The sequence below is a fragment of the Peribacillus sp. NPDC058075 genome, from assembly GCF_042885195.1.
In the GTDB taxonomy this organism is placed as follows: domain Bacteria; phylum Bacillota; class Bacilli; order Bacillales; family DSM-1321; genus Peribacillus.
Map to the genome: position 1 here is coordinate 3306416 of NZ_JBHVSL010000001.1, position 115343 is coordinate 3421758.

The window sequence follows — 115343 nt, forward strand, 5'->3', positions numbered from 1 at the left end:
ATTTGTGCCTTGATGAAGCCTACGGCTGCCATACTTAAATCTTGATAAACTAGCGAAATCTTTTGATAGGTGGATGTCTTCAAATAAAGGACTGCCTTTTTTCTTAACTTTGGCAATTCAAGACTAAATAAGAATAAAGCGATTAAGTAAATTAAAAAGTCAATGAAAAATCCCGGAATGAGTGTAACGAATTGAACCATATCCTGAACAATGCCCTCTGTGAACCCCTCCAGAGTCATGACTCCCTTTTCCATCGTTTGTTCTATTGATTGAATGAGATTTGACGGCAACGTTTGGGAATACCTTTCCCATTGCCTAATGACTGGCAATATAGCCGTCAAATACACTTCACGTATGAAACCGGGAAATTCTTCAGAATAGACAATGACCTTCTTGATTAATACCGAAAAGGAAAAATAAGTGATGCTCATAAGCCCGCCTACATATAGAGCAAACGAAATCAAGACTGCCCAAAAACGATGCAGCTTTGCCGTTTCACCAATCATGCGGACCAATCCATCCAAAAGAATGGCGGTAAGCAATGCTAAAATCAAAGCCCATGAATAGGGAATGACGATTACTATGACTAAAAGGAGAATCCCCCTCCAAAACCAGCGAAAAAAGACGGCGAAATTCACTGAACAAACCCTCCTTGCACTTTCCTGTTCTCCTTATATTTATGAAAGGGGATCCTATATATTTCGCTTATACGTTTTATTTTCTCAATAAGGGGAAAAGAGATACAAAGAGATGGAGGGATTGACATTGGATAATAAAGATAAAGAAAAGTATCTTGAGGAGCGTAATGATAAATCCAAGGCCTTCAAGAAAAATCAGGAAAAACAACTGGAACGTGATCAAGTGGTCATGCCCATTGACGATTTACCAATTGATGAAATTAAATATGAACAACAAGAAGAACGAAATAAAAAAGAAACAAAACACCGCTCTACCAGCGAGAAGTTTTAAACAAAAACCAGCCACTTTAGAGGCTGGTTTTTGCTTGCAGGATATACTGCATTCCGCTTTCAAGGAAACGTGACGTATTGACTTTTACCAATTCTCGGTGGTACTTATCGACAATTTGAAGGTAAAAATATATTTTTACCATCTTATAGAAGCGAGTGCCTGGAGCGGAAATAAACGCCCAAATGGACAACCGATAAAAAACTGTAGGCAAACTCGAATTCTCGGATTTTCTATAGTCTGAAATATCCCCCATCATATATTAGAGTTCCCCTTGTGATTGTGCTTATGCTTCCCCGTTGTTTTTGATGATTTGGGAAGACTGAGTTCCCTCCATTCATTCATATTGCCAGTATTTTTCCCTTTCCCGCTTCGCTTCCAAAAATAAACATTGACTGAAATAAATGATTCTTTACAATAGACTTTTAAGAATTAAAGAATATAATGGATTGGTCGACCATTATAAAGGAGAATCATATGACGAACCCTACTCAATTATTTCATCAATATTTACAAGTATCGAGATCATTAGTCAGCAAAATGAATGAACAAATTACAGCACTTGAAATTTACCATAATCAGTGGACAATCCTGAATTACTTAAAAAACTGTGGCTATTCCACAATCCCCGATATTTGCAGTTACTTGGATGTAGATAGTGTTATCATCACACGTTCGGTCAACAGTATGGAACAGAATAATATGATTAAACAAGTTCCTGGAAAAGATGAACAGGAAAAACGAATCGAACTGACGCCCCGGGGCAAAGAGGTACATACAAAATGTCTTAAGATTGCTGAAAAAATCGAAGGGAAAGCCCTGGAAGGCATTACTGAAGAAGAACAGGAAGTATTTTTCCATACGGTCCTTAAAATCCTCAATAATATAAGAAACTAAAATGGGTACCTTATATCATTGTTGAATAAGTGTGCAGCATGGCCTTTCCTTACTTTCGCACCAACAAGCTATAGCCATGCCTTTTTTAAAAGCCGGATTCCTGCTGTGATTTCCCTTTCGGTTAAACCACCGTACCCAATCAAAATAGTCGGATCTTTCACATTCTTTGAATGATAAACCGATGTTGGGTGGACTTTAACCCCCATACTGGCAGCCTTCTGAATGAGCTCTGCCTCACTGCTGCCGTTTTTTACCTTTAAAAGAATGTGCAAGCCTGACTTTTCACCGATTACGGCTACACGATCATGGAAGCTCTCTTCAATGGCATCCAGCAGAACCTTATTCTTTTTACGATAAATCGTTCGCATTTTATTCAGATGGCGCTCCCAATACCCATTTTTCATAAAAAGACAGAGCGTTTCCTGAATCAGTCTGGAAACGGTCTGTTTGTATCCTATTAACTCCTGCTGATAGCGGCAAGCCAACTCCATGGGTAACACCATAAATCCCACCCTGATTGATGGGATGAGCGACTTTGAAAACGTACCTAAGTAGATGACCCTTCCATTGTTGTCCAACCCTTGCAAGGACGGAATCGGTTTACCAGCATGTCGGAATTCCCCGTCATAATCATCTTCAATAATATAACCCTTTTTTTCCACTGCCCAATTGAGCAATTCCACCCGTCTCGTTATCGGCATGATCATACCGGAAGGAAATTGATGGGAAGGAGTGACATAGGCAACATTCGCTGCACTCTCTTTCAAGAAGTCCACACTCATTCCACTTTCATCCAAGGGTATGGATGCCATATCCGCTCCCTCCAGCCTCAGTACCTCCCTTACCCGATGAAAGCCAGGGTCTTCCAACCCAAATACCCGTTCATTTCCAAGAAGTAACCGCAGCAGATGGATGAAATACTGGGTACCTGCCCCAATGATGATTTGATCAGCCCCGCAGCGAACTCCTCTCGATTGAAATAGGTAGGATGAAATCTCAGCCCTGAGCCCCCACTCCCCTTGAGGATCACCGCTCATGAACATTTCCCTTTCCTGAAGATACAAAGTATTGTTCAAGCATTTTTTCCATACGGCATGCGGGAAAGAATCGACGTCCACCCGGCCATGATTGTAATCTATCTCATTTCTTTCATTCGGAGGACACATCATCCCTTCTGTTACAGGCAACGGCTCATTCAAAGCTGAGATCGGTTCTAAATCGGCTACGTAATAACCTTTCCTTAATTGACTCTCCACATATCCTTCTGCCATCAACTGCTGATAAGCCGTATCCACTGTATTCAGGCCTATCCCTAAATGCAAAGCCAGTTTTCGTTTAGAAGGCAGTTTCATTCCGGACTTTATTTGCCCATTCTGGATTTCCTTCATAAAGTATTTATACAATTGGACATATAAAGCTTCTTTATTCGTTTTATCTAAGGTTAGAGTGATTTCAAACATTTGGTCCTCCTTCAAACTGGTTCCATAAATTATATCAGTATTGGTCCTTATTGCAGAACCAGAATATTTTTATAATGAAGATATCAATCAAGAGGAGGACACTATGGAGCATACCGAATTATACGGAAAACACGTGATACTCACCCCGATGATGGAACATCATATCGAACCGCTTTACGCCGCTTCCCTGCCATCTGAAATATGGGAATGGAGTGCAACAAAAATTTTGTCATATGAAGAGGCGATCTCCTATGTAAAGGAAGGCATTCGAGCAAGGGAACAGGAACTTCATCATCCATTTGCCGTTATCGATCGGACTGATGATTCGATAGTCGGCAGCACGAGCTTAAGAAATATTCAATTTTATAATCAATCCCTGGAAATCGGCGCGACTTGGTATCACCCCGACAAATGGAGAACAGCCATTAACACAGAATGTAAGTACCTTCTATTGCAGCATGCTTTTGAAAAGTGGCAAATGAAACGGGTTGAATTCAGGACTGACGAATGCAACAAAAGATCGCGTGCAGCCATAACCAGGCTCGGCGCCCTTGAAGAAGGCATTTTGAGAATGGAGAAAAAACTGCAAGATGGAAGGATCAGGAACACGGTGGTCTATAGTATTCTCGAGCAAGAATGGCCAAGTGTGAAACGGAATTTAGAAGCTTTTTTGGAAAGGTGAAAATGAGAAAAAGAGTGCCGTTGTTTTGCACTCTTTTTCTCTTGTGCTATTTTTCATGTGAGTCTTTACGAATTTTCGATAAAGAATCCTTTTGCCTTTTCGTTGATCGAATGAATATGAAAACGCCAATCGCAAATAAAAACGGCATTAGTAAAGCAAAAAGAAGGTAAATCATATCACCAAAGAACAAGTTCATTCCCCCTAAGCAATGCGATGTCTGTAAAGCATTTCCGTCAAATTTGGATGATCATTGTTTAGTCTAAGCTTTGTGACAAGCGAATCATATCCTGGCACTGAATCCCATTTTCATAAATGGCCTCGGAATAGTTTCTATTAAAAAAATCCCGATCGACCCCAGTTATTCTAAAACCGCATTTTTGGTAAAGGGCAAGCTGCCCTATCCCAGAATTCCCCGTTCCGATTTCAATCATTTTATATCCCTTTTCCCTTGCATGGCCTTTGGCGTGTTCAATCAATTGCCTGCCGATTCCTCTTCCATGGTGCCGTTCATCCACTGCGATGTTCATTATTTCTATCAGTTCCGGGCCTTTTTGCAGTAAAACAGAAACACCGATCATTCGCTTATCACTCACGGCAACGAAGCACGTTCCGCTCTCCAAATATCCCTCGACCAATTCCCTTGAAGGATCTGCCAAAAGCAATAAATGCATCGGGGGTGGCTCATCCTTAAATAATTCCCTTATCTCAATCAATATCCAAACCCTTCTCCGTTCAATTCTTCTACAAGCAGTTCAACCAATTCAGATGCAGGAAGTTCCCTGCTCAACCTATATCCCTGTCCTGCCCACAAAGCCATCAATTCAGGATTGTTTTTTTGTCCTGCCGCTTTCCGCATTTGTTTTGTCATGTGATGGACATAAGGATAGGCGACTGGTGCAACGCTATCATACTCCGTTAAAAAGTGATTCACCAACCCGCGTGCCCTCCGGCCGCTGAAGGCTCTGGTAATAGAGGTCTGAGTAAATCGGGGATTTACCAGCGCCGCCTTATGGACCGGACTTGCCCCGCTTTCGGGACAGCGAAGGAAAGCGGTTCCCAATTGCGCCGCTGTTGCTCCCGCTTCGAGCACGGCCGCGATATCCTTTCCATGCATCAGTCCGCCCGCGGCAATGATCGGTAAGTCCAGTTCATCTTTTATCATCCGTATCAATACTAAAAGACCGTAATCATCTTCTATGCGGTTATCAAAGCTGGCCCGGTGCCCCCCTGCTTCAACCCCCTGTACACATAGAACATCGGCGCCTGCTCCCGCCGCTTTTTTTGCTTCCTGAAGGTTGGTTACTGTCACGGCTATAAGGGAACCGACATCTTGGAGCTCCCTTATTACTTCTTCCGTTGGACATCCAAACGTAAAACTGACGACAGCGACCCCAGCCTCCTTCAATACATGTAGTTTATATCTCCAATCATCGTCATCACTATTGGCTTTTCCAATCTCGGCCCCAACGCTCTCGGCCTCTTTTTCGATCTTTTCACGATAGCCAGATAGTATATTTTCATCCACCGCATCGTTGCCTGGCACAAATACATTCATGCCAAAAGGGCGCTCAGTCAACTGACGGGTCTGCACTATCTCGTCCTTCATCTCTTCCGCAGTCTTATAGCCAGCTGCGAGAAAGCCCAATCCTCCTGCATTGGATACTGAAGCCACAAGCTTCGGAGTGGAAGCTCCTCCTGCCATCGGTGCCTGAATGATTGGATATTTCATTAACTCTTTCAACATTCCAAACAGCTCCTCTTGATTTTTCTTCATGCCCTTATCATTTTTACGTTTTCTTGGTATAATGATTATCTGTAAGAGAAAAGTGTCTTAATGATCACCCTTTATATCTTGCAAATATAAAACATAGGTGGTAAATAAAAAATGGAAACAAAGCCATATAGAGTATTACTTTATTATTTGTATGTACCCATCGAGAATCACGAAGAATTCGCAGCCGAGCATCTTGCGGCATGTAAAGCCCTTGAATTGAAAGGCCGTATCTTGGTGGCTTCAGAAGGAATCAACGGAACTGTTTCAGGTACGATCGAACAAACCGACCAATATATGGACATGATGAAAAGCGATCCCCGCTTTGCCGACATCGTGTTTAAAATAGATGAAGCTGAAGGCCATGCTTTCAAAAAAATGCATGTTCGTCCACGCAATGAGCTTGTAACGCTTCGCTTGGAAGACGACGTCAACCCGAACCAGACGACAGGCAAATACTTGAGCCCGAAAGAGTTCTTCGAGCAAATGCAAGATGAAAACACCATCGTGCTTGATGCCAGAAATGACTATGAATTTGATTTAGGACATTTCAGGGGTGCAATCAAGCCAGAAATCACGAATTTCCGTGAACTTCCCGAATGGGTCCGGGAAAATAAAGAAATGTTCGAAGGCAAAAAAATCCTAACGTATTGCACCGGCGGTATCCGCTGTGAGAAATTCTCCGGCTGGCTTGTCGAAGAAGGCTTTGAAGATGTAAGCCAGCTGCATGGCGGCATTGCAACATACGGGAAGGATCCCGAAGTCCAAGGTGAGCTATGGGATGGCCAAATGTATGTTTTCGATGAAAGGATTGCCGTACCTATCAATCAAAAGGAACATGTCATTGTCGGACGCGATATTTATTCCGGCGAACCTTGTGAACGCTATGTCAATTGCGCTAATCCTGAATGCAACAAGAAAATCCTTTGCAGCGAAGAGAACGAACACAAACATATGCGCAGCTGTACCCATGAATGCCGAGTGCATCCGCGTAATCGCTATGTAGTCGAGCATAACCTTTCTGAAGAAGAAGTGGCTGAGAGATTACAGCTAATCGAAGATTCCATTACGGCAAAATGATTTTAGCAAACCCGAATCAGTGGACATGATCCCTATTCGGGTTTTTTGATCAATTCAAACCAAATCTTATTTTCCTATATTAAACCTATGCATTGGTTTCATTCCACTGCAAGAATTAACTTTGATCTTTTTAATACCACTGCTTCTACTACAACTTCACTTACATTCTTACTTCTATATCACAATAGAGAAAACCTTCTTAAATCGTAAAAAAAATGATTTCAGCTTTAAGATTTTACCTGTCAGCAGTCCTATCTTCAATGAAAAGAGCGATTCCTCTTTAGAGGAATCGCTCTTACTTTTTGTTATTTTGCCTCTGTACTAACAACAATCCCGCAAGCTTGCCTATCTCCTGCATCACCCGTTTTCAAAGTATCTATATCCGGTCCTTTTTCTCCATTGGCTTCATAGCGGTCAGGAATATTGGCAAAGTTGTCTGGATTCGCATGAACGATTACAGCCAGCTCTTCTTTCTTCAGTTGATCTATTGTCATGTTATCCAATGTAGCCGTATATTTTGCTGTCCCATCTTCTTTTACATATAAAGGAGGCATATCACCTGCGTGTTTAGAATGCGTTTCATCAGTTGGATTGAAGTGTCCTCCCGCTGTAGTGAAAGGGCCATCCTTGGCATTTGCCTCACATGCTGCGTTTTCGTGAACATGGAATCCATGATAGCCTGGCTCAAGGCCCTCCAAAGCTGTCTCGATCACTACAGAATTCTCTTCAGCGGTAAAGTTCACCGTCCCAAGTGCCTTACCTTCTGCATCTTTAACTTCCGCTTTCACCTGCGGATCAACCTCTGTATCTGTTCCTTGTCCCACTGTAGTCATATCCTCGGCATTATTGTCGGCCTGATTTGAATCATCCGCTGAATTACATCCATACAGTAAAAAGGCAGTACACATAGGCAGTATAAGTTTTTGTTTATAGTTCATGATACATTCCCTCACTCTCTTATATGTATTTCCTCTTATTACTTTCCACTATTATGGAAGAATAAACAGAAAGCGGGATAAATAGGAAAATAGAATATACCAGCGAGAGTGAACACCTTACTAAATTCACAGATAAGGATTTTACAATATAGCTTAATGGGCTCACATTTTACAAAGTGATGACCCCGAAAGTAATGGCTGCAATCGTCATGACGATGGTTGTCCCAAACGCCCATTTAAACAAGAATTTTTGGTGATCACCAAAGTCCACGCCTACAAGGCCAATTAATATGAATGTTGCAGGCACCAATGGCGATAAGGGAAACCCTGCGGTCGAGTGGCCCAATAAAGCCGCCCTTCCGATTTCTACAGGAGCAATACCGAAGTTCGATGCCGTTTCACTTATTATTGGCAGAATGCCAAAATAATAGGCATCAGGTGAAAAAATGAACCCCATCGGAATGCTTGTCAGCGCTACCACCAGTGGCAAATGTGCCCCGAGCCACTCCGGGATGATGGTTACGATTGAAGCTGCCATCGAGTCCATCATCTTTGTTTCTGTGAATACGCCCGTAAAAATCCCTGCAGCGAAAATGAGTGTACAGATCATCACAAAACTATTGGCATGACTTAAAATCCTTTCCTGCTGTTCTTTCGGGTTCGGAAAGTTAACGAATAGTGCAATCGCAAAAGCGGAGGCAAATAAGATTTGTATCGGCAGCACTTCCATCACCAGAAAAACCATCAGTAAAATCGTCAAGAACCAATTAAACCAAAAAAGCTTGGATGTTCCTTGAGGTGCGGTTTCAACAGCTGCAGCCTGTTCGCTCATACCAGGTTGCATGTTCGTTTCCAGGGAGCTGACTCCCAATCTCTCCCTTTCCTTTTTGCCAAGCACATATGCCGAAAAAAGCGTCCATAAAAGACCGCAGATCATGACCGGTATGAGAGGAATGAATAACTCCGATACTTCAACCTGAAGGCTCGCGGCCGCCCTGACCAAAGGACCTCCCCAAGGGATCATATTCATGACGCCAGCTGCTAAACCAACGACACAGGCCAATACTAGCCTGTTCATCCCTAATTTGATATAAAGCGGCAGCATGGCTGAAACGGTGATCATGAATGTGGAAGAACCGTCTCCATCCAACCCAACCAACATGGTTATAATGGCGGTTGCCATGACAACCTTTAGCGGGTCTCCTTTTACAAAGCTCAGAATTTTAGCGATCATGGGCTCGAATAAACCAACGTCAATCATTAAACCAAAGTATAGAATAGCAAAAACGATCATGACTGCTGTTGGTGTCACTTTTAAAATACCCGCAACCATCATATCTCCCATTTCCGTAGCAAACCCACCAATAACACCAAAAGCTATCGCAGTGAAGATAAAAGCGACAACCACTGATAAGCGCTTTGTGATGACTAAGACAAGAAACGTTAAAATCATGCAAAATCCTAGAATCGTTAACATGTTAAAAACTCCTTTAATTGAAAATGATACTCTTAGATATTTTAATTTTTCTGAAAAATCAATATTTTCACATTATATCATTTGCTCATTCATTAAAAAACCAGTAAAACAAATTCGTTTAATAAATTAGTTAAATTCTGTATACTATTATTTAGGAACCCGAAGCTTTTTCGGAGGAAAGAAGTGTTGTATGTAAATGAACGCTCATAAAATAGCTAAACGGAATCTCTTCATCATGTGGTTCGCCAATTTCTTCATAGGCGGGAGCATGACGATGGTTCTTCCATTCATATCCTTATACATTGGTACATTCGGAGATTATACTACTCAATATATCCAGCATTGGTCCGGATGGACTTTTGGAATCACTTTCGTGACAGCCTTTTTATTTTCCCCCATTTGGGGACGGATTGGTGACCGGTATGGCAGAAAGAAAATCTTGATTGCCTGTGCCTTTGGGATGGGTCTGTCCATCTTCCTGATGGGATTCGTCGAAAATGTTTGGCAGCTATTCGTCTTAAGGATGTTCACAGGAATATTCACGGGCTTCATTTCCATGTCACAGGCCTTCATATCAACGCAAACACCAAAAGAAATTGCCGGACGTGTACTGGGAACATTACAAACGGGAAATATAACCGGTTCCCTTTTCGGACCATTGCTTGGCGGCCTGCTTGCAGATACACTCGGCTATTCAACCGCCTTTAAATTCACCTCCATCACCATTTTCATCTCTGGACTTCTTGTTTTTGCAACCAAGGAGTACCGAATGGAACAGCAGAAGGGAACGAAGTCGAGCTATACAAGCAGGGAAGTTCTCTCGCATATCTTAAGGAACCCCATTTTAGTGAATGTCATGCTCATTTCGACACTTGTCCAAGTTGCCCACTTCAGCATCCAGCCCATTCTTTCTTTATACGTTGGTGAGCTGCATGGAACTTCCAATCTTGGATTTTACTCAGGAATCGCCTTTTCTGCAGCAGGCCTGGGTAATTTATTGATGGCGCGTCACTGGGGCAAGATAGGTGATCGGCATGGTCATGTGAAGATTCTTGTGCTGCTTCTTTTTCTGACAGCTCTTGTCTACTTGCCCGGTGCCTTCATCAATCAATTTTGGCAGCTTGTTTTTGTACGTTTCATACTGGGCATGGCAATAGGCGGCATCATCCCTGTAAGGATTGCCTACATTCGCCAAGAAGCGCCTGTCGCAATGCAGGGGGAAGTGCTTGGGTACAATACGAGCCTGCGCTTTTTAGGCAATATCATCGGACCCGCAATGGGCGGAATGGTTGCCGGTTTCTACGGATTCTCTGCCGTTTTCATCACGACCAGCACGTTACTCCTCATAGCCGGACTTGTCCTCTATTTCGCGATGCACCGAAATCCGGAGTTAGCCAGATCGCATTAATCACATTTCGGCAAGAAAGCCTGCTTCCAGATGGAAGCAGGCTTTCTCAAGTTTAATGCTCATACAGCTGTAGTGCTGGATACTTCTTGAATTGGATGTCGTTTCAGTCGTATTCCAAAACAGGCAGTTAGACCAAAAACTAACAAGAGTCCTGCACACATGAAAAAGGAATAGTGGAAACCAGCTGCTGCCGACAACCTTAGATCCCAATCATAAATTGATAAGTATTTTTACTGCACTTCATAACACATTAGATTTTATGTTAAGATTATTATAGGCAAATTTTATGAAAGTAAAAGACGCAAAGCCACGGGCCTAAACCAACAACTAGTTGTCATGGCAGCCGGGCTGCCAAGATTTTTCTTGAATGGATCATTTTATAATCAATTTCTTGCCCCTTTTTAATTTGCCTAAAATTAAAACAAGGAGGGTTATTATGTTCTTTCCAACCATTTATTCAGCTACTACGGATGAGAGACACATAGTTAAAGATAAAAATACTTGTGCATGCGGCACAAGATATAATGTATTCGCAATGTTGTCCAGAAGCGACCTTCGAAAGATCAGGTTCAAGCATTATAAAGAAGTGACATGTCCTAAATGTAAATCCAGTATCATTGATAAGGATTAGCCCCTTAACACTGGTATGGGGTTCCCTACTTCTTCACCCTCACCACTTCCTTGTATGAAAAAAAGGAAGATATGGTTCCGGTAATAAAACACTCTTACCTCATGCCCAATTATAACTGACACAGTTAAAGCACTATCTTAAATGTACGGCTGGCCCCATAACTGGCTTGATTGATATAAATCATCATGTGATTTATAAGTAATCATTAGATTCTATATCGTTTCACTACCTTCTAAAACCCATGTCTAGAATGCAAAGCGAGTAGTCATGAAATAGATCCCTACCGTTTTACTCCATTCCTTGGCGGGAATTTTACAAAAGCGTATAGAAGCCCATTACATCAAAAATGGCCAAGCCATTTTTCGGCAATCCATTTCGACTGACATTATTACATGCATGGCCTGTATAGTGGGACCGCCTACCTCCATTTGATAATCGGATGTCTACTAAGATAATGATATATCTCCTCCCAATACGAAGGTACGAGTTAATTTTCCCTTTCAACCTGCAATCTACATACCATCCCTTTTAGTCATTGATTTTTTTCAGTTTTTGAGACCCTGCAGAAGGTCAATAAACAGTTTTCCTATTCATCGTATAGATGAATTGAGGCTTCTTCAGCCTTGGTTCCCTCACATAATGGCTCAAGCACCTTATGTATCAATTCTTCCCTCTTCAGGCATTTTACCTTCATTCAATTAGAAATGAATAGCCCTCGATTTGTCGTTTATATTATCCATATAGATTGAAAGAAGGACTCATGCTATAATTTAGTGCGATAAAAAAGAAATGAACACACATATATAAAGTAAGAAGGAGTGTTTCTTTGAATATATCTGCATACAGACAGGAATGGTTCGGCAACGTTAGAGGAGATGTTCTATCGGGAATTGTCGTTGCCTTGGCATTGATTCCCGAGGCGATTGCCTTTTCGATCATTGCCGGCGTTGACCCAATGGTTGGTCTATATGCCTCATTCTGCATTGCCATCGTCATCTCTTTCGTCGGCGGGAGGCCGGGAATGATATCGGCTGCCACTGGCGCAATGGCACTCGTCATGGTTGACCTTGTTAAAGATCATGGCTTGAACTATTTACTTGCTGCAACAATATTGACTGGTTTGCTGCAAATTTTACTAGGGGTTTTAAAAATCGGGAAATTAATGAAGTTCATTCCGAAGCCGGTCATGACTGGTTTTGTGAATTCTTTAGCCATCTTGATTTTCACGGCACAGCTCACCCATTTCGTGGGCGAAACATGGATCATGTATGTCATGACAGCCGTTTCATTAGCAATCATTTATCTTTTTCCGATGATCACGAAAGTCATACCTTCACCACTTGTCGCCATCATATTCATGACGATCGTTGCAGTTACCACAGGGGCTACGGTACGGACGGTTGGGGATATGGGCCAATTGACCGAGGCGCTTCCGATGTTCATGCTTCCAGACATCCCTTTGACCTTCGAAACTTTGGCGATCATTTTCCCTTATTCCATTGCCCTTGCGTTTGTTGGGTTGCTTGAATCGTTATTGACAGCTCAAATTGTCGATGGGATGACTGACACGGACAGTAATAAAAATAAGGAAGCCAAAGGCCAGGGGATTTCGAATATCATCGCCGGATGTTTTGGAGGCATGGCAGGATGTGCGATGATCGGCCAATCCGGTATCAACATTAAATCGGGTGGAAGGGGCCGGCTCTCGACATTTGTAGCGGGCGCATTCCTTATGGTATTAATCGTGGTATTGAATGATGTCCTTATTAAAATACCAATGGCTGCACTTGTCGCAGTCATGATCATGGTTTCAATCGGGACCTTTGACTGGTCTTCCCTAAAGAGGCTCACTAAAGCTCCTAAGTCGGATGCAGCCGTGATGATCGTGACGGTCCTCATCGTTCTTTATACTCATGACTTATCAAAAGGGGTATTTGCCGGAGTGCTTTTGAGCATGATTTTCTTCTCGGCTAAAATTTCTAAAGTGGCGGTAGAGAAAACGGAAGACATCCAGGCTAAGAAAATCACTTATCGTATCAGCGGACAAATATTTTTCGCTTCTGTCCAGGACTTTGTTTCGAAGTTTGACTTCAAGGAAAAGGCCGATGCAATCGTGATCGACTTCACCAACTCCAAAATTTGGGATGATTCAGCGGTAGGTGCTGTTGATACGGTTATCCATAAATATCAGCTTCTTGGAATACCTGTCCAAGTGCAAGGACTCGATCAAGAAAGTTCGTCATTGCTTGAAAAACTCGCCACGTCCGAAAGTAAAATATCTTGAAGAAGTAACATTCTACTGAATAGAAACTTTTCAAACCGACAAAATAGATAACATGAATCATTTCCTTTTGAAAGGAGCGAAAAGCATGACACCCGAGCAGGATTATACAGCAGCAAATCTGTCACCGGATTTATTGAATGAACTGAAAAGCTTTGAAAGCAAACTAGGCGAGGAAGCCAATAAAGAATTGATTGTCATCGCCTATGAAAAAGAAAAGGAAGCCTTGAATTAAGAAAAAAGACTCAAACACCCTTGATGGATGGTTGAGTCTTTTTTTTGCATGTACAAAAAAGGATGCCCAAAATTTTTATTGAGCATCCCTTTTCATTTATTACTTGCTGAATACGTCCGTTAAGACCGGCACAATTTGTTTTTTACGCGATACAACGCCTTCTAAGACGGCGATGTTGTTGTTTAATGAAACGTCGTATGCTTTTTCCACTGCATAAGCTGCTTTACCAAGAGCCAAGGCAACAGAATCATTAGTCAGGATATCCGTTACGACGAATAGGAATAAGTCCAATTCCTTCACAGCGATTACCGCTTCAATCGCCGCTTCCAATTCAGCTTGCTTGGCAAGGACTTCGTTCGGATCAACAGCATTGACTTGTGCTATCTCCACTTTAGCCATTCCCATGGAGAATTCCTTTGCGTCAAGAGTGATAAGCTGAGCAATCGTTTTGTCGCTCAAGTCAGCTCCAGCCTTCAACATTTCCAATCCATATGTTTCAGCGTCGACACCCGCAATGGCAGCCAATTCCATAGCTGCTGCAACGTCTTGTTCCGTGCATGTAGGTGATTTGAACAATAAAGAATCGGAAATGATGGCAGACAGCATAAGACCTGCGATTGCTTTAGGAACTTCAATGCCGTTTTCTTTATAAATTTTATTTAAAATGGTTGCCGTACAGCCAACTGGTTCCGCACGGTAATATAAAGGATCGCTCGTTTCGAAGTTAGCGATACGGTGATGGTCGATAACTTCCAACACACGGACTTGGTCAATATCTTCAGCACTTTGCTGGCGTTCGTTATGATCGACCAAGATTACGCCATCAGCTTCCCCTGCAACTTTTTCCACAAGACGGGGAGCATCGAATTTGAATTGGTCCAATGCATATTGAGTTTCACCATTCACTTCACCCAGACGAACTGGTTCAGCGTTGATACCTAACTGCTTTTTCAGGTCTGCATAAGCGATTGCCGAACAGATTGTGTCTGTATCCGGGTTTTTATGTCCAAAAACTAATATTTTTTCCAAGATTTTATCCCCTTTTTCATAAATATTTTTCCGTGAATCCCCTCACCGCAATAAGGGAGAGCCAACTTTACTAGACACTTTATTTTAACACAAAATCGCGTAAAATCAGCGCTTGAATTATCCATTCCCCAATAAAATCTTTCATTACTTCACCCTCTGCCATCACTTTGTCAATAGATAAGGGTTGGTTTTTTTCAAATATATTAGTTGAATTATGATCGTATATGGCTTACGATAATATAAGCAGAAATACTAGATATTGATTACATAAACAACACCAATAACTATATATAGAATTTATTATAATCCAAGGTGCCAGTGATGGCTGAAAAGGGAATCCGGTGTAAACCCGGAACTGTCCCCGCAACTGTAAATGTGACGAAATGAGAAACCCACTGTATAGATCTCTATACGGGAAGGACTCAAAGTAGGATGATCATGAGTCAGGAGACCTGCCTTGAATTTTTCACGTTTCTTATTCTTCGGGGATTGAGATGATGAAACGATAGTATAACGGCTATTTTTTCATGGCTCCTTTATTCTATCGTTTGATCCGCTCAATTCTTTGGGCGGTTTTTTTATTTTAGCGGAAGTTAACAAGGAGGATTATTCATGACTCAAACATATAACTCTACCATAAGTGAAAATGACACAGAAACGAAATCCATCCAGCTTGAGATGTTATCGAAGGAATTCGAAGGCCGTCTCGATATGGAAAAGTTCAAAAAGCGTTTTACAAAATGGCTGGATCGCAAAAGTGACTCAACCGAAGAACAGGCATCAAAAAAACTGATTCAGCTCGCTCTTGAAGGTGTGGATATCGATGCTCCGGATTGGACATTCGTTGCTGCAGCAGAACTGTTGAATACAATGTATAGGGATGCACAAGCCAATCGAGGTTATGAAGGCAAGAGTTATGGGCCGTTCTATGAGCTGATCACAGAACTCTCCCATCTCTCGGAAGGTCAGCGTTATCCAATTTATAAACCCGAACTGCTATCTTCCTATACAAAAGCGGAAATTGAGGAATTGGGTTCGATGATCGACCCGGAAAAAGATAAATTATTCTCTTACATAGGCATCTACTTATTGAACGACCGCTATCTGGCCCGCCCAAAAAAGGACAAGGTCTACGAACTGCCGCAAGAACGTTTCATGATCATCGCGATGGAAATCATGCGAATGGAAAAAACGGAGCACCGCCTGCAACTTATAAAAGAAGCATACTGGGCCATGTCCAACCTTTATATGACCGTTGCGACTCCCACACTCTCCAATGCAGGTAAAACACATGGACAGTTAAGCTCTTGCTTTATCGACGCAATTGAAGATTCCATTGACGGCATCTATCTATCAAACTACGATGCAGCAAAAGTATCTAAATTCGGCGGCGGTGTCGGCCTTTACGTTGGTAAGGTTCGCTCGCTTGGTTCCGATATCCGGGGTTTCTCTGGAAACAGTTCCGGCACGACGCCCTGGATTCGACTATTCAACCAGACAGCTGTAAGTGTCGATCAATTGGGTCAACGTAAAGGGGCCATCGCGATTTACTTGGATGCCTGGCATAAAGATATCATGAGCTTCCTCGATTTAAAGACACAAAACGGGGATGACAGATTGAAAGCCCATGATATTTTTACAGGCGTATGCATACCGGATTTATTCATGGAGGCTGTACGCGACAGAAAAGAATGGTATCTTTTCGATCCGCATACCGTTAAGCAAACCCTCGGATTTTCACTTGAAGATCTTTATGACGAGAAGAAAGGCGAAGGAAGCTTCAGGAATCATTATGCACTTGCTGTCGAGGCCGCAGAAAATGGCACGCTTCCAAACTATAGCTTTGAAAAAATCAATGCGATGGACATCATGAAAAGCATCATGATTTCTCAATTAGAAGAAGGCGTACCGTATATGTTCTACCGCGATGAAGTTAATCGGAAAAATCCCAATAAACATAAAGGTATGATTTATTGTTCTAACCTTTGTACGGAAATTGCCCAAAACCTAAGCCCTTCGACGATCACGGATGAATATGAAACAGAAGATGGAGATGTTGTTGTGGTTCGTAAAAGCGGCGATTTCGTTGTCTGCAACCTTTCATCCATTAACCTGCCACGAGCGGTGGGCAGCGATGTTTTGGAAAGATTGATTCCCATTCAGATCCGTATGCTGGACAATGTCATTGATGTGAATAATCTTCCTGTCAAACAAGCATCCATCTCGAATAAACGTTACCGGGCAATTGGTTTAGGAACGTTTGGATGGCACCATTTACTTGCCACACAGAATATTTATTGGGAATCCGATGAGGCTGTTCAATATGCCGATGCTTTATACGAAAAAATCGCTTACTTAACAATCAAGGCATCCAACGAATTGGCCAAGGAAAAAGGATCGTACCCATATTTTGAAGGATCTGATTGGCATACAGGGGACTATTTCGATCTGCGTGACTATACAGATCAAAAATGGATGGATTTAAAAGCAGACGTGCAGGAACACGGGACCCGTAATGGATATTTAATGGCGATTGCTCCCAATTCATCGACAGCCAAAATCGGTAATTCCACGGATGGCATTGACCCTTTGTATGAAATTGAATTTTACGAAGAAAAGAAAAACTTCAAATTCAAGGTGACCGCACCAGGCTTGACGCCAAATACGTATGAATATTATAAAAAAACGCGATTCAATTTGGACCAACTGGAAAGCATCAGGCAAAATGCAGCCCGACAACGCCATATTGACCAAGCAATCAGCTTTAATTTGTATGTACACAATACAATCAAAGCGAAGGTCCTGTTGGATATCCATTTAACGGCATGGGAAAGCGGGTTGAAATCAACGTATTATGTTCGTTCGACTTCTTCCGAATATGACAATGCCTGCGAAAGCTGTTCAAGTTAACGACATTGATGATTCAGTAATCTATTCTTAAAGGAGTTTTCACGAATGACCAATCATATCAAAAAAATCCGGATGCTCGAACCGACGCATCCAACCAAGGCAACCGGTGTTTTCAAAGGAGAAGCTTCAGGCTTCCTCCTTTGGAATGATATTCAGTATGAAAAATTCTATGATACCTATACACAGCTCATCAATAACTTTTGGAAGCCTTCGAGCGTGAACATGATTCAGGATAAAAAGCAGTGGGGCGAATTGGACGAAGATATCCAGGATGCTTTTCTCGATATCCTTACGATGATTGCTGGAATGGACAGTCTTCAAACGCCAACATTAGTAGAAATCCTTCGGTACATCAAAGATCCGGCGGCAAAAGCTATCCTGGCCAACATGGCCCAGCAGGAATCAATCCATAATGAATCTTATTCCTATATCCTTGCTTCCTTGATTCCGGTAGGCAAGCAAAAACAGCTTTTCGACCGCATCAAAGAGCATCCTGAAGTGATTAAGCGTAACCAACCGATCGTTGATGCTTATCAAACGTTCGTGGACGATCCCAGCCCACAGCATTTATTCGAGGCACTGATCCATTCAACGAACCTTGAGGGGATTTATTTCTATCTGGCTTTCGCCTTTTATTATAATTTAGGACGCCAAAATCTAATGACCGGTTCCGCTACGATGATATCCTATATTCATCGCGATGAAATGGTCCATTTCGATTTCATTGGAATGCTCATTCAAATCTTGATGTATGAATATCCTGAGTTAAATAATGAAGAAAACACGAAGTTCATCTATACGACGATTGAAAGAGCAGTCGAACTCGAAAAGGAATGGTCTGAATATATGCTCGAAGATATCCAAACCAAAGCCGATCTTGATTTGGAAGAATTCAATGAGTACATCGAATATATCGCCAACAAACGATTACGTATGCTAGGCCTTGAAAATTTGTATAAAGAATATGGCGAGAACCCGATGCCATGGATCAAAACGTTCGATGATGAATCCATCGGACTTACGAAAACCGATTTCTTCGAACAGAAGTCAAGGACATACAGTCAAGTAAATGCCAGTAATGGGTTCGATGAGCTGTAAAGTTGCCATTGTCTATCATTCTGCCGGCGGCAATACAAAAGCGCTTGCTGAAGCCGTCGCTTCCCTTTTACCTGAAGCTTTCCTTTATCGGATGAATGAATTCGATTTACGTACATTGCCGGATTACGATGCATTGATCGTCGGCACCTATACATGGGGCAATGGAGAGCTTCCCGCTAAATCAGCAGCCCTTTATAAAGAACTGGAACAGTTGCCTATTGCTCATCTGAAAACGGGAGTCTTCGGCACTGGTGAAACCAACTATCATCATTTTTGTGGGGCCGTCGATCATTTCCGGGACATGTTATTTGCCAAGAGCCAGTTATTGGTGACATTAAAGATAGAACAGATGTATCAAGAATCAGACTTGCCCAGACTTCAAAAGTTCGTCTCGCTATTCCAGAACTGAATGAAAGGGGATTTGCATGTTCGTATATCCCCTTTTTTTAAAAAACTTGACTCCCTCTATCATAGCAGCCGTAAGCATGAAGTATAATGGAAGAAAAAAGGAGATAATATCCAATGACTGAAAATATAACCCAGTTCCTTCCTATCCTTTTTATGCTAGTGCTTGCAGTATTCATTATATTCATCGTGTTTTTCCTGTCAGGGCATTTTAATCGTTCTAAACGGATCGAAGAAAAATTGGACAAGGCATTAAAGGAAATCGCCGAAATGAAGGAAAAATAAAAAGACTCCAAAATCGGAGTCTTTTTTTTATATGCGTTCAATTATTTTTGAACGTTAGCTGCTTGTGGTCCACGAGCGCCTTGCTCGATTTCGAAAGAAACTTCTTGGCCTTCTTCAAGCGTTTTGAAGCCTTCTCCTTGGATAGCTGAGAAATGTACGAATACATCGTCTTGGCCTTCAACTTCGATGAAACCGAAACCTTTTTCTGCGTTAAACCATTTTACTTTACCTTGTACCATGATAGTTCCTCCTGTGTTTGGAAAAATCCATTTTATTACTATTTTTGGTTCTGGATAATGTTTCAAGAGGAATCCTATTACAGTAAATCCTTCTATCAAACTTTTCCGAACAAAAATAATTACTCATATTATATCATGGAAAATCGTAAAAAAACAAGATTATCGCAGTAAATCAACCGACAAATTATCCTAAAATTCTACATATTCCTCTTCTTGCTTTGTCGGAAGCCTTCGTCCAATAAGTAGCGCTCCGCCTCTACCGGACTCTCGAAACACTCTTCAAGATTCGACCCTGAATAAACATTCCAAAGCAGGTCTTCCCTTTCAAGTGTAAGCTCTTGCTTTTCAGGGCCAATCCATGCCCCTTCCAACCTGGCGAACTCGTTTTCCTCTTCTTCGAATTCTACCGGAGGTTCAGATAGGTAATCCACGCTTTTTTGGATAATTTCTTTCAATTCTGCTTCATTATAGTCACGTATATTGATAAACCCTTTACGGTCAGTGTCTTTTTTTCTCATATGCCCTGCGTAAACGAATCCATTTCCATTGGGATGCAAGTGCTGAACGACGATTTTTTTCTCTTGGACGCTATCTGGATAATGGAAGTTCACACGTCCCAATGAAACGTCTTTTCGCTGTAATTCCGGAAAAGTTTCAATGATGTTCAATTTTTCTTCAAATGTTAACAAATTTCTTCCTCATTTCATTAGTTCATATTGTTTGTCGATTATAACATAGACTGATTGGAAACAATAATCCCTCACTTCCATTATAATGTAATGAAAGGGAGTGATTTGATTGATCATGACAATTCGGGACCTGGACTCCGATTATGGCCGGCAGCTTTTTAAACTTCAGAAAGAATCCTATAAGGTGGAAGCGGATATGATCGGCTTTGCCGATATCCCTCCATTATTGGAAACATATGAACAATTCATTCATTGTCATGAAACGTTTCTATGCTTTTTAAAGGGTGGTGCCTTAGCGGGTGCAATATCTTATACAAAAGAAAATGGTCTAATACTGATTTGCCGGATGGCCGTTCATCCTGATTATTTTCGGCAGGGTATCGCGGATGCACTGCTGCATGCTCTTCAATTACACGGCGACTGGGAAAAGATATCCGTTTCGACCGGTAAAATGAACCTGCCTGCACGGAACCTTTATGAAAAAAACGGATTCATCCATAAAGAGGACGTAGAAGCCGCACCTCTCTTTTTCATAAGCATATTCGAGAAACAGCATTCATTTTATGTATGTCACGATAAAAAGCATAATGAATGAAATGACAATGATTACGGCAACCCATAGCCAGGCTAATGTCATATTCCCGGAGTCCATGGCGATATAAATCGCGGTCGGTATGGTTTGTGTCTGTCCGGGAATGTTTCCGGCAAACATGAGTGTGGCCCCGAATTCCCCCAATGCACGCGCAGAACTCAAGATGGCACCAGTGACGATGGATTTGACTGCCAATGGAAGGGATACATTCAGGAATAATCTCCACTCGCCGGCCCCGTCAACCCTTGCTGCATTTTCAATTTCTTCATCTATACCTTCAAAGCCTGTTTTAGCGGATTGGTACATAAGCGGAAACGCTACCACAGTAGATGCAATGACCGCCGCCCACCACGTGAACATCAGGGGCTGTTCAAAAACCCTTTCAATGAATTGTCCCGGGATTCCACTCTTGCCAAAAATCACAATCAATAAAAACCCCACGACGGAAGGCGGCAAAACGAGCGGCAATAAAAACGCTGTTTCCAACAGCACTCTTCCCCTGAATTTCTTTTTAGCCATCATTCGCGCTAGGATAATTCCTAAAATGAAAACAAGGATACCCGACAGTCCCGCTACTTGTATCGATAGCCTGACTGGTGACCAAAAATCCCCTGTCATGATACCATCCGCGCATCACTGTTAAATAACGGCCTATGCGGGTACTTTTGCGGCATGATTACCAAAACCGTTTCTTTTTCATTAAAGGCAGATTCCATTTCATCTTCTCCCTTTCTTTTTAAAATAACTTTTAAGTTTATTTTTCTTGACATCTTGCTGACACAAAGGAACGTTAAAGTAAGAGTATCACAAATATAAAAATAATTTCATTCCAATAAACTTGAAAACTTTGAAGGAGTCGATTTTAATGGTAACCATTTATACTACCCCAAGCAGTTTAGCCTGTCGTAAAGCAAAAGCTTGGCTTAAGAAGAACGAAATTTCCTTTAATGAACGTAATCTATATTCCCAACCTCTTTCTATAGAAGAAATAAAAGAGATTTTACGTAAAACGGAAGGCGGGACAGATGAAATCATCTCAACCCGTTCCAAAAAATTTAAAAGCCTGAATATCGATATAAATAATACACCACTCAATGATCTTTGCAAACTTATTCAAGATAACCCGGATTTACTTCGCCGGCCAATCATTTTCGACCATAAGAACTTGCATGCAGGATACAATGAAGAAGAAATGGGACGCTTCCTTCCAAGGAAGGTCCGTCATATACAATTATGGCGTGCAATCAGCCAATTGGCTTAATCAGTTAACATTCTGCATAATAAGAGGGTTGTCCATTACATCGGACAACCCTTTTTTTATATCTTATCCGCTTTCTCTATGACAATCGTGAAGGTGGTGCCATGTTCATCGCTATCCTTAAGCACAAGATCTCCCTTCTGCGCTTTTGCGAGCATCTTACTGAATGGCAGTCCCAAACCTAACCCACGTACCTTCAGCTTTTTGTTTTCACCTCGATAAAATGGTTCGAACACAAATTGCTGTTCATGTTTCGGAATCCCCCGCCCGCTGTCCAGTACATCAATGCAGATCCGTTCATCATCCTTTTCATAAAGGTGAATCTCTATTCTCCCTTTGCCATCAAGTGCATGTCTGGCATTATTCAAAAGATTAATGACGATTTGCTGCATCCGCAATGAATCAATTTGACCAAAGACCGGTTCATCAGGAACTTTTATCTCAAAAGCGAAAGCTTGATCATCATCCTGGGTCACCTGCCAGCGATAGGCAATTTCCTTGATGAATATATTGATATTCTCTTTTTGCACCCGGATTTTAAAAGCGCCTGCCGATATGGCATTATAATTGAGTAAATCCTCTATCATACCTTGTAAACGCTGAGTTTCCTTTAAGGAAATATCGAGGAATTCCTTACTTTGCTCTCCCTTAACGACATCATCCTTAACCGCTTGTATCAGTCCGCTAATGGAAGTGACTGGCGTTTTCAAATCATGGGTTACGCCTGCAAGCAATTCCGCCCGCAACTTCTCCATGACCTTCAATCGATTGGTCATTTCCTTAAATGATTCTATCAGTTCATAAATTTCTTCTTCCTTGATTTCCTCTTCCTCTTTGAAATGGATATCATAGTTACCTTCACGAACCTGGACAGCGGCGTTAGCCACGTCTTGGATGGGTCGCGAAATCTGCCTGGAAAGAAAATAAATGACTCCCGTTCCGAGAATCAGAAGTCCTCCAATCATGATCGCCAACAAGCCATGATCTTGGTTGATTTCCTTCAATGCCCCTTCTTCCTGGGCAATGACCACCCAGCCTCTCGTCTCATCGTTAAACGTAATGGGGGATTTAACGACATATACTTTGTTGTCGGAAATCTTGACCTTCTGGACTAACGCCTTATTTTTCATGATGACGTCCGGGAGTTTATTTTCATCCGGATCGATATACAATTGTGGCATCGTATATATGATGGTGGCATCGGGATCGACGATGTAGATGATTGGCTGTTGGTTCAGGTGGAGTATTTTCTCCCTTTCCTCAACAATTTCCGAAAGGATCGGGCCAACGACAATCTGGCCATTTTCCTTAATCGCACGATCGGATGTTTCATCAGCTAAGTATTTAAGAAGGCTGAGCCTATATTCCAAAGCCGTTTTTTCCATCCACCATAAGGAAAAAACAGACAATAATATCAAACCTGAAATCAAGGTCAATACGTACCTCTTGGTCCAATAGCGTTGTAAAGTGGTTCTTTTTTTAGTTTTCATAGACACTCAATTGATACCCCAATCCACGCAATGTTTTTATTTCCCCCTCAGTTACAGGCCATGTATCTATCGCTTTCCTGATTCGTTTGATCGCCAGGTCCACCGCACGGTCACTGCCGTCATAATCTATGCCCCACACTTGGTCAAGCAGCTGTTCTCTCGTGAAAATTTGATTAGGGTACTTAGCGAAAAAAACAAGCAGCGACAAATCACGCGGCGTCAAGTTTATCTCTTCCCCATTCAAATGCACCATGTAAGACAGACCATCGATGGTTAAACTCCCAAATTGATGTACATGACCATCTTCCGTAACAGCCGATGATGATCTTCTTAAAACGGCATGCACCCGGGCCACCACTTCTTCGGCAACGAAGGGTTTGGAGATGTAATCATCCGCACCTGACTTAAATCCCGATAATCTGTAATCGACATCAGTCAGTGCGGTCAACATGATAACCGGACATGTATCGTCCTCCCGGATTTCCTTCAGTATATCCCAGCCTTCCTTACCAGGCAGCATGACATCAAGCAGGACAAGGTCTGGCTTCATTTCTTCAAACACCGGAATGGCCTTTAGCCCATCGTAAACTTGGACTACATCAAAACCTTCCCGCTCCAAATATGCTTTCAATACCATCGATATGGCGATTTCATCTTCTACTACAAGAATTTTCTTCATACGGATTCCTCCTTCCTGAATTATAGTGGAATCATTTTATATATGCTAACTATTAAAAAGGCCAAGCATTTTTCCTCAATCTTACTATTTTTATGTGTCAGGATTATGTTCGCAGTAAAATTAACAGATGTTTTCACATAGTAACCTTGTGTAAGTGACCACGATTCATTTTAACAGGAATGCTTCTGCATGTTCGTAATAATCATCCAGAAAAAAATATGATCTCCTTATACATTCTTAAGAGGCTGGCTCTAACTGAGCCAGCCCTTTTCAATTACATGTCTCGTGTGGATTCGGACAGCCCGCTTCCTGTCTTTCCACTTGGATCGTGCTATGTTCAATTCCAAACTGATCATGAAGCAGTTTTTGCGCTTCTGCTAAAACTGAATCGTGATCACTGCTCTCATTTATGACAACATGGCAGCTCATTGTCAAAAATCCAGAGGTGATCGTCCAGATATGGAGATCATGGACATCCGATACACCATCCAATTCCATCAAGGATGCTTTCACTTCATCCATATCGACTTGGTCTGGTGTGCCCTCCATCAAGATATGGAAAGAATCCCTCACTACCCTAAAACCGCTGATAATGATTAAAATCGCGACTATGACGCTCGCAATCGGATCTGCAATTCCCCAATCGAAAAAATAAATCAAAAGTGCGGCCGCTATGGCACCCACAGATCCAAGCATATCACCAATAACATGTAAAAAAGCACTCCGTACATTCAGATTGTCTTCCTTATCCCCGCTCATTAAAATCCAGGCCGCAATGATATTAACAAGTAAGCCGATGATTGAAATCATTAGCATTCCCAAGCTTTGCACCTCAGGGGGATCCAGGAACCTCTTAATTGCCTCTACGAAAATGAATACGGATATGACGATCAAGGTCAATCCATTCAAACAAGCAGCAATGATTTCAAACCGTTTATATCCAAACGATTTGGACGGTGTCGCTTTCCTTTCTCCAAACCTTATCGCTGTATAACTAAGTCCTAAAGCTGCAGCATCGCTAAGCATGTGACCTGCATCCGACAGTAAAGCCAGACTATTTGTCAAGAATCCGCCAATGACCTCGATGATCATGAATGTGGAAATTAATAAGAAAGATGCCAACAAGGCTTTTTTATTATTAGAATGGTGGTGGTGTCCGTGCCCATGATCATGGGAGTGACCATGATGATGTCCCATGCCATCCCTCCTCTCGGATTTGAAACTTATATATAGTATGGGATAAATCCAGAATGGTTTCAAATGATTCACTTCCGGATTCACCAGGCTGTAAAAAGAGTGTTGGAATCAGGAGGACGTGATCTTTTACGAAAATAGGTCATTTCAAAGTAAAAATAAACGCTACAGACATTACCTGCAGCGTTTTTCCCGTTTATCCTTCCTCTTGCATCGTATCATCGACAATGGCGTACAGATCCTTATTAAACAATTCATCATTACAGACAAAACTGTGCCGCTCCATCTCTTCCTGCTCTTGATTTACTACCTGTCCCTTTTCCTTCATGACCTACCTCCAGCTTTGTTGAGTTTGCCTATTATCGTATCCTCAGGCATGTCCCTTTATGCTAAACATTTCCCCATACTTCATCTTTTTCAAACGTCCTAGTACTGCTGGCCGCCATGGAAGGCACGTATAATGAATTCATGCTCTGGGACTTGTAAGCTTTGATACGATGACAGGAAAGATGTATTATCATAGGCGACTTTTTCAAGCTTTACCTGAATACCGGTATTTTCAATCGCAACAATCGCATAAGGAGCAACTGGTTCACCATTACAGCCAAGAGAACCAGGGTTCAGGAATATTGTTCGGTCATTTTTAAAAAGGTGGATAGGATGATGATGTCCAAATCCGATTAAATCGTGATGCTGATCTTTGAAAAGCGTTTCTAAGTTACTTAAATTCGGTTCAACGATTTTACTAAATGGATTTTGGCTTATGTGCTCATCCAATTTCTTCGATTCCATGTGATAATGGGTGAAGTAAATGGAGTGATCATTAATGATATGATGTATGGTTCGAGGCAATTTTCCCAATTCATTTATGAATTTCCAATGCATCCTTTCAGCTATCCATTCATGATGCTCCTTAACATGAATATGACCGTCCGGATGCGGCTCCCCGTTAACGATGGCCAGGACAGCTTCATCATGATTTCCAGTTATCATCGATACATCATTTCTTGAAAATAAAAGTTCAAGGACTTCATTAGTATCCGGGCCAATCCCGACCATATCTCCCAAACAATAGAGACGATCTACATCTTCCCTTTGATCAATATCCCTAAGAACGGCTTTTAACGCTGAAGCATTACCATGCACATCCGTTATAATGGCAACTTTCATGACTAAGTTCAGCTCCCTTCCCCCACATTACACATGGTATATTATAACATTTATAATGAAATCAAAAAAATATTCGGGCTTATTCCCTCGATTTGCCCACGCCCATTTTTTATGAATAAGCAAACACTTCGGCCTAGAATACATAGTATGAAGTATTCCCGGTAAAGATGTTTTGCTAGGTATGTAATTCATAATATGTATGAGGAGGAAATCAAATGGGTGGAAATGGTAACGAATGTTGTGGCGGCGGTTTCGATAACGGATTTGCATTGCTGATCGTATTATTCATCTTGTTGGTCATCATCGGATGCAGTTGGGGATTCGGTGGCGGCGGCTTTGGTGGATGCTGCTAATAATAACTAAATCAAAAAGGCGCCTGATCATGGCGCCTTCTTTGTTATGGATTGACTTTTATTTTTTCTCTTTGCTTTTGTTTTCGAGTCTTCATAATGAACCAAATAACTATAAGTGCAATGGGGATAAGCAAGAAATTCGCATATTGTGAAAAGATGGCTCCCGCCTGCTCCCATCTAGGTCCTAACTTAAACCCTAAATAAACATAAACGCTTGTAACAGGAAGCATCGCCATATAGGTATATAATATGAATCTCCAAATGTTCATTTTCAATATTCCGCACGGCAGCGACACGGCGGTACGAATACCTGGTACAAAACGTCCAAAGAAGGCAATTCCCCCACCATACCTTTCAAAGAAGCGGTCAGCTTTGTTCAATTGCTCATCTTTGATCAAAAAGTATTTTCCGAACTTTAATACAAGCGGTCTCCCTCCATACTTGCCTAAGGCATAAAGCGTCAATGGTCCCGTTACCCCACCAAGCGAACCCGCAAGGATAGTCAAGTATAAATTCATATCACCTTGATAAACCCAGTATCCTGCCAGTGGCAAGACTATTTCAGCAGGAATGAATTCAAATGTCAAAGCTAGCAAAACACCGAAATAAGATAAAGATTTAAACGCTTCAATCATATCCATTATTAAAGTTTCCATTGAGGTTTCCCCTTTTCTAACTTTTATTACATATAAAAAGGGGTGCTCAAAGATGAATCCGGGCACCCATGATGTCAAAAAAGACATTCTCCATTGTATCACAAGTTAACCCGCATTTTTCCATAATGTTCTCCTAAAACAAGGTTCTTATGGAGTCCATTCGGACTATTTACTACAGAATTATGCTTGTAATAAGTACGATAATAGAATATCAGATGGTCCCGAAACGAAAAAAAACTTGAGGACGAATTGACCTCAAGCATTCATATAGTTAACCAAGTGGATAGCTCCCTAAATGGGTAGAGATGTAAACATGACCAGATCGGCACCCATCGTTCTCAAATCATAAAAGGGGCAGAGAGCCTCCTCAATCCATCTTCCATTTGTTTTTTAGCATCTTTCATCATGTCATCAAGCAATTCCTTTACCGTGGGTATATCGTCAATCAATCCGGCAACCTGGCCGCTGTTCATAAAACCATTGTTAACATCCCCGTTCATCGCACCATTAATATGATGGACCTCAGATGTCATTTCACGATAATTCACAGGAGACAGCCCCTGTTTTTCCAAGTCCAGGACTTTCTCGGTATATGGATCCTTCAATACCCTTCTGACCTGACCAAACGTTCTGCCCAAAATTACCGTATCATTGCCCATTGCTTCGATCAGTTTCTGTTTATATGACGGGTGGAACGGTGCCTCTTGTGTAGCGATCAGCCTAGTTCCCAATTGGACTCCTGAAGCCCCCAGCATCATTGCCGCTGCCAAACCCTGTCCATTGCCTATTCCGCCAGCGGCCAAAACTGGAAGCGTCACATGCTTGCTGATTTGCGGAACGAGTGTAAACGTTGTCATTTCCAGGTTCGAATTGATGCCGGCAGCTTCAAACCCTTCTGCGACCAACACATCCGCCCCTGCATCTTGCGCTTTTTGTGCGTGCTTGACCGACGCAACGATGGCAATCACTTTTATATTCTTTTTTTGCAATAGCGGAATGAAAGGGGCAGGATTTCCTGCAGATAAGGAAACTACAGGTATATCATGCTTCAGGACAAGATTCACTAACTCATCTGTATATGGACTAACGTTTATTGGAATGTTCAACGCAAAATTGTTATTGGTATGATCTTTGGTTTCGAGAATGATGGCTTCTACCTGTGCAGGGGTCATGGTACCGCACCCTATTGTTCCCAGGCCCCCTGCATTGGATACTGCAGCCGCAAGACTTGCATTGCTTATATTCCCCATGCCGCCTTGAATAATTGGATATTTTATCGCAAAAAGTTCACAAATACATTTCACTTTCATCCCTCCCTGTCAATTTAATGTTATACTATATTCATTAGAAAAACAATTCTGACTTTTTAAAAAAGGAGCGAGACTATGATTATTCCGTACAATAATAAAAAACCATCCATTGATGATACCGTTTTCGTGGCACCAGGTGCCCATTTAATCGGTGATGTTTCGATTGGGAAAGACTCGACCATTTGGTTTAATGCGGTACTGCGCGGTGATGAAGATTCCATTACAATAGGAGAAAAATGCAGCATTCAAGATAACTCCACCATTCATTTATTTGATGGATGCCCAGTTGTCATTGAAGATGAAGTGACGGTTGGTCACAATGTCATCCTCCATGGTTGTAAAATAGGCAAAAGATCCATTATTGGTATGGGCTCCACGATTTTGGATAATGTAGAAATCGGCGAAGAATGCATCGTCGGAGCGAACACATTGATTTCCTCTGGCAAAATCATACCTCCACGTTCACTGGTTATTGGTTCCCCGGGGAAAGTGGTTCGCAGATTGAATGATAAAGATCTTGAATTGATCCAACTTTCTATTGATACATATGTTCAAAAAGGGAAAGACTTTAAAGGGATACTTGATTAATTATTGCAAGGAATTTGAAAAGAGCTTCGGCTAGTCGTCATTAACGACTGGGCTGAAGCTCTTTTTCACTTAATGATAAGTGGATGATCCTTGGCATCATAGGTTTCATCTTTCCGGCATAAATCATTGTTTTCCTGAAATACGCTTTCAAAGAAACGGCTTGCTGGTTCCGCCAAGACTTGATAATACTGGCTAAATAACAGAGCAGCATGATTCCCATTCCACTTTGAAGGCAGAAGTTCCTTTGGCAGGCCCGGATCGATAAATAAAAATTTACGGTATTCATGCACCAAGTTCGTTCGTTCCACAAAACAATCAGCATCGGACATTTCGCCCCTGCTAATAATGCTTTGATGAACGATGAATTGTTTGCTGTATTTCTCGATGAATTCTTCATATTTATTTTCAATCTCTTCTAAATGCCAGCTCTTCTCGACAAGCGATTGGTTTTCCTTTGGACCTTTGTACTCCGAAATGAAAAAATCAACATATTCATCTATGTGATATTTCTCGATTAAGCGATTGATTTGTTTCTCCAAATCATTAGGGGAAATCCAGCAACCACTTGAAAAACTGCCAAACCCGCTCCACAATAATTCTTTGCGGAGATCATCCCGTAATTGCCGCTTATCTTCAGGGATCGTGTACATTAAGATACGCCATTTACCGTCCCATTCGTTCGGTTTCATCTTATATATGCGATTGGCCGCTTCATCCATTCTCTGTACACCGCGATCAGTCAAAAAATAATAGCTTTTATTTCCCTGCTTCTCTGACTGGATCCACCCTTGCTTGACCATTCGTGAAACGGCTACACGAACGCCCTGCTCATTATGGCCAAATTCCTTTAACAAACGGATTAAACTGCCTATCCAGATTTTACTTCCATAGTTACGGATATAATCGCCGTATATCGTAAAAATCATGGATTGTGTATTAGTACCTATCTTTCTCACCTCGCCCTAACATTGTTACTATTTTCATACGGAAGACATAATAATTATTATATCTTTTTAAAATGAAAGCGCAATATCATTTACCAGTAAATCGCGCTTTTCTCCGTTCACTAAATGCTAGGAGCGCTTCCGATCTATCTTGAGTCGGGATGGTCAATTCATAGGCTTTTCCTTCTATGGCCATTCCGGTTTGCAAGTCCGTATTCATTCCTTGGTCAATCGCATATTTGGCTTGTTTGACTGCAATCGGCCCGTTTTTCATGATATTGGCTGCCAATTCCTCACAAGCTGACATTAGTTGATCCCTTGGCACGACCCTCAATAGAATCCCTAATTGACATGCCTCTTCTGCAGTCAATTTTTTAGCGGTGAATATCAATTCCTTCGCTTTCATTTCCCCAATCAATCTCGGCAGCCGCTGTGTCCCGCCTGCCCCAGGAATAATGGCCCAGCTAGTTTCAGTGAGACCTAAGGAAACACTCTCGGCAGCAATGGCAAAGTCACATGAAAGCAGCCATTCAAATCCTCCCCCCAATGCATATCCATTGACGGCAGCTATGGTCGGCTGCGGAAGCCCTGCGATACTATTAAAAACATCACGAATCGCTTTAACGTTCCTTCTTACTTCCGCATCATTCAAAGACTTTCTTTCTTTCAAATCCGCGCCCGCGCTGAATGCTTTTTCCCCTGCACCGGTGAAAATGACGACACGGATATCGCGGTCAAAATAAACTGCATCGATGACTTCCTGCAGTTCACAAAGTGTCTCATAGTCGAAGCAATTCAATACGTCGGGCCGATTCACTGTTATATAGCCGATTTGATTTATCACTTCATAAATAACCTTGGACATGAGTCTCCTCCCCTTCTTTAAAAAATGGCCCTTTTGCAGATAAAACTCATTAGGGCCGGTCCCATCATCAATTTGTTTCGATATTTTCTACAATGGCGGATATGCCTTGGCCGACGCCTACACACATCGTCGCAAGACCATAGCGTACTTTCCGCTTTTTCATTTCGTGGACGAGTGTTGTTAAAATACGCGCCCCGCTTGCACCGAGGGGATGGCCAAATGCTATTGCCCCGCCGTTGACATTCACTTTACCCTGATCCAATTTCAACTGTCGGATGCACTCCAAGGATTGGGATGCGAATGCTTCATTCAATTCCACTAGCCCGATTTCATCAATCGTCAAACTTGCCCTCTTCAATGCCTTTTTAGTGGCATGAATCGGACCAAGGCCCATAATGGACGGTTCCAGACCCGCTACCGCCCCTACAACATATTTGGCCAGAGGCTTCAATCCAAGCTCCCGTGCTTTTTCTGCACTCATCAAAAGTAATGCCGAGGCTCCATCATTTACACCTGAAGCATTACCGGCCGTTATGGTGCCGCCTTTAAAGATTGGTTTGAGTTTTTCCAGCTTTTCGATGGTCGTGTCAGGACGAGGGTGTTCATCCTTCACGATAATGACCTCATTCCCTTTACGATCCGTATATCGAACAGGTACGATTTCATTTATGAAACGCTCATTTTCCACTGCTTTTTTCGCTCTTTGCTGGCTTTGATATGCGAATTGATCTTGGTCCTCCCTTGAAATAGAAAAACGCAGGGCGACGTTTTCAGCTGTTTGAGGCATGGAATCCGTACCATACATTTCTTTAAGTTTCTCATTCGTAAAACGCCATCCGATCGTTGTATCCTGAAGCTCCATTGACCCCCGCGGAAATTCACTGTCAGGTTTGGCCATGACGTACGGCGCCCTTGTCATGCTTTCAGTACCGCCTGCGATATATATATCACCTTCACCAACAGCAATGGAGCGTGCAGCATACATGACGGCATCCAGTCCGGAACCACATAAACGATTTATTGTCGTTCCAGCTACGTTTACGGGAAGTCCAGCTAAAAGGGCGGACATCCGGGCCACATCGCGATTATCCTCCCCAGCTTGATTTGCATTCCCGAAGATGACGTCCTCAATTTGATTTGGTGGGAGTTCTGGATTGCGATCGATCAGCGCCTTGATTACAATTGCACCGAGGTCATCCGGTCTAACGCTTTTCAATGCGCCTTTATATCTTCCGATTGGTGTTCTTACAGCATCAATGATCACAACATCCTTCATTTCCTCACCAGCTCTCCGTCTTTTGTATAATCGTACACACCTTTACCTGATTTACGGCCGAGCCTGCCAGCTTTAACATACTGTTCAAGGAGGGGAGCCGGGCGGTATTTCTCACCAAGCTTACTATGTAAGTATTTTAAATTATTCAAACGGGCATCCAGTCCCACCAAATCACCTAACTCAAATGGTCCCATTGGGTAATTCAGCCCTAACTTTATTGCCTTATCGATTTCCTCTGGTGTGCCTAAACCTTCTTGAAGCATAAAGAACGCTTCATTACCAACCAAACAGCTGATCCTGCTGGTAACAAACCCAGGGAATTCATTTATGACCACTGTTTCTTTTCCCATTTTTCCAGCTACCTCTTTTATTACGGCTGCCGTTTCATCGCTGGTTTCAAGCCCACGTACAATTTCTACGAGCGGCATCTTTTGTACAGGATTGAAAAAATGCATGGCAATCGTTTTTTCGGGACGCTTTCCATAAGAACCAATTTCCGTCGGGCTCATCGTGGACGTATTGGTTGCAAAATAACAGTCTTCTTTTGCATGGACTTCAATCGTTTCAAAAACTGCCCTTTTAATTTCCGCCTTTTCCGGAACTGCCTCTATGATTAAGTCGGCATATGCTGCTGATTCTTTCAAATTGGAAGAATAGGAAAATCTGCTTTTTGCCGCTGCCGCTTCCTCCTGGGTGATTTTTTGGTAGCGCACACCCTTCTCAAATATGGAATCTATCTCGTTTTTTGCACTTTCCAAAGCATCCTGATTCACATCCACCAGCACTACATTAAAGCCTCCGGTTGCTCCTACATAAGCTATTCCCCTGCCCATGACACCTGATCCGACAATCACTAGATTTCTAATCATTCGTTCATTCCTCCTTCAAAATAAATAGGGCTGGCTGCGGATGAATCAGATCAGCATTCATCCATACCTGAATTACTTTTCCGACATACCGTTCAGCCAGCCGCCTATTTTTTTGTTTTATTGAATTCCAAAGGGATTTAAGGGACGGCTTCCATGATAGGAAATGATGCTTTTCGTTTCTGTATAAAGATCAAGTGTTTCAATGCAAAGTTCCCGGCCGAATCCTGACTGTTTATACCCTCCGAAAGGTGTTCCTGGAAATGCGGAGAATGGGCAATTCACCATGACGATTCCCGCTTCTATTTGATTGGCCACTCTAGTCGCACGCCCGCCATCTTTTGTCCATAGGGCTGAACCCAAACCAAATTCCGTATCATTCGCTAGCCTCACAGCTTCTTTTTCATCTTTGAATTTCATTATGACAACGACCGGCCCGAATATTTCCTCTTTCACTACATCCATTTCATGATTGACATCCGCTATGACCGTCGGCTCATACCAATAACCGTTTTCGAAACCTTCGATGACGGCTGGCTTTCCTCCTGTCAGGATCTTCGCTCCATCAGTAATGGCAGATTGTACATAATTGTCGATGACATCCAATTGCCCTTGATCTATGACTGCACCGACATGTGTTTCTTTGTCGAGCGGATTGCCCAATTTCAATTTTTTCGTTTTTTCTACGAATCTGGAAACGAACTCATCGTAGATGTCTTCGTGAACGTATAAACGGGATCTAGCTTCGCAAGACTGCCCAGTATTGTAGAAAATGCCATATAATGATCCATCGATAGCTGCTTCAAGGTCTGCATCTTCAAAAACAATATTAGGGGATTTACCGCCAAGCTCCAATGTAACCCTTTTCAATGTCTGTGAAGCCTTGCCCATAAGATCCCTGCCGATTGGCGTAGAACCCGTGAAGGCCACCTTATTCACTTTCGGATGCTCTACAAGGTAATTCCCTACGTCAGATCCTGGTCCTGGAATGATATTGACCACACCGGAGGGAACACCAGCCTCTAAACAGATTTCCCCTAATACAATGGCTGTCAGCGGCGTTAACGAAGCTGGCTTAACAATGACTGAACAGCCAACTGCGATTGCAGGTGCAATTTTCCACGCTGCCATCATCATGGGATAATTCCAAGGGATGATTTGAGCACAAACACCTACTGGCTCTTTTTCCGTATAGTTATGGAACTGACCAGGAACATTATTGACCGATCCGCGGTGTGCAACTAAAGCGCCTGCATAAAACTCGAAATCTTCAATTGCTTGCATGACTTGACCTTGTGCTGCAGAAATGGATTTGCCGCTGTTCAGAACCTCCAATTCTACCAATTCATTAAAGCGTGAACGCATGATCGCTGCAATTTTGTTCAAAACACGAGACCGTTTATTGATCGGGTTCCGCTTCCATTTCCCGGTATCAAATGCTTCACGTGCAGCTTGAACAGCTTTTTCTGCATCTTCCTTGGTCGCCTTTGCAACCTTGGCAATGATTTCACCAGTTGCAGGATTATACGCATCAATCGTGGAACCATCCGAGCTTTCCACTCTTTCTCCATTAATGATCAGATGATAATAATCACGCTTCATTTCCGCTTTTTCAAATGCCGCCTCTTGCACTCTAACCATGTGATCCCACTCCCTCTTCTATATTACTTGCCTATGAATTGAGCTTTCCTTTTTTCAGTGAATGCTGCCACACCTTCTGCATAATCCTTCGTTAAGCCAGCAATTCGCTGACCCTCCGCTTCTTCTTTTAAGTATTCTTCTAATGTAAGGTGATAAGACGCCTCTAAGTATCGTTTGATTAACCCGATTGCTTTCGTTGGTTTGTTTGCGATATTCTCTGCAAAGGCTTTCAATTGTTCGTTCCATTCATCCACGACGATCACTTTTGTAGCGAGCCCGATATTTTTCGCCTCGCTAGCCGTAACCTTTTCCCCCAATAAAGATAATTCCAAGGCTTTCGCATGACCAACGATCCGCGAAAGGTAATACAGATTACCTGAATCAGGTATCAACCCGATATTGACGAAGGCATTTAAAAAACTGGCTTTTTCTGAAACAAGCCGGAAATCGCATGCCAGCGCCAGGCTGAAGCCAGCACCTGCAGCCACTCCATTGACTGCTGCAATGATCGGTTTTTCACAGTTTGCTATTTGCTGCACCATCGGACCGTAGTCATCAAGCAGCTTCTGGCCTAAATTCATACCCTCATCAACATCCGATAAATCCTGCCCCGAACAAAAGGCCCTACCTTCCCCAGTAATGATAATGGCCCGCACTTCATCTGCCCCCGCGGATATTTTGATCGCTTTCTGTATTTCCTTATTCATTTGGGACGTAAAGGCATTTAGTTTTTCAGGACGGTTCAAAGTAAGCCATGCCACTCCATTTTCGACCCTATATTTGATGGTTTCGTACATAGAGCACCCCTTATCCGCCTGTAAAATCCGGCTCTCTTTTTTCTACAAATGCTTTCATTCCTTCTTTTTGGTCCTCTGATGCAAAAAGAATGTAGAAGTTCTTTCGTTCAAATTGCATGCCCTCATATAAGGGGTAATCAACGGCTTTATTGACGGATTCTTTAATCAGCCTTACAGCTAACGGGGGCTGCTTCGCTATCTTCCTGGCAAAATCAACCGTTTCCTCCATTAACAATTCAGGTGCCACGATCTTATTAATGAAACCATATTGCAGAGCTGTCTTTGCCTTTATCCTTTCAGCCGTCAACATCCATTCAAGTGCCTTCGTCTTGCCTACCAATTTCGTCAACCTCTGGGTTCCTCCTGCACCAGGCATGACCCCTAGTGTCACTTCCGGAAAGGAAAACTGGGTATCGCTGGCAGCAATCAGGAAATCGCAGGATAATGCAAGTTCAAAACCACCGCCGAATACAAAACTTTTCACCGCACCAATCACAGGCTTCTTGACTAGGCTTATTCGGTCCCAATCGGCAAATTGGTTCTTTAACTCCATACTGATTGGAGTGTCGTTCACCATCTCGTCAATATCAGCTCCAGCGGAAAATGCTTTTCCATTGCCCGATAGCAAAATCACCTTCACCTGTGGGTCCCGGTCGAATTCTTCCATGGATGAAACAATCTCCCTGACCATTTTCCTGTTAAGGGCATTCAGTTGCTTCGGCCGATTTAAGGAGATATAACCAATGCCATCCGCGATTGACGTTTCAATGAATTGAAGCGCATTCATTTTACTTCTTCGCCGATCATCATCGTTACAAGTTTCCCGGCAAATCCCATTAAGTCCTTCCCTGATGCTTTTCCTTCCGGCGAACGCATTCCTTGCTGCAATGCATCGTGGTCTTCATAATACATTTCACAAAGAATGTAATACTCGGAGTCTTTGCCCATTGGGGTGCCTACAATTTTAGTGACCTCCATTTTTTGAAGACCTGGAATTTTTTCCGTTATCGGACCATGTACATTGAAATAGTGCTCATCGAACTCTTCCTTGTTTTCTGGTTGTTTGTATAGGGCGATTAACTTTACCATTTTATAGAACCTCCATTGTATTAAATTATTTTTATCATCGGTTTCATCGCTTCGAACGGATTTTTGCATGATTTACAATATAAAATGCTGCGGCAGGCCGTTGGACCGAAGATATTTTCCATCGTGACATATGTCGATTCACAATATGGGCAATCCACATGCCAGGATCCATCACTTTTCATTTGTCGAGGAGGAGGGGAGATTCCGAAGACCTTCAATCCAGCTTTCCCTTTTTCGGTAATTCGATCGGATGTCCACGAAGGGGAACGTAAAAATTCCACATTTACATTTCTTACAGCAGCAAGCTGTCGAAGGGCTGTTTCCACATTTTTTTGGATGATCGACAATGCCGGGCACCCAAGAAAAGTTGGCAGCATTTTTACCGAGACATCCTGGCCCGAAACCGTCACGTCTTCAACCATCCCTAAATCCAGAATACTAACTGTATCGATTTCGGGATCTTTAACGTCTTCCAGGAGCTTATATATTTCTTCTGTGTTTAAATGTGCGGTCGCTATGGTACCCCTCCCCTTTCTATTGATTCACCATGAAGCTGCTTTATCGCTTGCGTATACTTCACTTAGCGTTTCTAGCGCTTTTTCCAAATCTTCCGTATGCTGGCCATTACGGCCATCACCTCTTGCCATCCCTATTTGCATCGTTGTTTCCAAGCCGACACTTTCAAAAATTGGTGTGATGGCCTCGATCCATTTTTTCTGTAAGACAGCATCGCCCTCTATCAAGCCGAGCTCAACCATTTCCTCTCCATATTGTCCAAGTGAAAATACGCCAGCAAAATCGGGCATTGTTTTCCCAATCGCCGCTTTCATTCTCGAAACCGCTTCCAAGTGACCAGATCCCAGCAATTGGACGAACCATGTTTTCCAGTGCATCAAATGATAGTAAAGTTCCATCTGTACTTTTTGGGCCACTTCAGCAAGCGGTTCATATGAACATGAATGAAGGGATTGAACCTTAATCGCCTTGGCTTGGGTATAAAAATAATTTCGCACTACCGCAAACGCCCAATCATAATCCGGGTCTTTCATATAGTAACCAGGTCCATTGACCAATTCGAGAATGATCGCATTGCGCCGTTCCTTGGCGGGACGGTCGTGAGCCAGCTTATCAGCATCCCCTTCACCGAGTTCTTCAAGTAATTTATAATATATGGCTGCATGCCCCATCGTGTCTTGAGATATCGAGGCGGATGCAACATCTTCTTCGATATGCGGTGCGAGTCCCAACCATTCTGCACCACGGTATGAATGGATGAAGTCATCGTCAGCCAGTTGAAGAAGCAATTCCTTGATTGCGATGTCCTTCAATGATTCATTCTTCATTTTTCACACCCCCAGCCCAAGACATTATCTCTTTTTCATCGAGCATTCCCTGCTCATACTTCCGCCATTTTTTCTTTAAATAACCGTACCCTTTTGTGGTCCTATAGTCTTTATTATCAATACGCTGAAGCGTTTTCTTTTCCTCATTCGTCATTTTCCGTATATTCTGTCTTTTGACGACCCAGATATCATCAACCGCTTCACGTCTCATGAAGTTTTCTTGCGCCATCATGATGGCAATATCCTCATTTGGGGCCAGCAGGCTGAAGTGGTATTGAACGGGTGATGATTGCGTTTTACGGCTGAATACTTCAAATTCTTCAAAGTAATTTCCTTGTCTAGCTTCCATACGTCCTTTCCCCCTCCCTTAGATGACCTTTGGCGCCAATGCCTCACGCACCCATTTATTATTTTCATAAGAAATTCTTCGAAGACTTAAGCGATCCTGCGAACGGGGACCTTCATTCCTTGCGAATACCTTCAATTTCCCCCAGTCCGGTTGTTGGTAAATCCAGGTTTCCGATGCTTTGTCAAACCTAAGCGTTTCATCGGGAACGCTGAAGCCAAGTGAAAGGATCCGCTTCACATATTTAGAAAAAAAGGCTTGTCGAAGTTCTTCATTCGTACTGGTTCTGATTCTGTACTTAATCGTTATATCCTGTTTGGATGTGCCCACTTCATTCTTACTGGGAGGTCCAAAGAAAAGTAATAAAGATTCCCACCAATAATTGATGGAGTCTTGAACCAATTTCCTTTGTTCAACCGTTCCTTCAGCCAAAGCCATGATTATCGCTTCACCATGCTGGGCGTGAAAAACTTCTTCCGCGCAAATCCTTTGTAATGCCCGGGCATAAGGTCCGTACGAGGCACCAAGCATGTTCGTCTGGGAAATGATGGCTGCACCATCAACCAGCCAGCCAATCAATCCAGCATCGCCCCAGGATTTGGCTTCCATATGGAAAACATTATGAAACTTTAAATCTCCTTTAAATAAATCTTGCATTAGGTCATCCCGTTTTTTACTGTACGGCTTTAGCAAATCCTCGGCGACTCGAAGCAATAATTGTCCATGTCCCATTTCATCCTGCACCTTTGCCATGATTCCAAGTTTTCTGTTTAAGGTCGGAGCTTTAGGTACCCATTCCTTTTCTGGAAGCGCCCCCATGATTTCACTGATTCCATGCATCGATATTAACTTGATTAACGTTCCCCGGTATTCTTCCGGCATCCAATCATCCGCTTCTATCTTTTCTCCTGCTTCGATTCTGGCAATGAATTGATTTAGCTTTTCTTCTCCTGCCATATCATTTAAAAGAACGTTCATTGAAATCACCTCTTTTTATAATATAACGTTTATATAACGTTATTATATTTTATTGTTATATTCAATGCAAGATTATTCTGTCTTTTTTCTGAATTAAAGGAGATCATCAGGAGAATTCATGAATCTTTTAATCCACTAAAACTTTAAAGGGCGAAGTTTCCACTTTAATTGAATCTGTCGGACAGCCCTCCACTGCATCATCCAGATCATCAAATAAATCTTCCGTGATCTCTGCCGTTCCTTCATTTTCATCCAGGATGACGAATGCCACTCCCTCATCATTGTAATTAAAGATTTCCGGTGCAGCAGCTCCGCATGCACCGCATGCGATGCAAGTTTCTTGATCCACCACTGTATACTTAACCAAGATTCCCCCCTCCTTCTCTATTTCATGATTGGCTCCATCTTCTCTTCCTTTAACGGATTACCCCGCTTTATGTATCGCGTTTTCTTGTTTGGTTCCTCCAGCTTCACGTATCGCAATCGGCACAAAAGCAGGCAAATACTGAAGATTAGAATTGTACTGTTTCAACGCTATGTTCCATGTGCACGGATTTATAAAAGAATGATTTCATCCTTCCGCTTATCAACGACACGAATGGCTTTTCCTTCTGAACGGGGAATGCTTTTTGGAATGTTGACAACGACATCCATAGTTACAAGACAGGCGGATTTCAAATGATGCTGGATCGTTTTTCTTAATATATCTACATTTCCATGCGTTAAGTCTTCTTCAATCTCCCTGTAGAAACCGCTTTCAATTTCAATATGCAGTTCAACACCGTCCATTTTTCCCTTCTTAACGAGATGAATCTGATAATGAGGCACAATTCCCTCCATTTGGAATAATACACGCTCAATTTCAGAAGGAAATACATTCACTCCCCTGACTATGATCATATCATCCGTTCTGCCCTTGACACGGGACATTCTAGTTGTGGTACGCCCGCACTTACACGGTTCATGGGTAATTGAGGCAATATCGCCTGTACGGTAACGAATAATTGGCAGCGCTTCCTTTGTAAGGCTGGTAAAGACAAGTTCCCCATCTTTGCCGTCCTCAACTGGTTCGAGCGTGTCCGGGTTAATCACCTCGACTAGAAAATGGTCTTCTGCGATATGCAGTCCATCCTGTGCTTCATGGCATTCTATCGCAACTCCAGGCCCCATGATTTCGCTTAGTCCGTAAATATCAATGGCTTTCAAATTCAGTTTCCTCTCAAGAGTTGCCCTCATTGCCTCTGACCATGGCTCAGCCCCGAATATCCCATACTCAAGACCATTATCGGCAGGATCAATTCCCATCTCTTCCATCTTTTCAGCAATATTCAAAATATAAGTAGGGGTTCCACAAATGCCGCGCGGTTTAAAATCATTGATGATCGTAATCTGCCGGTCGGTATTCCCCCCTGAAATGGGTACTGTCGCAACCCCTAGCTTTTCTGCCCCGCAATGCAAGCCCAGGCCCCCTGTAAACAGCCCATATCCATATGCGTTATGGAATATATCTGACTTGCGTCCTCCTGCAGCTACAATTCCACGTGCGACGATTGTTGCCCAGTTTTCCAAATCATTTTTCGTATACCCTACAATTGTAGGCTTTCCGCTCGTTCCCGACGAACCATGAATGCGTGTTACATCCTCCATCGGAACGGCGAATAAACCGAATGGATACTGATCACGAAGAGTCTGTTTTTTTGTAAACGGAAGTCTTATCACATCGTTTAGAGTTTGAATATCTTCTGGTTCCAGGCCCATCTCTCTAAATTTTTCTCTGTAATAAGGTACATTCTCATATACATGGCTAATCGTTTTTTTAAGGCGTGCCATTTGCAAATTTTCCATTTCTGCACGCGAAGCCGTTTCAACTTCCGGATTGTACATTGTTTCAGTCCCCCTCAATTTTACTATTGTCCCATCTAACATACATAACGGTAATAAAACGGAGATTAAATTATTGTTATGATTTATTTTAAGATTAATATGTCATTTCTATGTTGTCAATAATGTTTTTTAAATTCAGAAAAATGACCAAACAAACAAAAAAATAATTTACTAAATTTTCAGACTATGTTAATTTTAACAATGATATATCATTTTATCAAACATTCGTTTTAAAAACGTACTACAACAAAAAGGGGGCTTACTATGGAATCACCAGTTAAAACTGGGCATTCACCATCAGGTCATGACAGCGGAAATAAGTATCGTCAATTAATTGAAACGGAAGAATTCAAGTTTTTGCTTCAAAAGAAAAAAGCTTTCATCATACCTGTCACTCTCTTCTTTCTTGCTTTTTATTTTGTTCTGCCCATTTTAGCTGCTTATAGCGAAGTATTGAAAGGTGAAGCTTTTTTCAATATTACTTGGGCGTGGGTATATGCACTTCTCCAATTTGCCGTAGTATGGTTAGGAGGAATTGTCTATATCAAAAAGGCAGCGAAGTACGACAAGCTGGCTGAAAATATCTTGAAAAAATATGAGAAGGAGCTTGGCGAATGAGCATTTTATCCCTCACACTTTTTTTGGGCATCATTTTGTTAACCCTTACAATAACCTATTACTCTTCTAAAAAGACGAAAAATGCCAGTGATTTTTATACTGCCGGCGGCGGATTGACAGCCTGGCAAAATGGATTGGCCGTAGCAGGTGACTTTATGTCAGCCGCTTCTTTCCTGGGAATTACAGGTGCAATCGCACTGATTGGTTTCGATGGCTTTTACATGAGCATCGGGAACCTTGTTGCCTTTCTTGTCTTACTGTACCTTGTGTCGGAACCACTTCGCAATCTAGGTAAGTTTACGCTGGCAGACATGATTTCAGCACGCTTCAAATCAAAAAAAGTGCGAGGGATAGCTGCCGCCAATACACTTGTCATTTCAATCTTTTACATGATTGCACAACTAGTTGGTGCAGGGGGATTAATTAAACTGCTGCTCGGCATCGATTATTGGCTATCCGTCCTACTTGTCGGTGTATTGATGACGATTTATGTAATTTTTGGCGGGATGAGAGCGACAAGCTGGGTGCAGATCACCAAAGCGGTTCTCTTACTAGGCGGTTCCGCTGTGCTGACGTTCATCGTATTTTCCCGTTTTAATTTCAACATTTCAGAGATGTTCCATCATGTCCAAACTGCAACACCACTCGGAAAGGAATTTTTGAATCCTGGAAATAAATACACCGATGGACTCGACATGATTTCATTTAATATGTCGCTTGTCCTTGGAGCAGCAGGCCTTCCCCATTTACTCGTCCGCTTCTTTACAGTAAAGGACGCAGCCACTGCAAGGAAATCCGTCGTATATTCCACATGGTTTATAGGGATATTTTTCATCATGACGATTTTCCTTGGTTTCGGTGCTGCATCTTTCGTCGGATTTGAGCGGATCGTCGAAGCAAACTCCGCTGGAAACATGGCCGCACCCCTTCTTGCATTAACCATGGGCGGTGAATTTTTATTCGCATTTGTTTCTGCTGTGGCATTTGCCACGATTTTAGCGGTTGTATCCGGTCTTGTTTTAACGTCAGCATCCGCTTTTGCACATGATATATACGGTGAAATCATCAAGGAAGGAAAGATCACGGAAAAACAGCAAATACTCGTCGCCCGAATGGCTTCTGTCGGCGTAGCTGTCATTTCGATTTTACTTGCATTATTTGCACAATCAATGAATGTCGCTTTTCTTTCAGTCCTTGCGCTTGGAATTGCTGCAAGTGCCAATTTACCGATCATCCTTTGCACAATCTATTGGAAACGCTTCAACGCAACCGGAGCGATCACAGGAATGTTATTCGGGTTACTCAGCTCCATCATACTGGTCATGCTCAGTCCCAATGTATGGAATCCGGAACCTGGAATGGGAATATTCACAGGCAATCCCCTCTTCACGATGAGCAACCCGACCATTTTCACCGTACCGCTTGGCTTTATTGGAGCCTATTTAGGTACAATACTGTCAAAAGCAAAAGATGAGGAAAACAGTTTTCCTGAAGTGCTGTTCAAATCCAACACCGGATATGGGATAAGTTCAGCTAAAGACCATTAATAAAAGGGGGATTTCCATGGCCACACATTTAGATCAGGATATTCACGAATTGCATTACGATCAAATCAAACAAGTACTGGTCGACGAACCATACGCTTCTTTTCTGGGGATGAGATTGACGAAACTCGGTCCCGGCACAGCGGAAGCAGAATTGATTCCAAGTGACCACATGCTAAATAGCCACGGAACGGTTCACGGTGCCATTATCTTTTCACTTGCTGATTACGTGTTCGCTGCAGCCAGCAATTCATATGGCAAAATAGCAGTTGGCGTTTCAAACAACATCAACTTCTTATCAGCTGGCAAACGGGGTGAGACTTTAACTGCCAGAGCGAATGAAATCAAGAAAACCCATAAACTGGCATGGTATAAAATAGACGTATTAAATGAAAGGGAATTGATTGCAACCATGGAAGCGATGGTATACAGAAAAAATCAATATTTCGTCGACCAAGTTGAATAAGTAACCTTTGAAACCGGACAAGCAATCCACTTGTCCGGTTTCTTTTCCCTTAATTTGCCCATAAAACATACGCAGAGCTTATAAAAAGGGGGATTCCCGATTTGGAATCCCCCTCATTCTTAAGCCTTCTACCTAGTTATTGACCGCCATGCTGGTATCTATCACTTTTAGCCACTCCCCACGCTTCCTTTCACTTATTACATCATTCTCGTAAACTATTTTCCCTCTATTAATGGTAGCCGTGATTTGGCAAGGAAAGGTATGGCCCATATAAACGCTTTGCTTATGTTTCGCGAAGAAATTCGTTTCCGAAACTTCATGCGTTCCATTAAGGGAAACGATGGCAAGGTCGGCATCCATCCCCTCCTTAATTTGTCCTTTCCTAGAAGAGAGACCGAACCTTTTTGCCGGGGCTGAAGCTGTCCACTCAGCGACTTTATGAAGCGGGATACCATGTAAAACAGCCAACTCTATCATCGACATCAACGAAAATTGCCCCCCGCTTATTCCGCCCCACGCTTCAAAAATATTATGTTTTGCAGGATCTTTCAGTTCAAAAGGGCATGGTGAGTGGTCGGAAGAAATCATATCGAATTTCCCTTCCATTAAACGGGTAATCAATCTTTCTTGTTCTTCTCTTTCCCTTAGTGGGGGTGCACATTTTGCAACCGCGCCTTTTTCTATTAAGTCATCCTGATTGAATAATAAATAATGCGGACACGTCTCTACCGTCACATCCAGCCCCTTATGTTTGGCCGATTCAATTTTCTCGACGGCCAAACTACTGCTAATATGGACAAAGTGCAGCGGACAGCCCGTTAAATCTGCATATGTAATGGCACGTTCCACAGCCTCCGCTTCCGCTTGCACAGGTCTTGTAGCTGCATAATCATTCGCACTGAATAGCCCATCCTTCTCTTTTTCCCGCTTAAACCACTGAGTGATCGGATCACTTTCCGCATGAAGGGCCAAGACCTTTCCCAATTCCGCTATTTTCTTCATTCCATGTAAAAGGGTGAAATCATCTGCCCGCTCAAACTCCTCATTTCCCGTCGCTGAAAGAAAGGCTTTAAATCCGATGACTCCGGATTTAGCGAGATCCTCTAAATCATCGATATTTCCCGGGACCAGTCCTCCCCATAACCCAAAGTCTACAACCGACTTCATCTCACCGAGCTTGCCCTTTTCAAGGAGAGCCTTTCGATCAATCGTTGAAGGGATTCCATTCAATGGCATATCGAAATAGGTGGTACAGCCTCCCGCTGCCATCATTTGCGATCCTGTTTCAAAGCCTTCCCAATGAGCGCGGCCAGGTTCGCTAAAATGCACATGTACATCAATCATACCAGGAAAGATATGCTGGCCACCCGCCTCATATTCTACATCCGCTTTACCATCCAGACGATCCCCGACCTTAACAATCACCCCATCTTGGATGGCAAGATCAGCCTTCTTCACTTCATCAGGAAAAACTACATATCCATTGCGGATAATAAGATCATATCTAGACACACGGACCACTCCCCCAAAATATTTTTATAATCAAAGAGATTCCCTTGATGCAAGTACTTTCTCCGTCTTTCCTACATACACATCCAGTGCAGCCTGCAGAGCCTCTCCCCGATTAACTTGGAACCCCTGGCGCAAAAGGACAGCTTCCAAGGAGGCCAATACAAAGAGAATGTTTTCTTTCCTGCAACTGAATCCCATGGTCCCAATTCTCCAAATTTTTCCGTGAAGCGGACCAAATGAGGACGCGATCTCGATACTGAATTCATTCAACAGCATGGCTCTTACAGCTTCACCGTCGATTCCTTTTGGAATTTCGATGCAGGTTACACATGGAAGTTTGTTTTTTCCATCCCCGAATAACGTTAACCCCATTGCCTTGATCCCTTCAACGAGAGCAGCTTCGTGGAGTTCATGACGGGCAAAACGCATTTCCAGACCTTCTTCAAGCACAAGACGCAATCCTTCACGTAACGCATAAATCATGGAAGTCGCTTCTGTATGGTGATTCAAGCGGCGCGGTCCCCAATAATCCTGCAGCATGCTTAAATCGAAATAATTACTGGTGATCGGACGGCGGACGGAAACCTTTTGGTTATCTTCATCCGTTGCAATACCACGTTCCACCTTTTTACGGGACTGGATGATTTCTTCTATTCTCTCATTATACGTAATTGGTGCCATACCTGAAGGAACGGACAAGCATTTTTGTGTCCCTCCTATCAACCCATCAATACACCATTCATCCACCTTAACATCGGTGCCCCCGATCGATGCAACCGCATCCACCACAAGCAGGACACCCAATTCACGGCAGGCCAACCCGATTTCCTTCAAAGGCTGCATACAACCAGTGGAAGTTTCCCCATGAACGATCGCTGTTATTTTAGGGGAGACTTTCTTGATTTCCGCGATGACAGCTTGCGGATCGAACACCTCTCCCCAAGGACATTCCATCGTATGGACTTCAGCTCCGTATCGCTCACAGATTTCGACCAATAAATGACCGAATCTACCAAATATAGGAACTAGGACCTTATCTCCCGGCTCAATGATGCTGCATAGAATCGCTTCATTACCCGATCTAGAGGTGCCATCTATCGGGAACGCCCATTTATTTTTCGTTTGAAAAACCGAACGCAGCATTTCCATCACTTCATTCATGATGGTAGTGAATGCTGGATCGAATTGCCCTAATATCGGTGTGCTCATCGCCCTTAAAACACGCGGATCCACTTCGACAGGGCCTGGTGTCATGATCGTTCTCATCGGTGCATTCAATTCTGAATATGCCATTTTAACCACTCCTTTTAATAAGCTAATTTATATAGTATTTCACTTAAAACGTCGATTCCCTTTTCCATATCCGCAACACTCGTAAATTCCTTAGGCGAATGGCTGATCCCCCCCTTACTTGGAACGAACAGCAGGCAAGTCGGACAATACGAACCAAACACCTGTGCATCATGCCCGGCTCCGCTGACCATATCTTGGTAAGGTATATTTTTATCTTCCGCTATCTTTCGGACAAGGCGATTCATTTCCCGATCCATCGCAACAGGTTTGACATCCATCCATTGCGAAACCTCCAGCTTCATTTCAGCTTTCTTTGCCAAGGAATCGAAAGTTGAAAAGATTTCCTTACAAAACCTTTCAAGAACCTCTTCCTTGTGATGCCTAATATCGAGACTGAGCTCCACTTCACCAGCAATGACATTCGGAACATTAGGTTTAACATCCATTCTGCCAACCGTCGCAACTAAACCCGGGTCCATGCCCTTCGCTTTTTTCGTTAAAAAAGAAATGAATTCAGAAGCAAAACCGACTGCATCCTTCCTATAGGACATAGGAGTGGTGCCCGCATGATCACTCTCACCCATGATTTTAACCGTATAACGGCGCTGCCCGACAATATGGCTGACGACCCCAATTGCATTCTCATTCTTTTCAAGCACCAGCCCCTGTTCTATATGAATTTCGACGAACCGTTCAATATCATCGCGGACCGGGGTTTTATAGGCTTCAGGTTCAAACCCTGATTTTTTCATGGCTTCCAAAAAAGGAATTCCTTCAGTATCCTTTAAATCCCTGACATGCTCAAGACTATAGATTCCTTTAATATTCCTTGACCCCCAAAACGTTAAGGGAAATCTGCTTCCTTCCTCCTCACAAAAGGAAACGACTTCAATCGTCTTTCGCGGCTGCCCATAGGCTTTATACAACCTCTTAACTGCCAGGAAACTAGCGACGACCCCATATGCGCCGTCATATTTCCCCCCATCTTTGACCGTGTCTATATGAGAACCGGTCAGGATGGATCCACTGGAGGGATCTGTTCCCTCAAGCCTGCCAAACAAGTTGCCTACACTATCAAAATATGTAATAAGGTTTCCTTTTTCCATCTCCGCTTTCATTGCCTGCTGAGCGCTCATCCATTCCTTGGAATATAATAACCGGGTCACCCCATTACTCTTCGTTGCCCCGAAAGATGCCAACCATTCTATCATCGACGCAACATCATCCTTTTCATCTATGAATGTTTCGATTTGAATGCCCATCACATCGCTTCCCTTCTCAATATCCATTCATGTTATGAATATTCACAAATTTATGTTATCTATTATTTTACTTGTTTTCGCATTTAACTTCATTGACAATTCTGTGAGTATTTCGGTGTTTTTTTGTGCAAAATAACCAACTGAAAGCAAGCCAATAAAAGAAGAGAGCGCCCATTAAACCGGACACCCTCTTTTTATCAACTTGTATAATTTGAGCCTAAGCCCAATTCCCTCAATAGCTGACGATAAGCGATCGACGTCTTATCTGCCGCGATATGCGCTTCCGCTTGCAAATCGAGAGGCAGCTCCTCTGGCTTTTGATTTTCCACCATTTCCTTATCTTCATTGAAAATCTGCAAATTGAATTCATAAGTATCTTCAACCGGGGCATCTAAATCAAAGTTACGGGCCATCGGCGAAAACATTCTTGTCTTTCGTGCCGAAACCGGACTGGCACAGTTCAGGATGTGAAGTTTTCCATCCTCTGGGAAATGGACAGTAAGCCTGGCCGCCAGAGGTGGATAGATATCAAATACACGCAGCCACTCAAAGTTGGCAGGTTCTAAATGCCGCATACCTTTTCCGTAATTACTGACGGAACTTACGTATTCCACATGCAGGCCATACTCCGTTTTTTCCACCTTATAACTAGGAACGATAGGATTGTTACGATCAGCGAAGCTTTCCGAATGAACCCAAGCAAAGTGGGACACATCCAAAAAACCTTCCATCTGCCGACCGGCTGAACCGGCGATGTCTATGGACGGCGGCAGGATGTTCAAATATTCCTCATCATCCCAAGCCGGTAACTTCGGAATACCCTCTTTATCGCTCGCAATCGAAGTCCAAACCAAGCCGTAGCGCTCTATCGCGGGATAAATATTAATACAAAGACGCGGGGATATTTTAGCGTTGGGATGCGCAGGAATCCCCGTACAATTCCCTTCCGGACCATATCTAAAACCGTGGTATGGGCATACGATATCATCACCATCCACCCACCCCATGCTTAATGGCACACCGCGATGCAGACAAAGGTCCCTCGCAACGATAATCTTCCCATTGGCACGATAAAGGACAAGGTGCACATCCAGAAGTTTAATGCCTATCGGTTTTTCCGATACTTCCTCAACTGCAGCCACAGGAAACCAATATTGCGATAATACATCCCAGTCCCCTTTGCTGAATGTGCATTCTTTCGGAAACGGCGTTACTCTTTTTTTCTTACTGGAAGCAACTGTTCCTTCACTCATTTTATCGTCTCCCTATCCTCACGTTAATTTTTAATAAATATTAACAAAATCAAGATAATAAGTCACCAACAATGTTATAAAATCTAACATGAAATTTTTTTTATTTATCCGTCAATCCAAACAATGAAATTTGTAGGATATATCAAAGGGTTTGTATGATATGATAATGAAAATCCGCAAAGCACGTTAGCAAACGGAGGGATCAGACTAATATCCGTAACATGCACTAATTGAAAACCGATTCATTTCCCCTGTATTTATACACTTACACTAAATACTCTAATTTTTCAAAATGAGGTGTTTCAAATGAAGGTAGCTGAACTTTTAACATTGCCAGCATTAACCGGCATGCATGTAATTGCCGGAGGATCAGGGATGGAACGGGAAGTCCAAACAGTCAATATGATGGATGCTCCCGATATCATCAACTTTCTAAAACCAAATGAATTCCTTGTAACGACGGCTTATCACATAAAGGACAAGCCGCACCTCTTGTCATCACTCGTCGAATCGATGGCAAGCCAAGGCTGCGCAGCCCTGGGAATAAAGACAAAGAGGTACCTAAAGGAAATACCTGAGGAGGCACTGGTTCTTGCCAATGATTTATCCTTTCCAATCATTGAACTTCCGGCCGAATTGTCACTCGGGGAAATCATCAATCATACGTTACGGGGGATTTTGGATCAACGTGCAGCGGAATTGACTTTCGCCATGGAAATACATAAGCAATTCACTAACTTAATCATGCGCGGCAAAGGGATTCAAAAGCTGCTTGATCATTTATCGTATTTGATTGGATACCCCATCTTATTAGTTGACCAGTACCTAAAACCGATATTCCAACCAACCTCCACTGCCGGAATTATTCCAATAATCAAAAAAATAAGCGAAGAGGGATTCTCATTCCACAAAACCAAAACGTCTTTCTTTTCATTTTCGTCCCTTTCCAATAAAAAGCCCTATACCATCTTCCCCATCTTTATGAATGAAGAAAAATTTGGTTATTTGACGATATCAGGTGAAATCAAGACTAGCGATAACCTCATAACATTGACGGTCGAACAGGCAACGAATGTCATTTCTTTTGCCTTGATGAAAGAACACGCCCTTAAACAGCATGATCGGAATATCCGAAATGATTTCTTCCTTCATTTTCTCGATGGCAGCTTCTCCTCACAAGAGGAAATTATAAATCGGGCAAAGGAGTTTTCCTTACACAATGAACAAACCTATATATGCGCAGTCGGAAAGATCGATGAATCCGATTCGGACATAAGTTACACACAGCTGCAACGAAGGGCTGATTCGATATACGAGTATTTGGAAGATGAACTTTTCCTATCACCCAATCCCATTCATCTCTTTACCAAAGGCAAGAAATGCATTCTTTTATATGAAGTGAATGAAGTCTCTGCCGACGTTCTCCAAACTGTCGAAACCTCGCTAAAATCATTGCAAAGGATAACAGCCAGCCAGTTCGGCCGCACGATTTCTTTCGGAGTGAGCCATTTGAGCCAGAGTTTTTTACGGACCAAGAACGCTTACAAAGAAGCGAACGACTCTCTTCTCGAAGGAGGTCTTTCGAAAAGGACCGAATACATCCAAATATTCCGAACGAAGGATATTATGGAATTATTGAGGATCATCCCCGAAGAAGACCTCATGAATTTTCACCATTATGCACTACAGGGATTTTCAAAGGTTTTCACCGGGGAGGAGCAGTCCTTATTACAGACATTAAACGTCTATCTCGAAACTCATTGTCAAATATCCGAAACGGCCAAAAGGTTATTCGTACACCGAAATACAGTTGTATACAGACTCGAGAAATGCGAAGAGTTGCTCGGCAAGAGCCTGAAAGATTCGGAGACCACACTCCAGATACGGCTTGCCCTTCGCATTAAATCCTTACTTAAAATATAAAACGAAAGCCTCCCATCACTTTATGCAAGTTGTCTATATCCACAACCAAAAATTGTCTAATCTAACTAATGACAATTTTCTGATTTTTTATTATGATGATATTAATCATAACAAAATCACGTGATATAAAATGACATGCTATTGTAGAAGGGAGTTTTTTTATGAATGACAGAATTAACAAGTCCAAGGCCTTCTCGTTAGGTCTTCAGCACGTTCTTGCCATGTATGCCGGTGCCATATTGGTGCCGATCATCGTCGGCGGGGCATTGGGATTCAATTCTCAACAGTTAGCCTACCTTATTGCCATTGATCTATTGACCTGCGGCATCGCTACATTATTGCAATCTTGGAAAAATAAATACTTTGGCATTGGCCTCCCGATAGTTTTGGGAACTTCTTTCGTCGCAGTCACCCCCATGATATCCATCGGCAGCAATTATGGCATTTCCGCAATCTATGGATCAATCATCGCCGCTGGATTATTCATCATTTTTTTCTCCAACATATTTGGTAAACTGCTTAAATTATTCCCGCCTGTCGTGACCGGTACCGTTGTCATCATCATTGGATTATCCTTAGTGCCCACCGGCATAAAGAATATGGCTGGCGGTTCCGGCAGCAAAGACTTTGGCTCAGCCGAGAACTTGATGCTTTCTTTAGGAGTCCTCGCCGTTATTCTGTTAATCAATCGCTTCTTTACTGGGTTCATTCGCTCTATCTCCGTTCTGATTGGCATCATAGCAGGAACGATCGCTTCAACGTTTTTTGGGAAGATGGACTTTTCCACCGTTGCCGAGGCTTCTTGGTTCCATATTCCCGCTCCTTTGTACTTCGGTACACCCAGCTTTGAAATAGCACCCATACTTACGATGATGTTGGTTGGCACAGTCATCCTTGTCGAATCCACTGGCGCATTCCTTGCTCTCGGAAAAATAACCGGCAGGGAATTGAGTGAAAAAGATATTGTCAGGGGCTACCGGGCAGAAGGCCTTGCCTTCACTTTAGGCGGGATTTTCAATGCCTTTCCTTATAGTACATTCGCCCAGAATGTAGGCCTCGTTCAATTATCCGGTGTAAAAAAAAGAACAATCACCATTGTAGCCGGCTTCATTTTAATCGGGCTTGGACTTGTACCGAAAATCGCAGCACTCGCTACCCTGATTCCTACTGCCGTTCTCGGGGGTGCTACCGTCGTCATGTTCGGAATGGTCGTTTCATCAGGAATTAAAATGTTGAATGACGTCGATTTCTCGGATAATGCTAATTTATTGGTCATTGCTTGTTCAGTCTCACTCGGACTGGGCGCCACCGTCGTTCCCGAGTTATTCTCAAGCCTGCCGGAAGCAATCCGTATCGTTGTCGGGGATGGAATCATCACAGGAAGCCTGACAGCCATCATCCTGAATGTAATCTTGACACCGCGAAGGAAAAAGGCGGCAGATAGTACCATCGCTGATGCAGATCAATTCATGGCAAAAAGTATTTAAAAAGGAGCCTTTAGCATGATTACTCTTAAGTCACTAAATGCACTAAGCGAAGAGGAGTTCACGAAGTTCCTTGGTGATACTTTCGAACATTCACCTTGGATTGCAGAAAAATCGGGAGCCAGTAGACCATTTTCATCCATAATCAACCTGCATCGATGCATGGTGGACATTGTAAGCAATTCGTCCAAGGAAGAAAAGTTAACATTAATCAGGAAGCACCCGAACCTAGGGGACAAAGTTGAAATGAGTGATGATTCGACTAAGGAACAGCGCGGCGCCGGTTTAAAGGACCTTACTGCCGAAGAATATGAAAGTTTCATATCATTGAACCGGCAATATATGAATAAATTCCGCTTTCCATTTATCCTGGCTGTACGCGGCAAAGATAAAAATGACATATATCAATCGATGAAGACAAGGATTCACCATTCAGAAACAATAGAGTTCGATAAGGCACTATCTGAAATTCATAAAATTGCCCTATTTCGTTTACAGGATAAAATCAAAATCGAAGGAGAGAATTCAATGAAAAATAAATCATCCGCACAAACACTAAGTTATGGAAAAGGAAATGTTTTTGCCTATAGGACCTATTCAAAGCCTTTAACCGGAATCAAACAAATACCAGAATCCACTTTTTCAGGCAGAGATCATATCATTTTTGGCACCAATGTAAAAGTTTCCGTTGGCGGCTCCTCTTTTCTTCCCTCCTTCACAGAAGGGGACAATTCCATGGTCATAGCGACAGATTCGATGAAAAACTTCATCCAACGGCATTTAGCCACATTCAAAGGAGCAACATTAGAAGGTTTTGCTTCATATGTGTCAGAAGCCTTCCTTAACAAATATCCTCAAATCGATACGGTTAAATTGATTGCCGAGGATATCCCTTTCGAAGCTGTGACTGAAGCGACGGATCTTCAATTGAAACCGAGTGACCTTGTATTCAAAAAGTCCCGCAACGAGCGGGCCAAGGCAGCCGTCGAAATCATCCGCGGGGAAAACGGCAGCGAAATCGTTCAGCAAAGCAGTTCCATCCTTGACCTCCAATTAATCAAAGTAAGCGGGAACTCTTTTGTCGGTTTTATCCGTGATGAATATACGACGCTTCCCGAAGATGGAAATCGTCCGCTTTTTATCTATTTGAATCTCCATTGGGTCTATGAGGATCAAAAAGATGCATTCGCCGTGGATCCTACTAAATACGTGGCTGCTGAACAGGTGATCGATATTGCTACATCCGTTTTCCATGAAATGGAGACCCCTTCGATCCAAAATCTGATTTATGAAATCGGCTGCCGTATTTTAACCAGATTCCCTCAGCTTCTTGAAGTTACATTCGAATCCCAAAACCACACATGGGATACAGCCGTTTCCGAAATCCCGGAATCCAAAGGAAAAGTATATACAGAGCCGCGCCCGCCATATGGCTTTCAGGTCTTCACCGTTAAAAAAGAAAATCTCGAAAATAACAAAATCCTGGCTGCTGCTGAAGAAAACATCGGTTAAGGAGTATTTATGCCAGGGATTACAACACATATATTGGATTTAATGCATGGCCGGCCTGCCGAAAACGTGACGATAGAATTATACTTTTCCGAATCATCCACCGCTGACTGGCAGCTGCTCAAGTCAGCAGTCACAAATACAGACGGGAGGCTCGACGCCCCGCTGCTGAACGCAGAAAACACTAAAAGGGGAAACTACGAAATCATTTTTCATATCGGGGATTACTTCCGGAATAAGTCCATCGAGCTTCCTGATCCGCCCTTTTTGGACCAGGTACCCGTTCGTTTCGGACTATCTTCCCCATCCTCTCATTATCATGTGCCCCTGCTCGTTTCCCCATGGGGCTATCAAGTGTATCGGGGAAGTTAAAAGAAACGGCTGGAGAAGACCTTCTCCGGCGGTTTCTTTTTTGAATGATTACAGTCTGGATTTTAAACATAACAAAACCCCACCTGTTCCCATAGCGACTGGTGGGGTTTCTAACTGGCTTCTACATCAACCGGGAGGTCCATCTTGTGCAATCACGTCCTTTCGTTTAAACGGCTAATTTACTGTATTCATCCAACTGATCTTTAGTTAAATTTTTGATGAAATGGTCGATGTTTATCGACTCGATTTCATATCTTTCACAAATCTTTAAATAACTTTCATAAGCTTTATCATAAATGTTCATCATCTAGAATCCTCCTTCTGTTATATAACAATAAATTTAACTTAATAATAATATATAACAACCTTGTTTTCCCGTCAATGCATTTTTCTGAAAATTCGGTAAGATTTTCATTCTTTTAGTATTTCCCATATTGTTCTTCGCTAACCGTCTCACTTAGAAAAAAGCAGTACGTAGATGTTAAATACCTCCTCTTACTACTAATTAAGGGAATAGCCTAAGCTTTTATCACTTCTTCTTTAAATAACCTGCTTTTTTTGCTCCAAAGAAAAGAAGCTGCTGATCAGCTTCTGGTAATGAATTTCATTCATGGATTCACCTAAATATTAAACACTATAAATGTTTCCACTTTTCGCTAAATAATGTTAGCTAACTATATGCTTAACTATTATATCTTGAGCAAATAAAAATATAAGCCAACCTATTATTCCTAGACCAATTGAAACAAATAAGTGAAAGGAATGTCTTAGTGCTGTCCCTATAATCAATAACATCACAACTGTTGCCGGTATGCCCCAAGCCACACCTAAAGCAAATTCACTTAATGTTTCCTTATGCTCACCCTGTATATATAGCCAAAAGATACTTAAAACGCTAACTATTGGTAAAGCTGCAATGATTCCGCCTTGTTGAGGATACCTTCGTGATATTTCTGTAATAATGCCAATTATAATGGCTGAAACAATAATTTTAACTGTTGTGAACATCTTCTGCCCTCTCCTTTAATAAGGTAAATGCTTCTAAGATCAGTTTCCTTTCCTCATTACTCATTTTTTCAAATAGAAGTTGTTTAAGCTTTTCTTCATCCAGACTGGAATGACGGTGCAATACGTCGCCTCCCAAGTCAGTAAGCTTTAGAACTACCTTTCGCTCATCCTTGATGCTGCGGGTTTTAATTACATACTTTTTTTCTAATAACCGTTTAATATGCTCTGAGGCTGTGTTGTGAGACACATGAATTGTTTTAGCAATTTCTTTTATGCCTACGTCATTTTCTTTTTGAATAACTTGTAAAATCCTTATGCTTTGGTGAGTAATTTTTTCTTGGTGTTTATAACGTAATTGATAGTAAATATCCGTCCATAATTGATTTAACTGGCCGATTTCTTTTAACATAGGATCCCTCACTATATCGTATTTTACGAATTTATCTTATATTACGATATAAATGAATGATAAGCAACTTCTTCAACTACCTGCCCCGATCTTTAGCTAAAGCACCTGTTAGTACAAAAAGATTTATAAATGAGCGAATATTAAGAGTGTGTAAATTAATTGTTGGTATTAGAAACTAAATATTTCTAAATAGTATACTTCAATATAGATAATCGATTTGAGTTCTTGGATGTTCGGGTATATGGAAAAAAAGGGTACTTTATATCCCTTTTTCACACAATGGAACCTGACGGACTTTTAATAAATGGGGAACGAAACGTCGTTGGGAAAATAAAAATTATATATTCGACCACTGAAAAAGGAAATATTTATGGAAGGCAGAAAGAAAGCTTAAGAACATAAATAATAGGAGGTATACTTTAGTGGATCAAAACAAAACAAATAGAAGTTTCAAGTCACTCATTGAAATACTATTCGTTTCAACAAGGCTTGGTTTAACATCGTTTGGTGGCCCAATAGCACATTTAGGTTACTTTCATGATGAGTATGTTAGACGAAGAAAATGGATGGACGAAAAAAGCTATGCTGATTTAGTTGCTTTGTGTCAATTCTTGCCTGGTCCAGCTAGCAGTCAGGTTGGAATTGGAGTCGGAGTTATGCGGGGAGGTTTCATTGGTGGAATTTTAGCTTTTCTTGGCTTTACACTACCTTCGGTGATAGCGTTAGTACTATTAGCATTATTTCTCAAAGGAATGGACGTTTCAAATGCAGGCTGGATCCACGGATTAAAAATAGTAGCCGTAGCCGTAGTTGCACACGCCATTTTGGGGATGTCAAAAAATTTAACTCCAGATATAAAGAGAAAGGCGATTGCATTAATAGCCTTGGTCGGGACCTTGATTTGGCAGACTGCCTATGTGCAAGTTGGTCTTATTATACTGGCCGCATTGATTGGTTTTCTAATTTATAAACAACACGACGAAAGTTATGAATCTAAAATTCATTTTCCAATTTCTCGTGGTTTCGGATTTGTTAGTTTAGCTTTATTTTTCGGATTACTGTTTCTACTTCCAATCTTACGGGAAGTTACTTCATCAAATTGGATGGCTCTGTTTGATAGCTTTTATCGGTCTGGTTCTTTAGTGTTTGGTGGTGGACATGTAGTCTTGCCATTGCTTGAACGTGAATTTGTCCCTACTGGCTGGCTAGACCAAGAGGCATTTCTTGCTGGATATGGTGCAACACAAGCTGTACCAGGTCCATTATTTACGTTTGCAGCATACATAGGTGCCGTGATAAATGGATGGCAAGGTGGCTTATTAGCAACGATTGCTATTTTCTTACCTGCATTTCTTCTTATTTTAGGGACATTGCCATTTTGGAACACATTACGCCGTAATTCTAAAGTAAAAGGGGCATTAATGGGAGTAAATGCAGCAGTTGTAGGCATCTTGATTGCGGCTTTTTATAATCCCATTTGGACCAGCTCCATCTTAACTTCTATAGACTTTGCTTTTGCAGCCATCTTATTCAGCATGCTTGTGTATTGGAAATTGCCGCCTTGGTTTATAGTGATAATCGGTGCTATTGGTGGCTCCCTTATGACGTTAAATTGATAAAATTGCTCGTATAAAAAAACCTTTAAGGCATATTTTCCGTTAACAAAAAAGGAATAGCAGGTAGTCGCACCTGTTATTCCTTTTAATGTTTAACTGAACAGCGCTTTGCTTGTTCCCTTTTTTGAAGGGGATGGGGTTGGCAGTATTTCTTTTTGTAATATAGGGCCGTATGTATCGACACGGCGGTCTCTAAAGAATTGCAGAATTTTTCTAGTCTCTTCTATTTCTTTTAAATCAATTTCTTGTATTATAATTCCTTCTTCATCATCAAGTGAAGCTAGAATATTCCCTAATGTATCGCTAATGAATGAACCGCCATAAAAATTCATGTCCTTTTCCTGGCCCACTCGATTTGTCGCAGCAACGAATACACCATTAGAAATGCCATGAGCGGAAATTGCCTTTTCCCAGGATGATCTTGTTGATATTTCGGGATGATCTGGCTCTGAACCAATAGCAGAAGGATAGAATAATATTTCTGCCCCTTGTAAACTCAAAATCCGGGCCACTTCTGGATACCACTCGTCCCAACAAATCCCAACACCTATTTTTCCATAAGCCGTTTCATAGACAGGATATCCAGTATTGCCTGGAACGAAGTAATATTTTTCATGATACTGGGGACCATCCGGAATATGATTTTTTCTTGTAATCCCTAAACATTCTCCATCAGCATCAAATACAGCTGCACTATTAAAATAAATTCCAGCACCTGCTCTTTCGTAAAAAGGGACAATCAAGACAATGGCCAATTCCTTTGCTAATTCACCCATTTCGGCTAATGTACCGCTATCTACATCTTCAGCTAAATCATAATTTTTCACACTGACCGTTTGCGGAAAATATTGCGAAGAAAATAACTCCTGTAAGCAAACGATTTGTGCACCTTTATTTACTGTTTCTTTTATTTTCTCAATCGTTTTTTGGATATTTTGCTCAATGAATTCCCCGCAATGAATTTGAATAAGACCGACTTTTACTTTTGACATTTTCTCACTACCTACCTTTTGAAATTTTTTGTCTTATACCTTTTGGACAACCTGGTTTTCATATACGATCTTTCCATCCATGATCGTCAACTTCACTTCTGTTTCAAGAATTCCCTCTGTTGATATGCTGAATAAATTTTTATTTAATACTGAGATATCCGCTATCTTCCCTGCTTCCAATGTGCCTAAGTCTTTATCTCTGAAAGACCCGAATGCCGGTGTAGCCGTATAATATTTTAACGCTTGAGCTAATGTTATTCCTTCCGACTCTTGCCACGCCTTCCCGGTTAAATCTTTTCTGGTGATTGCCTGATAAATACCCATCATGGGATTTAGGGGCACTACAGGAAAATCTGTACCAAAGGCAATTTTAGCACCAGTATCCATTAGTGTTTTGATAGGATAATAGAGAGGGTGTTGTTTTTCACTGATTCTAGCTGTATATGCCTCACTTTCCATTAATTCAATATGTTTAGGTTGAAATGAAGCGATTACATCTAATTCCTTAAAGCGGCGAACATCGTCTGGATGCAATACCTCCACATGTTCTATGACATGTCTAGCATCTCTTTGTCCATTTACGTTTCTCGCTTCTTCAAATGCATCCAACGCTAAGCGGACAGCACCGTTACCTATAGCATGGAAACGAATTTGAAATTTTTCCTTATCTGCCTTTTTTACTAATTGTTTAATGGTTTCAGCTGGATAAGTGGTTCCGCCTTTTGTTTCAGGACGGTCTTTGTAATGATCCAATAAAAAAGCAGTATGACTTGTCACAACACCATCTATAAATTGTTTTAATCCAGAAAAGGTGAGCTTGTCTGACTGATAATTTTTTTGTAATTCCTTTGCGGCAGCTAAATCCATTTTTAACTCAGGCGAAAAGTGAATTCTAGTAGTTAGTAGCCCTTCTCTCTCAAATTCTTTGAAAATTTCAAGATCGTCTAATGGATTTGGCGCAATTTTAGCTCCGTATAAATCATTAACGGATGTGATTCCCAATCTTTTTGTTTCATTAAGAAAACCTTGGAATAGGCTTACACGTTTTTCTTTCGGTAATTTGTATGCATGTTCCGATGCATACCCAATTGCCTGTTCAAATAGAAGACCTGTCAGTTCCCCATTTTCATCTTTTCCAATTTCTCCATATTCCGGATCTGGTGTATCCTTCGTTAATTGAATCATTTCCATTGCTTTACTATTGATCCATGCGTAATGCACTTCTGCATTGAACAATAAAACAGGACGATCACTAATGTATTTATCTAGTGTTGTTCGATGTGGCAGCACTTTGTTCTTCCAATTGGTATGATCCCAGCCGACACCAAATATCCACTCATCATTTGGTCTCGTTTCTGCAAATTCGCCTACTATTTTGGCTGCATCTTCTTCTGAAGCGGCATCAAATAATTTGGCACTGTCCTTTTGTAAAATGCTTCCCATCATAATATGCATATGAAAATCGTGAAACCCCGGAATAATTAGTCCGTCTTCCATGTCATACACTTTTGTTTGATTTCCAAGGAATGACATTATATCTTCTTTAGAACCGATTTTAATAATTTTATTATCTTTAATGGCGATAGCTGCTTTTATTGGCTCATCTTGTAACCCAGTAAAAACATGTTGACCAGAAAGAATGATGTCTGCAATTACCATTTTTACCCTCCTTGATGAATATAACTTTTATACCTGAATTTCTTTTTCAATCGCACTATCGATAGAAAGCTCCGGCGGCCGCTTACTAAACATTTTCGTATTTGAAAGCAGCATGATGAAACCAATTCCAAACCATCCCAGTCCGAGTAAAAGTGCCTTTGAATCAAGACTGGTCCATAACCAAATTGTGAAACCAGTACCAATCAGCGGCAATATTAGGTATTTTAGTGTGTTCATTCCGTTTCGCTGTTTTTCTCTAATAAAATAATGGGAAATAACTGAAAGATTAACAAAGGTAAAGGCAACAAGCGCCCCAAAGTTAATAAAGGATGATGCTGTCACTAAATCAACAAATAAAGCAGATAAAGCAAAAATACCCACTAAGATGATGTTGTGTGTTGGAGTTTGAAATTTTGGATGAATATGACCAAATATTTTCTTTGGTAGTACTCCATCTCTCCCCATCGCATACAAAAGTCGCGAAACACTTGCATGAGCTGATAATCCGGATGCCAGTCCCCCGGTAATATATCCTGCTAGAAAAATAGATTGAAATAAATTACCCCCTATGTACATGGCAATTTCCAAGGAAGCGGAATCTGGATCTTTAAAAGCTTGGAAATTTGGGTAAACAAGGTGACTGATGTATGAGATGGTGACAAACAGACCTCCCCCTATTAACGCGACGAGGAAAATGGCTTTTGGTATTATTTTTTTGGGATTAATGGTCTCCTCTGAAAATGTGGTAACAGCATCAAATCCTAAAAAAGATAAACATAAAACAGAAGATCCTGCTAAAACTAAAGATAGTGGTATATCTCCATTCACAAATGGAGAACTCATGAGTAATGTTCCTGAACCCATTCCGTTAAGTAACCCTTTAATCGAAAGGAATGTAAATATAACGATTATTAGAAATTGACAGGAAACTAATAAAACATTTATTTTTGTTGCTATTTTCACTCCAATAATGTTTACAGTGGTGATTAAAATGACAAAGGCAATTAACCAGAAGGAAAAAGGAACGGATGGAAAATACGCGTTTAAGTAAATAGCGATTAGTAATCCATTGATCATTGGCAAGAATAAATAGTCCAATAGGATGACCCAGCCCACTAAGAACCCAAGGTGAGGATTAAGAGCCTTTTGAGTAAAAGTATATGCAGAACCGGCAACGGGGTAGGCCTTAACCATTTGACCATAGCTATAGGCTGTAAACAACATACCAGCCAAAGCTATGATATAGGCAGCAGGTACCATCCCTTTCGTTATTTCCGCAACAACCCCATAAGTTGAAAAAACTGTTGTAGGTGCCATATAAGCCAATCCAAATAGCACTAAAGGAAATACTGTTAACGAGCGTCTTAATTTTGCATTCTCCATGTATCACTCCACCCTTATTCGTGATTAATTAACATTAATTAACTAATAAGCAAATACCATACCAAGTGGGGATTAATGGTATTTTGCCAACAATTGCAATATACAGATTATTTAATGAATGAATAAGCTTATGCAATTCTACATCAATTATTTAATATTGCATAATTAGTCGTCAGTGTCGGAAGATAATACCAGCTCGACTACTTCTTGAATTCCCCTTTTATTCCATAAGAAAAAGAGCTGCCGAAGCAACTCCTTTGAAAGAGCAAATTAACAATAGTCGAAAATATTTGTAGACTTATAAAAAGTTTCTTTAAAGACAGTTTCGCTCTTTCGTGCATTTTTCTGTACATATAAAGATTTAAATGTTTGTGCTATCTTGTATCAATCGCCATACGCAAGTTTGGGGTGACTCCAAGAAGCAATATTAACGAACAAATCATTTTTTTCAAAGGCTGTTTTCGCATACTTTGTTGCTATTTACTGCTATTTACCAAGTAGTGCGGTGTGGTTGATTTCCCCTCCAGATACTCGCTTTCCGCGGGGCGGGCGGTGAGCCTCCTCGGCGTAAACGCCTGTGGGGTCTCACCTGTCCCGCTGCTCCCGCAGGAGTCTCGCACTTCCGCTCCAATCAACCTTACATCGTTTTGTTTTAAAAACAACAATCTTTACGAAAAGAGCCTTTTCAAAAGCTGTTCCAAATAAGTGCAGTATAAACCCAAATGACCAAAGAACCAACATATCACGGTTATTCCTTTATATAATCTATTTCTGCCAACAACAGGGTGAAAAAACCTCCAAATATAGAAATAATGGTATGCATAATAGAAATTGGTAGCTGAGTAGCCAGAGATTCAGACCGTCCGCCATTAACCCATGTCAATGGAATAATGCCGTTAATAATAAGAACATGGATTAAGATAGTCAAAGAGTAAAAGCTAATCGCCATAAATACAGCTGTTTTCATATCAATTTTTCTAAATCTTTCTATCATGCAATCACCTCATTTCTCCCAGTTTCTCCTATTATTTAATTTGGCTGTTTTCGCATACTTTGTTGCTATTTACTGCTATTTACCAAGTAGTGCGGTGTGGTTGATTTCCCCTCCAGATGCTCGCTTTCCGCGGGGCGGGCGGTGAGCCTCCTCGGCGTAAACGCCTGTGGGGTCTCACCTGTCCCGCTGCTCCCGCAGGAGTCTCGCACTTCCGCTCCAATCAACCTTACATCGTTTTGTTTTAAAAACAACAATCTTTACGAAAAGAGCCTTTAATTTAGTGATGTTCTATTCATTTATCTACTGTCGTATGACACATTACCCCTTTGCTCAAAAACCCTCCGAATATTTATTCTTCCTTTATTGATAGGAAGATTTCGGGTGATGTATCAAATATCATCTTTACTACAATCATTAAAGAATCAAGGTAAAATTAAAAAAGCATGAGCCCGGTAGATTACCGGATTCATGCCCTCAAGGATGCCTAAGTAAATAAAGTGTCTAACTTTTTGGGTTCACTTACTTATGCAAGTCCTAGTATTTTCCCCTTCATTCTTTCAATGAAGGTTGAAGAATATTGTGGGGATACTTCTGTTGGATATAGCGCATTAGTGCAGTGACAACCTGCGGACCGGATTCTACGAGTCTACCTTGTTCAAATGCAGTGAAGTTATCACCGCCTGAAGCTAAATAATTACTAACCGCTACTTCATACTCTTTGCTTGCCTGAATCTCTTGACCCTTCATGTCTTTCAGCCCATCAATGCGATTGCCAATTGGAGCATCGGGGTCCCAATTATACGTTAAACCAACCGTTTGCAACCTATTTTCATAATTTTTCGCCCACTGCTGTTCTAAAGCAAGTTTTATTTGGTCTCCTGTTAAGATTAACTTACTGATACTATTACCCATAGGCAAGCCTGTATAAAGGTCTTCTACAGTGATCTCCCCTTTTTTAAAACTTTTCCGCATTTCGCCTTGATGGACAAAAGCTATATTTACTCCCATGGCTTCCCGCTCAGAATCTGCAATCATTTTCGCTAATGGAGATTCACCGTTTGCATCTTGATTTCGTTTAATTTCTTCAGGCATTTGTCCTATTACCTGATTAAAGTGGCTCCCCAATCTTTTTCTGTATTTTTTTAGAAGAGCAACCGTTTCTTTATCTGGTTTTATTTGATGATGTGCCGTGACAATAATCTTTGCTTGTTTCTTAACGACATTTTTAGTATGTGGGTCAATTTCAAGTTTTACTTGAGAATAAGCTTTCCCATTAGAATACGCTTGAACGATCAGTTTACCGGCTGCAACGGTATTGGCATATTCATGGCTGTGACCGGCAAAAATGACATCGACCTCATCATCGATTTTTGGAGCCATCTCCACTAAAGCTCCACTGGAATTTGCTCCTGCCTTATCTGATTTAGCTGAATCATGTGCCAGTACAACCATTACTTTAATCCCTTTTTCCTTTAAAATCTTAACGGTTCGGTTAATAGCTGAAACCTCATCCGTAATTTCTACTTCTTTTCGATTTTCAGGTGCCACATACAGGTTGGTCTCTTTTGTTAACACCCCGATAAATCCAATATTAATTCCGTCAATTTGTTTAATAACATACGGTGGTAACAAGGGAGTACCCGACTTTCTATCGATTATATTTGCAGAACTGTAAGAAGTATTGGCACCTTGAAAATAACCTGTTTTTTTATTGAATCCTCCATAAATAAGACGTTTCATTTCATTTACGCCTTGGTCCAATTCATGATTTCCTGGTGTCCCGACATCAAAGTGCAGAAGGTTTAAAAATTCAATCGTGGGTTCGTCTTTAAATTGAGAAGAGATTGGAGGACTTCCTCCTACCATATCACCTGCATGGACAAGTAATGTATTTGGGTTTTTTTGTTTATATTTTTTTAGATGGGCAGACAGGTATTCAGCCCCACCTGCCATGGTTCCTGAAACCATTTGATATTTATTTAGTTGGCCGTGAAAATCATTAACGCCTAACAAATGTACTTCAATATAGCGGTTGGATGTGGGATGATTCGTTGTGGAATGATTAGATGAGAATGCTGGGATTTTATAAGTTACGAAAATGAGGACAAATACCAAGATGAACAAAGAAGATATGGCCTGAAATTTTGACAATTTTCGATCCCTCCCTCTAGATGTAAATTAAGAATAACTCTTGAATTTTATATCCGTATAAAGGGACCGTGATTTTTTGTTATATTTCAGATAATAATTGTTAAGTTAACACAGTACATGCATATCTTTTTAAAATACTCATTCGGCTTAACATTTAGAAATCTGATAGCAATAAATACCGTTTTATTTAAACAGGCTCCAATTTTTCTACCCATTAATCCGATAATACTTGAATTTACCCTCCTTCATAAAAATTCCACTTATTTTAGTTCAACTAACGTACTCCTTTAGGTAGATTCCCCGGTCTAATTTGGTACTAATGGACGGCTCTAATCATATTCTTATAAAAAGAAAACAATTAAGAAGGGGTGCATAGTCAGTTGATAAAAGTTAAGGTTGGTTTACGGCCCATTGTAAGTAAAATAAATTTACCTACTGTTTTGAAAACAACCATACTTCCAGGTGACTCAATTGAAAGATTATTTATTGCAACCCAGGTAGGAGAGATCTTTTACATAGGAAACGGAGATATAAGGACTTTTTTAGATATTCGCCCGCGAATCCTGAAACTGGGTGCTTCTGGTGGCGGATATGATGAACGGGGATTGCTAGGACTAGCGTTTCATCCCGAATTTTATTATAACGGTCTGTTTTATCTTCATTATTCACTAGCTGGAACACAAGGACCAGGTGCTCTTCCTGAATCTTTTAAGCCTGATCCGTGTGATCCCAAGACTTTAAACATAAGGTGGATAAATAGAGAAACACAATATGATCATATTGATACAATTGAAGAATGGATTTTACAATCGAATGGTCAACCCCAAAAACGACGGACATTACTTAACTTAAGAAGACCATTCTCCAATCATAACGGGGTCAATAGTTTAAACTTTTCACCTGAAACAGGAAAACTTGTTTTAACAACCGGAGATGGTGGATCAGGCTTTGATCCATTTAACTTAAGCCAGGATGATCTAGAAATCGCCGGTAAAATAATTGAAATGGATGTAGGTAAGAATATGTACGTCAATGATCCACCCATTGTCACACGTTTCAATGAACTTCCCACACCCATACAGGAAGCGCTCATGGTAATGGCCAAAGGGGTTCGCAATATACCAGGCATTTCATTTCAAAGGTTTTATAATCAGTATATTAAATATGCGGGAAATGTCGGCCAGAATTTGGTCGAGTCGATTTTTTCATTCGTTCATTATAAACCAATGCCGGTTACTCAGCTTATTCAAGCTTCTTTCATGAATTCTGAACCTGACAAAGAAGGATTTATTAACTTTGGCTGGCGAGGTTGGGAAGGTGCTTTTCCTGCTTCGGTTATAAAAGGCTGCACTGAAAATCAGAATTCGGATGAAAAAACAATTGCTTATTACAATGAAGCAGCTTCACTTTCAGCGAGTCGTCTTCAGCCTTTAACTAGTTATTTTCATAAAGATAACAGACCCGATAAGTTTGGAGGAACTGCACTTACAGGAGTGCAGGCATATATGGGGAAAAGCATCCCTTGTTTAACAGGAAGCGTTGTGTTTACCGATCTTGCCCGGAAAGAAACTCAACCACAGGTTAGAGGGGCTCTGGCTTATACCACCGTTAGACCAAATGGTGAACAAAATGATTTTAGTGTGATACAAACCGATTATGATTTTGGGTCTCAATCAGCTTATTATGTTAATTTGGGAACGAATCTGGATCAAAGCAGATTATATTTAGGGGTTTATGGCTCTATGAAAGTGGCTGATTTCAACCAGGGTACTGTTTTTGAAATTGTTCCATGAATCATAACTATAAAATTCTTGATCATTCGAAATGAAAAGCAAGTGATGGAGAATCACTGAATTATAATCCTTTTTAATCTTTTAAAAAGGAATAAAGCAATTTCAACCCATAACCAGCTATAAATGAAAGCAAAAATAAAGCCAGTTATAAGAAATGAAATGGAAACAGAGACGCCTGGACCTAAAACCGGAAAGTGAAAAATAAGTATTAGACTCATAATCCCTAACATTAAAAGAATGGCACCAGCAGCGATAATAATTATTCTCTTCCTAAAGAAGTAAAAAGATGCCCCTATGCCCATTCCTAACAATCCTGTTGTAAATGGAAATACAATCAGTTCAGTTGGCTGCAGGATGAATAACAACATAATTGTCAGAAGGTAGGTCATCACTCCATATGGAATGGAAAACAGGGAACATAACAGAATAGGTGCAGTGGCTAGCGGACTTATAAAATATCCTATACCTGGTAAAAAGCCCGCAGCAGCCTGTAGAATAGCAGCAATACAGGCAAAAATAGACCCTAAAATGAGCTTCATCGTTTTTTTACGTCTATTGAATACTATTTGAGATAAACGAACCTCATCAGAAATGGGTTTAAAAAAATACACCTTTCCACCTCCTTTTAAATGGTTGTTACGTTACGATACATTATATTACCATTTATTAGAGGTGGAACCATTATTAATGATCCAAACATCGATATCCTGTGTAATGAAAAATAGCTTAATAAAAACTCTCTCTAAACTTAATCACCTATTTAAAAAAACAAGGCCTTATTGGCCCTGCTTCTTATTTGACCATTACTTTTCCAACCATTCCTTCCTGGAAATGGTACCGGCATATCAATTCATATGTACCGGGCTGTTTCGGTTGCACGGTAATGGTTTTTTCTTTACCTGGCTGGACCTCGGCGTCAATTCCGAGCTTTTCCACTGTGAAGGTGTGTTCCTTTGTACCTTTGTTTTTCAATATCAACGTTGTGGCTGTTCCATTCGGAATAGTGATGACATCCGGATTAAAGGAATCGTCGTTCAACTCGACCTCAATCGATTTCATCGTAGGCTGAGCTACAACACCGGATTCGGCATATACGCCGAATGAGCTTAGCGATGTCACAACTACAAACATTGCAAGCACAACGACCAATCCTATTACCCGCTTTTTCACAGACATTCGCAATCCCTCCTTCCCTATCACTATTTTTTCTCATTCATAAAATATTATTACTATTAATTTGGTTGCAAACTAGCTCAATGACAATCATTTATACAAGATATCATCTCTTAGTGCAGCAACTTTAGTTAAAGCTGTATCTATGTCAGCTTCATTCACTCCAAAGTGAGCTAGTGCATCATTAAGATGCTTTACAATGGCATCGAAATGGTCTGGTTGCAAATTCAATCCTTGGTGAGCTTTTGCCATGGATTGTCCAGAATATTGTTTTGGCCCACCTAATGCAAAACTAATGAACTTTGTTTGATGACGAAGTTGCTTTTCCATATCCGTCTTTTCAAAAAAATGGTTAACTGTCTCATCCTTAAGAACCAATTCGGAGTAAAAATAGTCCACAACTTTTGCTATCGCTTCTTCTCCGCCGACTTTTTCATAAAGTGTTTGTTCCATATATACACTCCTAACTTGTAATTAATAGAAGTATTCTCTGTAGAAAAGTTGTTTTTATTCCTTATCTTTCTATTTAATTCCCTTTTGCTGAGATCCACTTATCCTTTTATATTTTGCTCCAATCAACTTTATTTTAACTTTAGAGACCTTTTGTCTACAAACAGAGCGAAGCGAATAGTGTTCGTCCACAATATTTTTTCAGCAATTAATAACCACTATTGGGTAATGAGTTCTCCTATTTTTCGAGTTTGCACCCCATTAAAAAGTTACCAGTTTGCCCAAAAAATAAGTATAAGAATGTAATAGATTGGATAAACTAATAAAAAAGGAGTGGGAGATTATGGAGACTAAAATTAAAGAAGGAACGAAAGAAATGTGGAGCGAAATTAATGCATGCATAACTCGGAAAATTAATGAAAAGCATGATTTATCTTTTCAAAAGAAAAGCAATGATAATTATATGAATCTATATATTCAAACAGCCGTATTACACACCCTATTTGAACTATCAGATGAGTTCAGGAAAATTGAAAGAAAATATAAGGGATTGTGACGCTTCCGGTAAGGCCATGCACCAAATTTAACTTAACGGTGGATTAGGATTAAACTCTTTAAGGGAGCTCTTTAATCCTAATCCGCTTTTTCTTTTCAGCATGATCACTCACATTATTATCTACTGATACACATGAAAAAAACCCCACCTGATCTATTAACAACTGGTGGGGTTTCTATTTGGCATAATGGATTCTAGTTGGGGTTTTAGTATACTATCTAGATTGACGGATCATCATGATGGTACGCTAGCTTTAATACTATTATATGTTGTTTTATCAATCTAAAATCTTGTATATTTAAATGGGTATATTTTGTAACTTACTGATGTTTGAAACGAATGATCAGTAGCAGCTCGGAATAGCTAAATTCATTAAAAATTAATATTTTTTGAAAGTGAGCTGAAAGCTGATGATGTGGTCACCACTATTTGAAAATGATGTACCTGCAGTTATTCTTCCTTAACGGCAGAAAAATTGCATCTCCGTTAAGGACTGGAAATGTTTAGTTGAAACGGAGGGTACAAAATGAAAAACACTATATTAGGTTCTTTATATTTATCACTCGCCGCTAGCATTTGGGGCGGGATGTATGTTGTGGTAAAAGTTGTGGTAGACGTTGTTCCGCCACTTGAATTAGTATTATTACGATATGTAATTGCGATTTTAGCATTGCTGACAATTGGTTTTATAACAAAACAATCTTGGCGGATTGAAAAACGAGACTGGCTTTTGGTTTTCATTATAGGACTTATTGGAAACACAATTTCCATCGTAACCCAGGAAGTCGGTACACTGCTATCCACTGCACAAATGGGAGCTATCATTACTTCCACAACACCTGCATTTATGGTGATATTTGCACGAATCGTTTTAAAAGAAAAGATCACTTTCAAAAAGTCAATTTCTGTAATTTTAGCGACAATCGGAGTCGGGATCATTGTCGGGAATGCCCATATCGGTTCATCTCACCAACTTGGGGGCCTATCACTGCTTATTGCTGCCTTAACTTGGGCACTTATGTCTGTTCTAATTAAACGTGTCCCTGGGCAATATTCACAAATTGTTATAACGACCTATGCAGTGCTTGTGGCAATTGTCTTTTTAACACCTGTTACGATCAGTCGATTGGATGAGCTTGATTTTCATGCAATCATCCATCCATCCATATGGGGCGGCCTCTTATACTTGGGCGTTATTTCTACAGCATGTGCCTTTTTACTGTGGAATCGCGGACTGCAAATGCTTACCGCTTCAAGTGGTGGATTATTTTTCTTTTTACAGCCTATAGTCGGTACTTTTTTAGGTTGGTTAATACTAGGTGAACAAATCGGCTTGTCTTTTTGGATCGGCACAATATTAATTTTTATCGGTGTGTTATTAGTCATTCGGGAAGAATAACCCACATTAAAAGGTTTATTAGAGTTATATATTAAATTGTCCCTATAGAACGGCCTCTTAAAAAAAGGCTGCCTATAGGGTTCTTTTTTGTTTTAAAAAGGGGATTGCAGAAAAAATTGTTTTTTATTTGTAAATCTCCTTACTCATACCCCTTTATGTTAATAATAAGGTGGAATCCAACTCATCGCCACACCGTCCCAATGTTTTCTTGGTTCTTATGACAAAAAGATGTATTATTATATTTTTTTCAGCTGATTATGTTGAAAAATTTCAAATATACAATCATTACGTAATTATTATTATTATTTTATGTACATTTCGAAAATTTTTTTGTTATCATTAATTCATAATCTTTTGGAAATGAATGCTAAATTTTATAACAAAGGAGGAATCGTTCTTGAAAAATCCATATACGGAATTGACGATTGGGATGATGAGAACGGGGATATTAGGTTTCGGCGGCGGACCATCAGTCATCCCGCTCATCCGCCACGAAGCCGTTTCCCGTTATCACTGGCTCGACGATGATGAATTCGGGGACACTTTGGCGATTGCCAATACACTCCCAGGACCGATTGCCACGAAGATGGCTGCATATCTTGGTTATAAATTAAAAGGCTGGCCGGGAGCCATCGTAAGTGTGGCCGCTCACGTTTTACCTTCATGCATTGCGATGGTTTTCTTGATTGCTTTCATTAATGTTCTAAGTAATTCCGAAATGATTAGTAATATGATCGCTGCTGTAATGCCGGTGGTTGCCGTCATGCTTGGTCAAATGGCTTATGAGTTTGGCGAAAAGGCGGTAAAAGGGTTAGGAAAGGTGCTCGGAACGACCTTTTTTGCGATTTCCTTTTTGCTCCTGCAGGTCATTTCCCTGCATCCAGGTATCGTCATCATGATTTTTCTTATATATGGAGCGTTTCATTTTAAATTAAAGGATAGATTGAAAAACAAAAAGAAGGATAGGAAGGAGGAATCCGCTTAATGGGTCTTATTATCCCAATAGGAGTTGCTGTTTTTCTGGCGTTTTTCATAGCCAATATGCTTGGTTACGGCGGAGGTCCAGCCTCGATTCCGCTCATGTATGATCAAATCGTCACCCGTTATGGCTGGCTTGATAATACCGAATTCTCACAAATGCTTGCGTTAGGAAATTCACTTCCAGGACCCATCGCCACGAAAATAGCCGCATATGTCGGATATGACGTATATGGCTGGCCAGGATTTCTGGCTGCATTGGCAGGCACGATCATCCCTTCAGCCGTGGCTTTGATCTATTTATTAAAAATCCTGCGAAAATATAAGCAATCCCCTGTTGTAAAGGGCATGTCACTGCTTGTACAGCCCGTGATTGCGATCATGATGTTATTACTCACCTGGAATATGGCCGCGGATGCGGTCGGGTCCATCGGCTACATCCATTCAATCGTCATCGCTGGATTGGCTTTCTTGGCTTTAGGTAAATTCAAGATCCACCCTGCATTCGTAATCATTCTTGCCTTTATGTACGGCGGCATTATCATCCCCCACACATAATAATAATAAAAAATCCGCCTATATAGGGGGATTTTTTATTAAAGCTTCATGCCCATCCGGCTTTTATAGCGTTTAATGAGAATTTGGCAATCAACGCTGACAACACCGACGACCGCATACAGCTTCTCATTTAGAAAACGTTCCATCTCTTGATTATCGGTAAAGATTCCGTGCATATGGAGTTTACTCGGACCGGTCATATGATATAAACTCGTTACTGCCGGTTCACTTTCTAATTGCTGCGCGACTGATTCCAGATATTTTGGCTCGACCTCAACGTTAAAAAATGCCGAGACATGGATGCCGACCTTAGCTGGATTTATGACCGCAGTGAACCTCTCGATCACCCCGTTTTCAACAAGATGATTAATTCTCATCTGAACCGCAACTCTGGAAAGCTCCACTTTCTTCGCTAAGTCGGTATACGAAATTCGTGCATCTTCATGTAAAACCGATATGATTTTCTTATCGATTTCATCAACTTTCAAGCTGGGAATCTTAAAGTCCTCTGCCATCCTACGTAACTCCTTTTCGATTTCTTTATTCCATTATCTCAGAGAACACTATCGGATCACAACAATCTACCTTTTCCCTTCTAATAAAGCAGGAATTTTGGGCAGCCCTCATGTTCCCTCTTCTATTTGCATATGAATGTCCATCATATATGTAGCTTTTCAAACTTAAGAAGCAACATTTCATCCAGCTGAGTGCAGCTGCCAAAAGTGGAATTCGATAGACTCAGCGCCGGACAAATTGACCGCACCGCCGACACCCCCTTGAGTTCCAGACTGCAAGTCCCCCCTCCTATTTCGAAAATAGGAAGGCGGGGGTTTTACAGCCCGTTTAATGCAGGATAAAAGTTTATGAATTTCCAATGGACTCTTTCTCAATCCTTTGTTTGAAAGGTCTTTGCGATATTTTTATATTCCTCATCATTGAGAATGCCCATTTTTTTGAATAATGCGGAATAAGCCATTATTTTTTTCTGCGTACGGTTTGTACAATTCATATGAATCAGCTCCTTTTTTACATAGTATTCATTTACGACAAAATGTTTCCTTAACACAAAATATTTTGAATAGACTAAATAAAAAACCTAACCATTTCAATTCAATTATGAATAATCATCATCTATTTTTTAAATAACCACTTCCAAAAGTGTTATTGAACGGAAAAACCGGTTCCCCCATTACCATATACAAGACTGAAAAAATGCAGTTTGGGTCCATTAATATATTGTACTTCTTGCAACAAGTCATCTTTCGGATTATCGTTGTTTAAGAGATGCGAAGAAATTGAAAATACTGCATACTTTCTTCATACTTTTTCGCTAAACTGACTTTATTCCATAAGAGGGTGAATGCTCATGAAAATCTCCTTTAAGCTCGGACTATCTATATTTGTTTGCATTTTTTTGATGGAAACCGTTTCGATGATTTACTTGCATAGTAAAGTGATCCATTCCCGTATCGATCAAGAATTGGAATCACTGAAGGCCCGTGGCAATAGTCATCGTGATGTGTTGGAAATCACGTATTCCGACTCTACCCTTCAGCATATCTGCCTGATGGAGTACCATACCGATACAGATGTCGTGATTACGAACACTAGGGGAGATATTCTGATATCTTCCGAAAAGGTAAATGGGGGAATGAAAAAAATCTTGGCAAAAAACATCCCGAAACTATCCCGAAAAGGCCTGGTCATCCAATCAAGATGGAAGGATGAAAGATATATTGCCACCGTTACGCCATTTATCAGTGATAAAGAAAAAAAAGGCTATGTTTATATGTTCAAAGATACTAGGGATGTGGAGGATTTAATCGCACAATTGAATAGGCATTTCCTTTTTGCGACTGCATTGCTCCTTTTCTTCATGCTTATCACCATTTATTTTCTATCAAAAGCTTTGACTAGACCTCTTATTTCGATGAAGGAAGCGACAACCAAGCTCAGCAAAGGGAATTTTTCAGTGGCTGTGCCAGTACGATCTCATGATGAACTCGGGGAGCTTGCCCAATCCATTCAAAGCTTGGCTAATGAATTGAACTACTTAAAGAAGGAACGCAATGAATTTTTGGCAAGTATCTCTCATGAACTGCGCACGCCGCTAACTTATATCAAAGGGTACGCTGATATTGCCCGCCGGAAAGACTTGAATGCTGCCGAACGAACCCGATACTTAGAGATCATCCATGATGAATCCGAACGATTAAACAGATTATTGGACGAACTATTCAATATGGCTAGAATGGATGTAAATACATTCACCATATCAAAAGAAACCGTCCAGCTCTCTTCATTCCTGCAAAACATTCATGAAAAAGTGCTGCCGGCATTTGCAAATGAAAGAATTCAATTGAATCTGGAATGTAAGGATGATTTATTTATAGATATAGATCCCTCACGGTTTGAGCAAGTCATTCTTAACCTGCTTGATAATGCGCTGAAGTACTCGAACGAATATACAGTCACCACCATCAAAGCCACTGAATGCCTTGGCAGGATTTCCATCTCCATAATCGATCAAGGGGTTGGCATTCCCCCTGAAGATATCCCCCATATCTTTGATCGTTTATATCGTGTCGAGAAATCTCGCGCCAGAGATACTGGTGGATTCGGTTTGGGGCTCTCCATCGTCAAGCAATTAGTGGAGATACAAGGAGGAACCATTTCGGTTAAAAGCGACTTGGAGCAAGGAACGTGCTTCACTATCACATTTAAGGAGAAAACAAATGAAGACAATCGTTCTGGTTGATGATGAAAAGAGAATGCTTGATCTATTAGAGTTATACATTATGCCTCACGGATATACATGCTTGAAGATGAAATCTGGACATGAAGCTTTACAGTTCTTAGCGCATAAACATGCGGACTTAGTCCTTCTTGATGTAATGATGCCTGAGATGGATGGGTGGGAAACGTGTGAAAGGATCCGTTCGATTTCCAACATTCCCATAATCATGCTCACCGCCCGGGATGCTGCACAAGAAATGGTGAAAGGGTTGAAAAAGGGTGCAGACGATTATATTACGAAACCATTTAATGAAGATGTTTTACTTGCCAGAATCGAAGCAGTGACGCGGCGAGTGCATAATCCGGACGATACTATGATCTTTAAGGGACTAAAATTAAATGAATCTGCTTACGAAGCACATTATGATACCAAAACAATCCCATTGACACCAAAAGAGTTCTCACTGTTGTGCTTGTTTTTAAAATCACCAGATCAAGTGTATTCCAGAGACCACCTGCTTTCGACCATATGGGGATTCAAAACGGATACGGAAGACCGGACTATCGATTCCCATATTCGAAATATTAGAGAGAAATTGCGTCATGCCGGTTTTCCAGCAGATCAACACTTGAAAACGGTCTGGGGCATCGGGTATAAATGGAGTTCTGTGGATTGATATGAATTTCATTTCTGAGGCATTACTATCCAGCGGCCCTTTTTCCATTGCTGTAAGTTTAGTATTCAATATATTGATTAGCGTGCTTGGTTTCATTCCAAGCGTATTCATCACGGCCGCCAATATCACCGTATTTGGATTTGAAAAGGGATTGATCCTTTCTTACATGGGAGAAATTGTTGGTGCAGTGGTAAGCTTTTGGTTATATCGAAAGGGCTTTCAAACATTCCAACCCAAGTTCATGAAGAACCGGTGGGTCATGAAGCTGCAAAGGTCACAAGGGTTTCATGCATTTTGGATGATCCTTTTGCTTAGGCTCCTTCCCTTTATACCATCCGGCGTGATCAACCTTACAGCAGCATTAAGCAAGACGGGACTGATGATTTTCTTCCTCGCCACATCCATCGGAAAACTCCCTGCCCTCCTTGTCGAGGCGTATTCGGTGACACAAGTATTGAAGGCATCGGACGATGTAAGGATTGTTTTGGTATTGTTGATTCTGGTAATCGCAGTCGTTTATTACTTTACTAGAAATAAGAAAAAAGGAATATAGTAAAAATCCTCTCTTTCAAGAATCAGTAACCCTTGGTCTCCAAGGGTTACTGCCAGATTCAGAAGGCGGATGAGGCATGACCCCATTATATCGGGGAAATATATTTGACGAGTTCTTTGATTTATTCACTGTGCCGGGAACGGCTTCGAAGCCTCTTCATTAAAATAGCAAAAGAAGGACACCACCCATACAAGTTTTATATAAAATAGATAATATGCATCATTTTGTGAATGAGAGTTATCATACAAGTTTCTGACTGCACCAGATATCAGTTTTCGGATTGCCAATAAAAATTTTGCATGTCGAAGGGTAAATGGGTTCATTTCCGCTAATGTTACACTTATATAATGAGAGGATGCCTATACTATCTTCCTGTTTTCTGGAAAAAAAGAATGAATTTATTGTGTTTTAATGGGAAATTCCTTTATAATGCGCATTAGATGATTTTTTTAGCATTGAATACGAGAGGAGACTGAAATATGAAGAAACTATTGTACCCAATCATCATTGGATTATTGGCGGTTGTTCTGACGGCTTGTGGTTCGAACGATGAAGCTGATAAGAAAAATGACGAGAAAGAGACTAAAACAACTGAGAAAGAAACAGCTAAAGCAACTGAGGAACAGCAAAAACAGATGGAAGAAATGCAGAAGAAACTAGACAAGCAAAAGGTGGACGAAAAGAAAACGGTGGCCATCGTCAATGACGAAAAAATTTCAGGTGCGGAATATAATACCGTGTTGTCTACCACACAAATGCAGATGCAGCAATTCGGACAAGACCCGACAACCAAGGAGGGCGCCAAACAAACTAAAGAGCAAACCCTCAACTCTTTAGTGGGGCAAACATTGCTTCTTCAAGCAGCAGATAAAAAGGGCTACACCGCTTCCAAGGCCGAAATTGAAAAGCAATATGCCGAAATCAAAAAGCAATATGAGAGTGAAGAGAAGTTCAAGGAAGCATTGAAGCAAGCAGGTCTGAACTCGGAAATGCTGAATGCTCAGATTGCAGAGAATATCCCATATACGAAGTACGTTGAAAAAGAGATTAAAGTGGAAGAAGCAACTGATGAAGAAATCCAAAAGTATTATGACCAGGTTGCAGAGCAAGCTAAGACAAGCGGACAGAAGGTACAGAAACTCGAGGAAATGAAGCCGCAAATCAAGGAACAACTAGAGCAGCAAAAGAAACAAGAAAAGCTTGTGAAGCATGTGGAAGAACTTCAGAAAAATGCTAAGGTCGATATTAAGATTTAATGATGAAAAGAGCTGCCTATTTTGGCAGCTCTTTCTTTATGGTCTTTTGTCCGCCTGCTACCAACCACGGCGTTTCAATTTTATCTATTCACCCGTTTTAGAGAAACGTTCAATTCTTTCTCCTATTTCATCACGAACACGTTGGAAGGTCGCCCATTTTTCTTCATCTGTTCCTTCCGCTTTTGCCGGGTCATCAAAGCCCCAATGTTCACGTCTAACATGCGGTGGCGTCATGGGACATTTGTCTGCCGCATCACCACATAATGTAACGACAAAATCAGCATTATTCAATATGTCAGGCTCGATGATATCCGATGTTTGATTGGAGATGTCCAATCCAACTTCATTCATTGCTTTTACAGCTTTTGGATTTAACCCATGGGCCTCGATCCCTGCACTAAGCACTTGCCATTCGTTACCTAAATATTTCTTCCCCCATGCCTCTGCCATTTGGCTTCTGCAAGAGTTCCCTGTACATAAGAAGTAAAGTGTTTTTTTAGCCATGCTGTATCTCACCTTTCTTTGTAAGTAAGTGTTTAATGAATGATTTGCAACCATACATATAAGCCAACTAATGTGATGAACAATGTTGGGATGGTTAAGATGATACCCGTTTTAAAATAGGTTCCCCATGAGATTTTCACGCCTTTTAATGAAAGGACATGCAGCCACAATAACGTAGCCAAAGAACCGATTGGAGTGATTTTCGGGCCCAAGTCCGAACCGATGACATTTGCATAAACAAGGGCCTCTCTGATTGCGCCTGTTGTATGGGTGTCGGAAATGGCAAGGGCATCAATCATAACGGTTGGCATATTATTCATAAGTGATGACAGAATGGCAGCGATGAAGCCCATTCCAATTGTTGCTACAAATAATCCTTGATCGGCGGTAACTTGGATCAAATCCGTTAATACGTTCGTCAAGCCAACATTTCTTAGACTGTACACCACTACATACATCCCAATTGAGAAAAAGACGATTGCCCATGGTGCGCCTTTGATAACGGTTTTCGTGTTGACCGCTGGACTCCTTCTAGCCATCATGAGGAAGAAGATGGCGACAATGCCTGCAATGATGGATACAGGAATGTTGAAAAATTCACTGATAAAATAGCCAACCAGCAGAACACCTAAAACAATCCCAGACAGGCGAAACATTTTCACATCACGAATGGCATCCACTGGCTTCTTCAATTGAGCCATATCATAATTCTTCGGAATGCTTTTTCTAAAGTACAAATATAATACCATGATGCTTGTTGCTAATGAAATCAGGTTGGGAACGATCATTCTAGATGCAAACTCAATAAACCCGATATCAAAAAAGTCAGCAGAAACAATGTTGACCAGATTACTTACCACAAGCGGTAAGGATGTAGTGTCGGCAATAAACCCACTTGCGATGATAAATGGGAAGATCATTCTCTCTTCCAACTTCAAGTTTCGAACCATCGCCAATACTATCGGAGTTAAAATGAGAGCTGCTCCGTCATTCGCAAAAAAAGCAGCCACAAGAGCACCAAGGATACTTACATAGACAAACATCCTTACTCCATTTCCCTTGGCGGCTCTCGCCATATGTAAAGCTGCCCATTCAAAGAATCCAATTTCATCTAAAATCAAAGAAATAATGATAATAGCAATGAAAGCCAACGTCGCATTCCATACAATACCCGTAACGGCAATTACATCGTTAAAGTCAACCAACCCAACGAGTAAGGCAAGTACGGCACCCCCGCATGCTGACCATCCGATTGACAATCCCTTCGGCTGCCAGATGACGAGAATGAGTGTTAATAAAAAGATGATAACTGCCAAAATAACCGATCCCACTGAAGTAGTACCTCCTAGTTAGTCACAACAAATCCGTTTTCCTTGTGCTGTTAAGTTTTCTAATTTAAAGTTTTGACTTGGCAAATCCTTGATGACCGTCTGAATAAATGTGTAATAGAAAGAAGACGGGTTTAACGAATAAAAAACCCATTGTCCCCTCCTCGCTTCATTCACGATCCCGCTATCTTTCAACTTTCGTAAATGCTGGCTGATAGCTGGCTGGCTCATCTCGAATAGGTCCACAAATTCACAGACACAGCATTCATGCTCATCCATGATCTTAATCATGGTCAAACGGGTTTTATCACCTAGTAATTTAAGAATGTTTGCCGTGGTTTCCAAATCCAGCGCTTCATTCATAGCTTTTCATCCCTCCTAGCACAAAGTAAATAAGTATATGCTTATGTGATTATGCATTATCATTGTATAAGCATATTCTTATTTAATCAAGTGATAAATATTCAACGATATAATTTTAAAATTCAGTCTGCTTAATAGATGTTTCATAAAGGGTGTTGTTGATTTTCTTGATGAACTAACGGGGCAGGAACATTGAAATCAAAGTTCGAGAAATTCTTTTATAAATGGTTTGCACAATTTTACGTGTCAAAAAATTAAAAAAGAAAAGATATCGTGCTTACTATATATAAATAAGTAAGTGTTTTTATGAAAGGCTGATTTCGCATTCTTTGTTGCTATTTACTGCTATTTACCAAGTAGTGCGGTGTGGTTGATTTCCCCTCCAGATGCTCGCTTTCCGCGGGGCGGGCGGTGAGCATCTGGAGGCGTAAACGCCTGTGGGGGCTCACCTGTCCCACTGCTCCCGCAGGAGTCTCGCACTTCCGCTCCAATCAACCTTAAATCGTTTTGTTTTAAAAACAACAATCTTTACGAAAAGAGCCTTATGAAATGACCCATTAAGGTTTGTTATTTCAGCTCATTTGCCCTATCTTAAATAATCGACTCTCATACATTAAAATCAGATTAGTTAAGGGTACAATTGGTTTTTATAAGGAGTGAGTATTATGGGTAAGGACTCAAAAAGGGATTTATGTAGTGAATTTGCAAGGATTCTTGACGGTGATGCACGTTTTATGAACGGAATATGTCTAGTTCAAAGATTTAGAGACATACCATTTAAAATACTTGGAAGGAGAACGAATTCACCTTGGTAAACCCTCAATTTTTCACCTTTGAGAATTTAGATAGTAAAGGAAATGCTCTTAAATCTAGGTGAAACGGTTCTACTTCAAGTCGAGGTAAATCCATTGTTAACGAAATTAAGAAAAAGGGATATTATTGTAACAGCGGTTCATAATCACTGGTTGTTTGAAAACCCTAGAGCCATGTATATGCATTTTGAATCAATCGAACCACCACTGGAATTTGCTTAAAAAGTTCGGGAACCATTCAAAGTTTTAAAGGGTTAATTTGAAAAACAATCTAATCAGGATCTGGAAAAGGCTCCTTTTGTTATGGAACGAATGGGTGCGGGTTCCATATGGAAAAAGAAGACACAACAAGTAGTCCGCTATCCGAAAATAATTTAATGTGCATCAAAGTTTAATGTAAAAAGACCAGCCTGGTTTCAGACTGGTCTTCTATTTCATTCACAACTAGAATTATTTTTAATATCCAACCTGACTGGAACAGGTCTGCCGCAGCAAGAACTATCGATTGTTTCAGTTGGAGGAATATCAGAGTCGCAGCAACTGGATGCGAGATTCACACTGCAAACTCCTGTTTCAGGAAGTTGCAAGCGCACTTCTTTTGCCCTCTCGACATCCCCTGTTAGATAAGCTACTCTTAATGAGACAGAAACAAGAAAACGGCCGAGTGTCCGGCAGTTTTTTCTGCTTTATAAATATTTCCGGTGAATACCTTTTCCATCATAGGAAAACAGGACTTCTTTTCCTTCCATGACTGATTCCATATGCACAGGGCGGCCCCAGAGCTGATAGATATATGGCATGACTTTTTCGAGATATTTCAGATCCAGTTCAATATCTTCATACCAATGTTTTAGATAAAGTTCCCCATTGCGCATGAAGTCCCCATCATTTACTGTGATATAGGGGAATCCGCCGTTAACCCTCATACTGACGAGTTGATCACGAACATGTTCCCATGACTTATCGACGATTTTATAATCCTTGCCCTGCTTTTGGAATAAGTACATATCTTCCCGCATGACCAGATCTTTCGTTAAATAATTGCGGAGAAAGGAAATATCCGATTCGATTTCCCTGACTTCGAACATCTTTTCCCGGCCAGATCCAGGCTTGACGCCCAGCCTGATCATTTCTTCGGTTGGATTATCATAGCGTTCTTCAATATCTTCAAGCACTTTCAAGCCGAGATAATAAGGATTGATGCTGGTCCGTGATGGCTGAACCACGCCTGCGTTCAGTTTCGCGAATTCAATGGCTTCCCCTGAGGATAGATCCAATTCACGGATTATGCGCTGATGCCAGTAGGATGCCCAGCCTTCGTTCATGATTTTCGTTTCCAGCTGCGGCCAGAAATACAGCATCTCTTCCCTGATCATCGTCATGATATCCCGTTGCCAATCGGTTAAATCCCTGCTGTACTGTTCTATGAAAAGCATAATATCCTTTTCAGGCCTTGGCGGGAATTTTTTTCTTTTTTTAATGTTGGATATCTTCGGTTTATCCTTATTATCAAGGTCCCATAAATCATCGTATTTTGTGGCTGTCGGTTTTATTTCCTCTTCTTCTTCTTCATCCTCCATCGTCCAGGCAAGCTTTGGTCTCATCAGCGACGGATCGATATGTTCTTCAATGGCTAAAAGTGCATCAAGGAAGGTCTCCACCTCCTTTTTACCATGCAGGATTTCATATTCACGGATTCTTTCTGCCGTTGCCGACATACTTTCTACCATATCTCTCTTAGTATTATTGAAACGTATATTATTCTTAAAGAAATCACAATGCGCCAAAACGTGGGCAACAATCAATTTATTTTGTACAAGTGAATTGGAGTCCAGCAGAAAAGCGTAACAAGGATCAGAGTTAATGACCAGTTCATAGATTTTGCTTAATCCAAAGTCGTACTGCAGCTTCATTTTATGAAATTGCTTCCCAAAGCTCCAATGAGAAAAACGGGTAGGCATCCCATAGGCACCAAATGTATAAATGATTTCTGAAGGGCAAATTTCATAACGCATCGGGTAAAAATCCAACCCGAACCCTGTTGCTATTTCGGTAATTTCACTAATGGCATATTCCAGAGCCTTTTGCTCCGCTTCATTCATCCGATATCCCCCTTGTCTTTCGCCTTTAAACTAATGTATGAAAAAAAGGAGGAAAAATGCCGTGATCATGAGAAAGGTCTTCGATAACAGAAAAAAAAACACCTCCATGAAGAAGATGTCAGACCAAAAGTTTCTTGCAGTTATGCACTCAGTTCCTTTGAAATTAAAATTTCGCGAATTCCGTATTCACAGCCTCTTTTTTCGTTTTAGAACGGACCCAGGAAATGATGAGCGCTGCAATGATGACAAAACCTAAGTATCCTGTGACTGGATATACCGTCCCGACCAATTTTATAAAGCCAACGAAACTTGCAAGAAAGGCGAGTATCCCGACCATAATCACGGATATTTTAAAGCGTTTCGTTTCGGCAGGCACGAGCCTTGCGGTGAATGCATACAGCATCCCGACAGCGGTATTATAAATCATTCCTAAAAGGATGATTGATAGGATATATCCCAACCATGGAGAAATCTGATTCGCTAAATGAAGGGTAGGCATTCCTGAGCCTTCTATGCCCTTCAAGTCGGACATCATCCCCAAATTGATCAAGAATAGCAGGATCCCCAAACCGATACCTCCTAGAATTCCTCCCATACCAGCCTCTTTCTTATTCTTGAAGGTCCCTCCCATTACGGCTAGCATGGCAATTCCGGCAGTCATATTATATGAAACATAAAGTAATGAACCCATCACCCAATTCCCGGTTGCAGCCGTTCCTTTACTTGAAGATGAAATGATTTGATTGAAACTTAGATCGGATGTGAAAAATGAATAACCTGAAATAATGATCATGATAACGAATAAAAACGGTGTGATGGCACTAATGATGGACATTATTTTATTAACATTAAGTAAAAGCGTACCAATCGTGAGCACCGTCATGACGATTGCACCGACTATACTTGGAATCCCGAATTGTTCCTCAAAAATCGTTCCGGAACCGGCAATCATGATGACTGTAACGCCAAACAAGAAAAATGTGATGATAATATCGACCACCCTGCCTATATAACGGCCACAAATATGATCGATGATGCTTTTATGGGAGCGTGTTTGGAGAGTGCTCCCCAACTGGGTAACTTGCATGCCTAAAAACGCGAATAATGCTGTAGCCACCACTATTCCCAATACACTGTAGATTCCAAAACTCGTGAAGAACTGTAATACTTCTTGTCCTGAAGCGAAACCTGCTCCAATGATGATACCAATATATGCTCCTGCAAGATTTATACTGTTTTTCATATCAAATACCACCCTAATTATATGATTATTCTGATAATTCAGCTTAAAAGAAATATCTTCCCTTTCACCATGATCCTGTTCTTTACTTGCCTCCCAGCTTCAAGTTAACGTACTGATATCCATGAAACTGGGAGGTTGTTTTATACCGACTCTAATTTATTTGTATATCTTTTACTATAGGAAGTGAATTCATCGACCGCAGCATAATCGACTTCATAGCCAATGCCTGCCGCCTTTGAAACGGTTATGACCCCATCTTCCACTGTAACCTCCGGTTGGATGATGTCTTTATGCCAATAATTCGCCGATGCTGCCGTATCACCAGGCATCGTGAAGTTTTCAAGTGTTGTCAATGCGATATTATGGGCACGCCCCACACCAGACTCCAACATGCCTCCGCACCAAACCGGTACATTCCTTTCTTTACATAATTCATGTATCTTCATTGCTTCCGTCAAACCGCCAACCCTGCCGATCTTAATATTAATGATTTTACAGCTTCCCAATTCAAGGGCTTTTCTTGCATCTTCGACGGAATGTATACTTTCATCCAAGCAAATCGGTGTTTTGATTTCCGCTTGTAATGTGGCATGATCGACAATATCATCCGATGACAAGGGCTGCTCGATCATCATTAAATCGAATTGATCAAGTTGTTTCAGTAATTCGATGTCTTTCAGACGGTAAGCCGAGTTTGCATCCGCCATGATCGGAACATCGGGATATCGATTGCGTACTTCCCTGATTACATCTACATCCCAACCTGGTTGTATTTTCATTTTGATTCTTTTATACCCATCCTTCAATCCAGCTTCTATCTTCTCGAGTAATTCAGGAACCGTTTTTTGGATGCCGATACTGATTCCAACATCGATTTTTTCCAGTTTTCCGCCTAAAGCCATACTTAATGGAATATTCATTTCTTTCGCATATAAATCCCAGATGGCTCCCTCGATTGCCGATTTTGCCATATTATTTTTACGAATATGCGAGAACATATCCGATACATCACGGGGATGCTCTATTTCTTTATCCAATACAAGCGGAATCAGGAAATCCTCCAGCATGGTCCAATTGGTTTTTATGGTTTCTTCGTTATACCAAGGTGCTGAAAACGCCACAGATTCAGCCCAGCCCGAAAGCCCTTCTCCATTTTTCACTTCCACAAGAATGAACTCCTTATCCACAAACGTCCCAAAGCTTGTTGTAAAGGGAGCTACCAAATCCATATTTAAATGACGTAAACGCACTTCTGTTATTTTCATCCCGATTCCCCTCTTATTCTTGTATTTTTAATATATAGTTTTGAATGTTTTCACCTTGTTCCCGTTCGATCCCGGCTGCAACATATCCTTTGGCAAAAAAAGCTTTGAATAATTCACCGGTTTTTAACCGCCAATCAATCGCAAGGCGAAGATCAGCCTTTTTGATTTGTTGAATATCCGTCGGAATGGGTATGGCAATCACCTTGGCATTGGTTTCGAAATGATAATCCTTGATGTAAGGAAAGCCTTGGTCATTCATTGCTGTCGTTACGATGTGTATGGCTTTATCAGGAAGCGGAATCTCTTCCTTAGCTTCCTGCCGTATATTCCATTCCACTATGAATCGATCAGTGGACAGTCCTTCATTGAGGGTATCCTTCATATTTCCATAACAATCTTCCATATATGTAGAACAAACAGCTTTTAGCTTACCGATATTCAAGTTTGCATTCACACTTTCCAATGGATCATACGTCCATGTGATCAAGTCGTAGCCTTTTTTGAGTGCTTCTTCTTTTTGTGCAAGTTTAAGTAATCTGCCGTAGCCCTTCTTTTGATGGTCCGGATGGATGGCTAACATATGTGAACAAAGATATGCCCTTCCGTCCTTGAATCCCGGGAAACTGTATTGAAACCCGACTAACTCGCCATTGATATAGCCGCCTAAAACAAGCCCGCCGTTTTTGACTGCCGTAATCGTCTGATGGATAGGAACGCAATCCATGCCCCATACGAGGGCTTCCAGTCGCTGCACTTCTTGTAAATCCTCAAGTGTGGATAGGGATTTAATGATTAATTCATCAGTCATGTAAGTGGCCCCCATCTCCATATTTCTTGAAAGTCAGTATGATGGCTTTGGCCAGGATTTCGATCCCCGATAACAAAGCATCTTTGTTGAACGTCATATTCGGATGATGGAGCCCTGGAGCCAAATCACAGCCCAATCCAAGCATCGTCGCTTTGAGTTCAGGTCTTTTCAACGTATAAAAATGAAAATCCTCTCCTCCGGTTGTTATGACAGGCGCTACCAGATTTTCCTCCCCGAGTGTATCGGCTATCGCTTCAGACATTATTTCCTGGGCTTGATCGTTCACCGTTGCTGCAGCAACACAGGTTCCCGGTTCGAGTTTCACTTCGACTCCATGGACAATGGCCAAAGATTCTGCAACCTTTTCCACTTTTTTGGTGAGCTCCTCCATCACTGCATTATCCTGTGCCCGTAAATCCAGTGAAAAAGTGGCTCTCCCAGGAATGATATTGGAACTTTCGCCGCCAGCAAAAAACTGCGTCATTTTTACGGAATAAGGGATGGACGGATTGAGATGGATACCATTTAACAAAGTGATGAATGCCGCTCCTATCTCGATGGCATTCTGTCCTTGATGCGGTCTGGCTCCATGCGCATCAGTTCCCGCTATTTCACCTTTAATGAACTGAGCAGCTCCATGCATAATGGCTGGCGACGCTTGCCCATCCTTCACCTCCTCAACCGGTCTTAAGTGCACTCCATAAAGGAAATCGACATCATCCAATACTTTTTTCTCAATCATCTTCAAGGCGCCCGTACCTTTTTCTTCAGCAGGTTGAAAAATGAACTTCAGCTTCCCTCTAGGACGAAAGTCCATTTCCCTCAATACCAAGAATACACCAAGTGCCAAGGTCATATGACCATCATGTCCACAGGAATGATTGGCTTGAAACGTCCCATGCACCTCCTGCCAAAGTGCATCGATATCCGATCGTAACCCGACCGTAAAATTCCCATTCCCGATTTCCCCAATCACTCCTGTACAGTCCTCGAATGTTTTCACCGTACACTGATTCTCCGTTAAAATATTTGAAATGAAAGCTGTTGTATTCACTTCATTCCAACTCGTTTCAGGATTTGCGTGTAAATGGTCAAAGATATCGAGTATCCGCGGCCTTAATTTTTCGATAGATTGCGTGATATCCATTTCTGTCTCCCCCTTGTATCCCGATTTATTCGCTTGTTTACCAAACTGGTGGAAGTTTTACCTCAAAAGAAATAATCGTCTTGATTGAACGCATCATATATAGCTTTTCTTTTTTTGAAACCCTGTTCGTCCTTAATCGATACACCAGCTACTAAACTATTCAATAATGAAAATAACACCGGTGCCGTATCGATCGTGGAAGTCCTTGGTGTTGAAATGGGCAGTAAAATGTCAGTGTATTCAGCTATCGGAGCAAGTTCGGAATCCGTAACCCCAATTACAAATGCACCCGCTTTTTTGGCCATTTCCGTTATTTTCACAGTCTCTTTTACATAGCGGTGAAATGAAATGGCTACAAAAACGGAATTTTCAGTCATTTTATTCAACAGTAAAAATATATCATCAGTATCAGGCCGATATAAATGAACCTCTTCCCTAACAAGCCTAAGTGTAAAGGTTAACCAATGTGCTGCCGAAAATGATAAACGGTGTCCGGATATCAAAACATTGTCAGCTGCCGCCAATTGATCGACTGTTTTGGAGAAATCCTCATTTGATAAATTTTTCATTGTCTTTTCGATGCTGGTGATATCCTGCCCCATCACTTGAGCCATGAAGTTTGGCTGACTCGCCGCTTCAAGTTTTGAAGAATGATATTCATTCAAACTGCTGCTCTCGTATATCAACTGATTGCGAATAAGCTTTTGAAGCTCAGCATATCCACTTAACCCTAATGAATAGCAAAAGCGGATGATGGTCGTTTCACTCACTCCAATATCCTTTCCGAGCTTTTGAGCTGAAGTGACTGCAAATGTATGTGAATGCACTAACAAGTATTTTGCTACCTTTTTTTGACCAGTAGATAAAGCTGGGAATACTTCTTTAACTTTTTGCTGTAAATCCATAAAACATCCCCTCTGAAGCAAGATATGAATCCAAAACTTTTTATATGACAATATGAAGTTTTCACTTCATCAATAATAGAGAGTATTTTATCACGGTACTTTTAATAAAACAATAATATTCTGAATTTTTAATAAAAAAGAAGGCGATGATTCAAGCACAAAAAAAACTACGAAGGTGGACTCCATGGTTTCAGTTTGGCGGCAAAATGGGGTTCAGAGTCCCAATAGTGAAGTGAAGATCGAAGAAAAGTCGTGAACGGCCCGAATACTGTGCCTCAACGGTCGAATACGGTGTGGTTTAGGTCGATAAATGGCGTCAACAGCCCAAGACAGCCGGTGGAAAGGGAGCGGATTTCTGAAATCAACTGAACATTTTAAAATAAAAAACTGCAGGCAAACTGAGTTTTCATCGAGTTTGCCTACAGTAAATCACGAAGATGTACTCCGTGGTTTTCCTTCATTTATTTTTTATGACGCTTTGCATAGCCACATCGTTTGCATAATTCTTCAACTGCACATCTTCTCGAAAAACCGTCATACATATTTTTCGCCCGTTCACCATTTAAAATGTCTTCAAGTGATGTTTCGAATATATTTCCCAGCGGTATTTTACCTTCACTATCCAAGCAACAAGGTACGACTGTACCATCCACCAAGATGCCTAATTGATCTCTTAGAGCATAGCAGAAAATATTTTCATCGATAATGTCACGGTCCAATTCCGGCCACTCGAATTTTTCGGCCATGTTTATATAAACCCGGTCCCTCAACTTTATATTATTCTTTTGCTGAAGAGCTTCACTTAAGCGAATATCCAATGAAAGCTTTTCCTCAAGCATGCTCAGAATATCGTCGTTCAGGCCATTGCTCGCTTTTAATTCAGCCGTATCCATGTTCCATAAACGTATGGCACAAATCACTTCACTTTTTTCATTTGCTTCATTTATGAAATCGGCAATATTACTGACATAAGAGTCAAGACTATTGCTCGTATCATTTGCCTCAAAGCTATGAAGTGAAATATTCACCTGCCGAAGAGCCTTTTTGGAGAGCAGCTTGTCTTTGACCTTTTGAATCAAAGTACCGTTCGTTGTAATATTAACCTTCAGGTCATTTTCAGCACTGATATCCAGGAATGTACCCAAATTTTTATTTAAAAACGGTTCACCCATCAGATGAAAATAAATATGATCGGTATGTGGTTTGATTTTCTTGATAACTTCCGTAAAACCTTCAGGATCCATGAATTTCAGGGTCCTTTGCAAGCTGGAGCTAGGACAAAAATTACACTTCAAATTACATATATTCGTAATTTCAACATAAACTTTCTTAAACTTTCTCATTTTCTAATACCCCTACAATCAAGCTTATTGTTTCAATCTGATACTAACTATACTTGTTAGCTGCTCATAAATGCAATGAAAACTTCATGGAAGCTGAACGGCTGGCATCATTTCCCACTGGCAGCTCATACGATATCCGCCATTTTCCGGACAACCTTTAAACAAAATCAGAAAAGAACATCTTCTCGAGGTGAAGATGTTCTTTAATGTATCCTTTAAGTTTTCCGTTTGTTCTGTATCACTTTCCTTTTTGTTCTGTGACCTTCAAACTAAGTAATTTTTCATTTTTCAAATCATGTTGTACAGTCACGATGACACTGAACTTCTGACCTTTATTCTCGACCAAAAATCTGAAATCGTCTTCGACTAGATTTTTCGCTACTGTTTTTCTGCCCTTATATTGGTAATCGTTAATCTCAACTTCAGGATAATCTGCCTGCACTATTGTAATCGCAATCTTTCCATATTTTTCGTAATCGGGTTTTTGGGCTTGTGCTGAAAAGGCCCCTGCTTGCATCATCAAAAAAATCCCCATTAGCATCACGATGACTTTTTTCAAAATCTTTTCCTCCTCATAATTTCCGGTTAGTATTATTATGTAAAATTATTCAGTTGTTATGCAGCTGCTTCGCTTCTTTTACAAGCATGATTCCAACTAATCGATTCCTCTCCCACTCCTCAGGAAACACAGTTAATGGCGGATTGGTTTCATCCACTAAATAACTAAGTTCAATCGTCATTCCCGGGCGGCGGAACTCAGTTATGAACCAATCCGTATATCCGCTTCCTACCGCTTCTTTTTCCGGATAGGTCAGTTCATATCCAGTTAATTCGGCAGTTTTTTTGGCAATGCCATAATCCCTCGCCATATTTTCCCGTTCATTATTGTAATGCCAAAAGATTTCCCTTCCTGATGTATGATAGGAAACGGCAATAAGGGGATCGATCTTTTTCGTGAAATCCGTAAGCGCTATTACTTCAGCTGCTTCAAGTGGTTGTCGTCCCTTATAAAATTGATACGTCGGTTTTGTTTCATGACTCATGACTTCTTTCCATCCAGCCGGATACTGCCTATTTAAATCAATGCCTTTAGCGTTGGCTTTCCACCGGGACCAATTCCTGCTATATCGATTCATTTTCCATACCGCAGCCTTTTCAAAAACATTTAAGTTGGATAAATCTCCTTGCTGGATGCTGACGCCATCTGGATTCAGCATCGGGATGAACCAGATGCTCACCTCATCCAATGATTCCGCCTGATATTCTCCAACAGATTTGCCCTCTCGATAAGCGGCTGCATACTCTTCAAGCATGCGCATTAAAAGTTTGGAGCTGAGCCATTCACGTCCATGATGTGATCCCACCAGCAAAATCGATCTTTTTCCTTTTCCTAACCTGACTGCCTTTATATTTTTTCCCTTTTCAGTTTGCCCGATTATTTGAACGTCCAATTCATACTGCTTTTGGATTCCTTGCAGATCCATTTCCATCTGTTCAGGGGAATACACTTCTGCCGCCAGCGATGGTTCAGGGAAAAAAAGAATCACCAATATTCCAATTACCATTATTTTTCTCATGTACTCACCTTTTATTTTTATTCAGGTAAAAAGCAACAAGCGCGGTCCAAATACATCACCACTTATTGTAAGGAAAGGTTCTGTCATTTCTGAACAAAATACAAATAGCTCCTTAATAAGGGGGAGAAGAACATGAGGATTGCTGATTATGATCAGGCATTGTTTCACACGCACCGTTCTGATTGGGACAGCTTGTTAGTATTGATGGTTCGAACGAAAGATCACTTTCTTTCAAAAAAAATAGAACATTTTTTGCACGCTTACAGGTTTGAGCATGATTATCAAATCGTTCAATCCCAGCTGTATGCACTGCTTCGCTATCTGGATCATGCAGCTGAAAAAACAAGTGATTATTTAAGTGAACTTCCAAGCTAAAATCAACTATAGTTTTTGCAAAACGGGAAAATTTATACAAGAGGATTGATTTTCGGGGATCTAACTTTGGCTGGTGAAACCCTATAAAAACAAGGAAGGGTCAGGTATGTAAATACCTGACCCTCATTTCATCATTTTTTCATTGTAACATATGCCGTTGCATACATTTTAAGCTCATCAATCATACCTTCTACAAGTACCGCAGATTCTTCAAATAAACCATCGTTTTCGTAATCGAAGCAATGCGGATCCAGAACCAATTGTTTGGCGATCACATTTGCATAAAGGCTTCGACCCACTGTCCTCATGGAATTCAAGGCATTGATCCCGCCTTTTCCTCCGCCGGAGACAGCCAATAGAGCTACTGGTTTATGGGTGAATTGTTCGCTGCTTAGAAAATCCAAGGCATTTTTCAAGGCTCCGCTCATGGAACCATGATATTCCGGAGTTGTCAGGATTACGCCATCAGCTTCCTCGATGCTTTTCCGAAGACCTTGAATCACTTCCAGTTGATATTGCTCACCTTCACCTGAATATAAAGGGATTTCGCTATTGCTTAAATCAATAAGTTCCGCTCCGTATTTCTTGGATATGTAGCGTGAGGCAATCCCCGTACGCCCCTGTTTACGTGGTGAACCATTAATGATTACTAATTTCATGAATTAAACCTCCATTATTCCCGATGTTTTCCGAGATCAGTCGCCAATACAGTATACCAAAACCGAAACGGAATTTCCTAGAATTTTGATTCTTCATGCAACTAAAAATCAAAAAAAACGAAAGACCGAATAAGTCTTTCGTTTAGCTTTCATACATTTAAACCAGTGCTTCAATCTTGCTCATGAAATCTTCCATGACTCCTGATAACTTGGACTCAGCTTCTTGCATTGATTTACCTTGGACACCGAAATAGAACTTAATTTTCGGTTCAGTGCCTGAAGGACGCAGGCAAACCCATGTACCATCCTCAAGGAAATACTTCAATACATTTGATTTCGGAAGCTCGATCAATTCCTCATCATTTGAAAGTAATGTGCGCTTCTTGCTGCTTTGGTAATCTTCTTCAACGACAACTGTAATGCCAGCTATTCGGGAAGGAGGATTTTGACGGAATTGATTCAATATTCCAGAAATCTGTTTCGCTCCCTCAATGCCCTTTAAAGTCAATGAACGCAAACCTTCCAAGTAAAAGCCGTACTTTTCAAACACATTCAGCAACCCTTCATATAAGGTCAATCCCTGCTTTTTATAATGGGCACAGACCTCGACAGCAAGCACTGCAGCTTGAATGGCATCCTTATCACGCGCGAAGTCTTTAATCAGATAACCGTAGCTTTCTTCATATCCGAACAAAAAGCTGCTTTCCCCGCTTTCATAATACTGATTTATTTTCTCGGCGATGAACTTAAACCCGGTAAGTACATCAACCGTTTTCAAGCCATATGACTCGGCAATCGCACGCCCGATTTCTGAAGTGACGATCGTTTTTAAGACGGCTCCATTTTGAGGAATCTTCCCTTTTTCTTTTTTCTGGGACAGTAAATAATCCAGGAAAAGGGCACCTGTTTGATTTCCAGTCAGGACAACATATTGGCCCATCTCGTCTCTCACGGCAATTCCAAGCCGGTCGGCATCTGGGTCCGTTGCTATCAATAGGTCCGCTTCCACCTTGTTACCAAGCTCGATGGCCATTTCAAATGCAGCTGGTTCCTCCGGATTTGGAGACTGAACTGTTGAAAAATTAGGATCTGGCAATTCCTGCTCCTTAACGATATGCAAATTTTGATACCCTAAGCTTTGCAGTGCCCGCCTGACGGATTTATTTGCCGTTCCATGAAGCGGCGTAAAGACAATTGACACATCTATTTCCTCGGCAAGCTGCGGGTTCTCGGGAACCGTAAGCAACGCGCGATTATATGAGGCATCCACTTCCTCCCCAATCATTTTGATGAGGCCCTGCCCTTTAAGGACTTCAGCTTCTTCAACCTGAATTTCAAGCTCATTTTCAATGGCATTCACGTAGCTAATCACTTGATCCGCCGCTTCCGGAGGCAATTGTGCCCCATCTGACCCATAAACCTTGTAACCATTATATTCAGGCGGATTGTGGCTTGCCGTGATGACGATTCCAGCAAAAGCATTCAGCTCGCGAACCGCAAATGACAATTCTGGAGTTGGACGCAATTCATCGAATAAATAAGCCTTCACCCCAAACGTTGCCAAGGTCTTAGCTGCTTCGAGTGCAAATTCCGGGGACTTGTGCCTTGAATCATAAGCGATCACAGCCCCTCTTCCTTTCGCTTCTTCCCCAAACGAAGAGATATATTGAGCCAACCCAACCGTTGCCTTCCTTACAGTATAAAGATTCATCCGGTTCGTTCCCGCTCCGATTTCCCCGCGCATTCCGCCTGTTCCAAACTCTAAATTTTTATAAAAGGCATCTTCAAGTTGTGCTTCATCCTGCTGCATTTCATCTAGGAGGACACGTAATTCCCCATTTAAATTCTGGTACCCTGCCCAAGTGGTGTATAAAGATTTCCAGTCCATCTCCAACATCTCCTCCCAAACGCCTCATATTTGTAATTATTATGTATCTGCCTTACATATACAAAATTATCACATTTATTCCAATAAATGAAGTAAAGGCTCGTAATAAAAAGAACCGAATCCAGCATTCTTCACATCACGAGCTCGTATACCTCTTTATTTTTGGCCATCTTTATAATGCAGATGGTAAATATCATGGCGTCGATCTTTCAATTGCTTTACAGTACCAGACTGACGCTCCCGCCTTAAGATTTCCAAATCGACATCGCCAATCAGGACCATCTCAAGGTTCGGGCTGGTTTCCCCGACTATGCCGTCACGCGCAAATTCGAAATCCGATGGAGAAAAGATTCCCGATTGGGCATATTGGATATCCATATTTTCCGTTTGCGGAAGATTTCCGACCGTTCCGGAAATGACGGTGTAAATTTGGTTTTCCACGGCCCGGGCCTGGGCACAATAACGAACTCGCAGATAGCCTTGCCTGTCTTCTGTACAAAATGGAGTGAATATGATTTTGGCTCCCATGTCGGTAGCAATCCGGGCGAGTTCCGGAAACTCAATATCATAACAAATTTGTATGGCAATTTTTCCACAATCCGTATCAAAGACACGAACGCGGTCACCTGCGTTAATACCCCACCATTTTCTTTCATTCGGTGTGATATGAATTTTATATTGCTTTTCAATCGTCCCATCGCGACGGAATAAATAGGCAATATTATAGATATTGTCATCGTCTTCTTTGACGAAATGGGAACCGCCGATGATATTGACGTTATACCTTACAGCTAACGTGGTAAACAATTCAATGTATTGCTCGGTGAAATCCGACAGCTTCCGGACAGCCAAGCTTGGTGACCTTTCATTCAAGAAAGACATCAGCTGGGTGGTGAACAATTCCGGGAACACGGCGAAATCAGCATTAGCATCCGAAGCAACATCGGTGAAATACTCGACTTGGTTAGCGAAGTCTTCGAATGAATCGATTTTACGCAGCATGTATTGCACGACGCAGATACGTACCGGTTCTGATGTTTTATAATAACGTTTTGTTTTCGGCTGATAATCGACGTTATTCCACTCCATGAGCGTAGCATACTTATTCGATTGCAGATCATCCGGCAAATAATTCGGATTGATCCTCATAAGCGTGAACCCATTTAAAAGCTGGAACGAAAGAACCGGATCATATATTTTATGCAATTGCACTTCTTTCACATATTCCCTTGGTAACAGCTCATCCGCATGTTTATGGTAATTGGGGATCCTTCCCCCGATGATGATGCTTTTTAAATTCAAATGCGCAACTAGTTCTTTCCTTGAATCATATAGTCTTTGGCCAATTTTCATCCTGCGGAATTCAGGATGGACCATGACCTCGATTCCATATAAATTATAACCGTCCGGATTATGGTTAGTGATGTACCCACCATCTGTTACGTCGTCCCATGTATGGCGATCATCATATTCGTCAAAATTGATAATGAGACTGGAACATGAGCCAATCACTTTTCCATCATATTCAGCCACGAACTGTCCTTCCGGAAAAATCTCCAGATGGCTCTCAAGCTGATCTCGCTTCCAGGGAACCATTCCAGGAAAGCAACTCGACTGCAAAGCAATTATTTCATCTATGTCTCCTAGCCTCATATTACGTATTTCCATTATTTTTTCATATTTATGCAGGTCCAAATTAGGCATTTTCCTCAGACTCCTTTAATCTCTTCCATAAGAATTATACCCCTTATTCTAAAATTAAAACAACTGAACCTACCCATGGATTTCAAAATTGCATGGATAAAAACCATTCTCAATGCCCGATAAAAAGAATATATATTTTACAGACCCCGTCCATACATACTATACTTTTCATGAGAGTAAAAAGAGATGGGGAAGAGGGACCATGAACAAGACTATTTGCAATGGGGAAAACCTATTAACTTTAGCCTTGGCTGCTCCATCATTGCTATGTTTGGAAGCTTTTATTTCTCTGAAATTAAGCAAAATGAACCGTTTGCGCTCTGTTGGTATCAGCGACGTATCCTTTTACGATCATTTTAGGAATTGCAATCATTCGATAGGATCATTGGATTTGCTTTTATACCAGGATAGTAACAGCATCGGTGCATACATTTTCACGTATCATTATTTTGCAAAGGTTTCATTCTTTCCCGAACACACCCTTACATGAGGAAGGGTTCCATGTACAGGACAATATATAAACGTATTGGTTTCATCACCATCACGTTCTAGCCTTGACTGCATTCGTCATTATTATTTACATCGTATGGACAAGATCCAAGGAGGTTGCAGCTTAATGAAGAAAATGGCTATATTTTTAGTGATAATCGTCGCCCTTTTTGTCCTGCTGGGCGTTTTTACAAACATGAAAAAAGAAGAGAAATCAAAAGGAAATCCATACGGCAAGGATAAGCTTAAACCTGCCACTGTCGATCAGCTGGATGACCCCAATTATCAAAATTTGATCCTTCCTGTAGAGTTAGAGAAGGACCTCCAAGATAGTAAAGACGTGACCGTTTATTTCTATAGTCCTACGAATTCAACCAGTCAAAAAACCACACCAGTCGTAGCACCTTTGGCCGAGAAGTTGGGTATTGATCTTGTTCAATTCAATCTTTTGGAGTTTGAACAAGGATGGAGCGATTATGGCATCAAAAAGACCCCGACCATCGTTCACTATAATAATGGCAAAGAACAAGAACGGATCGTTGGCTATCATGATGAGGAAACGTTCGAGAAATGGTTCAAGGACCACGATATTAATTAAAGATGGAAAAAATGAGCCGGCCCTAACGGAAATGCTTCTCCCGTTATAGCCGGCTCATTTTTTTTGCCTTATACTAAATATTGATTCGCCACCTGGATGTCCATCATCTGCATCTCATTATTCGCTTCTTGGTTTATACTTGAAAAATGGTCATAATAAAAGGGGAAGAATATTCCGCATTCATTCAATAGAGTGATGTTATGTTGGAACAATTCTTCAGATTCAGGTTCCATAAAATCTTCTTTCTCTTGTTTGTCTAATATCGACATAAGGACTTGAAGACATGCCATTACTTGAAATGCGTCTCTTAATGTTGCCAAGTAAGTAACTGAACTTTGATTGGGCTCTAAAACGCCAATCTCGCGAAAATGAAGGATTTCACTTTCCGTAAAGTATTTTGGAAATACAGATTCGTAGAAACGAGTAACGAGACTCGCTATTTCTTGCTCTTGTTCTTCCGTTGAAGAAAAGACCGTCTTCACTAAAAAAACCACCTTTTTTCAGATCCGTTAGACCTATCAATTATATGTATATTCTAGGACAAGCGATTTCTTTCCCACTAGAATAACATAAAAATTGTAAAAAATATGTGGTAATTTCCACCACGGAAATTTCAGCAATAGGTCCAAGGTTACCTTTTTCATGACTAATTCTTAATTATTATATATTTTTTTCATTTAATAAAAAACCAAAGCAGTCGAAAGTAGGAGTTTTTATTGGAAAATTTCAGAATAACTAACCAACATTTAATAATTGATGTTCTCCAAAGTTGGAATGGATTAACAATTGAAAAGCTTTTTAGGGAGCTTTGGAAGGCCCCAAAGAAATTAGTGCATGAATGGAGGATGAGTAAAGAAGTGACAGTGAACGGGAATTCCGTCCCATGGTCAACTATCCTTAATGAAGGAGATACGATCAGCATCCCCTTATTGGATCACGCTGAAAATGAAACAGTACAAGCGGCAGACTTAGGAATCTCCATCTTATATGAAGATGATGTGTTGTTGATAGCCAATAAACCGGCTGGAATGGATACCCATCCTTCTCAGCCGGATGAAGCACACTCCCTCCTCAATGGTGTCGCGCACCATCTTCAAAAAACCGGCCAGACCTGTATGATCAAGCATATTCATAGGCTTGATAAAGATACCACCGGTGCCGTCCTTTTTGCCAAAAACCGCCTTATTGGGTCCATGCTGGATAGAATGTTGGAAGAAAGGGAGATCAAGCGGACTTACCTAGCTTTAGTCGAAGGAAACATTAAAAGAGACGAAGGCGATATCAAAGAAAAAATTGGCCGCGACCGCCACCATGCCACGAGAAGAAGGGTTTCCCCTACAGGCCAGACGGCAGTCACCCACTATCGGGTGCTCAACCGCGATCTCAAGAACAACTTGACGCTCGTCAGCTGCACCCTGGAAAGCGGCCGAACCCATCAGATCAGGGTGCACTTCAGTCATTTGAACCACCCATTGGCCGGAGATGCCTTATATGGCGGAAAAAGTACATTTCCACGTCAAGCCCTTCATGCAAGGAAAATTGAATTCATCCACCCCATTTCAGAAGAAAAAATGATCGTTGAAGCTCCTTTCATTGATGAACCTGAAATATTCAATGTTCACATATAATCCAAACAGAAATCACCGTTCCATTTCGGAACGGTGTTCTTATTTCTTCATTAATTTATTCGAATTGTCGCTCATATTTTTTTCAGCGGGACGGATTATCTACATGTAGGAAGCAATCCGTTCATTTCGCATAAAAAATAGCTGGCCACTTGGGCCAGCTTTATTTTTTGTATTTATGAAGCTTTTCTCATGCCTTTTAAGATAAGGCTTAAGATGAAGACAAATACGATTGCACCAATCAATGCTGGAATTATAGCGAAGTCTGCTACTGAAGGTCCCCAGTTCCCAAGAATTAATGAACCTAACCATGCACCAACAAAACCAGCGATAATGTTACCGATAATTCCAAATGGTACGTCACGTCCAACGATCATACCTGCTAACCAACCAATGATACCTCCGATAATTAATGACCATAAAAATCCCATAATATATTTCCTCCTTGAAATTAGTTATTTTTTCATTTCTGCAGCAGACTCCAAGAAATCAAATCACTTCCATATTGTCATGCCATTTTTCAGTTATTTTAACTTTTACATTCAAATGGTATGATGCCGATTAGCACGATATCTAATGAATGTGAATGCTTTAGTTATTGGGTAAAGTTAGCTAGCTATAGCCCTTGAGTAACTGATTGGACAATTCTCATGTTAGTGATTTTTTCTTTTTGTTTGCCGCTGTACTCATTATTTTCCCCGTTTAAATAATCTAAAACCTAATTTTTTTAAAAAATATTTGGCAACAAAAACAGGATTATAAGACATATTAAACGGGTATACCATATGCTTAACTTTGTCACATTGTTAGTATAAGCAGTAACTGTCTCAATTATGTTCATAAAGGAAAAAGAAAAAGGATGCCCCCATTATCGGGACACCCTTCTATTATTTGCAGCATTCTCAGAACAAAAGTTCATCGGGATTGCTGCCAAACCGTTCATTTTTGTTCAAGGCATCTATTTGATTCATTTCATTCAAGCTTAATGAAAAGTCAAATACCTGTGCATTTTCTTCGATACGGGACGACGTAATCGATTTAGGTATTACAACTAGATCATGTTGCAGATGCCATCTAATCAACACTTGCGCTGAACTTTTCCCATGCTTCTTCGCTATATGATTAATTGTCGGTTCTTCCAATAGGTTCCCTCTTCCTAGCGGGCTCCAAGATTCTACCTTTATTTCATGTTTTGCACAGTATTCACGAATTTCGACTTGGGTCAAAAGTGGATGCAATTCAATTTGATTGACGACCGGCTTCACTTCACTGTTTGCAAGTAAATTTTCCAAATGATGAACATGGAAATTACTTACACCGATTGATTTCACCTTTCCATCCTTATAAAGCTTTTCCAAAGCCCTCCAGGTTTCCAGATATTTATCTTTTCCCGGCCAGTGAATCAAGTATAAATCCAAGTATTCCAACCCAAGGCGATTTAAACTATCATCAAATGCCTGGAGCGTCGTTTCGTATCCTTGCTCTGTATTCCACACTTTAGATGTAATGAACAATTCCTCACGAGGCACGCCGCATTCACGAATCGCCTGACCAACACCTTCTTCATTTTCGTAAATGGCCGCCGTATCGATCGCACGATATCCAACTTCAATCGCTTTCTTGACCGACTCAACCGTTTCATTGCCGTTTTTCACTTTAAATACACCGAAACCCAACTGTGGCATTTTAACTCCATTATGTAAGGTGATCGTTTCTCCAATATTTGAAATCATTCCATCATTCCCCCTTACTTTTATTTACCAATTATACATCCCTCCACCTTCTATTTCTAACCATAAGCCTCGGGATTTATAGAACCTCTTAAGCGAAAAGACACCCTTAAATACCATTTATATATATCAAAGGGAGCATTTTATCTTTTTAATCATTCACAAAGTTAAATATTTTGTAAAAAAATACCGAAACATCTATCCTTATAGATATGAAATTCGTTACAATTGAATAGTTCGACTTAAAACCAATTAAAAAAGAAGGTGTCAGCTTTTATAGAATAATCAAACGTAAAACTCCCATCCTAAATATTGAGGAGTTGCAAACTGTTTTGCGCCCTTTCATTGGCCGAAATCCATATACACTTTACACTTGAAATCAAGGGAGTCCTCCATGTATGAATAGCATACTCATCTTAACAGTCCTAATTATTATTTTTGCTTTGGTCTTTGACTTTATCAATGGTTTCCATGATACGGCTAACGCCATCGCTACAGCAGTATCAACCAAGGCGCTTAAACCACGTCATGCAATCATCATGGCTGCGGTCATGAATTTATTAGGAGCACTGACCTTTACCGGTGTTGCGCATACCATTACGAAGGATATCGTTGATCCTTTCACATTGAACAATGGTTCTTATGTAATCCTTGCCGCACTAATTTCGGCCATAATATGGAATTTAATCACTTGGTATTTTGGCATTCCAAGCAGTTCCTCCCATGCGATCATTGGTTCAATAGCGGGAGCTGCCATCGTGGCTAGTGGATTCGATGCGATTAAATGGAGTGGATTCACTAAAATTGTACAAGCATTGATTCTTTCTCCCATCCTGGCCTTTACGCTTGGATTCATTGTATACAGTATTTTCAAGGTAGTCTTCAAAAATAATAATTTAGGAAAAACGAATAAGCGTTTCCGGAGAATCCAAATTCTCACGGCGGCCATCCAGTCTTATACCCATGGAACGAATGATGCTCAAAAATCCATGGGTATCATCACGATGGCTTTGATCGCTAACGGATATGCCTCCACCTCTGAGGTTCCTTTCTGGGTACAATTATCCTGCGCAATTGCCATGGCGCTTGGTACCTCTATCGGAGGTTGGAAGATCATCAAAACAGTTGGCGGAAAAATCATGAAAATCCGGCCGGTTAATGGCGTTGCTGCCGATATGACTGGTGCAGCGATCATTTTCGGTGCAACCTTCCTGCATATGCCTGTCAGCACGACTCATGTCATTTCTTCTTCAATACTCGGGGTCGGTTCTGCACACCGCATCAAAGGGGTAAAATGGGGAACCGCAAAAAACATGTTGGTCACTTGGTTCATTACATTGCCAATTTCCGCTTCTCTAGCTGGAATCATTTACTATATACTTGCATTATTTTTATAGAACCTTTTGCCTTTCCATATCGGAAAGGCTTTTTTTTTTACAAATCCCCCTTATAAATGCAGGGTTTTTCCCTTTTTTTAATTTTCCTTGTTTCTTTATGTAAAGTTTTATTAAGATTTTGTAAATTTTCGTCGAAAAACCTTCCCGGATACTATATGAATTCGTTACAATCAATTTGTTAATACTAAGCGTACGACTAAAGTGCGTAAATCTGCATGACTAATTGGGAGGCTTTAACATGGCTTTTAAATCAAAAAAAGACAAATTCGCGGTAATGCTTTTTAACATCGCTCAAAACCTTAAAGAAGGTGCTGACTATTTCGCGGATTATAAACTCAAGAACATCTCCGATCTCAAAGTATTTTCAGATACGATGAAAGACTATGAGCATAAAGGCGATTCAATGGTTCATAATGTGATCAAAGAGCTGAACAATGCTTTCATCACTCCTATTGAACGGGAGGATATCCTTGAATTAACCATGAGAATGGATGATGTCATAGACGGTTTGGAACACTGTGCGGCATTATTCGAAATGTACTCAATTGTCAATGCAGATGAGTATATGCTTAAGTTTGTGGATGCAATCAAACAGTGTACGTATGAGATTGAAAATGCTGTCGACACACTATCCACTAAAAAATTGCCAATGATTCGTGAAAATGCAATCAAAATTAAAGATCTTGAATCCGTTTGTGACGGAATTCAACGTCAATCAATCAAAAACTTGTTTACAGTTGAAAAAGACCCAATCAGGATCATTCAATATAAAGAAATTTACGAAAGCCTTGAAGAGATTGCCGATCACTGTCAAGCGGTGGCCAATACACTTGAAACAATCATAATGAAAAACGCCTAAGGAGTACCCCAATAAATGGATACTTTATTAATTATAACCATATTAATCGTTTTCTTTGCTTTAGCATTTGACTTCATCAATGGTTTTCATGATACAGCAAATGCAATAGCGACTGCTGTTTCAACAAAGGCCTTGAAGCCTAGGCATGCCATCATCATGGCAGCCGTCATGAATTTCGTCGGAGCCATGACATTTACTGGAGTGGCAAAGACCATAACGAAGGATATCGTGGATCCGTTTACGCTTCCGAATGGTTCATATGTTATTATGGCTGCTCTACTTGCCGCCATCATATGGAACCTTCTAACCTGGTATTACGGAATACCAAGCAGTTCCTCCCATGCATTGATTGGTTCGATTGCTGGTGCAGCGATTGCTGCAGCAGGATTCGCTGGAATTAACTGGGGAGGATTCTTGAAAATTCTTCAAGCTTTGATCTTCTCCCCGCTAATTGCTTTTGCAATCGGGTTTATCGTATACAGCATCTTTAAAGTTGTCTTTAAAAACAATAACCTGACAAAAACAAACCAAAAATTCCGGACTATACAGATTGCTACTGCAGCACTTCAATCGTATACCCACGGAACGAACGACGCTCAAAAAGCAATGGGTATCATCACGATGGCCCTTATTGCAAATGGTTATGCATCAAGCACCGATATCGCCTTATGGGTTCAGTTCTCCTGTGCGCTCGCAATGGGACTTGGAACTTCGGTCGGCGGATGGAAAATCATTAAGACCGTTGGCGGCAAAATCATGAAAATCCGGCCGGTTAATGGTGTTGCAGCAGATTTAACCGGAGCCTTTATCATTTTCGGTGCGACTGTAATACACATGCCAGTCAGTACAACCCATGTTATTTCGTCTTCAATCCTTGGGGTTGGATCAGCTCATCGTGTCAAGGGCGTAAAATGGGGAACGGCAAAAAGAATGATCATCACTTGGTTCATTACCATTCCCATCTCGGCAACATTAGCAGGTTTGCTTTATCTTTTAATTAACTTCCTATTCTAAAATAAAATCCCTTCCGGTTTCCATCGGCAGGGATTTTCTGTTTTAACAAAGGATTTATCTATGCTTATTAATAGGAAATCGTTTAAAATTTAAGGAGAAGGAATTTTTTTAGCGAGGGGCAAAATAATAATGAAGGATTTCGAAAAAAATAGAGATATTTTTAAAGACCTTTATGGAGATATGATGGAGTTTGCCGATAGAATCAGTTCTGTTTTAGGTTGCCCCATTACAATCGAGGACGGTAACCATCGCTTACTTGCTTATAGCACACACGATGATACTACGGATCAGGCTCGTATCATGACCATAATCGGAAGACGTGTCCCTGAGAAGGTCATCAACAGTTTATGGAAAGATGGCTTCATCCCCGCGTTATTGAAAGAAGATGCCCCCATTAAAATCGGGGCCATCAATGATGTCGGGCTCGGTAACAGGGTTGCGGTTTCCATCCGGAAAAATAATGAAGTTCTTGGTTTCATTTGGGCTTTGGAAGTAAATGAACCTTTCTCCGAAGAAGATATGAAATTTCTGCAATTTGCTGCCAAAGAAGCTAAGAACCAATTACAGCAATTGCAATTGAAAAAGAAAAGGAAAGAAGCCGGTCATCAAGAGTTCCTTTGGCGCATGTTGACCGGGCATTACCAAGAAGAATCGGAAATAATTGAAAATTATAAGAAATTCTCCATCCATGTTCCAGTTGTTTTTTCCATATTGGTATTTGAATTTCCTAAAGAAATCAATCGTGAAGTGGAGCGCTACATTTCATATATGTTAACGACCACTCAAAAGATAAACAGTTCCTTATTTGCCATTGACCATAACAAACTCATTCTTTTCGCGGGAGCCGACCAGGAAAACAGCCCTTCTTTCACTTCATCGATATATGAGTTCATTCCTTTTTTCATTTTGGAAATGAAACGGCGTTTCGGTGTTGAACATATCCTTGGAACGGCTGGCAATATGTATAAAAACTTAATGGATGTTAAATTAAGTTACGAAGAAGCTCAATACACCCTAAAAATGAAAAATATATTCCCTGATGACATGAAGCTCATTTTACATTATGAAGAACTTGGAATGTTTCAAATGATTGAATCACTCGCACGCAACAAACAGCGTCGTGTTCATCCTTCCATCCTTAAGCTAAAAGCATACGACATGAAAAATCAGACGGAATTGCTGCAAACACTAACTGTCTATCTAGAGAAAGACTGCAACCCAAATGAAGCTTCAAGAAACCTTCATATCCATGTGAATACATTGAATTACCGATTAAAAAGGATTTCGGAAGTGGGAAATATCCGGTTAAAAGACCCGATTCAAAAAATGTCCCTCTTTCTTACCATTAAACTTAATCAATATGATGAATTCTTCAAGAAAAGTTAATGATATATTCCCTGATATGGAATACTAGATGAGTGGAAAGGTTGATCTTATGAAATTTGAAACAAAAGAAGAACTTGAAAAAGAATTAGCAATCATAGAAAAATGGGAGAAGGATCAGAAAGGACTATGGTTTTGGGAACGGATTGGGCGGATCCCCTTCAAGCTATTGGATAAGTTGACACCGGATTTCATTCAGAAAAAATTGGGTGTCATGCTTGATGAAATCGGCAGCTACATTCAGAATGGCGGAAAATATTTAACGAAAGAAGCTCATATTCTAAATCAGCTGCAAGCCAAGAATCCCGAGTTGAATATTACTGCCCTGGAAGATGTTCCAAGCATATCCCTCCATATCATGGATAGCGTGAGTCAGGATATTAAAAATTCTGGCAGCAAATTGGCAACCGTTCAAGGTGCCACTACCGGAATTGGCGGAATCTTCACCTTGGCTATCGACATCCCCCTTCTTCTTGGCATGTCGATCAAAACCCTTCAGGATATTGCCATCACATACGGCTTCAATCCTAGGGACCGCCAAGAACGTATATTCATCGTCAAATGCCTGCAATTCACAACATCGGATGTTGTCGGCAAAAAGGCTCTATTAAAGGAATTGTCGAAAATGACCCAGACTGATTCCCAATCAAAAAGGGAAATTGCATCAGAACTGCAAGGATGGCGAGAAGTCGTTTATACATACCGTGATCAGTTTGGCTGGAAAAAGCTTTTGCAAATGGTTCCTATTGCCGGAATAATATTCGGCGCCCTTACAAATCGTTCCATGATTGCCGATATAGCCGATACGGGAATCATGCTTTATAAGAAAAGAAGGATTCTAGAGCGCATTCAAGAACCAATTGCGAAGAATTGAATTCAGCTTTAATTGGGTTTTGAACTAGGCAAGTCCACCTTTTTTGAAACTGCGTTTGTGGAATTCCACAAATACACCTTTTTCATTTTTCTGATTTCCACATACTAACTGTTTCTTTTTCCAACTATACTTGTGATACAAATAGTAAAACATATTATTGGAGGGATTAAGATGAGAATAGGAATTCCAAAAGAGATTAAAAACAATGAAAATCGTGTAGCTATCACTCCAGCTGGGGTCGTAGCATTAGTCAATGCAGGACATGAAGTATTAATCGAAATGAACGCAGGTCTAGGAAGCAGTTTTACAAATGAATCATATCAAGAAGCAGGTGCTGTAATAGTCGAAGACGCTGCAAGCGTTTGGGCAAGCACAGAAATGATCATGAAAGTAAAGGAACCTATCTCATCTGAATATAAATATTTCCGAAAAGATTTAATCCTTTTCACCTATTTACATCTTGCGGCAGAACCGGCACTAGCTCAGGCACTAAAAGAAAGCGGTGTCTTGGCCATTGCTTATGAAACCGTTGCAGTAAACCGCACACTTCCTTTATTGACACCAATGAGTGAAGTTGCAGGACGCATGGCTGCACAAATCGGTGCTCAGTTCCTTGAAAAAAATAACGGCGGTAAAGGAATACTTTTAAGCGGAGTTCCTGGAGTTAAACGCGGTAAAGTCGCTGTTATCGGCGGAGGCATGGTTGGAACGAATGCTGCTAAAATCGCTATTGGATTAGGCGCAGATGTTACCATTCTTGACTTAAGCCCAGACCGCCTTCGTCAACTTGATGATATTTTCGGAAATGAACTGACTACACTTATCTCCAACCCTTATAATATTGCAGAAGCAGTCAAAGATGCCGATTTGGTTATCGGTGCTGTATTGATTCCAGGTGCTAAAGCTCCTAAGCTCGTTACTGAAGAAATGGTTAAGTCGATGTCCCCAGGTTCAGTCATTGTCGATGTTGCAATCGACCAAGGCGGTATCTTTGAAACGGTCGACCACATAACTACACATGATAACCCTACTTATGTTAAACATGGAGTAGTGCATTATGCAGTGGCGAATATGCCAGGAGCAGTGCCTCAAACTTCTACAGTTGCTTTAACTAACGTAACCGTACCATTTGCACTTCAAATTGCAAACAAAGGTGCCATCAAAGCAATTCTTGAAAATGATGCCCTCGCAAAAGGCGTAAATGTGGCAAACGGTGAAATCACGTTCGAAGCAGTTGCCACAGATCTTGGCCACAACTACGTAAGTGTTGAAAACGCCTTAAACCCAAATAACATTAACGCTTAATAATAAATAAGACTCCAGAATCTTGTCTGGAGTCTTATTTTTTTTGGATGAGAACCTCGATGATGTCTTCATGCGATATCTGGATCAGGCCTGATTATCTCACATAACGGTCGAATAATTTGGGTATAGGTCGGATTTTCTGCTCGATCGGTCGAATTATGCAGAGTTAGGTTGAATTATCTGCTCGGACGGATGATTTTTCAGGAAAGGCCACTACTCTGCCCTTTCCCCGGTTGATGTTATTACTAATCTATCAAAATAGAATATCCCTCTTAATCTATGAAGATCTTCCCGGGATTCATTATTCCTTTTGGATCCAATGCCTGTTTGATCGTTTTCATCACTTCGTAAGCTCCTCCATGCTCCCTTCGCTGATACTTCGATTTTCCAAGGCCCACTCCATGTTCACCCGTACATGTACCGCCTCTGGTTAATGCATATTCGACTATTTCTTCATTTAACCTTTTCGCTTCTTTAACTTCTTCAGGATTTTTCAAATCGATCATGAACAATACGTGATAATTCCCGTCACCTACATGTCCTACAATCGCCCCCTCCACTTTGGATTGTTCGACTTTCTTCCTTGTATCCAGTATGGCATTCGATAATTCTTGAAGGGGCACACTTACGTCGGTCACCATCAGCTTCTTCCCGGGGGCGCTGTGAATGAATGCGTACGCGAGATTATGGCGCGCTTCCCATAAGGCATTCCTTGCTTTTGAATCGGTTTCAAACTGGATATCCCCACAGCCAAAATCACTTACGATTTCCTTGGCAAATTTGACGTCCTGTTCCAGTCCGGCAAAATTCCCATGAAACTCGAGGAATAAAGTTGGTTTGACTTCATAGGATTTGTCCATGAATTGATTAACTTTTTTTATGGACTCGGCATCAACCAATTCAATTCGTGCAATCGGAATACCAGCAAGCATGATTCCATTAACCGCAGATACTGCCTGTTCGACGGTAGGAAATGAGGCTCTCCCAGCCATTGTGACTTCAGGAATGCCATACACCTTTAATGTCAGTTCAGTAAATACACCCAGCGTACCTTCAGAGCCGATAAACAACCCATTCAAATGAATGCCTGAAGATGATTTTGTCGCTAAGCTTCCCGAATGAATCACCTCACCGTTTACTAAAACTATTTCCAAATCCCTGACTTGATCGCGCATAATCCCATATTTGACCGAGGTCGTCCCACTTGCATTCGTAGCTGCCATCCCTCCCAATGTAGCATCGGCACCAGGGTCGACCGAAAAGAACAAACCGTATTTTTTTAATTCTTTATTGAGCTGCGTCCTTGTCACACCTGGTTGGACCTTCACAAGGAAATCATTTTCCCTGATTTCCAATATTCGGTTCATTAAGGACAAATCCAAGGAAATTCCTCCTTTGACTGGAACGACATGCCCTTCCAAACTTGATCCTAACCCAAAAGGAATGACCGGTATTTCATGTTCATTCGCATAACGCATGACTGCGCTTACTTCCGCAGTATCCCTTGGATAAATGACCATATCCGGTAAGTGCGGAGTGTGATATGATTCATCATGGCTGTGCTGTTCCAATAATGTTTCATTCACCGTTACCTGTTCCTCCGTCAGAATCTTCCTTAACTCTTCTATATAACCATTCATTATGCAGCCTCCTCTTTTTTATCCAAACATTCTGAAAATGGAACACGGACGAGATTGCCCGCTAATAGGCAATCCATCTTTCTTCATTTACTGATACCTTTCGTTTTATCCGTGCAGGCCTTCATTGCTTGCAGAATGCTGGATCTTAGCTGATTCTCTTCTAAAGACGCTACAGCACTTATCGTTGAACCGCCCGGCGTGCAGACATCATCCTTTAAAGCAGCAGGATGTCTTTCCGTTTCCAGTACCATTTTAGCAGCTCCCATTACAGCTTGTGCTGCCATTCGATATGCTTGTTTTCGTGGAATGCCGTCACGTACTCCTCCATCAGCCAGCGCCTCGATGAACATATATACATAAGCAGGCGACGAACCGCTGATTGCCGGTACTGCGTCCATCAAATCTTCATGCAGGATTTCCGTTTTACCGAAACTATTCAGCAGTGCAGTCACATCCTCAATATCAGCATCGGTAATTTGATCATTAATGCTCATGGCAGTCATGCCTTCACCTACAAGCGAAGGAGTGTTTGGCATCGTCCGGACAACCTTCACTTTTTTTCCTAAGCTGCTCTCAACTAAAGATATAGTGATCCCAGCTGCCATGGTAATGATCACAGCGTCTTCTTTCACATGATTCTTCACTTCTTCAAGCACTTGCTTATGCATGGCAGGCTGGATCCCTAGAAAGAGAAAGTCGGCAAAACCGGCAACCTCTATATTATCCAAAGTACCTTTTACCTTATATTTCGAGGTGATTTTAGTTTTGGTCTCCACACTCGCAGTGCTGACCATGATCCCTTCAGGTGAAAGGACCTCTGCAAGCAGCATGCCCTCAAGCATTGCCTCACCCATTTTGCCGCATCCAATAAATCCTATTTTTTTATTCATATCTTCCACTTCCAATCATAAGTTCATCTATATTCCTTCTTATTATATCGGATATGATAAATGGAAACACGTTGGAGATATCAATAAGGAAGGATTTGGTGGTTTCTGGTCGAATTACTTAAGTGATATGGATGTATCTTTAAATCCACCTTTACGCAATATAGTCATGCAATTGATTTTCGCAAAAAAATGTTGACTAAATGGTCATTGAAGTTTTATAATTTTGACCTATTAGTCACAAACCAATAAGGAATACAGTTATAGGAATGGAGAAATGCTATGCAAATGGAAAAAAAAGCGGTCAATACCAAGCTTGTCTTAACAGGATTGATCATTGGAATGTTTTTCAGTTCATTGGAACAGACGATCGTCGGTACGGCCATGCCGACAATTATCGGGGAATTGAATGGTTTCACCATCTTTGCATGGGTAACGACTGCCTATTTAATAGCCTCAACGACTGTTGTACCCATTGTCGGAAAGCTATCTGATCTATATGGCAGGCGTTCCCTTTATCTGCTTGGCACGATCATATTTACGATCGGTTCTTTTTTATGTGCCACAGCCACTTCGATGGAGCAATTGATCATCTACAGGGGTCTGCAAGGAATCGGCGGCGGGATGATCATGCCTTTATCCCAAACGATAATCGGCGATATATTCTCTGCGGAACAAAGAGCCAAATGGCAGGGTGTATTCGGAGCCCTTTTTGGTTTAAGTTCTGTCATCGGCCCTTTTCTGGGCGGCCTGATCGTTGACCATATCAGCTGGCATTGGATCTTTTTGATCAATGTACCGACGGGCTTATTATCTGCCATTTTGATTTATGTAGGATTGAAACATGAAGCCATAAGGAAAACAGAGAAAGTGAATATCGATTATCTAGGGATTTTCACCTTGATTCCTGGTATTGTCCTGTTACTGCTTGGCTTGACCTTCGGTGGTGATAAATTCGAATGGTTATCACTAGAATCTCTCTTGATTTTCGGCAGCACCATTGTCTTCATTGCCCTATTCATCTTTTTTGAAAGAAGAGCGGTCGAACCGATCCTTGATTTATCCCTTTTTAAAAATAGAGTTTTTTCCACCACGAATATATTGGGATTCTTGCTTGGCCTTGGCATGTTCGGGGCAATCATGTTCGTCCCGCTGTTCATGCAAGGCGTATTGGGAGTTTCACCAACAAAAGCGGGGTCGACCATGACTCCGATGATGATCGGTATGATTCTTTCCAGCATCATTGGCGGGCGGTTACTGTTGAAATTCCGTTTTCGCACTGTGCTTACCTTTGGAATGGCGTTTGCGACGCTTGGCTTTTTCCTAATGAGCATGATGGACGGCAGTACGACTATATTCACTGCGTACTCATTCATGGCCATCCTTGGGATAGGTATGGGTCTTGTCATGCCGACATTGATGATTGCCGTTCAAAATGAATTTCCAAAATCTCAGCTAGGGTCGGTTACGGCGGCTTCGACATTCTTCCGATCAATAGGAGGAACGATGGGCATCACGATTTTGAATGCTGTCATGAATCACAATCTCCAGCAAAATATGGATGATGCGGTCGTAAGTCAAAAGGACCCTATATTGCATGAGGCACTGAAAGCATTAGCCGACAAAACGGATGCGTTATTCAACATCATGCTTTATCCTGAAAACCTTAAAATGCCCGCAGAAATCAGCAATGTTCTGGTAAAAACGATAGAAAATGCTTGGATCGATGCATTCTCCAGTGTTTTCATCACCGGTATCTTTTTTGTTTCCGCGGGGATATTAGTGGCACTTTCCGTGGGTTCGGGCCGAATCAAAAAAGATCAAGAAGCGGAAAAGGAATTAGGCTAAAAATATACTGGGGACCGGCTGATCTAATCAGCCGGCCTTTTTAATCCCTTCAGGTTTTTTTTTCATTGATAAGGGAATTTTACCTGTATGAGACTAAATGGAGTGATACCATGAACAAGATGAAAGATGCAATTTTACCTGCGGATTTTTATCAGCAGACCACCCTTGAACTGGCAAAATCCCTTCTTGGCTGCCTGATTGTAAAAGAAACAGCGGAAGGAACCGCTTCTGGATTCATTGTTGAAACAGAGGCCTATATTGGACCTGGCGACATGGCCGCACATAGTTTTGGAAATAGAAGGACAAAACGGACGGAAGTGATGTTTGGAAATTCCGGTTTGATCTATACATACGTCATGCACACACATACACTGGTCAATGTCGTAAGCGGCGGGCCTGAAAATCCGGAAGCCATTTTAATCCGTGCGGTTGAACCCTATTCAGGGCTCGAGTTAATGCATGAAAGAAGAGGAATTGCCGATATTCGTAAATGGACCGATGGACCAGGGAAGCTAACAAAGGCACTGGGCATCACCATGGATGATTATGGTCGATCTTTTACGGATTCCCCGCTATATCTAGCAGCCGGAAAACAGCCGGAACACATATCCAGCGGCCCCCGCGTAGGAATCGACAACTCCGGGATAGCAAAAGATTACCCTTGGCGCTTCTGGGTTACCGACAATCCGTTTATATCGCGTAAAAACCTAATTAATAAAGCTGTACCGAAAAAATAAATCATGATTTTATCCCCTCTATGTTGAACACGGTAAATCCTATGGATGTTACACAACTTTGAGGGGATTTTACAATGTTGTGAATGAAACATCAGACACTCATAGCTTTTAATAATTGGTTTGGCAGAAATCAAGTATTCCCTCAACGTAACCTTCGTTCCTTATGGGTCCCTCAATATTCCACAGTCTAATTTCCTTAATCCCCCTCTCTATTAAACTCCCAGCCTATTACCCCAGTAATATTAAATTGACTTCCTTCCATGACAAACCTACTATAGTTAAGTCAGCAATATGGAAGGTGGTTTATGATGAACGTTCAGGCACTTTTACAAATGAATACGATTTTTATTAGTATCCTAATTGAATCCCTTCCCTTCATTTTACTGGGAGTCCTTATATCTGGAATCATCCAAATGTTTGTGTCAGAAGAGATGATTGCAAAGGTTATACCAAAAAATCCGATCTTATCTGTTCTATCGGCAATCGGTGCTGGGGTCTTTTTTCTTGCTTGCGAGTGCGGAATCGTCCCGATTACCCGCCGTTTGATTGCTAAAGGGGTTCCTCTTTCAGCGGCCATCGCCTTTATGCTTTCTGCACCCATTCTCAATCCAATCGTCCTGTTTTCCACTTATATCGCGTTTGGCAACAGCTGGAGCATGGTTTTCTATCGTGGCGGAATTGCATTCGCGGTCGTTCTGATCATTGCATGCATCCTGTCTTTTCAATTCAAGACAAACCAGCTTAAACACGAACATGCCGAACATATCCATCACCATAATCTTACATTTAAAGGCAAAATAACGGGTATGTTTAAACACTCGATTGAGGAGTTCTTTTCTGTTGGAAAATACTTAATCATTGGTGCACTGCTGGCAGCTGCCATTCAAACCTTTTTGAAAACATCTCTATTGCTTGAAATAGGGCAAGGAAAACTATCCGGGAATGCAGTCATGATGGCTTTGTCCTACGTCATGTCCTTGTGTTCCCAAGCGGACGCCTTTGTTGCAAGCTCTTTTAGAAGTACGTTCTCGCCCTCTTCACTTGTTGCTTTTCTTGTATTTGGGGCCATGTTTGATATTAAAAATACAATCATGCTTTTAGGTACCTTCAAAACAAAATTCGTTTTATGCTTGATGGCCTATATATTCATTTCCGTCTTAGGCCTGACTTTATTGTTTATTTCTTAAAGAGGGTGTTTTTATGGGAAGATTATTCATATTACTTGGACTTACTTTTTTATTCATGCATTTACACGCCTCAGGGAATATATCGAAATACATCAATATGGAATATTCTTATGTTTCACAGATTGCCATCTATATATTGGCTATTTTCACGTTAATGGGATCCTACTTATATTTTAAAGAAGATAATCAAGAAGAATGTGTTGATTGTCAGTGCGGACATGATCACTCCCAGGAAAACAAGAAATGGAAAAAGAACCTTACTTACTTCCTATTCGTCATTCCCATTTTAACCGGTCTCTTTTTGCCTGTTGCCACTATGGACTCGAATATCGTAGAAAAAAAAGGATTTCATTTCCCGGTGTATGATGACTCAGATGATTATAGCCAGCATCAATTTCTGCAGCCGGATACTAGTCTTTATTATGGCAAGGATGACTATTTAACTTTAATGGATGACTCGCTCAAAGACTTAGTTGAACGTGATAGTCTTCATTTATCCGATGAAAACTATCTAAACGACTTAGAAGCCATCTATTACTCTCCTGGAAAGTTCACTGGCAAACAAATTACATTAACCGGTTTCTCGTACAATTCAGATGAGCTAGCCAAAAACCAGGTATTCCTGTTTCGCTTTGGAGTCATTCACTGTGTCGCAGACTCTGGGGTATTCGGTATGCTAATCGAATTCCCTGAAGGTATGCATCCAAAAAATGATGAGTGGTATTCCGTGACAGGAGAATTGCAATCCATTTATTATCAGCCATTCAAGAAGACCATTCCCCTGCTCAAAGTATCATCACATAGTAAAATCGCAGAGCCTGACGATCCCTATGTTTATAGACAATATTAAAAAATGAATCATGGAAAGGTAAGGATATTATATTATTCTTACCTTTCTTTTTTTTAATTACCTCAAAACTTCCATCTATAAAAGCTCTTCTAGCCTAGTTATCTCTTTATGCAGATTAAGGATACTGTCCTTCTACTTGAATCCATACCATGTTACAGATCTGCAAAATAACTGAGAAATGACGAAAAAGTTGAATTTTATTTAAATGGGCCATGTTTTTTATATGCCTTACCTTTATAATATAAATGCTACATATTTTTTTACCACATCAGGAGGAACTTTCCTAAATGAACAATTCGAAAAACTCTTTCATTCTTGCAGGAACCATTATAGGTACCCTTATCGCCGGCACTTCTGCTTATGCTGGTTCTTATCAAGTTAAATCAGGGGACACCCTTGATAAAATCTCTAAAGCTAATCATACAACTATCCAACAATTAAAATCTCAAAACCATTTGACTAGTAACCTTATTTTTCCCGGCCAAATCTTGAAATTTAATACTCTTAACACTAAAAATATAGATAAAACCGAAAAATATGTGGTTAAGCTGGGGGATACTTTATCTAAAATTGCTAAAAGATACAACCTTTCACTTAGTGCCCTGCTTAAATTAAACACTAACATTTCTAATACGGATCGCATTTATATTGGCCAATCCATCCGTGTTTCCGGACAAGCTCCTGCATCCAGCTCTACGGCTAAAACAAACGCTACATATAAAGTCAAATCCGGGGACACCCTGGACAAAATTGCAAGAGTCAACAATATGACTGTCCAACAATTAAAGACTAAAAACCATTTGACTGGTAGCCTTATTTTTCCCGGTCAGGTCTTGAAGGTTAATACCCTTACCAGCACTCCCGATAATAATAATAATAATACTAAAATTACAACAGACGTTTATGTGGTTAAATTAGGGGATTCCTTATCAACCATCGCTAAAAGATATAACCTTTCCCTTAGTGCCTTACTTAAAATAAACCCTAATATTTCTAATTCCGATCGTATTCGTATAGGACAAACCATCCGTGTTTCAGGGAAAGCCTCGGCATCTTCCATTAATAAACCGTCCAAATCGACCAAAGCGGATCAAGTTCTGGCAGCTGGCGCTAAATACATGGGAGCCAAGTATGTTTACGGTGCAAGCACTTCGCGCACTGACATATTTGATTGCTCTTCGTTCACATTAAGGGCATTCAAAAGTGCAGGTGTTTCCTTGCCTCGAAATTCAGTAGCACAATCACATGTTGGTACAGCTGTATCTTCAAAAGCCCTTCAAAAAGGGGATTTAGTATTTTTTGATACCAATAATGATGGAGTAATCAACCATGTAGGAATTTATGCCGGTAACGGTCAAATGCTGAATGCTTCTACATCTAAAGGTGTATCCTACGCTAACATTAACAATTCTTACTGGGGACCTAGCTTTGTGAAGGCAGTCCGAGTTCTTAACTAAATGTGATGGCAGTACACGATATAGAGCTAAAAGCGTGTTTTGATAAAATGATCAAACACGCTT

115 protein-coding genes, 2 pseudogenes and 2 riboswitches (1 of these 119 cut by a window edge) are annotated in these 115343 nt (G+C 41.0%); of the genes and pseudogenes, 48 read left to right on the plus strand and 69 right to left on the minus strand.

Features of this window, described 5'->3' with window-relative positions; all coding sequences use genetic code 11:
- On the minus strand, positions 1-638 hold the 5' portion of the coding sequence (gene ytvI, locus ACFVS1_RS16415; RefSeq protein ID WP_387548826.1) for a sporulation integral membrane protein YtvI. 406 nt of this gene lie to the left of the window's left edge; the window shows 638 of its 1044 coding nt (coding positions 1-638); the start codon lies at positions 636-638; its stop codon lies off the left edge, out of view.
- A gap of 127 nt (positions 639-765) precedes the next feature.
- Between ytvI and ACFVS1_RS16420 the strand changes: the two genes are divergently transcribed.
- Together ACFVS1_RS16420 and ACFVS1_RS16425 are read left to right on the plus strand one after the other, a co-directional pair.
- Positions 766-969 carry a hypothetical protein gene (locus tag ACFVS1_RS16420; RefSeq protein ID WP_137019412.1) on the plus strand — a complete coding sequence of 68 codons (204 nt, stop codon included), beginning with the start codon at positions 766-768 and terminating at the stop codon, positions 967-969.
- Positions 970-1443: 474 nt separating this feature from the next.
- Positions 1444-1863 carry a MarR family winged helix-turn-helix transcriptional regulator gene (locus tag ACFVS1_RS16425; protein ID WP_387548828.1) on the plus strand — a complete coding sequence of 140 codons (420 nt, stop codon included), beginning with the start codon at positions 1444-1446 and terminating at the stop codon, positions 1861-1863.
- Positions 1864-1931: 68 nt separating this feature from the next.
- On the opposite strand, the gene pdxR is transcribed toward ACFVS1_RS16425, so the two are convergent.
- Positions 1932-3323: a MocR-like pyridoxine biosynthesis transcription factor PdxR gene (pdxR, locus tag ACFVS1_RS16430; RefSeq protein WP_387548830.1), complete on the minus strand. Its 1392-nt coding sequence runs from the start codon at positions 3321-3323 to the stop codon at positions 1932-1934.
- A 103-nt stretch (positions 3324-3426) separates the two neighbouring features.
- Between pdxR and ACFVS1_RS16435 the strand changes: the two genes are divergently transcribed.
- Positions 3427-4005 (plus strand): GNAT family N-acetyltransferase, encoded by a 579-nt coding sequence (locus ACFVS1_RS16435; RefSeq protein WP_352922224.1) that lies wholly within the window; start codon positions 3427-3429, stop codon positions 4003-4005.
- A gap of 46 nt (positions 4006-4051) precedes the next feature.
- On the opposite strand, the gene ACFVS1_RS16440 is transcribed toward ACFVS1_RS16435, so the two are convergent.
- The 3 genes from ACFVS1_RS16440 to ACFVS1_RS16450 all read right to left on the minus strand — a co-directional run bounded on the left by ACFVS1_RS16440 (position 4052) and on the right by ACFVS1_RS16450 (position 5746).
- On the minus strand, positions 4052-4195 hold the full coding sequence (locus tag ACFVS1_RS16440; protein WP_161922753.1) for a hypothetical protein: 144 nt from the start codon (positions 4193-4195) through the stop codon (positions 4052-4054).
- A 64-nt stretch (positions 4196-4259) separates the two neighbouring features.
- Positions 4260-4715: a GNAT family N-acetyltransferase gene (locus tag ACFVS1_RS16445; protein WP_387549400.1), complete on the minus strand. Its 456-nt coding sequence runs from the start codon at positions 4713-4715 to the stop codon at positions 4260-4262.
- Complete coding sequence (locus ACFVS1_RS16450) at positions 4715-5746, minus strand: nitronate monooxygenase (RefSeq protein ID WP_387549402.1); 1032 nt, start codon at positions 5744-5746, stop codon at positions 4715-4717. The genes ACFVS1_RS16445 and ACFVS1_RS16450 overlap by 1 nt, the downstream gene beginning before the upstream one ends.
- A gap of 144 nt (positions 5747-5890) precedes the next feature.
- On the opposite strand from ACFVS1_RS16450, the gene trhO reads away from it, so the two are divergent.
- A complete protein-coding gene (gene trhO / locus ACFVS1_RS16455) occupies positions 5891-6856 on the plus strand; it encodes an oxygen-dependent tRNA uridine(34) hydroxylase TrhO (protein WP_352922228.1) in 966 nt (321 codons plus the stop codon).
- Between the two features lie 305 nt (positions 6857-7161).
- Here trhO and ACFVS1_RS16460 read toward each other — a convergent pair whose 3' ends face one another.
- Positions 7162-7794 carry a superoxide dismutase family protein gene (locus tag ACFVS1_RS16460; protein ID WP_387548833.1) on the minus strand — a complete coding sequence of 211 codons (633 nt, stop codon included), beginning with the start codon at positions 7792-7794 and terminating at the stop codon, positions 7162-7164.
- A gap of 169 nt (positions 7795-7963) precedes the next feature.
- On the minus strand, positions 7964-9271 hold the full coding sequence (locus ACFVS1_RS16465) for a CitMHS family transporter (protein ID WP_387548835.1): 1308 nt from the start codon (positions 9269-9271) through the stop codon (positions 7964-7966).
- 196 nt (positions 9272-9467) lie between these two features.
- Between ACFVS1_RS16465 and ACFVS1_RS16470 the strand changes: the two genes are divergently transcribed.
- The 3 genes from ACFVS1_RS16470 to ACFVS1_RS16480 all read left to right on the plus strand — a co-directional run bounded on the left by ACFVS1_RS16470 (position 9468) and on the right by ACFVS1_RS16480 (position 13826).
- On the plus strand, positions 9468-10679 hold the full coding sequence (locus ACFVS1_RS16470; protein WP_352922231.1) for an MFS transporter: 1212 nt from the start codon (positions 9468-9470) through the stop codon (positions 10677-10679).
- 266 nt (positions 10680-10945) lie between these two features.
- Positions 10946-11035: riboswitch (cyclic di-GMP riboswitch) on the plus strand.
- A 1101-nt stretch (positions 11036-12136) separates the two neighbouring features.
- Positions 12137-13594 (plus strand): SulP family inorganic anion transporter, encoded by a 1458-nt coding sequence (locus ACFVS1_RS16475; RefSeq protein WP_387548837.1) that lies wholly within the window; start codon positions 12137-12139, stop codon positions 13592-13594.
- An 85-nt stretch (positions 13595-13679) separates the two neighbouring features.
- Positions 13680-13826, plus strand: a complete 147-nt coding sequence (locus ACFVS1_RS16480) for a hypothetical protein (RefSeq protein WP_155726446.1) — start codon at positions 13680-13682, stop codon at positions 13824-13826.
- Between the two features lie 99 nt (positions 13827-13925).
- On the opposite strand, the gene ACFVS1_RS16485 is transcribed toward ACFVS1_RS16480, so the two are convergent.
- Positions 13926-14855 (minus strand): manganese-dependent inorganic pyrophosphatase, encoded by a 930-nt coding sequence (locus ACFVS1_RS16485; protein ID WP_352922234.1) that lies wholly within the window; start codon positions 14853-14855, stop codon positions 13926-13928.
- A gap of 293 nt (positions 14856-15148) precedes the next feature.
- Positions 15149-15329, plus strand: a riboswitch (cobalamin riboswitch).
- Positions 15330-15467: 138 nt separating this feature from the next.
- Between ACFVS1_RS16485 and ACFVS1_RS16490 the strand changes: the two genes are divergently transcribed.
- The 4 genes from ACFVS1_RS16490 to ACFVS1_RS16505 all read left to right on the plus strand — a co-directional run bounded on the left by ACFVS1_RS16490 (position 15468) and on the right by ACFVS1_RS16505 (position 19553).
- Positions 15468-17765, plus strand: coding sequence for a ribonucleoside-diphosphate reductase subunit alpha (locus tag ACFVS1_RS16490; RefSeq protein WP_387548839.1), 2298 nt, complete (start codon positions 15468-15470; stop codon positions 17763-17765).
- A 45-nt stretch (positions 17766-17810) separates the two neighbouring features.
- Positions 17811-18863 (plus strand): ribonucleotide-diphosphate reductase subunit beta, encoded by a 1053-nt coding sequence (locus ACFVS1_RS16495; protein WP_352922237.1) that lies wholly within the window; start codon positions 17811-17813, stop codon positions 18861-18863.
- Positions 18835-19272: a flavodoxin domain-containing protein gene (locus tag ACFVS1_RS16500; protein WP_387548841.1), complete on the plus strand. Its 438-nt coding sequence runs from the start codon at positions 18835-18837 to the stop codon at positions 19270-19272. Before ACFVS1_RS16495 ends, ACFVS1_RS16500 begins: the two co-directional genes overlap by 29 nt.
- 113 nt (positions 19273-19385) lie before the next feature.
- Positions 19386-19553 (plus strand): hypothetical protein, encoded by a 168-nt coding sequence (locus ACFVS1_RS16505; protein ID WP_352922241.1) that lies wholly within the window; start codon positions 19386-19388, stop codon positions 19551-19553.
- Between the two features lie 41 nt (positions 19554-19594).
- Here the strand turns inward: ACFVS1_RS16505 and ACFVS1_RS16510 are convergent, their stop codons facing one another.
- Complete coding sequence (locus ACFVS1_RS16510) at positions 19595-19792, minus strand: cold-shock protein (protein WP_028393295.1); 198 nt, start codon at positions 19790-19792, stop codon at positions 19595-19597.
- Between the two features lie 197 nt (positions 19793-19989).
- On the minus strand, positions 19990-20481 hold the full coding sequence (locus ACFVS1_RS16515; RefSeq protein ID WP_387548843.1) for a hypothetical protein: 492 nt from the start codon (positions 20479-20481) through the stop codon (positions 19990-19992).
- 115 nt (positions 20482-20596) lie between these two features.
- Between ACFVS1_RS16515 and ACFVS1_RS16520 the strand changes: the two genes are divergently transcribed.
- Positions 20597-21076 carry a GNAT family N-acetyltransferase gene (locus tag ACFVS1_RS16520; protein ID WP_387549404.1) on the plus strand — a complete coding sequence of 160 codons (480 nt, stop codon included), beginning with the start codon at positions 20597-20599 and terminating at the stop codon, positions 21074-21076.
- Here the strand turns inward: ACFVS1_RS16520 and modB are convergent.
- Positions 21038-21691 carry a molybdate ABC transporter permease subunit gene (gene modB / locus ACFVS1_RS16525; RefSeq protein WP_352922244.1) on the minus strand — a complete coding sequence of 218 codons (654 nt, stop codon included), beginning with the start codon at positions 21689-21691 and terminating at the stop codon, positions 21038-21040. The genes ACFVS1_RS16520 and modB overlap by 39 nt on opposite strands.
- 247 nt (positions 21692-21938) lie before the next feature.
- Between modB and spx the strand changes: the two genes are divergently transcribed.
- Positions 21939-22334, plus strand: a complete 396-nt coding sequence (gene spx / locus ACFVS1_RS16530; protein ID WP_328129621.1) for a transcriptional regulator Spx — start codon at positions 21939-21941, stop codon at positions 22332-22334.
- A gap of 56 nt (positions 22335-22390) precedes the next feature.
- Here spx and ACFVS1_RS16535 read toward each other — a convergent pair whose 3' ends face one another.
- The 5 genes from ACFVS1_RS16535 to ACFVS1_RS16555 form a co-directional block, all read right to left on the minus strand.
- Complete coding sequence (locus ACFVS1_RS16535) at positions 22391-23821, minus strand: HAMP domain-containing sensor histidine kinase (protein ID WP_387549406.1); 1431 nt, start codon at positions 23819-23821, stop codon at positions 22391-22393.
- Positions 23811-24500: a response regulator transcription factor gene (locus ACFVS1_RS16540; protein ID WP_387548846.1), complete on the minus strand. Its 690-nt coding sequence runs from the start codon at positions 24498-24500 to the stop codon at positions 23811-23813. The genes ACFVS1_RS16535 and ACFVS1_RS16540 overlap by 11 nt, the downstream gene beginning before the upstream one ends.
- Before the next feature lie 270 nt (positions 24501-24770).
- A complete protein-coding gene (locus ACFVS1_RS16545) occupies positions 24771-25697 on the minus strand; it encodes a cation diffusion facilitator family transporter (protein WP_352922250.1) in 927 nt (308 codons plus the stop codon).
- Positions 25698-25890: 193 nt separating this feature from the next.
- Positions 25891-26022 carry a hypothetical protein gene (locus tag ACFVS1_RS16550; protein ID WP_352922252.1) on the minus strand — a complete coding sequence of 44 codons (132 nt, stop codon included), beginning with the start codon at positions 26020-26022 and terminating at the stop codon, positions 25891-25893.
- Between the two features lie 98 nt (positions 26023-26120).
- Positions 26121-26864 carry a metallophosphoesterase family protein gene (locus ACFVS1_RS16555; protein ID WP_352922255.1) on the minus strand — a complete coding sequence of 248 codons (744 nt, stop codon included), beginning with the start codon at positions 26862-26864 and terminating at the stop codon, positions 26121-26123.
- 215 nt (positions 26865-27079) lie between these two features.
- Between ACFVS1_RS16555 and ACFVS1_RS16560 the strand changes: the two genes are divergently transcribed.
- Positions 27080-27217 (plus strand): YjcZ family sporulation protein, encoded by a 138-nt coding sequence (locus ACFVS1_RS16560; protein WP_352922256.1) that lies wholly within the window; start codon positions 27080-27082, stop codon positions 27215-27217.
- 44 nt (positions 27218-27261) lie between these two features.
- On the opposite strand, the gene ACFVS1_RS16565 is transcribed toward ACFVS1_RS16560, so the two are convergent.
- Both ACFVS1_RS16565 and ACFVS1_RS16570 read right to left on the minus strand, forming a co-directional pair.
- Positions 27262-27873 (minus strand): DedA family protein, encoded by a 612-nt coding sequence (locus tag ACFVS1_RS16565; RefSeq protein WP_387548849.1) that lies wholly within the window; start codon positions 27871-27873, stop codon positions 27262-27264.
- 338 nt (positions 27874-28211) lie between these two features.
- Complete coding sequence (locus tag ACFVS1_RS16570; RefSeq protein WP_387548851.1) at positions 28212-29177, minus strand: NAD(P)H-dependent flavin oxidoreductase; 966 nt, start codon at positions 29175-29177, stop codon at positions 28212-28214.
- A gap of 81 nt (positions 29178-29258) precedes the next feature.
- Between ACFVS1_RS16570 and ACFVS1_RS16575 the strand changes: the two genes are divergently transcribed.
- Positions 29259-29771 carry a gamma carbonic anhydrase family protein gene (locus tag ACFVS1_RS16575; protein ID WP_352922263.1) on the plus strand — a complete coding sequence of 171 codons (513 nt, stop codon included), beginning with the start codon at positions 29259-29261 and terminating at the stop codon, positions 29769-29771.
- A 65-nt stretch (positions 29772-29836) separates the two neighbouring features.
- Here the strand turns inward: ACFVS1_RS16575 and paaX are convergent, their stop codons facing one another.
- The 14 genes from paaX to ACFVS1_RS16645 form a co-directional block, all read right to left on the minus strand.
- Positions 29837-30718, minus strand: coding sequence for a phenylacetic acid degradation operon negative regulatory protein PaaX (gene paaX / locus ACFVS1_RS16580; RefSeq protein WP_352922698.1), 882 nt, complete (start codon positions 30716-30718; stop codon positions 29837-29839).
- 85 nt (positions 30719-30803) lie between these two features.
- Positions 30804-31580 (minus strand): enoyl-CoA hydratase-related protein, encoded by a 777-nt coding sequence (locus ACFVS1_RS16585; RefSeq protein WP_387548853.1) that lies wholly within the window; start codon positions 31578-31580, stop codon positions 30804-30806.
- 67 nt (positions 31581-31647) lie between these two features.
- Positions 31648-32856: an acetyl-CoA C-acyltransferase gene (locus ACFVS1_RS16590; protein WP_387548855.1), complete on the minus strand. Its 1209-nt coding sequence runs from the start codon at positions 32854-32856 to the stop codon at positions 31648-31650.
- Positions 32853-33725, minus strand: coding sequence for a 3-hydroxyacyl-CoA dehydrogenase (locus ACFVS1_RS16595; protein ID WP_241593639.1), 873 nt, complete (start codon positions 33723-33725; stop codon positions 32853-32855). Before ACFVS1_RS16595 ends, ACFVS1_RS16590 begins: the two co-directional genes overlap by 4 nt.
- 117 nt (positions 33726-33842) lie before the next feature.
- Complete coding sequence (locus tag ACFVS1_RS16600; RefSeq protein ID WP_387548857.1) at positions 33843-35363, minus strand: aldehyde dehydrogenase family protein; 1521 nt, start codon at positions 35361-35363, stop codon at positions 33843-33845.
- A gap of 23 nt (positions 35364-35386) precedes the next feature.
- Complete coding sequence (locus tag ACFVS1_RS16605; protein WP_387548859.1) at positions 35387-36160, minus strand: enoyl-CoA hydratase-related protein; 774 nt, start codon at positions 36158-36160, stop codon at positions 35387-35389.
- Positions 36161-36170: 10 nt separating this feature from the next.
- Positions 36171-36947: an enoyl-CoA hydratase/isomerase family protein gene (locus ACFVS1_RS16610; RefSeq protein WP_387548861.1), complete on the minus strand. Its 777-nt coding sequence runs from the start codon at positions 36945-36947 to the stop codon at positions 36171-36173.
- Positions 36944-37249: an EthD family reductase gene (locus ACFVS1_RS16615; protein ID WP_352922276.1), complete on the minus strand. Its 306-nt coding sequence runs from the start codon at positions 37247-37249 to the stop codon at positions 36944-36946. Before ACFVS1_RS16615 ends, ACFVS1_RS16610 begins: the two co-directional genes overlap by 4 nt.
- Positions 37250-37269: 20 nt before the next feature.
- Entirely contained in the window at positions 37270-37767 is a 498-nt protein-coding gene (gene paaD / locus ACFVS1_RS16620) for a 1,2-phenylacetyl-CoA epoxidase subunit PaaD (RefSeq protein ID WP_387549408.1), read from the minus strand.
- 24 nt (positions 37768-37791) lie between these two features.
- Positions 37792-38592 carry a 1,2-phenylacetyl-CoA epoxidase subunit PaaC gene (paaC, locus tag ACFVS1_RS16625; protein ID WP_352922278.1) on the minus strand — a complete coding sequence of 267 codons (801 nt, stop codon included), beginning with the start codon at positions 38590-38592 and terminating at the stop codon, positions 37792-37794.
- On the minus strand, positions 38582-38941 hold the full coding sequence (gene paaB, locus ACFVS1_RS16630) for a 1,2-phenylacetyl-CoA epoxidase subunit PaaB (RefSeq protein WP_352922280.1): 360 nt from the start codon (positions 38939-38941) through the stop codon (positions 38582-38584). The genes paaC and paaB overlap by 11 nt, the downstream gene beginning before the upstream one ends.
- Positions 38942-38959: 18 nt before the next feature.
- Complete coding sequence (paaA, locus tag ACFVS1_RS16635; RefSeq protein WP_241593632.1) at positions 38960-39916, minus strand: 1,2-phenylacetyl-CoA epoxidase subunit PaaA; 957 nt, start codon at positions 39914-39916, stop codon at positions 38960-38962.
- Positions 39917-40043: 127 nt separating this feature from the next.
- Positions 40044-40283: a ferredoxin gene (locus ACFVS1_RS16640; protein WP_352922283.1), complete on the minus strand. Its 240-nt coding sequence runs from the start codon at positions 40281-40283 to the stop codon at positions 40044-40046.
- A 188-nt stretch (positions 40284-40471) separates the two neighbouring features.
- Positions 40472-41800, minus strand: a complete 1329-nt coding sequence (locus ACFVS1_RS16645; RefSeq protein ID WP_387548865.1) for a phenylacetate--CoA ligase family protein — start codon at positions 41798-41800, stop codon at positions 40472-40474.
- A 264-nt stretch (positions 41801-42064) separates the two neighbouring features.
- Here ACFVS1_RS16645 and ACFVS1_RS16650 point away from each other — a divergent pair, with 264 nt between their 5' ends.
- From ACFVS1_RS16650 to ACFVS1_RS16660, 3 genes are read left to right on the plus strand one after another with little or no spacing between them, the layout of a single operon-like run.
- The gene (locus ACFVS1_RS16650; RefSeq protein WP_387548867.1) at positions 42065-42418 is read left to right on the plus strand and encodes a DUF485 domain-containing protein; all 354 of its coding nucleotides are present in this window, start codon (positions 42065-42067) and stop codon (positions 42416-42418) included.
- Positions 42415-43965 (plus strand): solute symporter family protein, encoded by a 1551-nt coding sequence (locus ACFVS1_RS16655; RefSeq protein WP_076367484.1) that lies wholly within the window; start codon positions 42415-42417, stop codon positions 43963-43965. Before ACFVS1_RS16650 ends, ACFVS1_RS16655 begins: the two co-directional genes overlap by 4 nt.
- 16 nt (positions 43966-43981) lie before the next feature.
- Entirely contained in the window at positions 43982-44428 is a 447-nt protein-coding gene (locus ACFVS1_RS16660; RefSeq protein ID WP_387548869.1) for a PaaI family thioesterase, read from the plus strand.
- Between the two features lie 132 nt (positions 44429-44560).
- Here ACFVS1_RS16660 and ACFVS1_RS16665 read toward each other — a convergent pair whose 3' ends face one another.
- From ACFVS1_RS16665 to ACFVS1_RS16680, 4 genes are all read right to left on the minus strand, one after another.
- Positions 44561-45940 carry an allantoinase gene (locus tag ACFVS1_RS16665; protein WP_387548871.1) on the minus strand — a complete coding sequence of 460 codons (1380 nt, stop codon included), beginning with the start codon at positions 45938-45940 and terminating at the stop codon, positions 44561-44563.
- Positions 45941-45970: 30 nt separating this feature from the next.
- Complete coding sequence (locus ACFVS1_RS16670; RefSeq protein ID WP_352922293.1) at positions 45971-47233, minus strand: pyridoxal-phosphate-dependent aminotransferase family protein; 1263 nt, start codon at positions 47231-47233, stop codon at positions 45971-45973.
- A gap of 14 nt (positions 47234-47247) precedes the next feature.
- Entirely contained in the window at positions 47248-48495 is a 1248-nt protein-coding gene (gene allC / locus ACFVS1_RS16675; RefSeq protein WP_352922294.1) for an allantoate deiminase, read from the minus strand.
- A gap of 197 nt (positions 48496-48692) precedes the next feature.
- Complete coding sequence (locus ACFVS1_RS16680) at positions 48693-49748, minus strand: Rieske 2Fe-2S domain-containing protein (protein ID WP_352922296.1); 1056 nt, start codon at positions 49746-49748, stop codon at positions 48693-48695.
- A gap of 306 nt (positions 49749-50054) precedes the next feature.
- On the opposite strand from ACFVS1_RS16680, the gene ACFVS1_RS16685 reads away from it, so the two are divergent.
- The 4 genes from ACFVS1_RS16685 (at position 50055) to uraH (ending at position 55036) form a co-directional block, all read left to right on the plus strand.
- On the plus strand, positions 50055-51671 hold the full coding sequence (locus tag ACFVS1_RS16685) for a PucR family transcriptional regulator (protein ID WP_387548874.1): 1617 nt from the start codon (positions 50055-50057) through the stop codon (positions 51669-51671).
- 161 nt (positions 51672-51832) lie between these two features.
- Positions 51833-53158 carry a nucleobase:cation symporter-2 family protein gene (locus ACFVS1_RS16690; RefSeq protein ID WP_387548876.1) on the plus strand — a complete coding sequence of 442 codons (1326 nt, stop codon included), beginning with the start codon at positions 51833-51835 and terminating at the stop codon, positions 53156-53158.
- 15 nt (positions 53159-53173) lie between these two features.
- A complete protein-coding gene (pucL, locus tag ACFVS1_RS16695; RefSeq protein ID WP_387548878.1) occupies positions 53174-54667 on the plus strand; it encodes a factor-independent urate hydroxylase in 1494 nt (497 codons plus the stop codon).
- 9 nt (positions 54668-54676) lie between these two features.
- Positions 54677-55036, plus strand: coding sequence for a hydroxyisourate hydrolase (gene uraH, locus ACFVS1_RS16700; RefSeq protein ID WP_387548880.1), 360 nt, complete (start codon positions 54677-54679; stop codon positions 55034-55036).
- Positions 55037-55202: 166 nt separating this feature from the next.
- Here uraH and ACFVS1_RS16705 read toward each other — a convergent pair whose 3' ends face one another.
- The 3 genes from ACFVS1_RS16705 to ACFVS1_RS16715 form a co-directional block, all read right to left on the minus strand.
- Positions 55203-55343 (minus strand): hypothetical protein, encoded by a 141-nt coding sequence (locus ACFVS1_RS16705; protein ID WP_153246179.1) that lies wholly within the window; start codon positions 55341-55343, stop codon positions 55203-55205.
- Between the two features lie 359 nt (positions 55344-55702).
- Positions 55703-56044, minus strand: coding sequence for a DUF3147 family protein (locus tag ACFVS1_RS16710; protein WP_387548882.1), 342 nt, complete (start codon positions 56042-56044; stop codon positions 55703-55705).
- Positions 56028-56453, minus strand: a complete 426-nt coding sequence (locus tag ACFVS1_RS16715; RefSeq protein WP_387548884.1) for a MarR family winged helix-turn-helix transcriptional regulator — start codon at positions 56451-56453, stop codon at positions 56028-56030. Before ACFVS1_RS16715 ends, ACFVS1_RS16710 begins: the two co-directional genes overlap by 17 nt.
- Before the next feature lie 422 nt (positions 56454-56875).
- Between ACFVS1_RS16715 and ACFVS1_RS16720 the strand changes: the two genes are divergently transcribed.
- Complete coding sequence (locus tag ACFVS1_RS16720) at positions 56876-58069, plus strand: chromate transporter (protein WP_387548886.1); 1194 nt, start codon at positions 56876-56878, stop codon at positions 58067-58069.
- 92 nt (positions 58070-58161) lie between these two features.
- Here ACFVS1_RS16720 and ACFVS1_RS16725 read toward each other — a convergent pair whose 3' ends face one another.
- From ACFVS1_RS16725 to ACFVS1_RS16745, 5 genes are all read right to left on the minus strand, one after another.
- Positions 58162-59061: a carbon-nitrogen hydrolase gene (locus tag ACFVS1_RS16725; RefSeq protein ID WP_387548888.1), complete on the minus strand. Its 900-nt coding sequence runs from the start codon at positions 59059-59061 to the stop codon at positions 58162-58164.
- Positions 59062-59094: 33 nt separating this feature from the next.
- The gene (locus tag ACFVS1_RS16730) at positions 59095-60720 is read right to left on the minus strand and encodes an amidohydrolase (RefSeq protein WP_387548890.1); all 1626 of its coding nucleotides are present in this window, start codon (positions 60718-60720) and stop codon (positions 59095-59097) included.
- Positions 60721-60747: 27 nt separating this feature from the next.
- Positions 60748-62103 carry an APC family permease gene (locus tag ACFVS1_RS16735; RefSeq protein WP_387548892.1) on the minus strand — a complete coding sequence of 452 codons (1356 nt, stop codon included), beginning with the start codon at positions 62101-62103 and terminating at the stop codon, positions 60748-60750.
- A gap of 748 nt (positions 62104-62851) precedes the next feature.
- Positions 62852-63097 carry a hypothetical protein gene (locus ACFVS1_RS16740; protein ID WP_387548894.1) on the minus strand — a complete coding sequence of 82 codons (246 nt, stop codon included), beginning with the start codon at positions 63095-63097 and terminating at the stop codon, positions 62852-62854.
- A gap of 549 nt (positions 63098-63646) precedes the next feature.
- Positions 63647-65248, minus strand: a complete 1602-nt coding sequence (locus ACFVS1_RS16745; RefSeq protein ID WP_387548896.1) for a bifunctional metallophosphatase/5'-nucleotidase — start codon at positions 65246-65248, stop codon at positions 63647-63649.
- Between the two features lie 380 nt (positions 65249-65628).
- Between ACFVS1_RS16745 and ACFVS1_RS16750 the strand changes: the two genes are divergently transcribed.
- Entirely contained in the window at positions 65629-67041 is a 1413-nt protein-coding gene (locus ACFVS1_RS16750; protein WP_387548898.1) for a PQQ-dependent sugar dehydrogenase, read from the plus strand.
- Positions 67042-67094: 53 nt separating this feature from the next.
- On the opposite strand, the gene ACFVS1_RS16755 is transcribed toward ACFVS1_RS16750, so the two are convergent.
- The 3 genes from ACFVS1_RS16755 to ACFVS1_RS16765 all read right to left on the minus strand — a co-directional run bounded on the left by ACFVS1_RS16755 (position 67095) and on the right by ACFVS1_RS16765 (position 68667).
- Positions 67095-67652 carry a hypothetical protein gene (locus tag ACFVS1_RS16755; RefSeq protein WP_387548900.1) on the minus strand — a complete coding sequence of 186 codons (558 nt, stop codon included), beginning with the start codon at positions 67650-67652 and terminating at the stop codon, positions 67095-67097.
- A gap of 181 nt (positions 67653-67833) precedes the next feature.
- A complete protein-coding gene (locus ACFVS1_RS16760; protein ID WP_352922327.1) occupies positions 67834-68217 on the minus strand; it encodes a cupredoxin domain-containing protein in 384 nt (127 codons plus the stop codon).
- Positions 68218-68304: 87 nt separating this feature from the next.
- A complete protein-coding gene (locus ACFVS1_RS16765) occupies positions 68305-68667 on the minus strand; it encodes a group I truncated hemoglobin (RefSeq protein WP_387548902.1) in 363 nt (120 codons plus the stop codon).
- A 340-nt stretch (positions 68668-69007) separates the two neighbouring features.
- On the opposite strand from ACFVS1_RS16765, the gene ACFVS1_RS16770 reads away from it, so the two are divergent.
- The 4 genes from ACFVS1_RS16770 (at position 69008) to chrA (ending at position 72155) form a co-directional block, all read left to right on the plus strand.
- Positions 69008-69220, plus strand: a complete 213-nt coding sequence (locus tag ACFVS1_RS16770) for a hypothetical protein (protein ID WP_387548904.1) — start codon at positions 69008-69010, stop codon at positions 69218-69220.
- Between the two features lie 526 nt (positions 69221-69746).
- Entirely contained in the window at positions 69747-70619 is an 873-nt protein-coding gene (locus tag ACFVS1_RS16775) for a DMT family transporter (RefSeq protein WP_387548906.1), read from the plus strand.
- A gap of 397 nt (positions 70620-71016) precedes the next feature.
- Positions 71017-71604 (plus strand): chromate efflux transporter ChrB, encoded by a 588-nt coding sequence (chrB, locus tag ACFVS1_RS16780; protein ID WP_387548908.1) that lies wholly within the window; start codon positions 71017-71019, stop codon positions 71602-71604.
- On the plus strand, positions 71604-72155 hold the full coding sequence (gene chrA, locus ACFVS1_RS16785; RefSeq protein WP_352922340.1) for a chromate efflux transporter ChrA: 552 nt from the start codon (positions 71604-71606) through the stop codon (positions 72153-72155). The genes chrB and chrA overlap by 1 nt, the downstream gene beginning before the upstream one ends.
- 38 nt (positions 72156-72193) lie before the next feature.
- Here the strand turns inward: chrA and chrS are convergent, their stop codons facing one another.
- On the minus strand, positions 72194-72670 hold the full coding sequence (gene chrS, locus ACFVS1_RS16790) for a chromate efflux transcriptional regulator ChrS (protein ID WP_034315019.1): 477 nt from the start codon (positions 72668-72670) through the stop codon (positions 72194-72196).
- An 851-nt stretch (positions 72671-73521) separates the two neighbouring features.
- Here chrS and ACFVS1_RS16795 point away from each other — a divergent pair.
- The 4 genes from ACFVS1_RS16795 (at position 73522) to ACFVS1_RS16810 (ending at position 77377) form a co-directional block, all read left to right on the plus strand.
- Entirely contained in the window at positions 73522-74913 is a 1392-nt protein-coding gene (locus ACFVS1_RS16795; protein WP_387548910.1) for a HAMP domain-containing sensor histidine kinase, read from the plus strand.
- The gene (locus tag ACFVS1_RS16800; RefSeq protein WP_387548912.1) at positions 74891-75568 is read left to right on the plus strand and encodes a response regulator transcription factor; all 678 of its coding nucleotides are present in this window, start codon (positions 74891-74893) and stop codon (positions 75566-75568) included. Before ACFVS1_RS16795 ends, ACFVS1_RS16800 begins: the two co-directional genes overlap by 23 nt.
- Before the next feature lies 1 nt (position 75569).
- Complete coding sequence (locus ACFVS1_RS16805; protein WP_387548914.1) at positions 75570-76121, plus strand: TVP38/TMEM64 family protein; 552 nt, start codon at positions 75570-75572, stop codon at positions 76119-76121.
- A gap of 479 nt (positions 76122-76600) precedes the next feature.
- Entirely contained in the window at positions 76601-77377 is a 777-nt protein-coding gene (locus ACFVS1_RS16810) for a SurA N-terminal domain-containing protein (RefSeq protein WP_387548916.1), read from the plus strand.
- An 84-nt stretch (positions 77378-77461) separates the two neighbouring features.
- Here the strand turns inward: ACFVS1_RS16810 and arsC are convergent, their stop codons facing one another.
- The 3 genes from arsC to ACFVS1_RS16825 are packed head-to-tail and all read right to left on the minus strand — an operon-like array spanning position 77462 to position 79572.
- Positions 77462-77881, minus strand: a complete 420-nt coding sequence (gene arsC, locus ACFVS1_RS16815) for an arsenate reductase (thioredoxin) (RefSeq protein WP_352922353.1) — start codon at positions 77879-77881, stop codon at positions 77462-77464.
- 32 nt (positions 77882-77913) lie between these two features.
- Positions 77914-79212, minus strand: a complete 1299-nt coding sequence (locus tag ACFVS1_RS16820; protein WP_387548918.1) for an arsenic transporter — start codon at positions 79210-79212, stop codon at positions 77914-77916.
- 18 nt (positions 79213-79230) lie between these two features.
- The gene (locus ACFVS1_RS16825; RefSeq protein WP_352922358.1) at positions 79231-79572 is read right to left on the minus strand and encodes an ArsR/SmtB family transcription factor; all 342 of its coding nucleotides are present in this window, start codon (positions 79570-79572) and stop codon (positions 79231-79233) included.
- 665 nt (positions 79573-80237) lie between these two features.
- On the opposite strand from ACFVS1_RS16825, the pseudogene ACFVS1_RS16830 reads away from it, so the two are divergent.
- Positions 80238-80606, plus strand: a pseudogene (locus ACFVS1_RS16830) (DUF1259 domain-containing protein).
- A 212-nt stretch (positions 80607-80818) separates the two neighbouring features.
- On the opposite strand, the pseudogene ACFVS1_RS16835 reads toward ACFVS1_RS16830, so the two are convergent.
- From ACFVS1_RS16835 to ACFVS1_RS16880, 10 genes and pseudogenes are all read right to left on the minus strand, one after another.
- Positions 80819-81016, minus strand: a pseudogene (locus ACFVS1_RS16835) (flavoprotein); the annotation flags it as partial.
- Between the two features lie 54 nt (positions 81017-81070).
- Positions 81071-82486, minus strand: coding sequence for a SpoVR family protein (locus tag ACFVS1_RS16840; protein ID WP_352922360.1), 1416 nt, complete (start codon positions 82484-82486; stop codon positions 81071-81073).
- A gap of 163 nt (positions 82487-82649) precedes the next feature.
- On the minus strand, positions 82650-83729 hold the full coding sequence (locus ACFVS1_RS16845) for a YkvI family membrane protein (RefSeq protein WP_352922361.1): 1080 nt from the start codon (positions 83727-83729) through the stop codon (positions 82650-82652).
- A gap of 140 nt (positions 83730-83869) precedes the next feature.
- On the minus strand, positions 83870-84994 hold the full coding sequence (menC, locus tag ACFVS1_RS16850) for an o-succinylbenzoate synthase (protein WP_387548921.1): 1125 nt from the start codon (positions 84992-84994) through the stop codon (positions 83870-83872).
- 13 nt (positions 84995-85007) lie between these two features.
- Positions 85008-85802 carry a GNAT family N-acetyltransferase gene (locus ACFVS1_RS16855; RefSeq protein WP_387548923.1) on the minus strand — a complete coding sequence of 265 codons (795 nt, stop codon included), beginning with the start codon at positions 85800-85802 and terminating at the stop codon, positions 85008-85010.
- Positions 85795-86943 carry a M20 peptidase aminoacylase family protein gene (locus ACFVS1_RS16860; RefSeq protein WP_387549410.1) on the minus strand — a complete coding sequence of 383 codons (1149 nt, stop codon included), beginning with the start codon at positions 86941-86943 and terminating at the stop codon, positions 85795-85797. Before ACFVS1_RS16860 ends, ACFVS1_RS16855 begins: the two co-directional genes overlap by 8 nt.
- A gap of 68 nt (positions 86944-87011) precedes the next feature.
- Positions 87012-87854 (minus strand): MurR/RpiR family transcriptional regulator, encoded by an 843-nt coding sequence (locus tag ACFVS1_RS16865; RefSeq protein ID WP_387548925.1) that lies wholly within the window; start codon positions 87852-87854, stop codon positions 87012-87014.
- Between the two features lie 461 nt (positions 87855-88315).
- Positions 88316-89197, minus strand: a complete 882-nt coding sequence (locus ACFVS1_RS16870; RefSeq protein ID WP_318291002.1) for a radical SAM/SPASM domain-containing protein — start codon at positions 89195-89197, stop codon at positions 88316-88318.
- 238 nt (positions 89198-89435) lie between these two features.
- Positions 89436-89756 carry a DUF3889 domain-containing protein gene (locus ACFVS1_RS16875; RefSeq protein WP_352922373.1) on the minus strand — a complete coding sequence of 107 codons (321 nt, stop codon included), beginning with the start codon at positions 89754-89756 and terminating at the stop codon, positions 89436-89438.
- 49 nt (positions 89757-89805) lie between these two features.
- The gene (locus ACFVS1_RS16880; protein WP_387548928.1) at positions 89806-90774 is read right to left on the minus strand and encodes a M14 family zinc carboxypeptidase; all 969 of its coding nucleotides are present in this window, start codon (positions 90772-90774) and stop codon (positions 89806-89808) included.
- A 132-nt stretch (positions 90775-90906) separates the two neighbouring features.
- Here ACFVS1_RS16880 and ACFVS1_RS16885 point away from each other — a divergent pair, with 132 nt between their 5' ends.
- Entirely contained in the window at positions 90907-91149 is a 243-nt protein-coding gene (locus ACFVS1_RS16885) for a YhdB family protein (protein WP_048689737.1), read from the plus strand.
- Between the two features lie 131 nt (positions 91150-91280).
- On the opposite strand, the gene ACFVS1_RS16890 is transcribed toward ACFVS1_RS16885, so the two are convergent.
- The 3 genes from ACFVS1_RS16890 to ACFVS1_RS16900 all read right to left on the minus strand — a co-directional run bounded on the left by ACFVS1_RS16890 (position 91281) and on the right by ACFVS1_RS16900 (position 95400).
- A complete protein-coding gene (locus tag ACFVS1_RS16890; RefSeq protein ID WP_352922379.1) occupies positions 91281-91808 on the minus strand; it encodes an NADPH-dependent FMN reductase in 528 nt (175 codons plus the stop codon).
- Between the two features lie 157 nt (positions 91809-91965).
- Positions 91966-93696, minus strand: coding sequence for a phospho-sugar mutase (locus ACFVS1_RS16895; protein WP_387548930.1), 1731 nt, complete (start codon positions 93694-93696; stop codon positions 91966-91968).
- Between the two features lie 156 nt (positions 93697-93852).
- Positions 93853-95400 carry a GNAT family N-acetyltransferase gene (locus ACFVS1_RS16900; RefSeq protein WP_352922385.1) on the minus strand — a complete coding sequence of 516 codons (1548 nt, stop codon included), beginning with the start codon at positions 95398-95400 and terminating at the stop codon, positions 93853-93855.
- Positions 95401-95602: 202 nt separating this feature from the next.
- On the opposite strand from ACFVS1_RS16900, the gene ACFVS1_RS16905 reads away from it, so the two are divergent.
- Positions 95603-95890 (plus strand): hypothetical protein, encoded by a 288-nt coding sequence (locus ACFVS1_RS16905; RefSeq protein ID WP_387548932.1) that lies wholly within the window; start codon positions 95603-95605, stop codon positions 95888-95890.
- Positions 95891-96016: 126 nt separating this feature from the next.
- On the plus strand, positions 96017-96487 hold the full coding sequence (locus ACFVS1_RS16910; RefSeq protein WP_352922391.1) for a thioredoxin family protein: 471 nt from the start codon (positions 96017-96019) through the stop codon (positions 96485-96487).
- 68 nt (positions 96488-96555) lie between these two features.
- Here ACFVS1_RS16910 and ACFVS1_RS16915 read toward each other — a convergent pair whose 3' ends face one another.
- Positions 96556-96969 carry a DUF5365 family protein gene (locus tag ACFVS1_RS16915; protein ID WP_387548934.1) on the minus strand — a complete coding sequence of 138 codons (414 nt, stop codon included), beginning with the start codon at positions 96967-96969 and terminating at the stop codon, positions 96556-96558.
- A 234-nt stretch (positions 96970-97203) separates the two neighbouring features.
- On the opposite strand from ACFVS1_RS16915, the gene ACFVS1_RS16920 reads away from it, so the two are divergent.
- Positions 97204-98115 carry an RluA family pseudouridine synthase gene (locus tag ACFVS1_RS16920; RefSeq protein ID WP_352922397.1) on the plus strand — a complete coding sequence of 304 codons (912 nt, stop codon included), beginning with the start codon at positions 97204-97206 and terminating at the stop codon, positions 98113-98115.
- Between the two features lie 173 nt (positions 98116-98288).
- Here ACFVS1_RS16920 and ACFVS1_RS16925 read toward each other — a convergent pair whose 3' ends face one another.
- Both ACFVS1_RS16925 and ACFVS1_RS16930 read right to left on the minus strand, forming a co-directional pair.
- Positions 98289-98543 carry a GlsB/YeaQ/YmgE family stress response membrane protein gene (locus tag ACFVS1_RS16925; protein WP_170946860.1) on the minus strand — a complete coding sequence of 85 codons (255 nt, stop codon included), beginning with the start codon at positions 98541-98543 and terminating at the stop codon, positions 98289-98291.
- Between the two features lie 471 nt (positions 98544-99014).
- Complete coding sequence (locus ACFVS1_RS16930; protein WP_387548936.1) at positions 99015-99845, minus strand: aldo/keto reductase; 831 nt, start codon at positions 99843-99845, stop codon at positions 99015-99017.
- Positions 99846-100240: 395 nt separating this feature from the next.
- On the opposite strand from ACFVS1_RS16930, the gene ACFVS1_RS16935 reads away from it, so the two are divergent.
- The 6 genes from ACFVS1_RS16935 (at position 100241) to ald (ending at position 106674) form a co-directional block, all read left to right on the plus strand.
- Positions 100241-101239 (plus strand): inorganic phosphate transporter, encoded by a 999-nt coding sequence (locus ACFVS1_RS16935; protein ID WP_352922402.1) that lies wholly within the window; start codon positions 100241-100243, stop codon positions 101237-101239.
- Positions 101240-101477: 238 nt separating this feature from the next.
- The gene (locus ACFVS1_RS16940) at positions 101478-102098 is read left to right on the plus strand and encodes a DUF47 domain-containing protein (protein WP_063235631.1); all 621 of its coding nucleotides are present in this window, start codon (positions 101478-101480) and stop codon (positions 102096-102098) included.
- Positions 102099-102113: 15 nt separating this feature from the next.
- Complete coding sequence (locus ACFVS1_RS16945; RefSeq protein WP_352922405.1) at positions 102114-103112, plus strand: inorganic phosphate transporter; 999 nt, start codon at positions 102114-102116, stop codon at positions 103110-103112.
- 129 nt (positions 103113-103241) lie between these two features.
- On the plus strand, positions 103242-104498 hold the full coding sequence (locus ACFVS1_RS16950) for a PucR family transcriptional regulator (RefSeq protein ID WP_387548939.1): 1257 nt from the start codon (positions 103242-103244) through the stop codon (positions 104496-104498).
- Positions 104499-104547: 49 nt separating this feature from the next.
- The gene (locus ACFVS1_RS16955; RefSeq protein WP_387548941.1) at positions 104548-105369 is read left to right on the plus strand and encodes an EcsC family protein; all 822 of its coding nucleotides are present in this window, start codon (positions 104548-104550) and stop codon (positions 105367-105369) included.
- A 171-nt stretch (positions 105370-105540) separates the two neighbouring features.
- Positions 105541-106674 carry an alanine dehydrogenase gene (gene ald / locus ACFVS1_RS16960; protein WP_387548943.1) on the plus strand — a complete coding sequence of 378 codons (1134 nt, stop codon included), beginning with the start codon at positions 105541-105543 and terminating at the stop codon, positions 106672-106674.
- 272 nt (positions 106675-106946) lie between these two features.
- Here the strand turns inward: ald and ACFVS1_RS16965 are convergent, their stop codons facing one another.
- Together ACFVS1_RS16965 and proC are read right to left on the minus strand one after the other, a co-directional pair.
- Positions 106947-108314 (minus strand): FAD-binding oxidoreductase, encoded by a 1368-nt coding sequence (locus ACFVS1_RS16965; protein WP_352922413.1) that lies wholly within the window; start codon positions 108312-108314, stop codon positions 106947-106949.
- A gap of 83 nt (positions 108315-108397) precedes the next feature.
- The gene (gene proC / locus ACFVS1_RS16970) at positions 108398-109204 is read right to left on the minus strand and encodes a pyrroline-5-carboxylate reductase (RefSeq protein ID WP_387548945.1); all 807 of its coding nucleotides are present in this window, start codon (positions 109202-109204) and stop codon (positions 108398-108400) included.
- Between the two features lie 279 nt (positions 109205-109483).
- On the opposite strand from proC, the gene ACFVS1_RS16975 reads away from it, so the two are divergent.
- From ACFVS1_RS16975 to ACFVS1_RS16995, 5 genes are all read left to right on the plus strand, one after another.
- On the plus strand, positions 109484-111049 hold the full coding sequence (locus ACFVS1_RS16975; protein ID WP_352922419.1) for an MDR family MFS transporter: 1566 nt from the start codon (positions 109484-109486) through the stop codon (positions 111047-111049).
- Between the two features lie 119 nt (positions 111050-111168).
- Positions 111169-111786, plus strand: coding sequence for a DNA-3-methyladenine glycosylase (locus ACFVS1_RS16980; protein ID WP_387549412.1), 618 nt, complete (start codon positions 111169-111171; stop codon positions 111784-111786).
- 308 nt (positions 111787-112094) lie between these two features.
- A complete protein-coding gene (locus ACFVS1_RS16985) occupies positions 112095-112973 on the plus strand; it encodes a permease (RefSeq protein ID WP_387549414.1) in 879 nt (292 codons plus the stop codon).
- Between the two features lie 13 nt (positions 112974-112986).
- Entirely contained in the window at positions 112987-113823 is an 837-nt protein-coding gene (locus ACFVS1_RS16990) for a TIGR03943 family putative permease subunit (RefSeq protein ID WP_352922426.1), read from the plus strand.
- A gap of 287 nt (positions 113824-114110) precedes the next feature.
- Positions 114111-115280, plus strand: coding sequence for a C40 family peptidase (locus ACFVS1_RS16995; RefSeq protein ID WP_387548948.1), 1170 nt, complete (start codon positions 114111-114113; stop codon positions 115278-115280).
- Positions 115281-115343: the final 63 nt, after the last annotated feature.

Bases quoted from the DNA above. Each gene is read 5' to 3' on its own strand.
- ACFVS1_RS16840 (WP_352922360.1), bottom strand. From the start codon at position 82,486: ATGAATGAAGCGGAGCAAAAGGCTCTGGAATATGCCATTAGTGAAATT.
- ACFVS1_RS16685 (WP_387548874.1), top strand. From the start codon at position 50,055: ATGAAGGTAGCTGAACTTTTAACATTGCCAGCATTAACCGGCATGCAT.
- paaB (WP_352922280.1), bottom strand. From the start codon at position 38,941: ATGGAAGCTAGACAAGGAAATTACTTTGAAGAATTTGAAGTATTCAGC.
- ACFVS1_RS16905 (WP_387548932.1), top strand. From the start codon at position 95,603: ATGAACAAGACTATTTGCAATGGGGAAAACCTATTAACTTTAGCCTTG.
- ACFVS1_RS16645 (WP_387548865.1), bottom strand. From the start codon at position 41,800: ATGTACAATCCGGAAGTTGAAACGGCTTCGCGTGCAGAAATGGAAAAT.
- ACFVS1_RS16545 (WP_352922250.1), bottom strand. From the start codon at position 25,697: ATGGGACATCATCATGGTCACTCCCATGATCATGGGCACGGACACCAC.
- ACFVS1_RS16520 (WP_387549404.1), top strand. From the start codon at position 20,597: ATGACAATTCGGGACCTGGACTCCGATTATGGCCGGCAGCTTTTTAAA.
- ACFVS1_RS16910 (WP_352922391.1), top strand. From the start codon at position 96,017: ATGAAGAAAATGGCTATATTTTTAGTGATAATCGTCGCCCTTTTTGTC.
- paaA (WP_241593632.1), bottom strand. From the start codon at position 39,916: ATGAACGTTCTTTTAAATGATATGGCAGGAGAAGAAAAGCTAAATCAA.
- ACFVS1_RS16730 (WP_387548890.1), bottom strand. From the start codon at position 60,720: ATGGTAATTGCAGACATCATTCTTTCTGGTCAACATGTTTTTACTGGG.
- ACFVS1_RS16950 (WP_387548939.1), top strand. From the start codon at position 103,242: ATGAAGGATTTCGAAAAAAATAGAGATATTTTTAAAGACCTTTATGGA.
- ACFVS1_RS16775 (WP_387548906.1), top strand. From the start codon at position 69,747: ATGAAAAACACTATATTAGGTTCTTTATATTTATCACTCGCCGCTAGC.
- menC (WP_387548921.1), bottom strand. From the start codon at position 84,994: ATGAAAATAACAGAAGTGCGTTTACGTCATTTAAATATGGATTTGGTA.
- ACFVS1_RS16945 (WP_352922405.1), top strand. From the start codon at position 102,114: ATGGATACTTTATTAATTATAACCATATTAATCGTTTTCTTTGCTTTA.
- chrA (WP_352922340.1), top strand. From the start codon at position 71,604: ATGGGTCTTATTATCCCAATAGGAGTTGCTGTTTTTCTGGCGTTTTTC.
- ACFVS1_RS16565 (WP_387548849.1), bottom strand. From the start codon at position 27,873: ATGGAAACTTTAATAATGGATATGATTGAAGCGTTTAAATCTTTATCT.
- ACFVS1_RS16505 (WP_352922241.1), top strand. From the start codon at position 19,386: ATGACTGAAAATATAACCCAGTTCCTTCCTATCCTTTTTATGCTAGTG.
- ACFVS1_RS16800 (WP_387548912.1), top strand. From the start codon at position 74,891: ATGAAGACAATCGTTCTGGTTGATGATGAAAAGAGAATGCTTGATCTA.
- allC (WP_352922294.1), bottom strand. From the start codon at position 48,495: ATGGGCATTCAAATCGAAACATTCATAGATGAAAAGGATGATGTTGCG.
- ACFVS1_RS16900 (WP_352922385.1), bottom strand. From the start codon at position 95,400: ATGCCTAATTTGGACCTGCATAAATATGAAAAAATAATGGAAATACGT.
- ACFVS1_RS16655 (WP_076367484.1), top strand. From the start codon at position 42,415: ATGAGCATTTTATCCCTCACACTTTTTTTGGGCATCATTTTGTTAACC.
- ACFVS1_RS16460 (WP_387548833.1), bottom strand. From the start codon at position 7,794: ATGAACTATAAACAAAAACTTATACTGCCTATGTGTACTGCCTTTTTA.
- ACFVS1_RS16795 (WP_387548910.1), top strand. From the start codon at position 73,522: ATGAAAATCTCCTTTAAGCTCGGACTATCTATATTTGTTTGCATTTTT.
- ACFVS1_RS16855 (WP_387548923.1), bottom strand. From the start codon at position 85,802: ATGACTGATGAATTAATCATTAAATCCCTATCCACACTTGAGGATTTA.
- ACFVS1_RS16605 (WP_387548859.1), bottom strand. From the start codon at position 36,160: ATGTACGAAACCATCAAATATAGGGTCGAAAATGGAGTGGCATGGCTT.
- pdxR (WP_387548830.1), bottom strand. From the start codon at position 3,323: ATGTTTGAAATCACTCTAACCTTAGATAAAACGAATAAAGAAGCTTTA.
- ACFVS1_RS16670 (WP_352922293.1), bottom strand. From the start codon at position 47,233: ATGGCATATTCAGAATTGAATGCACCGATGAGAACGATCATGACACCA.
- ACFVS1_RS16540 (WP_387548846.1), bottom strand. From the start codon at position 24,500: ATGAAGAAAATTCTTGTAGTAGAAGATGAAATCGCCATATCGATGGTA.
- ACFVS1_RS16500 (WP_387548841.1), top strand. From the start codon at position 18,835: ATGCCAGTAATGGGTTCGATGAGCTGTAAAGTTGCCATTGTCTATCAT.
- ACFVS1_RS16690 (WP_387548876.1), top strand. From the start codon at position 51,833: ATGAATGACAGAATTAACAAGTCCAAGGCCTTCTCGTTAGGTCTTCAG.
- ACFVS1_RS16715 (WP_387548884.1), bottom strand. From the start codon at position 56,453: ATGTTAAAAGAAATCGGCCAGTTAAATCAATTATGGACGGATATTTAC.
- trhO (WP_352922228.1), top strand. From the start codon at position 5,891: ATGGAAACAAAGCCATATAGAGTATTACTTTATTATTTGTATGTACCC.
- ACFVS1_RS16660 (WP_387548869.1), top strand. From the start codon at position 43,982: ATGGCCACACATTTAGATCAGGATATTCACGAATTGCATTACGATCAA.
- ACFVS1_RS16600 (WP_387548857.1), bottom strand. From the start codon at position 35,363: ATGGTTAGAGTGCAAGAGGCGGCATTTGAAAAAGCGGAAATGAAGCGT.
- ACFVS1_RS16765 (WP_387548902.1), bottom strand. From the start codon at position 68,667: ATGGAACAAACACTTTATGAAAAAGTCGGCGGAGAAGAAGCGATAGCA.
- ACFVS1_RS16590 (WP_387548855.1), bottom strand. From the start codon at position 32,856: ATGAAGGATGTTGTGATCATTGATGCTGTAAGAACACCAATCGGAAGA.
- ACFVS1_RS16470 (WP_352922231.1), top strand. From the start codon at position 9,468: ATGAACGCTCATAAAATAGCTAAACGGAATCTCTTCATCATGTGGTTC.
- ACFVS1_RS16980 (WP_387549412.1), top strand. From the start codon at position 111,169: ATGAAAGATGCAATTTTACCTGCGGATTTTTATCAGCAGACCACCCTT.
- ACFVS1_RS16995 (WP_387548948.1), top strand. From the start codon at position 114,111: ATGAACAATTCGAAAAACTCTTTCATTCTTGCAGGAACCATTATAGGT.
- ACFVS1_RS16740 (WP_387548894.1), bottom strand. From the start codon at position 63,097: ATGATAGAAAGATTTAGAAAAATTGATATGAAAACAGCTGTATTTATG.
- ACFVS1_RS16490 (WP_387548839.1), top strand. From the start codon at position 15,468: ATGACTCAAACATATAACTCTACCATAAGTGAAAATGACACAGAAACG.
- ACFVS1_RS16710 (WP_387548882.1), bottom strand. From the start codon at position 56,044: ATGTTCACAACAGTTAAAATTATTGTTTCAGCCATTATAATTGGCATT.
- ACFVS1_RS16825 (WP_352922358.1), bottom strand. From the start codon at position 79,572: ATGAATGAAGCGCTGGATTTGGAAACCACGGCAAACATTCTTAAATTA.
- ACFVS1_RS16425 (WP_387548828.1), top strand. From the start codon at position 1,444: ATGACGAACCCTACTCAATTATTTCATCAATATTTACAAGTATCGAGA.
- ACFVS1_RS16965 (WP_352922413.1), bottom strand. From the start codon at position 108,314: ATGAATGGTTATATAGAAGAGTTAAGGAAGATTCTGACGGAGGAACAG.
- ACFVS1_RS16585 (WP_387548853.1), bottom strand. From the start codon at position 31,580: ATGTCCAAGGTTATTTATGAAGTGATAAATCAAATCGGCTATATAACA.
- ACFVS1_RS16480 (WP_155726446.1), top strand. From the start codon at position 13,680: ATGACACCCGAGCAGGATTATACAGCAGCAAATCTGTCACCGGATTTA.
- ACFVS1_RS16940 (WP_063235631.1), top strand. From the start codon at position 101,478: ATGGCTTTTAAATCAAAAAAAGACAAATTCGCGGTAATGCTTTTTAAC.
- ACFVS1_RS16595 (WP_241593639.1), bottom strand. From the start codon at position 33,725: ATGATTAGAAATCTAGTGATTGTCGGATCAGGTGTCATGGGCAGGGGA.
- ACFVS1_RS16865 (WP_387548925.1), bottom strand. From the start codon at position 87,854: ATGGATTTACAGCAAAAAGTTAAAGAAGTATTCCCAGCTTTATCTACT.
- ACFVS1_RS16550 (WP_352922252.1), bottom strand. From the start codon at position 26,022: ATGAAGGAAAAGGGACAGGTAGTAAATCAAGAGCAGGAAGAGATGGAG.
- proC (WP_387548945.1), bottom strand. From the start codon at position 109,204: ATGAATAAAAAAATAGGATTTATTGGATGCGGCAAAATGGGTGAGGCA.
- ACFVS1_RS16880 (WP_387548928.1), bottom strand. From the start codon at position 90,774: ATGAGAAAAATAATGGTAATTGGAATATTGGTGATTCTTTTTTTCCCT.
- ACFVS1_RS16925 (WP_170946860.1), bottom strand. From the start codon at position 98,543: ATGGGATTTTTATGGTCATTAATTATCGGAGGTATCATTGGTTGGTTA.
- spx (WP_328129621.1), top strand. From the start codon at position 21,939: ATGGTAACCATTTATACTACCCCAAGCAGTTTAGCCTGTCGTAAAGCA.
- ACFVS1_RS16845 (WP_352922361.1), bottom strand. From the start codon at position 83,729: ATGAAAAACAGTATAAATCTTGCAGGAGCATATATTGGTATCATCATT.
- ACFVS1_RS16975 (WP_352922419.1), top strand. From the start codon at position 109,484: ATGCAAATGGAAAAAAAAGCGGTCAATACCAAGCTTGTCTTAACAGGA.
- ACFVS1_RS16680 (WP_352922296.1), bottom strand. From the start codon at position 49,748: ATGAGTGAAGGAACAGTTGCTTCCAGTAAGAAAAAAAGAGTAACGCCG.
- ACFVS1_RS16805 (WP_387548914.1), top strand. From the start codon at position 75,570: ATGAATTTCATTTCTGAGGCATTACTATCCAGCGGCCCTTTTTCCATT.
- ACFVS1_RS16735 (WP_387548892.1), bottom strand. From the start codon at position 62,103: ATGGAGAATGCAAAATTAAGACGCTCGTTAACAGTATTTCCTTTAGTG.
- ACFVS1_RS16465 (WP_387548835.1), bottom strand. From the start codon at position 9,271: ATGTTAACGATTCTAGGATTTTGCATGATTTTAACGTTTCTTGTCTTA.
- ACFVS1_RS16810 (WP_387548916.1), top strand. From the start codon at position 76,601: ATGAAGAAACTATTGTACCCAATCATCATTGGATTATTGGCGGTTGTT.
- ACFVS1_RS16535 (WP_387549406.1), bottom strand. From the start codon at position 23,821: ATGAAAACTAAAAAAAGAACCACTTTACAACGCTATTGGACCAAGAGG.
- ACFVS1_RS16890 (WP_352922379.1), bottom strand. From the start codon at position 91,808: ATGAAATTAGTAATCATTAATGGTTCACCACGTAAACAGGGGCGTACG.
- ACFVS1_RS16610 (WP_387548861.1), bottom strand. From the start codon at position 36,947: ATGAATGCGCTTCAATTCATTGAAACGTCAATCGCGGATGGCATTGGT.
- pucL (WP_387548878.1), top strand. From the start codon at position 53,174: ATGATTACTCTTAAGTCACTAAATGCACTAAGCGAAGAGGAGTTCACG.
- ACFVS1_RS16650 (WP_387548867.1), top strand. From the start codon at position 42,065: ATGGAATCACCAGTTAAAACTGGGCATTCACCATCAGGTCATGACAGC.
- ACFVS1_RS16990 (WP_352922426.1), top strand. From the start codon at position 112,987: ATGGGAAGATTATTCATATTACTTGGACTTACTTTTTTATTCATGCAT.
- modB (WP_352922244.1), bottom strand. From the start codon at position 21,691: ATGACAGGGGATTTTTGGTCACCAGTCAGGCTATCGATACAAGTAGCG.
- chrS (WP_034315019.1), bottom strand. From the start codon at position 72,670: ATGGCAGAGGACTTTAAGATTCCCAGCTTGAAAGTTGATGAAATCGAT.
- ACFVS1_RS16435 (WP_352922224.1), top strand. From the start codon at position 3,427: ATGGAGCATACCGAATTATACGGAAAACACGTGATACTCACCCCGATG.
- ACFVS1_RS16935 (WP_352922402.1), top strand. From the start codon at position 100,241: ATGAATAGCATACTCATCTTAACAGTCCTAATTATTATTTTTGCTTTG.
- ACFVS1_RS16955 (WP_387548941.1), top strand. From the start codon at position 104,548: ATGAAATTTGAAACAAAAGAAGAACTTGAAAAAGAATTAGCAATCATA.
- ACFVS1_RS16870 (WP_318291002.1), bottom strand. From the start codon at position 89,197: ATGAGAAAGTTTAAGAAAGTTTATGTTGAAATTACGAATATATGTAAT.
- ACFVS1_RS16885 (WP_048689737.1), top strand. From the start codon at position 90,907: ATGAGGATTGCTGATTATGATCAGGCATTGTTTCACACGCACCGTTCT.
- ACFVS1_RS16495 (WP_352922237.1), top strand. From the start codon at position 17,811: ATGACCAATCATATCAAAAAAATCCGGATGCTCGAACCGACGCATCCA.
- ACFVS1_RS16615 (WP_352922276.1), bottom strand. From the start codon at position 37,249: ATGGTAAAGTTAATCGCCCTATACAAACAACCAGAAAACAAGGAAGAG.
- ACFVS1_RS16930 (WP_387548936.1), bottom strand. From the start codon at position 99,845: ATGATTTCAAATATTGGAGAAACGATCACCTTACATAATGGAGTTAAA.
- ald (WP_387548943.1), top strand. From the start codon at position 105,541: ATGAGAATAGGAATTCCAAAAGAGATTAAAAACAATGAAAATCGTGTA.
- ACFVS1_RS16575 (WP_352922263.1), top strand. From the start codon at position 29,259: ATGATTATTCCGTACAATAATAAAAAACCATCCATTGATGATACCGTT.
- arsC (WP_352922353.1), bottom strand. From the start codon at position 77,881: ATGGCTAAAAAAACACTTTACTTCTTATGTACAGGGAACTCTTGCAGA.
- ACFVS1_RS16555 (WP_352922255.1), bottom strand. From the start codon at position 26,864: ATGAAAGTTGCCATTATAACGGATGTGCATGGTAATGCTTCAGCGTTA.
- paaC (WP_352922278.1), bottom strand. From the start codon at position 38,592: ATGAAGAATGAATCATTGAAGGACATCGCAATCAAGGAATTGCTTCTT.
- ACFVS1_RS16895 (WP_387548930.1), bottom strand. From the start codon at position 93,696: ATGGACTGGAAATCTTTATACACCACTTGGGCAGGGTACCAGAATTTA.
- ACFVS1_RS16560 (WP_352922256.1), top strand. From the start codon at position 27,080: ATGGGTGGAAATGGTAACGAATGTTGTGGCGGCGGTTTCGATAACGGA.
- ACFVS1_RS16985 (WP_387549414.1), top strand. From the start codon at position 112,095: ATGAACGTTCAGGCACTTTTACAAATGAATACGATTTTTATTAGTATC.
- ACFVS1_RS16725 (WP_387548888.1), bottom strand. From the start codon at position 59,061: ATGTCAAAAGTAAAAGTCGGTCTTATTCAAATTCATTGCGGGGAATTC.
- ACFVS1_RS16760 (WP_352922327.1), bottom strand. From the start codon at position 68,217: ATGTCTGTGAAAAAGCGGGTAATAGGATTGGTCGTTGTGCTTGCAATG.
- uraH (WP_387548880.1), top strand. From the start codon at position 54,677: ATGCCAGGGATTACAACACATATATTGGATTTAATGCATGGCCGGCCT.
- ACFVS1_RS16510 (WP_028393295.1), bottom strand. From the start codon at position 19,792: ATGGTACAAGGTAAAGTAAAATGGTTTAACGCAGAAAAAGGTTTCGGT.
- ACFVS1_RS16705 (WP_153246179.1), bottom strand. From the start codon at position 55,343: ATGATGAACATTTATGATAAAGCTTATGAAAGTTATTTAAAGATTTGT.
- ACFVS1_RS16770 (WP_387548904.1), top strand. From the start codon at position 69,008: ATGGAGACTAAAATTAAAGAAGGAACGAAAGAAATGTGGAGCGAAATT.